At 64.1% G+C, this 115,343-nt stretch carries 106 protein-coding genes, 1 tRNA gene and 1 pseudogene (2 of these 108 cut by a window edge); 85 read left to right on the top strand and 23 right to left on the bottom strand.

From position 1 onward, the window contains the following. The 6 genes from ruvB to K323_RS0110045 all read left to right on the top strand — a co-directional run. Positions 1 to 205: the 3' portion of a Holliday junction branch migration DNA helicase RuvB gene (gene ruvB / locus K323_RS0110070; RefSeq protein ID WP_022885163.1), read on the top strand. Its footprint begins 884 nt before the window's first position; only the last 205 of its 1,089 coding nucleotides appear in the window; the start codon falls outside the window, past its left edge; it ends in the stop codon at positions 203 to 205. 76 nt (positions 206 to 281) lie between these two features. Continuing rightward, positions 282 to 680: a preprotein translocase subunit YajC gene (yajC, locus tag K323_RS0110065; RefSeq protein ID WP_022885162.1), complete on the top strand. Its 399-nt coding sequence runs from the start codon at positions 282 to 284 to the stop codon at positions 678 to 680. Positions 681 to 742: 62 nt separating this feature from the next. Next, positions 743 to 2,461 carry a protein translocase subunit SecD gene (gene secD / locus K323_RS0110060; RefSeq protein WP_022885161.1) on the top strand — a complete coding sequence of 573 codons (1,719 nt, stop codon included), beginning with the start codon at positions 743 to 745 and terminating at the stop codon, positions 2,459 to 2,461. Then, positions 2,461 to 3,486, top strand: a complete 1,026-nt coding sequence (gene secF, locus K323_RS0110055; RefSeq protein ID WP_022885160.1) for a protein translocase subunit SecF — start codon at positions 2,461 to 2,463, stop codon at positions 3,484 to 3,486. The genes secD and secF overlap by 1 nt, the downstream gene beginning before the upstream one ends. Next, the gene (locus tag K323_RS0110050; protein ID WP_022885159.1) at positions 3,483 to 3,791 is read left to right on the top strand and encodes a rhodanese-like domain-containing protein; all 309 of its coding nucleotides are present in this window, start codon (positions 3,483 to 3,485) and stop codon (positions 3,789 to 3,791) included. The genes secF and K323_RS0110050 overlap by 4 nt, the downstream gene beginning before the upstream one ends. Before the next feature lie 75 nt (positions 3,792 to 3,866). Continuing rightward, positions 3,867 to 6,125 (top strand): RelA/SpoT family protein, encoded by a 2,259-nt coding sequence (locus K323_RS0110045; RefSeq protein ID WP_022885158.1) that lies wholly within the window; start codon positions 3,867 to 3,869, stop codon positions 6,123 to 6,125. An 11-nt stretch (positions 6,126 to 6,136) separates the two neighbouring features. Here the strand turns inward: K323_RS0110045 and K323_RS25305 are convergent, their stop codons facing one another. The 3 genes from K323_RS25305 to K323_RS0110030 form a co-directional block, all read right to left on the bottom strand. Further along, positions 6,137 to 6,733 carry a type IV toxin-antitoxin system AbiEi family antitoxin gene (locus K323_RS25305; RefSeq protein ID WP_022885157.1) on the bottom strand — a complete coding sequence of 199 codons (597 nt, stop codon included), beginning with the start codon at positions 6,731 to 6,733 and terminating at the stop codon, positions 6,137 to 6,139. Positions 6,734 to 6,865: 132 nt separating this feature from the next. Further along, a complete protein-coding gene (locus tag K323_RS0110035) occupies positions 6,866 to 8,098 on the bottom strand; it encodes a DUF349 domain-containing protein (protein ID WP_026851498.1) in 1,233 nt (410 codons plus the stop codon). A 147-nt stretch (positions 8,099 to 8,245) separates the two neighbouring features. After that, entirely contained in the window at positions 8,246 to 9,052 is an 807-nt protein-coding gene (locus tag K323_RS0110030) for a peptidylprolyl isomerase (protein ID WP_022885155.1), read from the bottom strand. A gap of 247 nt (positions 9,053 to 9,299) precedes the next feature. On the opposite strand from K323_RS0110030, the gene K323_RS0110025 reads away from it, so the two are divergent. The 48 genes from K323_RS0110025 to K323_RS0109790 all read left to right on the top strand — a co-directional run bounded on the left by K323_RS0110025 (position 9,300) and on the right by K323_RS0109790 (position 62,018). After that, positions 9,300 to 10,640 (top strand): replication-associated recombination protein A, encoded by a 1,341-nt coding sequence (locus tag K323_RS0110025; RefSeq protein WP_022885154.1) that lies wholly within the window; start codon positions 9,300 to 9,302, stop codon positions 10,638 to 10,640. A gap of 184 nt (positions 10,641 to 10,824) precedes the next feature. Next, on the top strand, positions 10,825 to 11,454 hold the full coding sequence (gene rpsD, locus K323_RS0110020) for a 30S ribosomal protein S4 (RefSeq protein WP_022885153.1): 630 nt from the start codon (positions 10,825 to 10,827) through the stop codon (positions 11,452 to 11,454). A 115-nt stretch (positions 11,455 to 11,569) separates the two neighbouring features. After that, complete coding sequence (locus K323_RS0110015) at positions 11,570 to 11,974, top strand: DUF948 domain-containing protein (RefSeq protein ID WP_022885152.1); 405 nt, start codon at positions 11,570 to 11,572, stop codon at positions 11,972 to 11,974. A gap of 72 nt (positions 11,975 to 12,046) precedes the next feature. Next, a complete protein-coding gene (locus K323_RS0110010; RefSeq protein WP_022885151.1) occupies positions 12,047 to 12,268 on the top strand; it encodes a hypothetical protein in 222 nt (73 codons plus the stop codon). A gap of 113 nt (positions 12,269 to 12,381) precedes the next feature. After that, positions 12,382 to 15,054, top strand: a complete 2,673-nt coding sequence (gene alaS, locus K323_RS0110005; RefSeq protein WP_022885150.1) for an alanine--tRNA ligase — start codon at positions 12,382 to 12,384, stop codon at positions 15,052 to 15,054. A gap of 4 nt (positions 15,055 to 15,058) precedes the next feature. After that, complete coding sequence (ruvX, locus tag K323_RS0110000) at positions 15,059 to 15,547, top strand: Holliday junction resolvase RuvX (RefSeq protein WP_022885149.1); 489 nt, start codon at positions 15,059 to 15,061, stop codon at positions 15,545 to 15,547. Next, positions 15,547 to 17,055 (top strand): endolytic transglycosylase MltG, encoded by a 1,509-nt coding sequence (mltG, locus tag K323_RS30230; protein ID WP_022885148.1) that lies wholly within the window; start codon positions 15,547 to 15,549, stop codon positions 17,053 to 17,055. The genes ruvX and mltG overlap by 1 nt, the downstream gene beginning before the upstream one ends. Next, on the top strand, positions 17,048 to 17,965 hold the full coding sequence (locus K323_RS0109990) for a shikimate dehydrogenase (protein ID WP_022885147.1): 918 nt from the start codon (positions 17,048 to 17,050) through the stop codon (positions 17,963 to 17,965). Before mltG ends, K323_RS0109990 begins: the two co-directional genes overlap by 8 nt. A gap of 4 nt (positions 17,966 to 17,969) precedes the next feature. Further along, positions 17,970 to 19,178 (top strand): chorismate synthase, encoded by a 1,209-nt coding sequence (gene aroC / locus K323_RS0109985; protein ID WP_022885146.1) that lies wholly within the window; start codon positions 17,970 to 17,972, stop codon positions 19,176 to 19,178. Between the two features lies 1 nt (position 19,179). Beyond that, positions 19,180 to 19,746, top strand: coding sequence for a shikimate kinase (locus K323_RS0109980; protein ID WP_022885145.1), 567 nt, complete (start codon positions 19,180 to 19,182; stop codon positions 19,744 to 19,746). A 25-nt stretch (positions 19,747 to 19,771) separates the two neighbouring features. Continuing rightward, on the top strand, positions 19,772 to 20,848 hold the full coding sequence (gene aroB, locus K323_RS0109975; protein WP_051147318.1) for a 3-dehydroquinate synthase: 1,077 nt from the start codon (positions 19,772 to 19,774) through the stop codon (positions 20,846 to 20,848). Between the two features lie 22 nt (positions 20,849 to 20,870). Next, a complete protein-coding gene (locus K323_RS0109970; protein WP_022885143.1) occupies positions 20,871 to 21,329 on the top strand; it encodes a type II 3-dehydroquinate dehydratase in 459 nt (152 codons plus the stop codon). A gap of 16 nt (positions 21,330 to 21,345) precedes the next feature. Further along, positions 21,346 to 22,140 (top strand): class I SAM-dependent methyltransferase, encoded by a 795-nt coding sequence (locus K323_RS0109965; protein ID WP_022885142.1) that lies wholly within the window; start codon positions 21,346 to 21,348, stop codon positions 22,138 to 22,140. Positions 22,141 to 22,293: 153 nt separating this feature from the next. Then, positions 22,294 to 22,857: an elongation factor P gene (gene efp / locus K323_RS0109960; RefSeq protein ID WP_022885141.1), complete on the top strand. Its 564-nt coding sequence runs from the start codon at positions 22,294 to 22,296 to the stop codon at positions 22,855 to 22,857. After that, positions 22,854 to 23,273, top strand: a complete 420-nt coding sequence (gene nusB, locus K323_RS0109955) for a transcription antitermination factor NusB (protein ID WP_022885140.1) — start codon at positions 22,854 to 22,856, stop codon at positions 23,271 to 23,273. Before efp ends, nusB begins: the two co-directional genes overlap by 4 nt. Before the next feature lie 61 nt (positions 23,274 to 23,334). After that, a complete protein-coding gene (locus K323_RS25295; protein WP_022885139.1) occupies positions 23,335 to 24,297 on the top strand; it encodes a DUF4190 domain-containing protein in 963 nt (320 codons plus the stop codon). 96 nt (positions 24,298 to 24,393) lie between these two features. Then, complete coding sequence (gene pyrR / locus K323_RS0109945; RefSeq protein ID WP_026851497.1) at positions 24,394 to 24,954, top strand: bifunctional pyr operon transcriptional regulator/uracil phosphoribosyltransferase PyrR; 561 nt, start codon at positions 24,394 to 24,396, stop codon at positions 24,952 to 24,954. Beyond that, positions 24,951 to 25,904, top strand: coding sequence for an aspartate carbamoyltransferase catalytic subunit (locus K323_RS0109940; protein WP_022885137.1), 954 nt, complete (start codon positions 24,951 to 24,953; stop codon positions 25,902 to 25,904). The genes pyrR and K323_RS0109940 overlap by 4 nt, the downstream gene beginning before the upstream one ends. 59 nt (positions 25,905 to 25,963) lie before the next feature. Beyond that, complete coding sequence (locus K323_RS0109935; RefSeq protein WP_033372833.1) at positions 25,964 to 27,298, top strand: dihydroorotase; 1,335 nt, start codon at positions 25,964 to 25,966, stop codon at positions 27,296 to 27,298. Beyond that, the gene (locus tag K323_RS0109930) at positions 27,291 to 27,854 is read left to right on the top strand and encodes a PH-like domain-containing protein (RefSeq protein ID WP_022885135.1); all 564 of its coding nucleotides are present in this window, start codon (positions 27,291 to 27,293) and stop codon (positions 27,852 to 27,854) included. The genes K323_RS0109935 and K323_RS0109930 overlap by 8 nt, the downstream gene beginning before the upstream one ends. Beyond that, positions 27,829 to 29,022 (top strand): glutamine-hydrolyzing carbamoyl-phosphate synthase small subunit, encoded by a 1,194-nt coding sequence (carA, locus tag K323_RS0109925; RefSeq protein WP_051147313.1) that lies wholly within the window; start codon positions 27,829 to 27,831, stop codon positions 29,020 to 29,022. The genes K323_RS0109930 and carA overlap by 26 nt, the downstream gene beginning before the upstream one ends. Then, on the top strand, positions 29,022 to 32,324 hold the full coding sequence (gene carB / locus K323_RS0109920) for a carbamoyl-phosphate synthase large subunit (protein WP_022885133.1): 3,303 nt from the start codon (positions 29,022 to 29,024) through the stop codon (positions 32,322 to 32,324). The genes carA and carB overlap by 1 nt, the downstream gene beginning before the upstream one ends. Beyond that, complete coding sequence (pyrF, locus tag K323_RS0109915) at positions 32,321 to 33,268, top strand: orotidine-5'-phosphate decarboxylase (RefSeq protein ID WP_022885132.1); 948 nt, start codon at positions 32,321 to 32,323, stop codon at positions 33,266 to 33,268. Before carB ends, pyrF begins: the two co-directional genes overlap by 4 nt. After that, entirely contained in the window at positions 33,258 to 34,178 is a 921-nt protein-coding gene (gene gmk / locus K323_RS0109910; RefSeq protein WP_022885131.1) for a guanylate kinase, read from the top strand. The genes pyrF and gmk overlap by 11 nt, the downstream gene beginning before the upstream one ends. Positions 34,179 to 34,254: 76 nt before the next feature. Next, the gene (gene rpoZ / locus K323_RS0109905) at positions 34,255 to 34,527 is read left to right on the top strand and encodes a DNA-directed RNA polymerase subunit omega (RefSeq protein ID WP_022885130.1); all 273 of its coding nucleotides are present in this window, start codon (positions 34,255 to 34,257) and stop codon (positions 34,525 to 34,527) included. Positions 34,528 to 34,547: 20 nt separating this feature from the next. Further along, positions 34,548 to 35,777 carry a bifunctional phosphopantothenoylcysteine decarboxylase/phosphopantothenate--cysteine ligase CoaBC gene (coaBC, locus tag K323_RS0109900; protein ID WP_022885129.1) on the top strand — a complete coding sequence of 410 codons (1,230 nt, stop codon included), beginning with the start codon at positions 34,548 to 34,550 and terminating at the stop codon, positions 35,775 to 35,777. A gap of 112 nt (positions 35,778 to 35,889) precedes the next feature. Next, positions 35,890 to 37,083: a methionine adenosyltransferase gene (gene metK / locus K323_RS0109895; RefSeq protein ID WP_022885128.1), complete on the top strand. Its 1,194-nt coding sequence runs from the start codon at positions 35,890 to 35,892 to the stop codon at positions 37,081 to 37,083. A 46-nt stretch (positions 37,084 to 37,129) separates the two neighbouring features. Beyond that, on the top strand, positions 37,130 to 39,184 hold the full coding sequence (locus K323_RS0109890; RefSeq protein WP_022885127.1) for a primosomal protein N' family DNA-binding protein: 2,055 nt from the start codon (positions 37,130 to 37,132) through the stop codon (positions 39,182 to 39,184). Further along, positions 39,185 to 40,102: a methionyl-tRNA formyltransferase gene (fmt, locus tag K323_RS0109885; protein WP_022885126.1), complete on the top strand. Its 918-nt coding sequence runs from the start codon at positions 39,185 to 39,187 to the stop codon at positions 40,100 to 40,102. After that, positions 40,099 to 41,613 (top strand): RsmB/NOP family class I SAM-dependent RNA methyltransferase, encoded by a 1,515-nt coding sequence (locus K323_RS0109880; protein ID WP_084697157.1) that lies wholly within the window; start codon positions 40,099 to 40,101, stop codon positions 41,611 to 41,613. Before fmt ends, K323_RS0109880 begins: the two co-directional genes overlap by 4 nt. Positions 41,614 to 41,652: 39 nt before the next feature. Next, complete coding sequence (rpe, locus tag K323_RS0109875; RefSeq protein ID WP_022885124.1) at positions 41,653 to 42,321, top strand: ribulose-phosphate 3-epimerase; 669 nt, start codon at positions 41,653 to 41,655, stop codon at positions 42,319 to 42,321. Between the two features lie 12 nt (positions 42,322 to 42,333). Next, positions 42,334 to 42,597 (top strand): phosphoribosyl-ATP diphosphatase, encoded by a 264-nt coding sequence (locus K323_RS0109870; RefSeq protein WP_022885123.1) that lies wholly within the window; start codon positions 42,334 to 42,336, stop codon positions 42,595 to 42,597. Positions 42,598 to 42,689: 92 nt separating this feature from the next. After that, entirely contained in the window at positions 42,690 to 43,529 is an 840-nt protein-coding gene (gene hisG / locus K323_RS0109865; RefSeq protein ID WP_022885122.1) for an ATP phosphoribosyltransferase, read from the top strand. Positions 43,530 to 43,531: 2 nt separating this feature from the next. Further along, the gene (gene hisF / locus K323_RS0109860) at positions 43,532 to 44,296 is read left to right on the top strand and encodes an imidazole glycerol phosphate synthase subunit HisF (RefSeq protein WP_022885121.1); all 765 of its coding nucleotides are present in this window, start codon (positions 43,532 to 43,534) and stop codon (positions 44,294 to 44,296) included. Continuing rightward, on the top strand, positions 44,293 to 44,655 hold the full coding sequence (gene hisI, locus K323_RS0109855; protein WP_022885120.1) for a phosphoribosyl-AMP cyclohydrolase: 363 nt from the start codon (positions 44,293 to 44,295) through the stop codon (positions 44,653 to 44,655). Before hisF ends, hisI begins: the two co-directional genes overlap by 4 nt. 53 nt (positions 44,656 to 44,708) lie before the next feature. Then, positions 44,709 to 46,193 carry an anthranilate synthase component I gene (locus K323_RS0109850; protein ID WP_425402275.1) on the top strand — a complete coding sequence of 495 codons (1,485 nt, stop codon included), beginning with the start codon at positions 44,709 to 44,711 and terminating at the stop codon, positions 46,191 to 46,193. Then, entirely contained in the window at positions 46,194 to 46,907 is a 714-nt protein-coding gene (locus K323_RS25290) for a Trp biosynthesis-associated membrane protein (RefSeq protein WP_022885118.1), read from the top strand. It abuts the gene before it with no gap. A gap of 33 nt (positions 46,908 to 46,940) precedes the next feature. After that, positions 46,941 to 47,165: a DUF6704 family protein gene (locus tag K323_RS0109840; RefSeq protein WP_022885117.1), complete on the top strand. Its 225-nt coding sequence runs from the start codon at positions 46,941 to 46,943 to the stop codon at positions 47,163 to 47,165. 4 nt (positions 47,166 to 47,169) lie between these two features. After that, the gene (trpC, locus tag K323_RS0109835) at positions 47,170 to 47,940 is read left to right on the top strand and encodes an indole-3-glycerol phosphate synthase TrpC (RefSeq protein WP_022885116.1); all 771 of its coding nucleotides are present in this window, start codon (positions 47,170 to 47,172) and stop codon (positions 47,938 to 47,940) included. Next, positions 47,940 to 49,151, top strand: a complete 1,212-nt coding sequence (gene trpB, locus K323_RS0109830; RefSeq protein WP_022885115.1) for a tryptophan synthase subunit beta — start codon at positions 47,940 to 47,942, stop codon at positions 49,149 to 49,151. Before trpC ends, trpB begins: the two co-directional genes overlap by 1 nt. Then, positions 49,148 to 50,005, top strand: a complete 858-nt coding sequence (trpA, locus tag K323_RS0109825) for a tryptophan synthase subunit alpha (RefSeq protein ID WP_022885114.1) — start codon at positions 49,148 to 49,150, stop codon at positions 50,003 to 50,005. The genes trpB and trpA overlap by 4 nt, the downstream gene beginning before the upstream one ends. 69 nt (positions 50,006 to 50,074) lie before the next feature. Continuing rightward, on the top strand, positions 50,075 to 51,094 hold the full coding sequence (gene lgt / locus K323_RS25285; RefSeq protein WP_022885113.1) for a prolipoprotein diacylglyceryl transferase: 1,020 nt from the start codon (positions 50,075 to 50,077) through the stop codon (positions 51,092 to 51,094). Between the two features lie 130 nt (positions 51,095 to 51,224). Then, the gene (gene gltB / locus K323_RS0109815) at positions 51,225 to 55,802 is read left to right on the top strand and encodes a glutamate synthase large subunit (protein ID WP_022885112.1); all 4,578 of its coding nucleotides are present in this window, start codon (positions 51,225 to 51,227) and stop codon (positions 55,800 to 55,802) included. Continuing rightward, on the top strand, positions 55,795 to 57,252 hold the full coding sequence (locus K323_RS0109810) for a glutamate synthase subunit beta (protein WP_022885111.1): 1,458 nt from the start codon (positions 55,795 to 55,797) through the stop codon (positions 57,250 to 57,252). Before gltB ends, K323_RS0109810 begins: the two co-directional genes overlap by 8 nt. A gap of 91 nt (positions 57,253 to 57,343) precedes the next feature. Continuing rightward, the gene (gene pyk / locus K323_RS0109805; protein WP_022885110.1) at positions 57,344 to 58,789 is read left to right on the top strand and encodes a pyruvate kinase; all 1,446 of its coding nucleotides are present in this window, start codon (positions 57,344 to 57,346) and stop codon (positions 58,787 to 58,789) included. Positions 58,790 to 58,932: 143 nt separating this feature from the next. Next, the gene (locus K323_RS0109800) at positions 58,933 to 60,114 is read left to right on the top strand and encodes a LolA family protein (RefSeq protein WP_022885109.1); all 1,182 of its coding nucleotides are present in this window, start codon (positions 58,933 to 58,935) and stop codon (positions 60,112 to 60,114) included. 25 nt (positions 60,115 to 60,139) lie between these two features. Further along, positions 60,140 to 61,123 (top strand): ABC transporter ATP-binding protein, encoded by a 984-nt coding sequence (locus K323_RS0109795; RefSeq protein WP_022885108.1) that lies wholly within the window; start codon positions 60,140 to 60,142, stop codon positions 61,121 to 61,123. Positions 61,124 to 61,187: 64 nt separating this feature from the next. Beyond that, a complete protein-coding gene (locus K323_RS0109790) occupies positions 61,188 to 62,018 on the top strand; it encodes an ABC transporter permease (protein WP_022885107.1) in 831 nt (276 codons plus the stop codon). An 11-nt stretch (positions 62,019 to 62,029) separates the two neighbouring features. Here the strand turns inward: K323_RS0109790 and K323_RS0109785 are convergent. Beyond that, positions 62,030 to 62,115 (bottom strand) — tRNA-Leu (locus tag K323_RS0109785). Between the two features lie 38 nt (positions 62,116 to 62,153). Between K323_RS0109785 and K323_RS0109780 the strand changes: the two genes are divergently transcribed. Next, complete coding sequence (locus K323_RS0109780; protein ID WP_022885106.1) at positions 62,154 to 62,759, top strand: ANTAR domain-containing response regulator; 606 nt, start codon at positions 62,154 to 62,156, stop codon at positions 62,757 to 62,759. 176 nt (positions 62,760 to 62,935) lie between these two features. Here K323_RS0109780 and K323_RS0109775 read toward each other — a convergent pair whose 3' ends face one another. Next, a complete protein-coding gene (locus tag K323_RS0109775; protein WP_022885105.1) occupies positions 62,936 to 63,361 on the bottom strand; it encodes a hotdog fold thioesterase in 426 nt (141 codons plus the stop codon). 72 nt (positions 63,362 to 63,433) lie between these two features. Here K323_RS0109775 and polA point away from each other — a divergent pair, with 72 nt between their 5' ends. The 5 genes from polA to rpsA all read left to right on the top strand — a co-directional run bounded on the left by polA (position 63,434) and on the right by rpsA (position 71,071). Next, the gene (gene polA, locus K323_RS0109770) at positions 63,434 to 66,115 is read left to right on the top strand and encodes a DNA polymerase I (protein WP_026851489.1); all 2,682 of its coding nucleotides are present in this window, start codon (positions 63,434 to 63,436) and stop codon (positions 66,113 to 66,115) included. Positions 66,116 to 66,161: 46 nt separating this feature from the next. Then, positions 66,162 to 67,838, top strand: a complete 1,677-nt coding sequence (locus K323_RS0109765) for a DUF885 domain-containing protein (protein ID WP_022885103.1) — start codon at positions 66,162 to 66,164, stop codon at positions 67,836 to 67,838. Further along, on the top strand, positions 67,754 to 68,476 hold the full coding sequence (locus K323_RS0109760) for a DUF4166 domain-containing protein (protein WP_084697151.1): 723 nt from the start codon (positions 67,754 to 67,756) through the stop codon (positions 68,474 to 68,476). The genes K323_RS0109765 and K323_RS0109760 overlap by 85 nt, the downstream gene beginning before the upstream one ends. Then, positions 68,473 to 69,450 carry an epimerase gene (locus K323_RS0109755; RefSeq protein WP_022885101.1) on the top strand — a complete coding sequence of 326 codons (978 nt, stop codon included), beginning with the start codon at positions 68,473 to 68,475 and terminating at the stop codon, positions 69,448 to 69,450. The genes K323_RS0109760 and K323_RS0109755 overlap by 4 nt, the downstream gene beginning before the upstream one ends. A gap of 160 nt (positions 69,451 to 69,610) precedes the next feature. Continuing rightward, on the top strand, positions 69,611 to 71,071 hold the full coding sequence (gene rpsA, locus K323_RS0109750; RefSeq protein ID WP_022885100.1) for a 30S ribosomal protein S1: 1,461 nt from the start codon (positions 69,611 to 69,613) through the stop codon (positions 71,069 to 71,071). A 95-nt stretch (positions 71,072 to 71,166) separates the two neighbouring features. On the opposite strand, the gene K323_RS0109745 is transcribed toward rpsA, so the two are convergent. Further along, positions 71,167 to 71,808, bottom strand: coding sequence for a DUF4126 domain-containing protein (locus K323_RS0109745; RefSeq protein ID WP_022885099.1), 642 nt, complete (start codon positions 71,806 to 71,808; stop codon positions 71,167 to 71,169). Positions 71,809 to 71,921: 113 nt separating this feature from the next. Here K323_RS0109745 and coaE point away from each other — a divergent pair, with 113 nt between their 5' ends. The 12 genes from coaE (at position 71,922) to K323_RS0109685 (ending at position 86,267) form a co-directional block, all read left to right on the top strand. Next, positions 71,922 to 72,551: a dephospho-CoA kinase gene (gene coaE, locus K323_RS25280; protein ID WP_022885098.1), complete on the top strand. Its 630-nt coding sequence runs from the start codon at positions 71,922 to 71,924 to the stop codon at positions 72,549 to 72,551. A gap of 9 nt (positions 72,552 to 72,560) precedes the next feature. Beyond that, on the top strand, positions 72,561 to 74,627 hold the full coding sequence (gene uvrB, locus K323_RS0109735; RefSeq protein WP_022885097.1) for an excinuclease ABC subunit UvrB: 2,067 nt from the start codon (positions 72,561 to 72,563) through the stop codon (positions 74,625 to 74,627). Positions 74,628 to 74,724: 97 nt separating this feature from the next. Further along, on the top strand, positions 74,725 to 77,592 hold the full coding sequence (gene uvrA, locus K323_RS0109730; RefSeq protein ID WP_022885096.1) for an excinuclease ABC subunit UvrA: 2,868 nt from the start codon (positions 74,725 to 74,727) through the stop codon (positions 77,590 to 77,592). Positions 77,593 to 77,650: 58 nt separating this feature from the next. Next, a complete protein-coding gene (uvrC, locus tag K323_RS0109725; RefSeq protein WP_022885095.1) occupies positions 77,651 to 79,564 on the top strand; it encodes an excinuclease ABC subunit UvrC in 1,914 nt (637 codons plus the stop codon). Between the two features lie 61 nt (positions 79,565 to 79,625). Continuing rightward, entirely contained in the window at positions 79,626 to 80,501 is an 876-nt protein-coding gene (gene rapZ, locus K323_RS0109720) for an RNase adapter RapZ (RefSeq protein WP_022885094.1), read from the top strand. Between the two features lie 41 nt (positions 80,502 to 80,542). Then, on the top strand, positions 80,543 to 81,523 hold the full coding sequence (gene whiA, locus K323_RS0109715) for a DNA-binding protein WhiA (RefSeq protein ID WP_026851486.1): 981 nt from the start codon (positions 80,543 to 80,545) through the stop codon (positions 81,521 to 81,523). 128 nt (positions 81,524 to 81,651) lie between these two features. Next, positions 81,652 to 82,278: a superoxide dismutase gene (locus tag K323_RS0109710; protein ID WP_022885092.1), complete on the top strand. Its 627-nt coding sequence runs from the start codon at positions 81,652 to 81,654 to the stop codon at positions 82,276 to 82,278. A gap of 121 nt (positions 82,279 to 82,399) precedes the next feature. Continuing rightward, on the top strand, positions 82,400 to 83,407 hold the full coding sequence (gene gap, locus K323_RS0109705; RefSeq protein ID WP_022885091.1) for a type I glyceraldehyde-3-phosphate dehydrogenase: 1,008 nt from the start codon (positions 82,400 to 82,402) through the stop codon (positions 83,405 to 83,407). Between the two features lie 12 nt (positions 83,408 to 83,419). Then, entirely contained in the window at positions 83,420 to 84,634 is a 1,215-nt protein-coding gene (locus K323_RS0109700) for a phosphoglycerate kinase (protein ID WP_022885090.1), read from the top strand. Continuing rightward, positions 84,625 to 85,419: a triose-phosphate isomerase gene (gene tpiA, locus K323_RS0109695; protein WP_022885089.1), complete on the top strand. Its 795-nt coding sequence runs from the start codon at positions 84,625 to 84,627 to the stop codon at positions 85,417 to 85,419. Before K323_RS0109700 ends, tpiA begins: the two co-directional genes overlap by 10 nt. Before the next feature lie 158 nt (positions 85,420 to 85,577). Beyond that, positions 85,578 to 85,829 (top strand): preprotein translocase subunit SecG, encoded by a 252-nt coding sequence (secG, locus tag K323_RS0109690; protein WP_022885088.1) that lies wholly within the window; start codon positions 85,578 to 85,580, stop codon positions 85,827 to 85,829. 69 nt (positions 85,830 to 85,898) lie between these two features. Further along, complete coding sequence (locus K323_RS0109685; RefSeq protein WP_026851485.1) at positions 85,899 to 86,267, top strand: RNA polymerase-binding protein RbpA; 369 nt, start codon at positions 85,899 to 85,901, stop codon at positions 86,265 to 86,267. A 57-nt stretch (positions 86,268 to 86,324) separates the two neighbouring features. On the opposite strand, the gene pgl is transcribed toward K323_RS0109685, so the two are convergent. The 7 genes from pgl to K323_RS0109650 all read right to left on the bottom strand — a co-directional run bounded on the left by pgl (position 86,325) and on the right by K323_RS0109650 (position 95,658). Then, positions 86,325 to 87,095 carry a 6-phosphogluconolactonase gene (gene pgl / locus K323_RS0109680; RefSeq protein ID WP_022885086.1) on the bottom strand — a complete coding sequence of 257 codons (771 nt, stop codon included), beginning with the start codon at positions 87,093 to 87,095 and terminating at the stop codon, positions 86,325 to 86,327. After that, the gene (locus tag K323_RS0109675; RefSeq protein ID WP_022885085.1) at positions 87,092 to 88,063 is read right to left on the bottom strand and encodes a glucose-6-phosphate dehydrogenase assembly protein OpcA; all 972 of its coding nucleotides are present in this window, start codon (positions 88,061 to 88,063) and stop codon (positions 87,092 to 87,094) included. Before K323_RS0109675 ends, pgl begins: the two co-directional genes overlap by 4 nt. Then, entirely contained in the window at positions 88,060 to 89,601 is a 1,542-nt protein-coding gene (gene zwf, locus K323_RS0109670; RefSeq protein WP_022885084.1) for a glucose-6-phosphate dehydrogenase, read from the bottom strand. Before zwf ends, K323_RS0109675 begins: the two co-directional genes overlap by 4 nt. A gap of 47 nt (positions 89,602 to 89,648) precedes the next feature. Then, positions 89,649 to 91,256 (bottom strand): glucose-6-phosphate isomerase, encoded by a 1,608-nt coding sequence (locus K323_RS0109665; RefSeq protein ID WP_022885083.1) that lies wholly within the window; start codon positions 91,254 to 91,256, stop codon positions 89,649 to 89,651. A 2-nt stretch (positions 91,257 to 91,258) separates the two neighbouring features. Beyond that, a complete protein-coding gene (tal, locus tag K323_RS0109660; RefSeq protein WP_022885082.1) occupies positions 91,259 to 92,380 on the bottom strand; it encodes a transaldolase in 1,122 nt (373 codons plus the stop codon). A gap of 30 nt (positions 92,381 to 92,410) precedes the next feature. Then, entirely contained in the window at positions 92,411 to 94,504 is a 2,094-nt protein-coding gene (tkt, locus tag K323_RS0109655; RefSeq protein WP_022885081.1) for a transketolase, read from the bottom strand. A 209-nt stretch (positions 94,505 to 94,713) separates the two neighbouring features. Next, positions 94,714 to 95,658 (bottom strand): COX15/CtaA family protein, encoded by a 945-nt coding sequence (locus tag K323_RS0109650; protein ID WP_022885080.1) that lies wholly within the window; start codon positions 95,656 to 95,658, stop codon positions 94,714 to 94,716. A 296-nt stretch (positions 95,659 to 95,954) separates the two neighbouring features. On the opposite strand from K323_RS0109650, the gene sufB reads away from it, so the two are divergent. The 5 genes from sufB to K323_RS0109625 are packed head-to-tail and all read left to right on the top strand — an operon-like array spanning position 95,955 to position 100,068. Further along, positions 95,955 to 97,373, top strand: a complete 1,419-nt coding sequence (gene sufB / locus K323_RS0109645) for a Fe-S cluster assembly protein SufB (protein WP_022885079.1) — start codon at positions 95,955 to 95,957, stop codon at positions 97,371 to 97,373. Next, complete coding sequence (sufD, locus tag K323_RS0109640; protein WP_022885078.1) at positions 97,373 to 98,584, top strand: Fe-S cluster assembly protein SufD; 1,212 nt, start codon at positions 97,373 to 97,375, stop codon at positions 98,582 to 98,584. The genes sufB and sufD overlap by 1 nt, the downstream gene beginning before the upstream one ends. A 2-nt stretch (positions 98,585 to 98,586) precedes the next feature. Beyond that, a complete protein-coding gene (locus K323_RS0109635; protein WP_022885077.1) occupies positions 98,587 to 98,913 on the top strand; it encodes a non-heme iron oxygenase ferredoxin subunit in 327 nt (108 codons plus the stop codon). Between the two features lie 56 nt (positions 98,914 to 98,969). After that, entirely contained in the window at positions 98,970 to 99,734 is a 765-nt protein-coding gene (gene sufC / locus K323_RS0109630; protein ID WP_022885076.1) for a Fe-S cluster assembly ATPase SufC, read from the top strand. A gap of 4 nt (positions 99,735 to 99,738) precedes the next feature. Then, complete coding sequence (locus tag K323_RS0109625; protein WP_022885075.1) at positions 99,739 to 100,068, top strand: metal-sulfur cluster assembly factor; 330 nt, start codon at positions 99,739 to 99,741, stop codon at positions 100,066 to 100,068. Here the strand turns inward: K323_RS0109625 and K323_RS30435 are convergent, their stop codons facing one another. Further along, positions 100,069 to 100,638 (bottom strand): NAD(P)-binding domain-containing protein, encoded by a 570-nt coding sequence (locus K323_RS30435; RefSeq protein ID WP_245570961.1) that lies wholly within the window; start codon positions 100,636 to 100,638, stop codon positions 100,069 to 100,071. Between the two features lie 133 nt (positions 100,639 to 100,771). Continuing rightward, positions 100,772 to 101,185 (bottom strand): annotated as a pseudogene (locus tag K323_RS30865) (NAD(P)-binding domain-containing protein); the annotation flags it as partial. Between the two features lie 79 nt (positions 101,186 to 101,264). On the opposite strand from K323_RS30865, the gene K323_RS0109615 reads away from it, so the two are divergent. Together K323_RS0109615 and K323_RS0109610 are read left to right on the top strand one after the other, a co-directional pair. Beyond that, positions 101,265 to 101,894 carry a TetR/AcrR family transcriptional regulator gene (locus K323_RS0109615; RefSeq protein WP_022885074.1) on the top strand — a complete coding sequence of 210 codons (630 nt, stop codon included), beginning with the start codon at positions 101,265 to 101,267 and terminating at the stop codon, positions 101,892 to 101,894. Between the two features lie 118 nt (positions 101,895 to 102,012). Continuing rightward, positions 102,013 to 103,611: an ABC-F family ATP-binding cassette domain-containing protein gene (locus K323_RS0109610; RefSeq protein ID WP_022885073.1), complete on the top strand. Its 1,599-nt coding sequence runs from the start codon at positions 102,013 to 102,015 to the stop codon at positions 103,609 to 103,611. Positions 103,612 to 103,728: 117 nt separating this feature from the next. Here K323_RS0109610 and K323_RS0109605 read toward each other — a convergent pair whose 3' ends face one another. Genes K323_RS0109605 through K323_RS25270 form a run of 3 tightly spaced genes read right to left on the bottom strand, consistent with a single transcriptional unit; the run spans position 103,729 to position 105,061 of the window. Continuing rightward, positions 103,729 to 104,568: an SURF1 family cytochrome oxidase biogenesis protein gene (locus K323_RS0109605; protein ID WP_026851483.1), complete on the bottom strand. Its 840-nt coding sequence runs from the start codon at positions 104,566 to 104,568 to the stop codon at positions 103,729 to 103,731. Continuing rightward, a complete protein-coding gene (locus K323_RS0109600; RefSeq protein WP_026851482.1) occupies positions 104,565 to 104,783 on the bottom strand; it encodes a hypothetical protein in 219 nt (72 codons plus the stop codon). The genes K323_RS0109605 and K323_RS0109600 overlap by 4 nt, the downstream gene beginning before the upstream one ends. Then, the gene (locus tag K323_RS25270) at positions 104,780 to 105,061 is read right to left on the bottom strand and encodes a DUF3099 domain-containing protein (RefSeq protein WP_022885071.1); all 282 of its coding nucleotides are present in this window, start codon (positions 105,059 to 105,061) and stop codon (positions 104,780 to 104,782) included. The genes K323_RS0109600 and K323_RS25270 overlap by 4 nt, the downstream gene beginning before the upstream one ends. A gap of 132 nt (positions 105,062 to 105,193) precedes the next feature. Here K323_RS25270 and fabG point away from each other — a divergent pair, with 132 nt between their 5' ends. Then, positions 105,194 to 105,904 (top strand): 3-oxoacyl-ACP reductase FabG, encoded by a 711-nt coding sequence (fabG, locus tag K323_RS0109590; RefSeq protein WP_022885070.1) that lies wholly within the window; start codon positions 105,194 to 105,196, stop codon positions 105,902 to 105,904. Positions 105,905 to 105,960: 56 nt separating this feature from the next. On the opposite strand, the gene serB is transcribed toward fabG, so the two are convergent. Next, on the bottom strand, positions 105,961 to 106,602 hold the full coding sequence (serB, locus tag K323_RS0109585; protein WP_022885069.1) for a phosphoserine phosphatase SerB: 642 nt from the start codon (positions 106,600 to 106,602) through the stop codon (positions 105,961 to 105,963). Beyond that, positions 106,599 to 107,840 carry a glucose-1-phosphate adenylyltransferase gene (gene glgC / locus K323_RS0109580; protein ID WP_022885068.1) on the bottom strand — a complete coding sequence of 414 codons (1,242 nt, stop codon included), beginning with the start codon at positions 107,838 to 107,840 and terminating at the stop codon, positions 106,599 to 106,601. The genes serB and glgC overlap by 4 nt, the downstream gene beginning before the upstream one ends. Before the next feature lie 80 nt (positions 107,841 to 107,920). On the opposite strand from glgC, the gene glgA reads away from it, so the two are divergent. The 3 genes from glgA to K323_RS0109565 all read left to right on the top strand — a co-directional run bounded on the left by glgA (position 107,921) and on the right by K323_RS0109565 (position 110,371). Then, positions 107,921 to 109,102: a glycogen synthase gene (gene glgA / locus K323_RS0109575; protein WP_022885067.1), complete on the top strand. Its 1,182-nt coding sequence runs from the start codon at positions 107,921 to 107,923 to the stop codon at positions 109,100 to 109,102. A 55-nt stretch (positions 109,103 to 109,157) separates the two neighbouring features. Continuing rightward, positions 109,158 to 109,940, top strand: coding sequence for an ABC transporter ATP-binding protein (locus K323_RS0109570; RefSeq protein WP_022885066.1), 783 nt, complete (start codon positions 109,158 to 109,160; stop codon positions 109,938 to 109,940). A gap of 179 nt (positions 109,941 to 110,119) precedes the next feature. Continuing rightward, positions 110,120 to 110,371 (top strand): type B 50S ribosomal protein L31, encoded by a 252-nt coding sequence (locus K323_RS0109565; protein WP_022885065.1) that lies wholly within the window; start codon positions 110,120 to 110,122, stop codon positions 110,369 to 110,371. Positions 110,372 to 110,510: 139 nt separating this feature from the next. Here the strand turns inward: K323_RS0109565 and K323_RS0109560 are convergent, their stop codons facing one another. Further along, positions 110,511 to 111,197, bottom strand: a complete 687-nt coding sequence (locus tag K323_RS0109560) for a 3'-5' exonuclease (protein ID WP_022885064.1) — start codon at positions 111,195 to 111,197, stop codon at positions 110,511 to 110,513. Between the two features lie 128 nt (positions 111,198 to 111,325). Continuing rightward, positions 111,326 to 113,023 (bottom strand): maltose alpha-D-glucosyltransferase, encoded by a 1,698-nt coding sequence (gene treS, locus K323_RS0109555; RefSeq protein ID WP_022885063.1) that lies wholly within the window; start codon positions 113,021 to 113,023, stop codon positions 111,326 to 111,328. Between the two features lie 119 nt (positions 113,024 to 113,142). On the opposite strand from treS, the gene K323_RS0109550 reads away from it, so the two are divergent. Both K323_RS0109550 and K323_RS0109545 read left to right on the top strand, forming a co-directional pair. Continuing rightward, the gene (locus K323_RS0109550; protein ID WP_033372775.1) at positions 113,143 to 114,087 is read left to right on the top strand and encodes an alpha/beta fold hydrolase; all 945 of its coding nucleotides are present in this window, start codon (positions 113,143 to 113,145) and stop codon (positions 114,085 to 114,087) included. After that, positions 114,084 to 115,184, top strand: a complete 1,101-nt coding sequence (locus tag K323_RS0109545; RefSeq protein WP_022885061.1) for a glycosyltransferase family 4 protein — start codon at positions 114,084 to 114,086, stop codon at positions 115,182 to 115,184. Before K323_RS0109550 ends, K323_RS0109545 begins: the two co-directional genes overlap by 4 nt. 46 nt (positions 115,185 to 115,230) lie before the next feature. On the opposite strand, the gene K323_RS0109540 is transcribed toward K323_RS0109545, so the two are convergent. Continuing rightward, on the bottom strand, positions 115,231 to 115,343 hold the final stretch of the coding sequence (locus tag K323_RS0109540; RefSeq protein ID WP_026851481.1) for a histidine phosphatase family protein. The gene runs 487 nt beyond the window's last position; only the last 113 of its 600 coding nucleotides appear in the window; its start codon lies beyond the right edge, outside the window; its stop codon occupies positions 115,231 to 115,233.

Raw genomic sequence — 115,343 nt, 5'->3', positions numbered from 1 at the left:
CTTCGGGGGCGGTCCGGTAGGGCTGAATACCCTGGCAGTTTCCGTGGGCGAAGAGGCCGAGACCATCGAATCGGTCGTTGAACCCTTCCTGGTACGGATAGGCTTCCTCACGCGCACTCCGCGAGGACGCGTAGCCACTCCTGAGGCGTGGCGGCACTTCGGGCTCGCCAATCCACAGGCCGGGCTCACCCTGGATGACCTATAATTCAAGCTGGTTCGCAACGATCAGCACTGTCAACTGCTGCGAATGACGCGCCGCAATCGGAAGGTTCCACAGCTTTATGCCATTTGATCCGCTGACTCTTATTATGCTCGCCGTGCTGGCGCTGCTCGTTTTTTTCATGTTCCGCAACGGACGCAAGCGCAAGAGGGACCAGGAAGAACTGCAGTCCACGATTGTCGCCGGCGCCGATGTAATGACCAACTTCGGTCTGTACGGCACGATTGTGTCGATCGATGAGGAGAACAACAAGGCCGTTCTCGAGATCGCCCCTGGCACCTTCATCACGCTCCACCGTCAGACCATCGCACGTGTTGTGGACCCCGTCGTCGACGAGCCGGTTGCCGTCGGCGATGCCGATGGCGACAACCTCGATGCCGGTGAGCCCGAATTCGGCGAGCGCACCGCAAACGAGCTGGGTGAGTCGCCAGACGACGAGCCCCGCAAAGGTGACGCGTAACCAATCCACATCCGTGCTCGCGCCGCTAGGCGCGGGCGCGAGCAGAGAAAGCTGAGTTCCTGGTGGCAAAGTCGACCCCGGCCAAAAAAGCCTGGCGTTCCCTGACCTGGTTGGGTGTGTTGATCGTCGGCCTGATCGGCCTGAACCTCACCGGTGTACTGACCGGGGGCGGCTCGTGGGCACCGAAGCTCGCGCTCGACCTCGAGGGTGGAACCCAGATCATTCTCGCGGCCGAGACGTCGGGTGGGCAATCGATCTCGGGCGAACAGCTCGACCAGGCCGTCTCGATCATCCGTCAGCGTGTCGACGCCTCCGGCGTCTCTGAAGCCGAGATCAACACCCAGGGCGGGCAGAACATCGTCGTCTCCATTCCAGGAGAGGTCGACGAGGAGACCCGCAACCGTATCGAAGCAAGCGCGAAGCTGGAGTTCCGTCCGGTGCTCGTTGCCGCCCAGCCGTCAGCACAGAGTGTGGGAGAAGACGGAACGGCAACCCCTGCTCCGACACCGGACCCCGGCCTGGCGACCACGCCGTCTGTCAGCCCGACTGATGCGAGTGACATGAACCAGATCACTCCGGCGCTCCAGGCAGAGTACGACGCATTCGACTGCGCAAACGTCGACAGCACGGTGGTCGCGCCCGCTGACGAACCGCTCGTCACCTGCGAGGTGGATGGTTCGATCAAGTACATCCTCGGACCGGTGGAGGTCAGCGGCGAGAACATTGCAGATGCCACCAATGGCCAGGTTCAGACTCAGACCGGCGCAACCACCGGTGAATGGGCCGTCAACATCGTCTTCGACGGTACGGGCACCAAGGCCTTCGCCGAGGTCACCACACGACTTGCCGGATTGCAGGGTGCGCAGAACCAGTTCGCCATCGTCCTCGACGGCAGCGTCATCTCCGCTCCGCGCACGCTGGCCGTGATCACGGACGGAAAGCCGCAGATCACCGGAAGCTTCACGCAGGACACCTCGAAAGTTCTCGCCGACCAGCTGAAGTTCGGCGCGCTGCCGCTCAGCTTCACCGTGCAGAGCTCAGACACGATCTCGGCCACGTTGGGTTCTTCCCAGTTGCAGAGCGGAATCATCGCCGGAATCATCGGTCTCATCCTGGTCGGCATCTATACCCTGTTCCAGTACCGTCTGCTCGGTATGGTGACGCTGGCCTCGCTGGTCGTCGCCGCTGTGCTCACCTACCTCGTGATCGCCATCATGTCGTGGCGGGAGGGCTACCGGCTCTCCCTGGCCGGTGTGGCCGGACTGATCGTGGCTATCGGGTTCACGGCAGACTCCTTCATCATTTACTTCGAACGTGTGCGGGATGAGTTACGCGACGGGCGCGGACTCGAATCCGCGGTGGAGGCGGGCTGGAAACGGGCGCTTCGAACGGTATACGCGGCCAAGGGCACCAACCTGCTTGCAGCGGTTGTGCTGTATATTCTCGCGGTCGGAAACGTGAAGGGCTTCGCGTTCACACTCGGGGTCACGACGGTCATCGACGTGCTCGTCGTGATCATCTTCACCCACCCGATGCTGCAGTTGCTTGCGCAGACCAGATTCTTCAGCAGCGGGCATCCGTTGTCAGGACTTGACCCCAACGCGCTCGGTGCCGTCTATCGCGGTCGCGCTGAGTTCCGCAAGCCCGTCAGCCTGCCGGCAGGCAAGGCGGCGTCCAGCGCCAGGGAAGCGGCAAAACGGAAGACGATCGCGGAACGCAAGGCCGAGCTCGCGAGCAGCGCTGCCGGGCCGAGTACCAAGAACGACGGGAAGGATTCCTGATGGCCGCCGGTTTCACCAACTTCGGTAACCACCTCTACACCGGAGAGCGGTCGTTCGACTTCATCGGCAAGCGCCGCATCTGGTATGTGATCGCTTCGGTGATGATCATCGTCTCGATCCTCATTCCAATCGTCAAGGGCGGCTTCAACTTCGGTATCGAGTTCCGTGGCGGGTCGCAGTTCCAGATCTCCAGCATCGCTGAACAGCCGACCCAGCAGCCGGCAATCGATGCGGTCGCAGACATCGTGCCGGAGGCAGTGGCCAGGGTAACGACTGTCGGCGACAGTGGCGTCCGCGTTCAGACCGACCAGCTGACCGACGACCAAACCAGGGCGCTGACGAAGGAATTGGCCACTACCTACGATGTTCCGGAGACCGAGGTCGCCACCTCGTTCATCGGTGCAACATGGGGCGCTGATGTCACCAGACAGGCTATCCAGGGCCTGGTCGCGTTCCTGTTGATCGCGGCCGTGCTGATGGCGCTGTACTTCCGCACTTGGAAGATGTCAGTTGCGGCACTCGTCTCGCTCCTGCACGACCTCATCATCACGGCAGGGGTGTATGCCCTGATCGGGTTCGAAATCACTCCGGCGGCGATGATCGGCTTCCTGACAATCCTCGGGTATTCGTTGTACGACACGGTGGTGGTGTTCGACAAGATCAGGGAGAACACGGCGGAGGATGCGAGCAGCACGCGTCGAACCTTCGGGGAGTCCGTGAACCTGGCGGTGAACCAGACCCTGGTGCGCTCGATCAACACCGGTATCGTCGCAGCTCTCCCGGTGGCGTCGATCCTCTTCATCGGCGCATTCGCGTTCGGTGCAGACACGCTGAGAGACATCTCCGTGGCGCTCCTGATCGGAATCCTGGTCGGCACCTACTCGACCATCTACATCGGTGCGCCGCTCTACGCCCACTTCCGTGAGGGCGAGCCGGCCATTCGTAAGCACGACCTCCGCGCGCAGGCGGCCAAAACAAAAGCCGCCGACTCTGCCGACGCTGAGGCCGCGGAAGTCACGGCGTGACCAGCGCCCTGGAAGCTCCGGATGCAGTGCGTCTCGTCGGCGACGGCAGCGTTTGGCTGCTTGACGTGCGCGAAGGCTGGGAGTGGAACGCGGGCCACGCCGGCAGCGCGCACCATATTCCCATGGGCGAACTCCAGGCGCGGCAGGACGAGCTTCCTTCCAAGGGAACCATCGCTGTGATCTGTCATACCGGCCAACGCTCGCGCCTGGTGACCGATGCACTGCTTGGTGCGGGGTACACGACAGTCAACGTCGACGGCGGAATGGATGCCTGGAAACTCGCTGGTGGGGATGTTGCTGCCTGAACGGGCGATAATTGGCTAGTGGTGGGAGCGAGCGCGAACACCATCGGCGACGTACCGCGGAAATGAGGTGAGGCCATGACGGAGACGACAACGCCCTCCGCTGCGTCACTGCGCCGCCTCGTTCCCCGCATCTTCTCCCGCGCGCAGCCGGCCGGGGCGGTCGACACGCTGATCAAGACCGTGCGCGTGCACCATCCCAAGGTGGACCTGTCGGTGATCGAGCGTGCGTACACCGCAGCCGAACGCGCCCACGATGGCCAGAAACGCCGAAGTGGCGAGCCGTACATCACCCACCCCGTCGCCGTCGCCCAGATCCTTGCCGATCTCGGTATCGGGCCGAAGACGGTGGCGGCAGCGCTGTTGCACGACACCGTCGAAGACACCGAGTACACGCTCGACGAGGTGCGTACCGATTTCGGTGATGAGATCGCGATGCTCGTCGACGGCGTCACCAAGCTCGACAAGGTCAAGTACGGAGACAGTACCCAGGCCGAGACCGTCCGCAAGATGATCGTTGCCATGTCCAAGGACATCCGGGTACTGATCATCAAGCTCGCGGACCGTCTGCACAACGCGCGAACCTGGGGATTCGTACCGGCCGAATCTGCCGCTCGAAAGGCAACAGAGACCCTCGAGATCTATGCACCGCTTGCGCATCGCCTGGGAATCCAAACCATCAAGTGGGAACTCGAAGACCTCTCATTCGCCGTGCTGTATCCCAAGCTGTACGCCGAGATCGAGAGCCTGGTCAAACAACGAACACCGCAACGCGAGGAGTTCGTTCAGCAGGTGATCGACTCCATCAACGACGATCTCAAGGCGGCGAAGATCCGTGGCAAGGTCGCGGGGCGACCGAAGCAGTTCTACTCGATCTACCAAAAAATGGTGGTGCGGGGCCGGGAGTTCGATGAGATCTACGACCTCGTCGGGATCCGTGTCCTGGTGAACTCCGTGCGCGACTGTTATGCCGTGCTCGGTGCCATCCACGCCAGATGGACACCGTTGCCCGGCCGCTTCAAGGACTACATCGCGACACCGAAGTTCAACCTTTACCAGTCGCTTCACACCACGGTTCTCGGACCAAGCGGCCGGCCGGTTGAGATCCAGATCCGTACGCAGGAGATGCACCAGCGTGCGGAGTTCGGCGTCGCCGCCCACTGGAAATATAAAGAACAGGTCAACGGCAGGAGCGCCGGCCCAGGCCCCGGTCCACAGAGCGACACCGATATGGCCTGGCTGGCTCATATCTCCGACTGGCAGGCAGAGACGGCAGACCCGGGCGAGTTCCTCGACTCGCTTCGTTACGAGATCGGAGCCAAGGAGGTCTACGTCTTTACGCCGAAGGGACGGGTCATCGGCCTGCCGAACGGTGCAACCCCTGTCGACTTCGCCTACGCCGTGCACACCGAGGTCGGACACCGCACGATGGGCTCGAAGGTCAACGGTCGCCTGGTGCCGTTGGAAAGCACGCTGAACACCGGTGATGTCGTCGAGGTGTTCACCTCCAAGAACCCAGATTCAGGGCCGAGCCAGGACTGGCTGAACTTCGTCAAGAGCCCGAGGGCGCGCAACAAGATTCGCCAATGGTTTACCAAGGAACGCCGTGACGAGGCGATCGAGCAGGGCAGGGATGCGATAGCCAGGGCAATGCGCAAGCAGAACCTGCCACTGCAGAAGCTGATGAACCAGGACTCCTTCGCCGAGGTGGCGGCGTTGATGAAGTATGAGGACGTCTCGGCACTCTACGCTGCCGTCGGCGAGGGCCACGTTTCAACGCAGTCGGTGCTGGAGAAGGTCGTCACGTCTGTGCAGAGCGTCGACGAGAGCGAGGGCGCCGATCTGCCGGTTGCGCCACGCGGACGCACACAGACGCTGCGGGGCAGCGACTCAGGGGTGCTGGTACGTGGAGCACCCGACATCCTGGTCAAGCTCGCCCGTTGCTGTACGCCCGTGCCCGGCGACAAGGTCGTGGGGTTCGTCACCCGCGGCTCCGGTGTCTCCGTGCACCAGGCATCCTGCCACAATGTGCAGGACCTCCTGAAAGAGCCGGAACGGATGATTGAGGTCGAGTGGGCTCCGACCTCGAAGAGCCTCTTCCTGGTGCAGATCCAGATCGAGGCGCTCGACCGCTCTGGGCTGCTCTCCGATGTCACTCGTGTGCTAAGCGAGCATCACGTCAATATCCTCTCGGCTACTGTGACCACCTCGAGCAACCGTCTCGCCGTCAGCAGGTTCGTGTTCGAGATGGGCGACACCACTCACCTCGACCGGGTGTTGAACGCTGTGCGCAGGATCGATGCCGTGTACGACGTCTATCGGGTCAACGACGGTTAACGACACGACGGCTAACGACACGACGCACCAGGCTCGCCATTCGGGGACGGCATCCGGCCAGCCGCGATCATAGCTGCAGACAGGCGCGCCCGGGCCATCGCCCGGCTGCGCTGAGTTCCCTGCTGGGTCCTCCCGTCGATGTCGTCGGTTACGCCGGGCCAACGGCGCGCCAGCAGCGTCGCCATCGCGAGAATCGCCCTGTCGTCGGGCACGGACTCGTTCCTGGCGAGGTCGACGATAGTGCGCACCGGCGTCGTCACCCGCGTTCCACCGAGGTTCTGCAGGTCGGTCGGGGCACAACGCAGTTCCCTGAGCAGGTACCGCGCTGAGGTATGGACGGCCACGCGTGCGTGCGGGCTCACAAAGAACTGGTGGCGTGTCGGTTCCTGGCACGCGCCGTAGATCCAGGCGGCGGTCAGGCATTCTGCGATGGCGCGGGAGGGGACGAGAAGTCCGGCTGCCCTGGCACGCATCTCCTGTCCTTCGATCTCGTCGATGGGGCACCAGCCGTCGCCCAGCGAGAAGACTTCCCCGTCGAGCCTCGCGCTTCCCAGCTCGGCGAGCGGGAGGTCTGCCGTTGTCAACACGGATGGGAGCCGGTACGTCATGACCCCAGCATGCCTGCGTCGACGGGTCGCATCAGGCGGCATCCGTCGATCTGTGGACAGACGACGTCTCGACGGACCTGTGGATAGGCGGTGCGCTGAGATGCCGGCGCACCGGAATGCAGCCGAGTTCTGCTACTGGCCGATTGCCTTGAGCCACGCCTTCCGTGCTTCGAGGGCCTCGGTCGCCTCCGCGATAACCGAGGCGTTCTTTCCCGCCTGTGCTTCCTTCAGCTCGGCTTCCAGCTTGACAATTGCGTCCTGGAGCTGGCCGGCGAGGCCGTCTGCCCTGGCCTTGGTCTCCGGGTTATTGCGCTTCCAGTGATCATCGTCGAGCTTCCGGACGGCATTCTCAACTTTGCGCAGACGATCTTCGATCACCTTGACCTGGTCGCGAGGAACCTTTCCGATCTCATCCCAGCGGCGCTGGATGGAGGTCAGTGTCGTGCGGGCCTTCGTGCGGTCGGTTTCCGGCAGCAATGCTTCGGCTTCGGTGACGAGCTCGAGCTTTTGCTCCAGGTTGCCGGTGAACTCTTCGTTCTCGATGGCGTCGATCTCGGACTTCGCGGCGAACAAGACATCTCCGGCGGCCTTGAACTTCGCCCACATCGCGTCGTCCTGCTTCTTGCCGGAGCGGCCTGCGAGCTTCCACTCATCGAGGAGAGCGCGGTAGGCAGGAATGCCATCTGGTCCATTGGGGGCCAGTGCCTCCGCTTGTTCGATGAGCTGCTGCTTACGATTTCGAACGTCTTTGTGGGCACTGTCGAGTTCGGCGAAGAACGCCTTGCGATTCGACTCGATGGTGGTGCGCGCCGCTCGGAACCGCTTCCAGAGTTCGTTCGCCTCCCCCTTGGGGATGCGCGGCGCCTCGTGCTGGTGGGCCTGCCACCTGGCGAAGAGGGCGTCGAGAGCGGCGGAGGCCTGCTTCCACTGGGTCTTCGCCGGGTCTTCGGCCGCGAGTTTCTCGGCTTCCTCCACGATGGTGCGTCGGTCGGCCACCGCCGCCTCTGTGGCCGCCTTCGCTTCCGCCGACTGCTGTTCAGTCAGCTCGGTCACGGTTCCGCCGAGAGCCCCGAGTCGTTCGGCCAATGCAGGGAGGTTGCCCACCGCATTGGCCGTCGCAATCGTGCCGGCGAGGTGAGCGACAGCTTTCGCAATATCCGCGGCGGGAGCACCTCCGCGCGCGCGTTGTTCGAGCAGGGTGACCTGGCCGTTCAACTCGACGTACTTGCGCTCGAAGTACGCCAGCGCCTCCTCGGGGGTTGCGTCCGGGTACTGCCCGACGGCACGTTCGCCGTCGCCTTCGCGCACATACACCGTGCCGGTTTCATCGACGCGACCCCATGGTTGCTGATCTGTCGTAGTCAAGAGCTTCACCTTTGATTCTGTCGTGTCCCGGGCGGGCCAATACCGGCACAAGCCTATTGCAAGGCCCGTGGCGTCTTGCCCGATGCTATGGAACTGTTACCGCACGCAGCGGGATATCTGTGATCGTCACAGCCCGTGCGCGGAGGATTACTGAACTGTCACCGAGGTGATCGTCGTCGGGACGGCCGGCTTTCCGTCTGTGCCACCGCCCTGGATGCCGGCGTCGACGACCGTGGACTTCAGCTGGTCGAGTCCGCTCGTAATGTGGCCGAGAACGGTGTATCCGCCGGCGTCGTCAGAGCTGATGGTGGTGTCGTCGTAGACGATGAAGAACTGGCTGCCCATGCTGTAGCCGTTGCCACCCTGGCGGGCCATCGCAATCGTGCCGGCGGGGTAGAGGTCATCGGTCGGCGCATTTTCAACGGGGCCGTAACTGTATCCAGGGCCCCCTGACCCGTCGCCCTTTGGATCGCCGCACTGCAGCACCGAGAATCCGCCGTTGGTGAGTCGGTGGCAGGAGACTCCGTCGTAGAAGCCAGTCTGGATGAGGTCAACCGTCGAGGCGACTCCCTGTGGCGCGAGCGCTCCGTCGAGTTCGAATTCCAGCGGAACGTCGTTCAGTGTGAGGGTGCCGTTCCAGGTTCGGTTCTCGGCCAGGTCGACCGGTGGCACGTCACCAGAGTTCGCTCCGGGAGGGGCGGAGGGCGTCGCCGTCGGCATCGGTGTGGCGGATGCCGAGGCGGTCGGTGCCGGCGTGCCAGGGCCACCGTTGAAGAAGAACAGCTGCGCACCGACGGCGACGACCAGAACCACAGCGAGGCCCACAGCGGCGAGGACGTTGTCTCTGATTCGCCGCTTCTGCTGGTGCTCATGCACGGCACGCCTCGCCTGGTAACCGCGTACCCTGGCACGTGCCTCGCGCGCTTGGCGGTCCTGCTTGTTGTTCGGTGCCACGTCGATCCTCCAGATCGCCCCACGGATATTCCCATTGCGGTGTACACAGTGCGGTGTTCGCGCAGCGGTATCCACACTGCGGTGTTCGCGCAGCGGTATTCATAAGCGGCGCGCAGGCGTGGGATGTCGAGCCGCCCTGGCCGGGGCCAGTCTGAACTCTACGCAACCCACTCATGCCGGACAAAACTGCCACGCGGGTTAACACTGCGGAAAGTGGAGTGTCAGCGGTTCAAACTACGCTGGGGGGATGGTTGATGCTCAACTCGGTCTGCGCAGTGGCGCGACGCCACTCGCCGTGCGGATGCGACCGAAGTCGCTGGATGAGATCGCAGGCCAGCGTCATCTGCTGACGCCAGGTTCGCCGATCGTCAGCCTCGCCAGCGACAAGTCGGGGGAGCAGGGCTCTGTCTCGGTGATCCTGTGGGGTCCGCCCGGCACTGGCAAGACCACGCTGGCACAGGCCATCGCGCACAGCTCCGGACGCCGATTCGTCGAGCTGTCCGCCGTGAATGCCGGTGTGCGGGATGTCCGCCAGGTCATGGAGGAGGCCAGGACCAGCCGCGACCTGTATGGCCTGTCGACCGTCCTGTTCCTCGACGAGATTCACCGGTTCAGCAAGGCTCAGCAGGACGCACTGCTTCCCGGCGTGGAGAACGGGGTGATCATCCTCGTCGCCGCCACCACCGAGAACCCGTCGTTCTCGGTGATCTCGCCACTGCTGTCGCGTTCCCTGCTCCTCACTCTGGAGACGTTGAGCGACGACGACCTGGGGGTGGTCGTCGATCGTGCGGTGACCGACCCGCGAGGACTAGCCGAGCGCTTTGTGCTCGACCCCGATGCGAGGGCCGCGATCATCCGGCTCGCTTCCGGCGATGCACGCCGCGCCCTGACCGCGCTGGAGGCGGCATCCGTCTCCGCGGCATCCGGAGAATCCACTTCAGCTGAGAAGCCGGTCATCACCACCCAGATCGTGTCGCTTGCCGTCGACCGTGCTCTACTACGGTATGACCGCAACGGCGACGAGCACTACGACGTCATCAGCGCGTTCATCAAGTCGGTGCGCGGGTCGGATGTCGACGCGTCCCTCCACTACCTCGCGCGAATGATTGAAGCGGGAGAAGACCCGCGTTTCATCGCACGACGAATCATCGTGCTGGCCTCTGAAGACATCGGCATGGCAGATCCGCAGGCTCTCGTCATCGCGGTCGCCGCTGCAGACGCTGTGCAGTTGATCGGGATGCCGGAGGGGCGCATTCCGCTCGCGCAGGCGGTTGTTCACCTGGCAACGGCGCCGAAGTCCAATGCCTCATACAAGGCGCTGGATGCCGCGATCGCCGACGTGCGCGCCGGCAAGATCGGCCGCATCCCCAAGCATCTCCGCGATGCCCACTATTCCGGTGCGAAGCGCCTCGGGCACGGCAAGGCTTACCAATACCCGCACAACGATGCGCTCGGCGTTCTCGCCCAGCAGTATGCGCCAGACGAGTTGACGTCCGCGAGATACTACGAGCCGACCGAGCACGGCAACGAACGCGAGGTTTCAGCGAGGCTGGTGAAATTGCGACGCATCATCCACGGGCAGGCGTGAGGCCATACCCTGTGATAGTCTGATCGCTGCCTACAACCGGGTTTGGCGTGCGGCTGCGTCCACATCCGGGTTGAAGAGGATTCGCCCTGTAGCCGGGCGGCCCACGGCAACACCCCTCTGACTTTCCCCGGCGCACAATTGTGCCCGCGGACCTCCATTGTTTCAGTTCCACCGAAAGGACACCGTGTCTACCAAGTCACGTACCCGCAGCAAGACTCGTCTCTCCCGTGCACTCGGCATCGCCCTGACGCCCAAGGCAGCCAAGTACCTGGAGAAGCGTCCGTATGCTCCGGGCGAGCACGGCCGAAGCAAGCGCAAGGCTGACTCCGACTACGCTGTACGCCTGCGCGAGAAGCAGCGACTGCGCGCTCAGTACGGAATTCGCGAAGCTCAGTTGAAGATCGCCTTCCAGGAGGCGCGTCGCAGCCAGGGCCTGACCGGTGAAAACCTGGTTGAGATCCTTGAGACCCGCCTTGACGCGCTGGTCGTTCGTGCCGGTTTCGCCCGCACGACCGCCCAGGCCCGCCAGATGGTCGTTCACCGCCACATCCTGGTTGACGGCCAACTGGTCGATCGCCCCTCGTTCCGCTTGAAGCCGGGCCAGCTCATCCACGTCAAGGCCAAGAGCGAGGGCATGGAGCCGTTCCAGGTTGCCGCCGCCGGCGGTCACGTCGACGTGCTTCCGAAGGTTCCTGCTTACCTCGAGGTTGAACTCGACAAGCTGCAGGCGCGGCTCGTGCGTCGCCCGAAGCGTGCAGAGGTCCCCGTGACCTGTGAAGTCCAGCTCGTCGTCGAGTACTACGCAGCGCGCTAGTCGTTCAACTACGCTTGAGGGCGGGCCATCCATCGGATGGTCCGCCCTTTGCTTTCACCGCAGCAGTCGCATGCACACGCAACGCATGCAAAAAATGGAATGGACGGTGTTGTTTATGTCAGGTGGAGATATCGCCGGACTCATCGCCGCGGGTGTTTTTGCCGTGCTGGTCGGCCTTCTCGCGATTCCCCTGTTGAAACTGGGCCGCGTCTTCGACCAGACCACGGAAGCGATCAAGGACACCAGCCAGAACATCACCCCGCTGCTGGAAGAGACGACGACGACGGTGCGGGAGACCAACAAACAGTTGGCCAGGATCGATACCATCACCGGCCATGTCGCCGATGTCACCGGCAATGTGTCTGCGCTCGTCGCGTTGTTCGCGGCGACTGTCGGTGGCCCGCTGATCAAACTCGCCGGGTTCTCGGCGGCGGTCAGGGCAGCGTTCCGCACCGCAAAGCCATCAGGTACGAGAACTGCGGGTGGCCGGGCATCCGGTTCCAAACGCGCACGAGGCTAGCCACTACGCTTGGACGGATGCCGTCAACGCTCCGTTACAGCGGCCGGCAGGATCTGGAACAGGAGAATTCCCATGAAGAACTTTCTTTGGCTGGTAGTCGGAGTCGCGGTCGGGTTCGTTGTTGCGCACGAAGCGAATAAGACCAGGGAGGGCCAGCGATTCTTTGCTGACCTCGACACAAAGGCCCGCGAGTTCGGCGAAGCCATCTCAGACGGCTACCGGCAGCGCGAGGCCGAACTCCGCGCAGCGCTCGGTGACGCGGAAGACACCATCGAAGAACTCTCGAGCAAATAGCACAGCCCAATAGCCCGGGGTCCAAATAGCCCGGGTCGGCCACGGCCAGCACACAACTTCCATCCAGACACCACTCCCATCCACCGAACGACTCCACCCGAACGACGGAACACATGCAGACTGCTGACATTCGCGGGCGCTGGCTCGACTTCTTCGCCGAACGCGGCCACACCGTTGTGCCTTCGGCATCGCTGGTGAGCGACGATCCCACCCTGCTCTTCACCGTCGCCGGCATGGTGCCGTTCGTGCCATACCTCACTGGGCTCGTTCCTGCGCCGTACCCGCGGGCCACCAGCGTGCAGAAGTGCATTCGCACCAACGACATCGAAGAGGTGGGCAAGACGCCTCGCCACGGAACGTTCTTCCAGATGGCGGGTAACTTCTCCTTCGGCGACTACTTCAAGGAGCAGGCGATCGGCTACGCCTGGGAGCTCCTCACGACACCGGAATCCGTAGGCGGCTACGGCTTCGACGAGAAGGACCTCTGGGTCACGATCTACCTCGACGACGACGACGCCTTCCGGTACTGGCGGGCCATCGGCGTTCCGGAGAATCGCATCCAGCGGCTCGGCAAGGAGTCGAATTACTGGTCTACCGGTCAGCCGGGGCCGGCCGGGCCCTGCTCGGAGATCTTCTTCGACAGGGGACCGTCATACGGGGCAGACGGAGGACCGGCGACGGATGACGACCGTTACGTCGAAATCTGGAACCTGGTGTTCATGCAGTACCTGCGCGGCGAGGGAACCGGCAAGGACAACTTCGAGATCCTCGGCGATCTGCCGTCGAAGAACATCGACACCGGCATGGGTCTGGAGCGGGTCGCGTTCCTCAAGCAGGAAGCGGCGAACATGTACGAGATCGACCAGGTGCGTCCTGTGCTCGATCGAGCTTCCGAACTCTCCGGACGGCGCTATGGAGCCGACCATGAAGACGACGTGCGGATGCGTATCGTCGCCGACCATGTGCGCTCATCGCTGATGCTGATGAGCGACGGCGTTATGCCGTCGAATGAAGGTCGCGGTTACATCCTGCGCCGGCTTCTGCGCAGAAGTGTGAGGGCGATGCGTCTGCTCGGCGTCGAGGCCGCAACCTTCCCCGAATTGTTCCCTGCCTCGCGAGATGCCATGAGTGCGGCCTACCCTGGCGTCTCGGCCGACTACAACCGCATCAGCCAGGCCGCGTATGCAGAAGAGGAAACGTTCCTTCGCACACTGGCGAGTGGTTCAAGCGTGCTGGATCTCGCCGTGACAAAGACACTCGCCGTTGCCAAGACCACGGGCGCGAAGCAGGCTGAGCTGCCGGGCGACACGGCGTTCCTGTTGCACGACACCTATGGTTTCCCGATCGAGATCACCCTGGAGATGGCTGAGGAAGCCGGCCTCAGCGTGGATCGTGCTGCGTTCGACAGCTTGATGGCGAAGCAGCGTGCCCTCGCCAAAGCAGACGCAAAGGCCAAGAAGACCCATCTCGCCGACCTCTCGGTCTACAGCGCGTTCCGCGCGGCGGGAGAAACAATCTTCACCGGTTACGAGAGCTTGCAGACGGAATCGTCCATTCTCGGGCTCATCGTCGACGGGAGCTCCGTCAGCAATGCTGTGGCGGGCGAGATCGCCGAGGTCATCCTGGCCGAAACGGCGCTCTACGCCGAGTCTGGAGGGCAGGAAGCCGACGCCGGCCTGATCGTCGGTCCTGGTTATGAGCTGGAAGTACTCGACGTACAGAAGCCCGTGAAAGGGCTGATCAGCCACAAAGTCCAGGTCCGCAGCGGAGAGGTCGCCGTCGGCGACAGTGCTACCAGTGTCGTAGACGCCGACTGGCGACGCGGGGCCCGCCAGGCGCACTCCGGGACCCACATTCTGCACGCCGCGCTGCGCCAGGTCCTTGGCCCAAATGCGCACCAGTCCGGTTCGTACAACAAGGCCGGGTTCTTCCGGCTCGACTTCTCCTGGAACCAGGCGCTGTCAGCGGCGACGCGCAGCGAGATCGAGGAGATCTCCAACAACGCCATCAGGGACAACCTCGAGGTCGTCACCCGTGAGATGGCGCTTGATGATGCGAAGGCTCTCGGGGCGATGGCACTGTTCGGCGAGAAGTACGGCGATCGCGTGCGTGTCGTTGACATCGGCGGTCCATGGTCGCGGGAACTCTGTGCAGGCACGCACGTCACCGCCAGCGCCGAGATCGGCATGATCAATCTCGTGAGCGAGGCGTCTGTCGGTTCCACCAACCGCCGGGTCGAGTCACTCGTGGGCCTCGACGCCTTCCGCGACCTGGCCGCAGAACGAGCAATCGTCTCCCAGCTGACCTCCAACCTGAAGACGCCGAGGGAACAGCTGCCGGAGCGGATCAACGACCTGGTGCAGAACCTCAAGGCGGCTGAGAAGAAGATCGCCGCCTTCGAGGCGCGTGCACTCACCGATCGGGTCCCTGCGCTCGTCGGTGCGGCAAGCAGGGTCGGCCCGTTCACGCTGGTGTCCGATGAACTCGGATCCCTCGGCTCGGCAGACGACCTGCGGATGCTGGTCACCGCCACGAGGGAACGCCTCGGTAGCGACCCATCCGTTGTCGCACTCGCCGCGATCGCCGGCGACAAGCCCGTTGTCATCGTGGCCACGAACCAGGCGGCACGAGACGCGGGCCTGCGCGCCGGCGCGCTGGCGAAAGAGGCCTCGGTCGTTCTCGGCGGTGGGGGCGGGGGCAAAGACGACCTGGCACAGGGCGGTGGGCCGAACTCGGGCGCGATCTCTGCCGCACTCGCCGCCATTCGCACCGCGTTGGTTCGATAGCGACATGCGCCACGGCGTTCGGATCGGAATCGATGTCGGCAAGGCCAGGATCGGTGTGTCCAGGAGCGATCCGCACGGGATGCTCGCCACACCGGTCGAAACCATTAAACGGGACAATTCGTCGCGGCAGGACACCGCGCCCGAAGACAGGACTCGGATCATCAGCATCGTGACGGAGCTGGGCGCCGTTGAGATCGTTGTCGGGCTTCCCCTCGCGCTCTCCGGTGCGACAACCGCGTCAACCTCTGATGCGATCGGGTTCGCCGAAGCGCTGGCCGGCGCGAGCGACGTGCCGGTGCGGCTTGTTGACGAACGCTTGTCCACGGTCTCAGCGCAGGCTGCACTCCGGGCGTCGGGGAGGTCCGCGAGGACTCAGCGTCCAGTGGTCGATCAGGTCGCCGCAACTATAATTTTGCAGCACGCGCTCGATACCGAACGTGCCACGGGCAATCCAGCCGGCACGCTCGTCGACCCGACCGGAGGTGCGTCGTAGTGTCGCATTCCAGGCCACGCCATGGCGGTGGAGAGACTCCGGATCAGAGACCGGCCGAGGACCATGAACCGGCTCCGCACTCTGCCCCGGCTGCCCCGCTTTCTGATCCACAAGCAGAGACCTCTCCTGAGATCGCACCGCGCAGCGACGCGGCATCCGTCGACTGGGACACCTTTCTCGGCGGTTCAGCGGCGAAGGGCGGAAACGGCGTGCCCCACGCCATCCAGCCACCAGCCGACCATGCTCCCGAGCATCACCGGCACCGTGGTCACGATGAACGCGGCAATGAACACCGCGGCAATGACGACCGCCGCGAACCGGGCCACGGCGAATACCACGGTGAACTCCCGTCCCGTCGCGACGTGCGGGAAGCGGAGCACCAGCGGAGCACAAGGGAAAGCCGGCGGGCGCAGCTGGCAGACGATGCACCTCACCAGAAGAACGGGCGCAAGGGAGCGTGGGGCTGCCTCGTCGTTCTTGTTGTCGTTGTGGCGCTGATGGCCGCCGGCGCATTTGCCCTGCAGGGTCCGCTCAGCCAGCTGTTCGCGTCATCCCAGGGGCCGGAAGACTTCTCGGGTTCTGGGGAAGACGACGTCGTCGTCATGATCCACGATGGTGAGATCGGCGAAGACATCGCCAACACCCTGGTCGAGCAGAAGGTGGTCGCCAGCTTCGATGCCTTCTATGACCTACTGCTCAAACAGGAGCCCCAGCCGGTGTTCCAGCCTGGCGCCTACCAACTGAAGACGAAGATGAGTGCCAGGGCCGCCTTGAACGCCCTCACCGATCCGGCGGCGAAGCTCGAGCAGACCGTCGTCGTTCCGGAAGGCACCGCCGCGGTTGATGTGCTCCAGTCGCTGTCGGAGGGCACCGAACTCCCGCTTGAGGAACTGCAGGCGGCCGCTGCCGATGTCGCGTCGTTCGGCCTGCCGCCCGAAGCAACAACGCTGGAGGGCTTCCTGTTCCCCGCCACGTACACCTTTGCCCCTGGCACGACGGCACACGACGCCATCAAGACGCTCGTCGATCGGCAGTTCCAGGCGCTCGATGAGGCCGGCGTCACACCGGACAAGCGCTGGAGCACCATCGTGCTCGCGGCGTTGATCCAGAGGGAAGCGGGACTCCGCGATGATTACTACAAGGTGTCGAGGGTGTTCCTGAACCGCTTGGAACCTGCGCTCTGGGAAACCGGTCTGCTGCAATCTGACGCGACCGTCGCCTACGGCACGGGCAACACCCACCTGGTTACCACGACGGATGCCGAACGGGCCGACGCCGCAAACTCGTACAACACCTATGTGCATCCCGGCATGGTGATCGGTCCGATCTCCAACCCGGGCGACCTCGCGATCGATGCCGCCCTGCACCCGGCAGATGGGCCCTGGCTGTACTTCGTCACCTGGAACCTCGACACAGGAGAGACGATCTTCTCGTCAACACAGGAGGAGCACGAGGCCGGCGTGGCGAAGTGGCTGGCCTGGATGGATGAGCATCCCGAATATGGTTGATTCTCTTCTTCGCTCACGTCGACTCGCTGTTCTGGGTTCGCCGATCGGCCATTCACGGTCGCCGGTGCTTCACGACGCCGCGTATCGCACGCTGGGGCTCCACTGGCGCTACGAGGCCGCAGAAGTCGGTACTGGGGAGCTCGCAGGTTTTGTCTCCGGTCTCGGCGCCGAGTGGCGTGGACTGTCGCTGACCATGCCGCTCAAGCATGAGATCCTCCCGCTGCTCGACGAGACCGATCGCGTGGCAACACTGACCGGAGCCGTCAACACCGTCCTGCTCTCCGACAGCGGAGGGGTTCGGTCGCTCACGGGATTCAACACGGATGTCGCCGGCATCGTTCGAGCGCTGGCGGAGGCCGGACTGCACAGCGCAACCGCCGTGACGATCCTCGGCGCCGGGGCAACGGCATCCTCTGCCGTGGTTGCCGCCGCCGAACTCGGCGCAGAGCGCGTTGACCTGGTTGTGCGCACTTCGGCGAAGGCAGCTGGGCTCGTACGGCTCGGCCGAACGCTCGGCCTGGTCGTGGCGGTGAGCACCTTCGGTGCGGCCCAGAATGCCGGTACGGACGAGAATGCCGGTATGAACGACGGCGAGGCGGTTGCCGAGAGCGACCTGGTGATCAGCACCCTGCCAGGCGGAAGCGATCCCGGCGTGGTGTTTCCTGAGTCGCTCCGCCGCCGGGCCGTTCTCTTCGATGTGGCCTACGCGCCGTGGCCGAGTGTGCTCGCCGAATCCTGGCAGGCGGTAGACGGCACTGTGCTCTCCGGGCTCGCGATGCTGCTGCACCAGGCGCTCGTGCAGGTGCGGATCTTTGTCACCGGTGACCCGTTCGAGGCCCTCCCAGACGAAGAGAACGTGCTCAGGGCTATGAGGGCCGCGCTGGCGCCCGCCCACCCTGTGGAAGGATAGGCATATGCTTCGTTGGCTCACTGCCGGAGAGTCCCACGGCCCTGAACTCATCGCGATCGTCGAGGGTCTGCCCGCTGGAATCCCGGTCTCCCTTGATGCGATCCGCCTCGATCTGGCGCGCCGGAAACTCGGCTACGGCCGTGGCGCGCGCATGAAGTTCGAGCAGGACGAACTGAATCTCTCCGGCGGCGTGAGGCATGGTCTCACCCTCGGTGGACCCGTCGCAGTGCGCATCGGCAACACCGAGTGGCCCAAGTGGGCGGAGGTGATGAGCCCGGAGCCTGTCGATGCGGCGACTCTCAGCCGCGGCCGCGGAGCACCGCTGACCCGCCCGCGCCCGGGTCATGCCGACCTGGTCGGCATGCAGAAGTACGGCTTCGACGAAGCGCGCCCTGTTCTGGAGCGGGCGAGTGCCAGGGAAACGGCAGCGCGGGTGGCGTTGGGCGCGATCGCGCGAGCATTCCTGTCTGAGCTCGGAATCTCCCTGGTCAGTCACACGCTCTCCATCGGCACGGTCAGGGTTCCAGAAGAATCGGCGCTCCCGGTCGCCGGCGATGTCGACGCCCTCGACGCCGACCCGCTGCGCTGTTTCGACCCGCAGACATCCGCCCGCATGGTGGAGGAGGTCGACGCAGCACACCGCGACGGAGACACCCTCGGCGGCGTGGTGGAAGTTCTTGCATACAACCTGCCTCCCGGCCTCGGCTCGTTCGTGCACTGGGACCGCAGGCTGGACTCACAGCTGGCCGCGGCACTGATGGGTATCCAGGCGATCAAGGGCGTTGAGGTCGGCGACGGCTTCCTGACCACCACCAGGCGGGGGTCAGAGGCTCACGACGAGCTCTTCCAGTCTGATGACGGCATAACCAGGTCGAGTGACAAGGCCGGCGGCACAGAGGGGGGAATGAGCACGGGCACCGTGCTGCGGGTTCGCGCAGGAATGAAGCCGATTGCCACCGTTCCGCATTCTCTCCGCACGGTCGACATCAGCACCGGAGAGGCATCGGCGGCGCACCACCAGCGCTCAGACGTGTGTGCTGTTCCCGCGGCCGGCGTTGTGGCCGAGGCCATGGTCGCCCTGGTGCTGGCGAACGCGGTTCTCGAGAAGTTCGGCGGAGATGCCGTGGTCGAGACGCGGCGCAATCTCGAGTCCTATCTCGCCAATATTCCAGCGAACCTGAAAACGGATGCCTCCCGCGGCACGTCGCTCTGACATGTCCGGTTCACTGAACGCCGTTTTCCCACTCGTCTTCATCGGGCCGATGGGTGCGGGCAAATCTCGCGTCGGCCGCAGGGTGGCACGCGACCTTGCCGTGCCATTCGTCGACACCGACCGCAGGATCGAGGCAGAGTACGGCCCGATCGCCCAGATCTTCGCGCGCGAGGGTGAGGACTACTTCCGCGTGCTGGAGCGGGAACTGGTCACCGCCGCGCTCACCGAGGAAGCGGTGGTGTCACTGGGCGGAGGTGCCGTGCTGAACCGCGACACCCAGACTGATCTCGCCGACTGCACGGTTGTCTACCTCACCGTCAGCCCCGAAGCGGTAGCTGCGCGCATCGGCGGCAGCGACAGGCCTCTGCTGAACAACGGCGCGCTGAACAACGGCGCGCTGAACGGCGAGGTGGAGGACCCACTCGCCTCCTGGTTGCGCATCTACGACGAGCGCAGGCCGATCTACGAGGCGCTGTGCAGTACCAGCGTCTCGACGTCTGGCAGGTCTGTCGGTTCCATCGCGGCCGACATCGTCCACTGGCTGAAGGAGAAATCTGGGAATGACTGAATCGAATACCGAAGCCAGCACAATCATGGTCGGGGCCCCGGCGTCGGCCGCAGAGGGAGGCGAAGGGTACCCGGTTGTGGTGGGCAGAGGACTGGTCGACTCTGTTGCGGACCAGCTCGGGCCGAAGGTGCGCAAGGTGCTCATCGTGCACACCTCGACGGTCGGCGCACGGGCCGTCGCCCTGCGCGAAAGCCTGCTCGATCACTACGAGGTGCTGATCGCTGAGGTACCGGACGCCGAGGCGGCCAAACGGGTCGAAGTCGCAGCGTTCTGCTGGCAGGTGATGGGGCAGTCCGATTTCTCTCGAACGGATGCCGTGATCGGGTTCGGCGGGGGAGCGGTCACCGACCTGGCCGGCTTTGTTGCCGCGACGTGGCTGCGTGGAGTGCGGCTGGTGCAGATTCCAACCAGCGTGCTCGGCATGGTCGATGCGGCGGTCGGCGGCAAGAACGGCATCAACACCGCAGAGGGCAAGAACCTGGTCGGCACCTTCTACCCCCCTGCGGCAGTGCTCTGCGACCTGGATACCCTCGATGACCTCCCGCGCAACGAGATCCTCGCCGGTTTCGCCGAGATCGTGAAGGCCGGTTTCATCCAGGTACCCGAAATCCTCGACATTGTCGAGGCGGATGTCGACGCGGTCACCGACCCGACAACGCCACAGTTCCGCCGTGTGCTCGAACTCGCGATCGAGATGAAGGCCCGCGTTGTCGGCGAGGACTTCAAGGAAGCCGGCTTGCGGGAGATTCTTAACTACGGCCATACCCTCGGGCACGCCGTCGAGCACGCAGAGCGCTACGGCTGGCGACACGGGGCAGCGGTGTCTGTCGGCATGATGTTCGCGGCGGAACTGGCGCGACTGAACGGCCGGTTGTCAGACGAGGCGGTCGACCGCCACCGTCGCATCCTCGAATCGCTCACGCTTCCGGTCAGCTACCCGGTCGGCCGCTGGAACACACTGCTTGCCACGATGCAGAGGGACAAGAAGACTCGCAGCGGCATGCTGCGCTTCATCGTGCTCGATGACATCGGCAAGCCGACCGTCCTTGAAGGCCCAGACGCATCGCTCCTGTTCGCCGCCTACCAGGAGATCGGCTCCTGAACTGCTGCCCTAGGCTGTGAGGATGCGCACAGTCCTCGTTCTGAACGGTCCGAACCTCGGTCGCCTCGGTAGCCGAGAGCCCGACGTGTACGGCTCAGCAGACCTCGATGCCCTGCGTGCGCTGCTCACCGAATCGGCCCCGAACGACGTCTCCGTCGACCTTCGGCAGACCGACGACGAGGCAGAACTCATCCACTGGCTGCACGCTGCCGTTGATGAGCGGATTCCGGTGATCCTGAATCCGGCTGCCTTCACGCACTACAGCTACGCGCTGCGGGATGCCGCGGCGCTGGTGACCAAGGCCGGCCTGACGCTCGTCGAAGTGCACCTCTCAAACCCGCATGCGAGAGAGACGTTCCGGCACACCAGTGTCGTGAGCGCCGTCGCAACCGGTGTCATCGCCGGCTTTGGCTTCGACTCGTACCGCCTGGCCCTCGACTTTGTGGTCAACGCCCGGTCAGGAGGCTCAAACGCCCCCTGAGGCGTACTCTGGACGCATGCGCGCAGAGGCGGAGCCGCCGTCATCGTGGGACGGCTTCGAATATGAAAAGGTGTCGGCATTACAGCGCCGCGTCGGTCTCCCATTCGTCGACGCACTCGACCTTGACACACCGCATCGCATTCTCGATGTCGGATGCGGTGATGGATTCCTGACCGAGAAGATCGCGGTGCGATCGCAGGCTGATGTCGTCGGCGTTGACTTCTCAGCTGCAATGCTCGCTCGGGCGCGCGAACGGAGTTCCGAACGATTGAGCTTTGTGGAGCTCGACGTGAACACGATGGTGTTCGACGAACCGTTCGACCTGATCGTGTCGCTGAATACGTTGCACTGGGTTCTCGACCTGCCTGGCGCGTTCGCGCGACTGTTCGCGGCAGAGGCCGACGGCGGGCAACTCGTCTGCCAGTTGGTGGGCGCATCAGAGGTGCCGGCCATCGAGGATATGGCCGTCGTGATCACGAAGGAGAGCGCGTGGCGGTCCTCCTTCGAACCGGACTTTCGCCCCTACGTTCATCCTGCCGAGTCTGAGCTGCGCCAGAGCGCGGAGGGTGCTGGTTACCGGTGCATCGAAATCACAGCGTGGACCGAGAGATTCACCTTCCCGTCCGAACGGGACTTTCAACGATGGTGCGCGGCCGGCATGAGCGTGTGGACCAACCTGTTGCCAGAGGCCCGACGCGCTTCGTTCATCGACGCGGTGGTGGCGCGCTACTCGGGTTTGCACGGAGTACCACGCGAGTTCCAGTTCGCGCAGGTGCGCGTGAGCGCTGAGCGGCCGCGCCAGAGCGCATGAGCGCTAACGCCTGGCACCGTTCCACGCGGCGGGGTTGACGGTGACAGACATACCTCTTTGGCCCTGAGGGGGCGCGGCAACTACACTCGTCACAGGCCTGCCGGGCACTGCCCGCGGCCACGAACATCTCCCAATCGAACGGATCACCCCTTCATGGCCTCTACCGCCGATATCAAAAATGGCGTTGTACTGAAGATCGACGGTCAACTCTGGACTGTCATCGAGTTCCAGCATGTCAAGCCAGGCAAGGGCGGCGCATTCGTCCGCACCAAGCTGAAGAACGTCGTCAGCGGCAAGACCGTTGACCGCACCTACAACGCCGGCGCGAAGATCGAGACAGAGAACGTCGACCGACGCGACTTCTCCTACCTCTACGCCGACGGTGACTCGTACGTGTTCATGGACGTGTCCGACTACGACCAGCTGAGCGTTTCCGCGACCGTCGTCGGCGATGCCGCCAACTTCATGCTCGAGAACCAGTCCGTCACCGTTGCGCTGCACGACGGCAACCCGCTCTATGTCGAGCTGCCGGCATCCGTCGTCTTGGAGATCACCTACACGGAGCCTGGCCTGCAGGGCGACCGTTCCACCGGTGGCACCAAGCCGGCCACCGTCGAGACCGGGTACCAGATCCAGGTGCCGTTGTTCCTCGAGCAGGGCACCAAGGTCAAGGTCGACACCCGCACCGGTGACTACCTCGGCCGCGTCAACGAGTGAGCGCCCGTACCAAGGCGCGGAAGCGCGCCTTAGACATCCTCTACGCTGCCGATGTGCGGCAGATCACCGTCGAAGCCGCCCTGGCCACGGAGGCGGAACGTGCTGCCAGCGAACCGGCGCGAGCTGCCTCGTGGCTCTACGCGCGTGAGATCGTCGACGGTGTCGTTGACCACAAAGATGAGATCGATGAGCTCATCGAGACATACTCACAAGGCTGGACACTCGCCCGGATGCCGGTGATCGACCGCGCGATCCTGCGCATCGCGATCTGGGAGCTCCTGCACAACGACGAGGTGCCGCACGCTGTGGCCATCGACGAGGCGGTCGAATCAGCCAAGACGCTGTCGACGGATGACTCTGCCGGGTTCATCAACGGACTCCTCGGCCGGATCGCCCAGACCGCTCCATCTGCCTGATTGTTTTCATCGGCTTGATGCGTTTCATTGGCTTGGCCCACCGCTTTATCCAGGGGGATCTATGACGAACACACCGCAGCCGAACACACCGCAGCCGTATCAGGGGCAGCAGCCATATCAGGGGCAGCCCTTTGCGCCGGGGCCTCGCACGAACGTCCTGGCGATCATCTCGCTGGTGTCGGCGTTCTTCGTTTCGCTGGCTGCCATCATCACCGGTCACATTGCCCTCGGTCAGATCAAGCGCACCGGTGAAGCCGGCCGCGGGTTGGCGATCGCGGGCCTGGTACTCGGATATGCCGGTGTGCTCGTCACGGTGCTCGCCGTCTCGTTCGTCCTGCTTTTCTCGGTGGGTGTCGGCGCCTTCATCGCGGCGGTCTCGTCGTCTGTGCCGGGGCCAGTGGCATCGTCCGTCTCACCGGAAGCGTCATCTGAACCCTCGCCCGACCTTCCTTCAGGCACGGAGGGGGCGGCCCATTTTGACGACGGGTATCTCCTTGTCGGAACGGGCAGCCAGGTCGTCGACGTCTATTTCGACCCGATGTGCCCGTACTGCGCCCAGTTCGAGGAAGCGAACGGTGGGTACCTCGCCGAGCTGGTCGCCGATGGATCGATCACTCTGCGCCTGCACGCACTGACCTTCCTCGACACCGCGTCGCAGGGCACGGAGTACTCGACTCGTGCAGCGTCAGCACTCACCTGTGAGGCCACACTCAACCCGGATTCAACGCTCGACTATCTGGCGGCCCTGTATGAGAACCAGCCAGAGGAAGGCACAGAAGGCCTGAGCGACGATGACCTGGCCGCGTTGTCGAACGGCAGTGCGAGCATCGCCGGGTGCATCGAAGACGGCGAATACCAGTTGTGGGCGCAGCAGAACACTGACGACGCACTCTACGGGCCGATCCCCGGGTCTGAACTTCCGTCCATCGAGGGCACACCAACCGTGCTCGTGGACGGGCTGCAATACCAGGGGAGCATCACAGACCCGGCGGCATTCGCCGCATTCCTGACCGGCGGCAGCTGACTGCTAAGCTATCCCTCGGTTGACATACATGCAGTAGGCATCCTTACAGTAGACATCCTTTAAGGGCCGTCCAGAGAGACGGGGAAGGAGGTCGGTTTGATGGCACGCACCGTGCTCGCTCAGGCTGACATTGACCGGGCGCTGACTCGGATCTCGCACGAGATCCTGGAGTCCAATCGCGGTCCGGATGATCTGGTCATCCTCGGTATCCCCACCCGCGGCGTCGTGCTCGCGCAGCGCATTGCCGCGTCGATCCGCCGCATCGAACCGAATGGGGCGGCCGTCGCCGTCGGTTCCCTCGACGTCACCATGTATCGCGACGACCTGTCGCGCACCACGACGCGCACGCCGTCCCCTACACACGTACCGGGTTCCATCGACGGCCGCACTGTCGTTCTTGTCGATGATGTGCTCTACTCCGGCCGCACCATCAGGGCCGCGCTCGATGCGCTCGGTGATCACGGGCGCCCAAAGATCGTCAGGCTCGCCGTCCTGGTGGATCGCGGGCACCGCGAGTTGCCGATTCGCGCCGACTTTGTCGGGAAGAACCTGCCGAGCGCAGCCACTGAGCGCATCAACGTGCACCTGGCCGAGACCGATGGTGACGAGTTCGTGAGCATCGAGACCATGAGTACAGACGGGGGAGTGGGCGCGTGAGACATCTCCTGACGACCAAGGGTCTCGACAGCGATACCGCAATCACCCTGCTCGACGTCGCAGAAGACATGGCTGATGTCGCCGATCGCGAGATCAGGAAGCTGCCGACGCTGCGCGGCAAGACCGTCGTCAACCTGTTCTTCGAAGACTCGACACGCACCAGGATCTCGTTCGAAGCTGCCGCCAAACGGCTCTCTGCCGACGTCATCAATTTCAGTGCAAAGGGCTCGAGTGTCTCCAAGGGGGAGAGCCTGAAGGACACCGCGCAGACTCTCGCCGCGATCGGGGCCGACGGCGTCGTCATCCGTCACCCGGCTTCTGGCGCTCCCCAGGTTCTCGCGGACAGCGGCTGGATAGACGCCGGCATCATCAACGCAGGCGACGGCACCCATGAACATCCGACCCAGGCGCTGCTTGACGCCTTCACCATCCGCCGCCGCCTGCACGGAAAGGCCTCGCGCGGCAAAGACCTCGACGGAGTCACCGTGACGATCGTCGGAGACATCCTGCACTCGAGGGTCGCGCGATCCAACGTATGGCTGCTCGCCGGCCTTGGTGCCGATGTCACGCTGGTGGCGCCGCCGACCCTGGTGCCGGCTGACACCTCTGGATGGCCTGCGCGTGTGGAATTCGACCTTGACGCCGCCGTCGACACCCAGCCGGATGTCGTGATGATGCTGCGTATCCAGGCCGAACGGATGCACGGGTCGTTTTTCCCCAACAGCCGGGAGTACTCGAGGCGGTGGGGCCTTGACGATGCGCGTTTTGCCAGACTTGGCACGGATAGCATTGTGATGCACCCCGGACCGATGAACCGCGGGCTCGAAATCTCTTCGATGGCGGCCGACTCACAGCAATCGACGGTGCGCGAACAGGTGGCCAACGGGGTTTCGGTGCGGATGGCCGCGCTGTATCTGTTGCTGTCCGGCGACCGGGAGGGTACGAAATGACGACTGCACAACGCCCGCCAACCCCAAGTCTGCCGACGCGTGACCTGCCCACCCACACTGTGCCGACGAACTACCTGATCGGCGGGGCCGCGCTGCCGGACGGTACGCGTGCAGACATTCTGCTCGCCGATGGGCGTATTGACGAGATCGGCACCGGCATCTCGGCAGCCGGCGCAACCAGGATCGATGCCGACGGACTGGTCGCGCTTCCTGGCCTTGTCGACCTGCACACGCACCTCCGCGAGCCGGGTTACGAGCAGAGCGAGACGGTCCTCACCGGGAGCCAGGCCGCAGCCCGCGGCGGGTTCACGAGTGTCTTCGCGATGGCGAACACGTCGCCGGTGCAGGACACCGCAGGAGTTGTCGAGCAGGTTCTCGCGCTCGGTGAGGCGGCCGGCTACGTCACTGTGCAACCGATCGGTGCCGTCACCGTCGGTCTGAAGGGTCAGAGCCTCGCCGAGCTCGGCGCCATGGCCGCAAGCCGCGCGCGTGTGCGGGTGTTCTCCGACGACGGATTCTGTGTGTCTGATCCGCTCCTGATGCGCAGAGCCCTCGAATATGTGAAGGCATTCGGCGGAGTCGTCGCCCAGCACGCGCAGGAGCCGCGCCTCACTGAAGGCGCACAGATGAACGAGGGCGCACTGTCTGGGGAACTCGGACTTGCCGGGTGGCCGGCTGTGGCTGAAGAATCGATCATCGCCAGGGACGTGCTGCTCGCAGAGCACGTCGGCTCGCGGCTGCATATCTGCCACGTCTCGACCGCCGGCTCTGTCGATGTGATCCGCTGGGCCAAAGCCCGGGGCATCGACGTGACGGCCGAGGTCACGCCCCACCACTTGCTACTGACCGAGGACTTGATCGCCGGCTACGACGCCAGGTACAAGGTCAACCCGCCGCTTCGTCGCCGGGAAGACACCGAGGCGCTGCGGGCCGGCCTGGCCGACGGCACGATCGACATCGTCGCCACAGACCATGCACCGCACCCGGTCGAAGCCAAGGACTGTGAATGGGATGCCGCGGCGAACGGAATGGTCGGGCTCGAGTCGGCGCTTTCGGTCGTGCACGCTTCCGTGGTCGCCAACGGGCTTCTCGACTGGGCGGATGTCGCGAGGGTTCTGTCGCAGACACCGGCGAGGATCGGCAGGATTGAAGGCCAGGGCCATTCGCTGGCTGCCGGCGCTCCAGCCGAACTCACGCTGTACGACCCTGCGGTGAATCGCGTCTTCGGAACCGACGACCTGTCAGGCAAGGGAGTGAATTCTCCGTACCTCGGCGTGACGCTTCCTGGCCGGGTTGTTTCGACCTTCCACCGGGGCTATCCGACGGTTCTGAACGGCCAGCTGCAGGATGCCAGCCTGATTGCCGACGCCGGGCGGGAGTCTCCGCGTGGATAGGATCCTTCCCGGCATCATCGTCGCTCTCGTTCTGATCGGCCTGCTCGCGCTCATGTGGCGCGGCTGGCGACGCCGAAGCGCACGAGACGCCGACGTGCCTGCTGGGCATCCGCTGCCCACCGAGTTGTCGCCCGAACTGGCGCGCGCAGACGTCTACTACGTCGCGACCACTCCGCGAGACGTTCCCCTCGAGCGCCTGGCCGTGCGCGGGCTCGCTTTTCGGGCCCACGGTGAGCTGCTCGTCACAGGTGAAGGGCTCGTCCTGAACCTGGATGGCGAAGAGGCCTTCTTCGTTCCTGCCGGTGCCATCGACGCCCTCACCGACGCGACCTGGACGATCGACCGCGCGGTCGAACCCGGAGGGCTTGTGCTGCTCGGCTGGATGCTCCCAGGTGACGATCATCGTCAGGTCGACAGTTACTTCCGCATCACCGATCCGGCCGGGCGCGAGCGGATCGTGACCGCCATCACCTCCATCGCGCCTCAGTCCATTACACCCAGCTCCAACGCACCCACGCCGACAGGCCAGGATGCCAGTACCGAAAGCGAGGTCTAGCGTGAGCTACCCCACCACCACCGCACCGGCCGTACTCGTCCTCGAAGACGGCTCGCGATACGTGGGCAACACCTACGGAGCGCTCGGCCAGACCCTCGGTGAGATCGTCTTCGCCACCGGTATGACCGGTTACCAGGAGACCCTGACCGACCCGTCGTACGCCGGACAGATCGTGCTGATGACGGCGCCACACATCGGCAATACCGGTGTGAACGACGAGGACCAGGAATCCAGACGAATCTGGGTGTCGGGCTTTGTCGTGCGTGATCCTTCCCGCATAGTGTCGAACTATCGCGCCCAGCGCAGTCTCGATGACGATCTCGAAGCTGGCGACGTGGTGGGGATCAGCGGCATCGACACGCGCGCGGTGACCCGACACATCCGCTCGCAGGGTGCCATGCGTGCCGGTATTTTCTCCGGTGACCGGTTCGGCCTGTCGGACTCTGAACAGCTCGACCTGGTGCAGGGTGGCGTGCAGATGCGCGGGCGCAATCTCTCTGACGACGTGTCGACCGTCGAGCCGTTCTCCCTGCCGGCGGTAGGCGAGCGCATCGGCTCCGTTGCCGTGCTCGACCTCGGAGTCAAGACCTCGACCCTGAACTATCTTGCCGAGCGTGGGTTCGAAGTGCTGGTGTTGCCACAGTCGGTGACCGCTGAGCATGTGCTGAGTCTGAAACCGTCCGCCCTGTTCTTCTCGAACGGCCCTGGCGACCCGGCGGCATCCGAAGCGCACGTCAGATTGCTGCGTGAGGTGCTCCGGGCCGGTGTGCCGTATTTCGGCATCTGTTTCGGCAATCAGCTGCTCGGCCGCGCCCTCGGGTTCAGCACATACAAGCTGCCGTTCGGCCACCGGGGGATCAACCAGCCGGTGCTCGACAAGACCACGGGTCGGGTGGAGATCACCTCGCAGAACCATGGTTTCGCCGTCGACATGCCGATCGAGGGAATCAGCGAGTCCCGTGAGGGATTCGGCAGGGTCGAGGTGAGCCACTACAGCCTGAACGACAACGTGGTCGAGGGCATCCGTTGCCTCGATCTCGACGCATTCAGTGTGCAGTACCACCCGGAGTCGGCCGCCGGACCGCACGACGCGAACCATCTTTTCGACCGGTTCAGGGATGTGGTGGTTGCCAGAACGGCGGCCGCCGGAGCAGGAGACGCCAAGTAATGCCCAAACGCGACGACATCAACAGCGTCCTGGTCATCGGAAGCGGCCCGATCGTGATCGGTCAGGCCTGCGAATTCGATTACTCGGGTACGCAGGCCTGCCGAGTGCTGCGCGAAGAGGGCGTGCGCGTCATCCTCGTCAACTCCAACCCGGCCACGATCATGACCGACCCGGACTTTGCCGATGCCACCTACATCGAACCGATCACCCCGGAGATCATCGAGTCCATCATCGCCAAAGAGCGGCCGGATGCGATCCTTCCGACGCTCGGCGGCCAGACGGCACTGAACGCGGCGATCCAACTGCACGAAATGGGCATCCTCGAGAAGTACGACGTCGAACTCATCGGCGCCAAGTTCGAGGCCATCCACAAGGGTGAAGACCGCCAGATCTTCAAAGAACTGGTGATCGAGGCCGGGGCCGAGGTCGCCCGGTCCCACATCGCCAAGACCGTTGAAGAGGCCGTCGGGTTCGCCGAAGACCTCGGCTATCCGCTGGTCGTGCGCCCGTCGTTCACCATGGGCGGGCTCGGCTCAGGCTTCGCCTACACCGAGTCCGAGCTCCGGCGCATCGTCGGTGATGGTCTGCACCAGAGCCCGACGACCGAGGTGCTGCTCGAGGAATCCATCCTCGGCTGGAAGGAATACGAGCTCGAGCTGATGCGCGACACGGCCGACAACACTGTTGTGGTCTGCTCGATCGAGAACGTCGACCCGGTCGGCGTGCACACGGGCGACTCGATCACCGTCGCCCCGGCGCTCACACTCACCGACCGCGAATACCAGAAGCTACGCGACATCGGCATCGACATCATCAGGGCCGTCGGCGTCGACACCGGCGGCTGCAACATCCAGTTCGCCATCGACCCAGCCGACGGCCGCATCATCGTCATCGAGATGAACCCGCGGGTGTCCCGCTCCTCTGCGCTGGCCAGCAAGGCGACCGGCTTCCCGATCGCGAAGATCGCCGCCAAGCTCGCCCTCGGCTACCGCCTCGACGAGATCCCGAACGACATCACCAAGGTGACCCCGGCCAGCTTCGAGCCGACGCTGGACTACGTGGTCGTCAAGGTGCCGCGGTTCGCTTTCGAGAAGTTCCCTGCAGCGGATGCCAGGCTCACCACGACCATGAAATCGGTCGGCGAGGCGATGGCGATCGGCCGCAACTACGCCTCAGCCCTGCAGAAGGCGCTCCGTTCGCTGGAGAAGCGAGGTTCGTCCTTCCACTGGGGTGCCGAATCGCGCACCGTCGACGAGCTGTTGATCGAGTCCGAGATCCCGACCGACGGCCGGATCGTCACGGTGCAGCAGGCTCTCCGCAAGGGTGCCACGATCGACCAGGTCTTCCAGGCCACGAAGATCGATCCATGGTTCATCGACCAGATCGTTCTCATCAACGAGATCGCCGACAGCGTCAGCGCCTCAGAGACGCTGGATACCGACATTCTCCGGCTGGCCAAGGACCACGGCTTCTCCGACGCGCAGATCGGCGAACTGCGCGGCTTCGGCGAAGCGGATGCCAGGAAGGTGCGTCATATTCTCGGCATCCGCCCGGTGTTCAAGACGGTCGACACCTGTGCGGGCGAGTTCCCCGCCCTGACGCCGTACCACTACTCCAGTTACGACCAGGAGACCGAGGTGTTGCCGAGTGACCGCCGGAAAGTCGTCATCCTCGGCTCAGGACCGAACCGGATCGGCCAGGGAGTCGAGTTCGACTACTCCTGCGTGCACGCGTCGTTCGCGTTGTCTGCGGCAGGGTACGAGACGGTCATGATCAACTGCAACCCGGAGACCGTCTCGACGGACTACGACACCTCTGACCGGCTCTACTTCGAGCCACTCACACTCGAAGACGTGCTCGAAGTGATCCACGCCGAGAGCCAGAGCGGCGAGTTGGTCGGCGTCGTGGTGCAACTCGGCGGCCAGACTGCGCTCGGCCTCGCCAGGGGCCTTGAAGCCGCAGGCATCCCGATTCTCGGAACCACTCCAGACGCGATCGACCTGGCAGAAGAGCGCGGCGCGTTCTCCCGCATCCTCGACGCTGCAGGCCTGCTCGCCCCGCGCAACGGCACCGCCGTGGACTACACCGGTGCGGTTGCCGTTGCTGAAGAGATCGGGTACCCGGTGCTGGTGCGGCCCAGCTACGTGCTCGGTGGCCGCGGCATGGAGATCGTCTACGACAGCCCGTCGCTGGCCGACTACTTCACGAGGATGCAGGGCCAGGGCATCATCGGGCCCTCCCACCCGCTCCTGGTCGACCGGTTCCTCGACGACGCGATCGAGATCGACGTCGACGCGATCTACGACGGCCACGAACTCTATATCGGCGGTGTCATGGAGCACATCGAGGAAGCCGGCATCCACTCTGGTGACTCGAGCTGCACCCTTCCGCCGGTGACCCTCGGCCGGGCGGAGATCGACCGGGTGCGCGCCGCGACTCTCGCCATCGCAGAAGGCATCGGCGTGCGGGGGCTCCTCAACGTGCAATTTGCGATCGGCGCGGGTGTGCTCTACGTGCTCGAGGCAAACCCCCGCGCATCCCGTACGGTGCCGTTCGTCGCGAAGGCGCTCGGCATCACGCTCGCGAAAGCGGCAGCGCTGATCATGGTCGGCAGGGCCATCGCCGAACTCAAGGCAGACGGTCAGCTGCCGCTTGTTGACGGGTCCCGGGTTCCGATGGACTCACCGGTCGCCGTCAAGGAAGCTGTGCTCCCGTTCAAGCGCTTCCGCACTCCGGAGGGCGATGTCGTCGACTCCGTCCTCGGCCCGGAGATGCGCTCGACCGGCGAGGTGATGGGGATCGACCGCGACTTCCCCCGCGCTTTCGCGAAGAGCCAGCTCGCAGCCTACGGCGGGATGCCCCTGGATGGCACGGTGTTCGTCTCGGTCTCCGACCGCGACAAACGCGCCATCATCCTGCCGGTTCTTCGTCTGCAACAGCTCGGGTACACCATCGTGGCGACGGCGGGAACGGCCGAGGTGCTCAAGCGCAACGGCATCGAGGCGGGAATCGTGCGCAAGTACAGCGAGAAAGACGATGCTGCCGACGAATCGATCGTCGAGCTGATCCGTGACGAAAAGGTGCACGTGGTCATCAACACCCCTGGTGGGCGCACCGCGCGAGCGGACGGGTATGAAATCCGTGCAGCAGCGGTTGCCGCCGACCTGCCGCTGTTCACAACGATCGCCGAGCTCAGCGCTGCCGTCGGTTCGCTTGAGGCGGTGCAGACCGGATTCGACGTGACCTCGCTGCAGGAATACGCGATAAGGCGAGCGGCGGGGATCGCCGCGGCGGCGCTGTGAGCAGCGGAACCGAGGTCGACCGCACTGTGACCTACGGCGCCGCTTCCTCGTTCGGCGAGCGGGTCGAGACCGCCTTCTCCGAGCGAGGTCGATTCTGTGTGGGGATCGACCCGCATTCGTGGCTGCTCGGCGAATGGGGGCTGCCCGACACGGCCTCGGGGGCGGAGTCGTTCGGTCGCACGGTGGTCGAGGCCGCCTCCGGCGTGGCGGGAATCGTCAAGCCGCAGGTGGCGTTCTTCGAGCGATTCGGCGCCGAAGGTTACCTGGCGCTTGAACGGGTTCTCGCGGATGCAAGGGAAGCGGGACTCCTGGTCATCGCCGACGGCAAGCGCGGGGACCTCGGCACCAGCGTTGCGGCGTACGGCGACGCGTGGCTTTCCCCTGGGTCGCCCCTTGAGGCCGATGCACTCACCGTGCACGCGTACCTGGGCGTCGCTTCCCTTCTCTCCGTCATCGCGCAGGCCGAAGACAACGGCAAGGGGCTTTTCATCCTGGCCGCGACGTCTAATCCGGAAGGCGCCCAGCTGCAAGGCTCCGTTGTCGCCACCGGACCGCGAGCCGGGATGTCGGTGGCGGCCGGCATCCTCGCTGATGTGGCAGAACACAATGCGCAGGTGGCACTGGCCAAACAGACAACTCAGCTGCGGTTCGGGTCGATCGGTGTCGTCCTCGGGGCGACCCTCGATCTGGCGCAGTTCGGAATCAACGTCTCCGGCGATGTCGATGGGGCACCCGCGGCGGCCCTCACGCCGGTGCTTGCCCCCGGCTTCGGCCACCAGGGCGCTGAGGTCCGAGAGCTGGGGGCGATCTTCGGCCGGTACGCGCCAGGCGTTATCGTAAGTGAATCACGCAGCGTACTGTCGGCTGGTCCCAACCGTCTTCGGCAGGCGATTGCACGCAGAATCGATGAGGTAACGGAAGCAGGAGCCGATCATGGCGAATAAGCGCCCCGATCCACCAGAAGTCGACCGCGCTGCCGCGTCTCGTGCTGCCGTCGCGGCCAGGCGTGCGCGCGCCGCAGTGAAGGCACAGGTTGCCTCAGGCGAACGAAGCGCGCTCGAAGTACTGACCGCCGCCGTGAACGACCGTGACGGCGTCGAGGGCGGCCTTCGAACGACCGAACTGCTCACCAGTATCCCGGCCATCGGGCCGACCAAGATGCACCGGATCATGAACGATCTGGGGATCTCGCCGATCAAGCGACTGGGCGGACTCGGCGTGCATCAGCGGGAACGACTGCGCGACTACCTCGCAACGCGCGCAACCACTCGCAGGGGGACAGGCCTGTCAAGCCTCGTGGTGCTGGCCGGCCCGACTGCGGTGGGCAAAGGCACCGTCGCCGGGTACATTCGCGAAAACTACCCGAACGTGTTGCTCTCGGTTTCAGCGACAACGCGAAAGCCGCGCAAGGGTGAAGTCGAGGGTGTCAGCTACTACTTCGTCGATGACGCCGAGTTCGACCGGATGATCGCAGCTGACGAGCTGCTGGAGTGGGCTGTCGTGCATAACGCGAGTCGCTACGGTACACCGCGGCGACCGGTGGATGAGGCGATCACTGCAGGCAAGAGCGTTCTCCTGGAGATCGACCTCCAGGGTGCCAGAGCCGTGCGCCGCGCCATGCCGGAGGCCAGGCTGGTCTTCCTGCTGCCACCGAGCTGGGAAGAGATGGTGCGTCGCCTGATCGGGCGTGACACCGAGGATTCCACGGAACAGGCACGTCGTCTGGAGACCGCGAAGCTTGAATTGGCGGCCCAGGCGGAGTTCGATTATCGCGTTGTGAACGCCGACGCAGGCGAAGCGGCGCGAGAGGTCGTAGACTTGATGGAGTTTCACGGGGCATTGGCGCGCCCATAACGTGCTTTTTCCCCGGTTGTGTGCCCATTTCGGTACACGGTTATGCTGCGATTCGCAGCACTGAAGGAGTTTCACCATGGCCACCAAGCCCACCGGCATCATCGACCCGCCCATCGACGACCTGCTCTCCAAAGTTGATTCCAAGTACGCGCTCGTGATCTTCGCCTCGAAGCGTGCGCGTCAGATCAATGACTACTATGCAGACCTGCACGAGGGCAGCCTGTTCGACAACGTCGGACCCCTGGTCGACTCGACCATCGACGACAAGCCGCTCTCGGTCGCACTGCGCGAGATCAACGAGGACAAGCTCATCGCGCGTCCCCTCGTTCCGACCACTCCCGCCGAATAAGCTTCCCTGCCGGAGACCGGGTGTCGCAGCATCGCACGATCGTCGTCGGAATCGCCGGCGGTATTGCGGCGTACAAGGCGGTGAGTGTCGTGCGAGCATTTGTGCTGCAGGGTCACTCCGTGCACGTTGTGGCGACGGATGCCGCGCTCCGGTTCATCGGCAAGCCCACCCTGGAGGCGATCTCCCGAAACCCGGTGCACTCTGACCTCTACGAGGGCGTCGCAGAGGTGCGTCACGTTGCCATCGGCCAATCGGCCGACCTCATCGTGATCGCGCCGGCGACGGCGAACACCATCGCAAAGCTCGCCACGGGGCTGGCAGACGACCTGTTGGGGAATGCCGTTCTCGCCAGTACGGCGCCGCTCGTCATTGCTCCGGCGATGCACACCGAGATGTGGAACAACCCGGCAACGGTCGCCAACATTGCGACACTTCGCTCGCGCGGCGTGACCATCGTCGGCCCGGGCTCCGGCCGGCTCACTGGGTCGGACACCGGCCCAGGACGAATGAGTGAGCCGGACGAGATCGTTGAGGCCGCCACAGCTGTCCTCGCAACGGAAGGTCGCGATTCAGGCTCCGGTACGGTGGGCGACCTCGCGGGCAAGCGCGTTGTGATCAGTGCCGGCGGCACCAGGGAGCCGCTGGATCCCGTGCGATTCCTCGGAAACCGCTCCAGCGGGAAGCAGGGCGTCGCCCTGGCGACTGCCGCTGGTGCACGCGGGGCATCCGTCACGCTGATCGGCGCGAACCTGGAGGTCGCGGTTCCGGATGGTCTTCGGCGGACAATCAACGTCGGGACAACACTCGAACTGCAGGAAGCCATGGACGAGGCGGCGCGCGAAGCCGACCTGGTGATCATGGCCGCGGCCGTCGCAGACTACCGACCCACAGAGGTGCGCCAGGGCAAAATTCGCAAGGAGGAGACCGGTGACACCCTCACGCTTGAACTCGTGAAGAACCCGGACATCCTGGCCGGTCTTGTCGCGACTCGAAGCGGCAACCAGCTGATCGTCGGATTTGCAGCGGAGACCGAACCCGATGACGATCGACTGCTGGAGATCGGGCGCGCGAAGCTCGTGCGAAAGGGATGCGATTTCCTCGTCATCAACCGTGTCGGCTGGCAGGAGGGGTTCGCCGTAGACGACAACCGGGTCCTGGTGCTCGATCGAGGCGGCGATATAGTGGCAGAGGCCGCCGGGAGCAAGATGTCGGTGGCCGACCGCATACTTGATGTGGTTGCCGGGACCTAGGTCCGCCAGTGCGAAACAGGCCGTCTTCGAGTCTGAACACGCAGTGCGAGCGCACCACTCGCATCCGGCATCCGTTCCATTGAACATTTGTTCCTGAGCAGAGACGGGCACCATGACTGAACTTCGCCTCTTCACTTCTGAGTCCGTGACCGAAGGACACCCAGACAAGATCTGCGACCAGATCTCTGATTCGATTCTCGACGCGCTCCTGGCCGAAGACCCGAACAGTCGTGTGGCTGTTGAGACGCTTGTCACAACCGGGCTCGTGCATGTTGCCGGAGAGGTGTCGACGAAGGCGTACGTGGAGATTCCCTCGATCGTGCGAAAGTGCATCACTGACATCGGTTATAACTCCTCTGACGTGTGGTTCGACGGGCGTTCCTGCGGTGTCGAGATCTCCATCGGCGGCCAGTCACCCGACATTGCGCAGGGTGTGGACGATGCCTACGAGACTCGCGAGGAAGACAGCGTCGATGACTTCGACCGCCAGGGTGCAGGCGATCAGGGAATCATGTTCGGGTACGCCACCACGGAGACCCCGTCGCTGATGCCGATACCGATCTGGATCGCACATCGCCTGGCTGAGCGCCTCGCCGCCGTGCGCAAGTCTGGAGAGCTGACGTACCTGCGCCCGGATGGCAAGACACAGGTCACCATCGGGTACGAGGGTTCTGTGCCCCGTACCGTCGACACCGTGGTGCTGTCGACGCAGCATGCGCCGTCCGTGTCGACACACCGCCTGCGCGCCGAAGTCGAAGAACTCGTGATCCGGCCGGTGCTTGCCGGCGTTGAACTTGACTCGACGGCGTTGAAGGTCATGATCAATCCCACCGGTCGCTTCGAGATCGGTGGGCCGCAGGGAGACGCCGGGCTGACCGGGCGCAAAATCATCATTGACACCTACGGGGGTGCCAGCCGCCACGGCGGGGGAGCGTTCAGCGGTAAAGACCCGTCGAAGGTGGACCGCTCAGCTGCCTACGCCATGCGCTGGCTGGCCAAGAACGCCGTCGCCGCCGGATTTGCGGAGCGCCTCGAAGTGCAGATCGCCTATGCCATCGGCAAGTCGGCACCGGTCGGGCTCTACGTGGAGACGTTCGGAACCGGTGCGCTGCCAGACGAGCAGATCTCCCGCGCAATCAACGAGGTGTTCGACCTGCGACCGGCCGCCATCATCCGTTCGCTCGACCTGCTGCGGCCGATCTACGCCCAGACGGCCGCCTACGGCCACTTCGGTCGCGAGCTTCCCGACTTCACCTGGGAGCGTCTCGACCGGGTGGACGAGCTGAAAAGCGCAGCCGGACTCTGACCGATGAGGCACAGCACGTGGTGGCACAGCACGAGGTGACAGCACTATGACGGGCACCGGGCGCATCGCGCGGGTGCTGATCGACTCTCCGTTGCCACAGCTTGACCACCTTTTCGACTATCGAATCCCCGATGAGCTTTCCGGAACAGCCCGGCCGGGAGTGCGGGTCACCGTGCCATTTCGGCAGGCCGGACGTACGGCAGCCGGCTACCTGGTCGAGGTCGTTGCGGCCGATGAAAACAGCGCCGATGAAAGCACTGCCGGCGAGCAAGGTGCTTCGGCCGGGTCGACGGATGCGCCCTTCCGCGGCACGCTGAGCCCGCTTGAGTCTGTCGTCTCCGCGGTGCCGGTGCTGAGCCCCGGCGTCTGGCAGCTGGCGCGCCGGGTGGCGGACCGCGCGGCGGGAACAGCGAGTGACGTTCTGCGACTGGCGATTCCACCCAGACAGGTGCGGGTCGAGAAGGCGTGGCTGGCCGCGGCAGAGGCACAAACCCCCGAGGCACAAACCACCGAGGTGCGAACCCCCGAGGCACAAACCTCTGTGCCTCAATTCACCGACTACGAACCGGGGACACTGGCGCGGGCGCTCGACGGCCACAGATTGGCGGTTGCCGCTGTGCCAAAACTGGTGCCACTGGCCGACGGGAAGACCATCGGGGCCTGGGCTCGCACCATGGCGGAGCTTGCCGCCGCGACCGTTGCAACGGGTCGCACGGCCATTGTGGTGGTGCCCGACTACCGCGACCAGGACCAGGTACAGGCAGCACTCGACGCCCTGGTGCCGGCCGAAACAGTGAGCCGCGTCGATGCGCGCCAGTCGAATCCCGATCGATACCGGGCATTTCTCGCTTGCCTGGCGGGGCAGCCGCGCATCGTTCTCGGCAATCGGTCTGCTGTGTATGCCCCGGCCGAGAACCTCGGGCTGATCGCGCTGTGGGATGACGGTGACCCGCTGCATGCCGAGCCGCTGAGTCCGTACGTGCACGCACGGGACGCCGCGCTAGTACGACAGGAGCAGACCGGATGCGGCCTCGTGCTACTCGGCCAGTCCCGGAGCGTTGAGGCCCAGCGGCTCGTCGAGCTCGGGTGGCTGAGCGACGTGCGGCCAGAACGCGCCGTGCACCCGAAGGTGATCCCGACCGAGATGCAGAATCCAGCGGATGAGTACGCCAGGATCGCGCGCATTCCGACGGCGGCGTGGCAGGCGGCAAAAGCGGCACTCGAGAACGGTCCCGTGTTGGTGCAGGTGGCCAGCCCCGGTTACGCGCCGGTTCTGGCCTGCCAGAGCTGCAAACACTCGGCGAGGTGCACGCGGTGCCAGGGCCCGCTCGGTCTCGCATCCAGGGGGGCCATGCCGTCGTGCCGCTGGTGCGGAGCGCTGGCTGCCGACTGGACGTGCGCGCACTGCGAAGGCCGCACCTACCGTCTGGTGACAGTTGGTGCAGGCCGAACAGCAGAAGAGCTCGGCCGCGGTTTTCCGGGCGTGCGCGTGCTGATCGCCGATGGTGACCACCCGGTGCAGCAGATCGGCAGCGAGCCCGCCCTGGTGATCGCCACCCGCGGAGCGGAACCAATCCCAGCGGGTGGGTACCGTGCGATCCTCCTGCTTGACGGCGAACGGATGCTGGCCAGGGAGTCATTGAGAGTGGGGGAGGACTGTCTTCGCTGGTGGGCGAACGCTGCTGCACTTGCAGCGCCAGGTGCCCCCGTTGTGCTGGTCGGAGTCGGTGGCGGCCTGGCGCGGGCGCTGAACTCCTGGCGACCGGATGCCTACGCGGCACGTGAACTCGCCGACCGGCAGACGCTCCGATTTCCGCCTGCCGTACGCATCGCATCCGTCACCGGCGCAGAAAGCGACGTGCAAGCGGCGCTGGGCGATCTGGCTCAGGGGCCGAGTGTCGACGTGCTCGGACCGGTGACCAGTGAGCCGGGAATGGTGCGGGCCATCGTGCGCTTTGCCTATTCGGAGGGCGATGCCGTCGCCGCTTCGCTCAAGGCGGCCGTCGTGCGGAACGCGAGTCGACGTCGCAGGCCGAAAGGCGGTGCCGGCCGTGCGGCACCTACACTCAGAATACGATTCGACGACCCGGAGCTGCTCTGAATGAAACTCGTTTTCGCCGGTACTCCGGCCGCTGCCGTGCCGAGCCTTCTTGCCCTGGCCGCGTCCGATCACGAGATCGTGTCCGTGGTGTCTCGCGCCGACGCGCCGCTCGGGCGGAAGCGGGTGCTGACCCCGTCGCGGGTGGCGCTGGCAGCAGCCGAACTCGGGCTCGGCATCGTGAAGACCAACCGCCTGGATGACGCAGCAACGGCAACGATTGCCACCCTGGGTGCAGACCTCGGAGTCATTGTGGCTTACGGCGGTCTCGTGCGTGAACCCCTGCTCTCTGCTCCGCGACTGGGCTGGATCAACCTGCACTTCTCGCTGCTGCCGCGCTGGCGGGGCGCCGCGCCGGTGCAGCGCGCAGTCATCGCCGGTGACGAGGTAACCGGTGCGGCCGTGTTCCAGCTGGTGCCGGAGCTCGATGCGGGAGACGTGTTCGCAACCAACACGATGCCGATCGACGAGCGAGCGACCGCCGGCTCGTTGCTCGACGCATTGAGCCACACCGGGGCCGACCTGCTCCTCGGAGTGGTGAACTCCCTCGCCGTCGGCACCGCGGTTTCGCACTCGCAGCGGGGTGAAGTGACGCTGGCGCCGAAGCTGACCCTCGATGACGCGAGGGTCGACTGGTCCGAGCCCGCGTCATCCGTGCACAACCGCGTGAGGGGCGTGACTCCAGAGCCAGGCGCGTTCACACTGGTCGGCCAAGACCGCTTCAAGCTCCTCGAAACGGTACTGGCGACCGGTCTTGAGGCGCTGCCACCCGGCGTGATTCGCCGCGTCGACCAGCGGGTTCTTGCCGGCACCGGATCCGACCCGATCGAGATTCTCCGAGTGCAGCCGGCCGGGAAGAGGCCGATGCTTGCCGCAGACTGGTGGCGCGGGGTCGGCGCGCGGGAAGTGAGCGCAGAGTGAGCGAGAAGAGCGAGTCACGGGGCAAAGGCACTGGGCAGACTGTGGGCAACGGCTCCGCGCGCGGTCCTGAACGCGGCCGTGAACACGGCCGAGCGCAATCACGCACCGGGGAGTTTGTACAGCCGGCCAGGCGAATCGCCTACGAGGTCATTGCCGCAGTCGGTGACTCCGACGCCTACGCCAATCTGCTGCTGCCGACAAAGATCAAACGGGCGCGCCTCAGCCAGGCAGACGCGGCCCTGGCCACCGAGCTCACCTACGGAACCCTGCGGATGCAGGGTTTCTACGATCGGGTGATCTCGCTGGCCGCGGCGAGGCCGGTGACGTCGATCGACCCGGCGATACTCGACGTGCTGCGCCTCGGAACCCACCAGTTGCTCGCAACGCGGGTGGCAACCCACGCGGCCGTGAACGAGTCGGTTGTTCTGGCCAGGCAGGTCGGCTCGCGGTCGGCGACCGGGTTCTGCAACGGTGTGCTTCGAGCAATCTCCCGCACCAGTGCTGATGAATGGCGTGAGCAAGTGCTGGCCGGTGCGAAGAACGAAGACGAGGCATTCGCGGCCGAACACTCTCACCCGGTCTGGGTGGTGCGGGCGTTCCGGCAGGCGCTCAGGGCAGAGGGGCGGGAGAACGAGCTGGCCGATCTCCTTGCTGCAGACAACGCTGCACCACGGGTGAACATGGTTGTGCTTCCCGGACTTTCCGGGGTCGAGGCAGACGACGGCGACGCGGCCGCCACTGGCCCGACCCACGGTCTCGGTGAGGCAGACCGCTATTCTCCGGTCGGTTTCACGCTGGCCGGGGGAGACCCGCTTGAGCTTGTCACGGAGTACGCAGGGCGCGTCAGGGTTCAAGACGAAGGCTCGCAACTCGCGGCACTCAGTCTGAGCAGGGCGAGGCCAATCGCTGCTGGCGAACGCTGGCTCGACCTCTGCGCCGGCCCGGGAGGCAAGGCCGTGTTGCTCGGTGCTGAGGCACGGCGGGGTGGAGCAAAACTGTTCGCGAACGAGCTCATTCCTGCGCGCGCCGGCCTGGTGCGGAACGCTCTCGCTGCACTGCCGGAGGAGGTGCCGGTCTGGGAGCTGGACGGCACGGGTGTCGGCGCCAGTCACCCAGACACCTTCGACCGCATCCTCCTTGATGCACCGTGCACCGGGCTCGGCGCATTGCGCCGGCGACCAGAGGCACGCTGGCGCAAGCAGCCGACGGATGTCGCGGCGCTGTCCGTTCTGCAGTCGGAGTTGATCGATTCGGCGCTCCACGCGCTGAAGGTCGGCGGGATCCTCGCCTATGTGACCTGCTCGCCGCACCTCGGGGAGACACAGGGGATCGTGGCGACCGCGTTGAAGTCATGGGGCGAGAGCGTTCGCACGCTCGACACGGCGGCTATCGTGCAAGGGATCGCGCGGAACGAGCTCGATCTGGCGGGTGATTCCGGCAGCGTGCAGCTCTGGCCGCACCGCCACGGCACCGACGCTATGTTCATCACCCTCCTCGAGCGCACGGCCTGACCTGCGGATGCCGCTGACGCGCCCGGTAAAGTGAAGGCCATGCCGATCAGGATCAATCCGAGTATTCTCGCCGCCGATTTTGTCAATTTCGAGCGTGAGCTGAACAGCATTCCCACCGCTGATCTGGTGCACGTCGACGTCATGGACAACCATTTTGTGCCGAACCTCACGTTCGGGCTTCAGATGGTCAAGCGATTGCAAGAGGTGTCACCCCTTCCGCTCGACGTGCACCTCATGATCGACGATCCCGACCGGTTCGCCCCAGGCTATGCCGAGGTCGGCGCGTCCTTTGTCACCTTCCATGCCGAGGCAACCCAGGAACCCGTTGCGCTGGCTCGTACTCTTCGTTCTCTCGGCGCCCACGCGGGCATCGCCCTGAAGCCGGGAACCGATGTCACTGGGTACCTCGATCACATCGACGAATTCGATCAGATCCTGATCATGACCGTCGAACCCGGCTTCGGCGGTCAGAGGTTCCAGGAGTCCGTGATGCCGAAACTCCGCACGGTCGCTGACGTCGTCCGTGAACGGGGACTTGATGTGTGGTTGCAGGTCGATGGCGGTATCAATGAGAAGACGATCGTGATAGCGGCCGAGGCAGGCGCAGACACCTTCGTTGCCGGCTCCAGCATCTTCGCGACCGGTGATCCGGCGGAACAGGTCACCCGGCTCCGTGAAACGGCGACTGCCCACTCGCACGCGCACTAGTAGCCTGTAGAGGTGAAAACTTTCGACGACCTCTTCGCCGGGCTCCAGGAGAAGGCGCGCACCAGGCCGGAAGGCTCAGGCACCGTGCGTGAACTGGACGCCGGGGTGCACGCGATCGGCAAGAAGATCGTGGAAGAGGCCGCAGAGGTCTGGATGGCCGCGGAGTACCAGAGCGACGAGGAGACCGCGGAAGAGATCTCACAGCTGCTCTACCACCTGCAAGTCCTGCTTCTCGCGAAGGGGCTCACCCCCGCCGATGTGTACCGACATCTGTGATCTGGCGCCGTACTGATGAACACCGTACTGATGAACACAGTGCTGACGCACCCCAGATGACCACGTAGACCACTCAGCGCAGAAAGTAACTCATGCTCAGAATCGCCGTCCCCAACAAGGGCACTCTGTCCGAAATCGCCGCCCAGATGCTGTTCGAAGCCGGTTACACCGGCCGCAGCGACCCGCGCGACCTCGTCGTTTCCGATCCACGCAACGACGTCGAATTCTTCTATCTGCGCCCGCGCGACATCGCCACCTATGTCGGCTCAGGCGCACTCGACGTCGGAATCACCGGCCGTGACTTCCTCCTCGACTCTCACTCTCCAGCCCTCGAGATCGCCAGCCTCGACTTCGGCGACTCCACCTTCCGGTTCGCCGGGCCGGCTGGCCGCTTCCGTGAACTCTCCGACATGACCGGACTCCGCGTCGCGACCAGTTTTCCGGGCCTGGTCGAGACATTTCTCGCAGAACACGACGTCAGCGTCGAGTTGGTCACCCTCGACGGAGCCGTCGAATCTGCTGTGCAGTTGGGCGTTGCGGATGCCGTGGCCGACGTCGTCTCCACCGGCTCAACGCTGAGAAAGGCCGGCCTGGAGATCTTCGGCCCGGTCATCCTCGTGTCAACAGCGGTGCTCATCAGCTCGGCCAACGACAATCCCGGCATTTCCACCCTGCTGCGCCGACTTCAGGGAGTGGTGGTCGCCAGGCAGTACGTGATGATGGACTACGACATTCCGCTCGCCAAGCTCGATGAGGCGGCCGCTCTGGCCTCTGGAATGGAGTCTCCGACCGTATCGTCCCTGCACGACCCGGACTGGGTCGCGGTCAGGGTGATGATCCCGCGCGTCGACATGAATCTGGTGATGGACTCGCTGTACGACCTCGGAGCCCGCGCCATCCTGATCAGTACGATCCACAACGCCCGGTTGTAGTCATGAGCCTCTCTGTACGTGTGATCCCCTGCCTCGACGTGGCCGCCGGTCGCGTCGTGAAGGGTGTCAACTTCCTGAACCTCCGCGACGCCGGGGATCCGGTCGAGCTCGCCAAGCGCTACTACGAGCAGGGCGCAGACGAACTCACCTTCCTCGATGTCACGGCAACTGTCGACAACCGTTCGACAACCTACGACGTGGTGCGGGCGACGGCGGAACAGGTGTTCATCCCGCTCACCGTCGGAGGCGGCATCCGCAGCGTTGATGACGTCGCGAGACTCCAGGCCAGCGGCGCAGACAAGGTCGGGGTGAACAGTGCGGCGATAAGTCGGCCAGGGCTGATCAACGAGATCGCCGATCGGTACGGCGCGCAGGTTCTGGTGCTCTCACTCGACGTGAAGAGAAGTGAGCGAACCGCATCCGGTTTTGTCGTCACCACCCACGGCGGTCGCACAGAGACCGACCTCGACGCACTCGAGTGGGCGGCGGCCTCGATCGAACGTGGCGTTGGCGAGCTTCTGGTGAACTCGATCGACGCCGACGGCACCAAACAGGGTTTCGACATCGAACTTATCGAGGCGATGCGCGCCATCAGCAGAGTGCCCGTCATCGCCTCTGGTGGAGCGGGGAAGGCCGCGGACTTCCCGCCTGCCATCTCTGCCGGCGCCGATGCAGTTCTGGCTGCGTCGGTCTTCCATAACGCGGAACTGACGGTTGGCGACGTCAAGCGAGAGCTGACGGATGCCGGAATGGTGGTACGAACATGACGACAGAACAGGATCTCGACCGGGCCGTCTTCTCCACGGGTGACCTCCTGCCCGCTGTCATTCAGCAGTGGGACACCGGCGAGGTGCTCATGCTCGGCTGGATGGACCGCGAAGCGATGCGACGAACGCTGACCGAGGGCCGCGTGACCTTCTGGTCGCGCAGCAGGCAGGAATACTGGCGAAAAGGCGACACCTCGGGAAACGTGCAGTTTGTGCGTTCCGCCGCGCTTGACTGCGACGGCGACACCCTCCTGGTGAAGGTGGACCAGATCGGTGCGGCCTGCCACACCGGAACCCACACGTGTTTCGACGGCCGAGCAGTTGATGTGGTCGTTTTGCCAGGGGAGAGTTCATCGTGAGTCCCGCAGCCGAACCGAGCACCGGCTCCACTACCGAAGGTCAGTTCCGTGCACTGATCGACGAGTACCGGGTGATTCCGGTCATCCGCGAACTCTTCGCAGACGGCGAGACGCCGGTCGGCATCTTCCGCAAACTCGCGAACGGTGTGCCCGGCAGTTTCCTGCTCGAATCGGCAGAGCAGGGCGGCATCTGGTCGCGATTCTCCTTTGTCGGCGTCTCCTCCTTCGGCGTGCTCAGCCAGGAGGGCGATGCGGCTCGCTGGCTCGACTATGGAATCAGCGCAGAGCGTGCAATCGGCGATGCGGCATCCGGTGGCCCGCTCGACGTGCTCGCCCACCTGTTCCAGCGCTGGCAGACACCGAGGCTGCCCGGCCACCCGCCGCTCACCGGCGGTCTCGTCGGCTTCATTGGCTGGGAGGCGATTCGCCAGCTCGAGCGGCTCCCGAACCAGCCGCCGGCCGACTACGACGTGCCAGGGCAAGCATTCAGCTTTGTTGCCGACCTCGTCGTCCTCGACCATAAGTACGGCACCGTCCAGCTCATCGCCAACGTGCTGAACGACGATACCGATTCGACGGATGCCCTCTGGTCCGGCGCACAGGAACGCCTCGATTCACTGCAGCGAAGGCTCGCACAACCCGGCGAAGCCTGGCTCGCTGAGGTTGACCTGTCGACGCCTGCCTCGCCCGTCAACCGCACGGAACGCGCAGACTTCCTGGCCGCTGTCGAGACGTCAAAGCAGTACATCGTCGACGGCGACATCTTCCAGGTTGTGGTCTCGCAGCGCTTCGACCAGGAGTGCACCGCGCATCCGATCGATGTGTACCGGGTGCTGCGCAGCCTGAACCCCAGCCCATACATGTATCTCCTCAGCCTCGAGTCCCCGGCCGGCGACCCGTACTGGATTGTCGGCTCGTCACCAGAAGCCCTCGTGAAGGTGCAGAACGGACGCGCGTTCACGCATCCGATAGCCGGCTCTAAGCCGCGCGGGGCGACCCCGGAAGCCGACGCAGACTACGAGGCAGAACTCGCTGGAGACCCGAAGGAACGCGCAGAACACCTGATGTTGGTCGACCTGGCGCGCAACGACCTGCTCAAGGTGTGCACGGCCGGTTCCGTTGAGGTGACCGAGTTCATGCGCATCGAGCGGTTCAGCCACATCATGCATCTCGTCTCCTCTGTCGAAGGCGATATCCGTCCAGGACAGGACGCGATCGACGTGTTTCGGGCGACTTTCCCAGCCGGCACGCTCTCCGGCGCGCCGAAACCACGGGCCCTCGAGATCATCGACGAGCTCGAACCCGTTCAGCGCGGCGTGTATGGGGGAGTGGTCGGCTACTTCGGCTTCGCCGGCGACGCCGACCTCGCAATCGCGATCCGCACCGCCACCATCGCAGACGGAGTCGCCCGCGTGCAGGCAGGTGGCGGCCTTGTCGCCGACTCCGACCCGGCATCGGAGTACCAGGAGTCGCAGAACAAGGCGGCCGCCCCGCTGCGGGCCGTCGCGGTGGCCAACGCCATGCGGCGAGTGTCGTAGATGTCCGACACAGCGAAGCCCCTGCGAACGAATGCCGCGGGCAGTCGTCGGCTCAAACTCGGGCTCATCGTCGCCGTGCTACTCGCCAGCGCACTGGCGCTGCTCGCCTGGACGCAGGTCTGGATCAACGCCCAGGTTGCCATCGCCGGGCACGGTGGGGCGATGCAGCCGCTCGCGGTCGACGGCGCCCACGCTGCCCCTGCCTTGACTGCACTCGCACTGGCAGGGCTGGCTCTTGCGGGCGCCCTCAGCATCGCTGGTGTGATCATCCGCATCATCCTCGGCATTCTGGAGGTCCTGCTCGGGGTCTCGGTGTTCATCTCGGCCATCTCGGCGATAGTCGACCCCTCCGCGGCCAGCGCCGCCGCATACACCGCGCTCACGGGAATCGCAGGCAAGGAGTCCTCCCTGATCGGCACCGTCGACCCGGCACCGACTTTCTGGCCCTGGATCGCGATCCTCGCGGCCGGCATCATGGTGATCGCGGGCCTCGGAATCGTCTTCTCCGCCCGCCGGTGGCAGGGCCCCACCAAGCGATACCAGGCGACCCGTTTTGAGCCGGTGAGCGACCAGGAAGACGACCGAAGCCACGACGCTGTCGACGACTGGGATGAGCTGAGCCGCGGCGACGACCCGACGACCGATCCGACGACCGATCCGACGACCGACCCGACGACTGGACCGACGACCGGACCAACGACTGGCCCCCGCTAGACTTGGAGGGCACTGTCACGCAGAAGGAGAACAATGAGCATCGAGTCAGTCGACCCTGGTCACGGGCACTCGCTGGCGGCATGGACCGCTGTCACGATCATGCTGGTGGCGTTTGTCATCGGCACCGTCGCTTTCTTCTTGGATATGCAATGGCTGGTCTGGGCGTCCGCTGCGCTGCTGGTCGCCGGACTGATCGTTGGCTGGATCATGGCTCGTGTCGGCTACGGCGCCAACAGCTCGTCATCGACGAGCCACTGACCCGGTGTTGAACGAACTCCTGGCCGGTGCCCTCGCCGACGCCGAGGAGCGTAGACAGGCCAGGCCTGCCACGGTCGTCGAGACTGCCGCAACTGAGCGCCCGGCTGCGCTTGACGCGCTGGCCGCGCTCGCTCCTGCAGATCAGGTCAAGATCATCGCCGAGGTCAAGCGCGCCAGCCCCTCTCGCGGTGCCCTGGCGGAGATTGCCGACCCCGCGGCCCTCGCCGTCTCCTACGAGGCCGGTGGGGCGAGTGCCATCAGCGTGCTGACAGAGGGTCGCCGTTTCGGAGGGTCGCTCGACGACCTCGAACAGGTGCGCGCTGCGGTGACCGTGCCCGTTCTGCGCAAGGACTTCATCGGCGATCCGTACCAGGTGTTCGAAGCCAGGGCCTCTGGCGCCGACCTGGTGCTGCTGATCGTCGCAGCACTCGACCAGCCAACCCTGTTGTCGCTGCACGGACTCATCCGTGAACTGGGGATGACCGCGCTGGTCGAGACGCACAGCGCGGAGGAGATCTCCCGCGCCCTCGACATCGGCGCGGAGCTGGTCGGCGTGAATGCCCGTAACCTCTCAACGTTCGAACTCGACCAGGACCTCTTCGGCCAGCTGGCGGATCGGATCCCATCCGGTGTCATCAGGGTCGCGGAGTCTGCGGTGAAGACGGCAGCAGACGTCGCCCATTACCGCCAGTCCGGCGCAGACGTGGTTCTCGTCGGCGAAGCCCTGGTCACGAGTGACCCTGTTCGCACCCTCGAAGAATTCCTGGCGGTCTGATGTCTTTACGAACTGAATCCGGTCCATACTTCGGCGAGTTCGGCGGCCGTTTTGTCCCCGAATCGCTCATCGCGGCGCTGGACGAACTGACCGAGGAGTACGCCCTCGCTCGCACTGACCCGGCGTTCGCCGCAGAGCTGGGCGAACTGCACCGCAGCTATACCGGCCGACCGTCGATCATCACGGAAGTCCCGCGCTTCGCCGCGCACGCCGGGGGAGCCCGCGTCATACTGAAGCGTGAAGATCTGAACCACACCGGGTCGCACAAGATCAACAATGTGCTCGGCCAGGTGCTGCTCACCAGACGAATCGGCAAGACCAGGGTCATCGCGGAAACCGGCGCAGGCCAGCACGGCGTCGCCACGGCAACCGCCGCGGCACTGTTCGGGCTCGACTGTGTGATCTACATGGGCGAAGTCGACACCGAGCGTCAGGCACTCAACGTTGCCCGCATGCGCCTGCTCGGCGCCGAAGTCGTGCCCGTCACGACCGGGTCCCGTACCCTGAAAGACGCCATCAACGACGCCATGCGCGACTGGGTCACCAACGTCGGCAACACCAACTACATATTCGGAACTGTCGCCGGCCCGCATCCGTTCCCCGCCATGGTGCGGGACTTCCAGAAGATCATCGGAGAGGAAGCCCGCGGCCAGGTCCTTGAGCTCACCGGTCGTCTCCCCGACGCCGTCACGGCCTGCGTCGGCGGCGGATCGAACGCCATCGGCATCTTCCACGCGTTCCTCGACGACCCAGAGGTCGGCCTGTACGGTTTCGAGGCAGCGGGTGAGGGAATCGACACGCCGAGGCACGCCGCAACCATCACCAAGGGGCGCCCCGGCGTGCTGCACGGCGCCCGCAGTTTCCTGCTGCAGGACGAAGACGGGCAGACCATCGAGTCCCATTCCATTTCCGCGGGGCTGGATTACCCCGGGGTTGGTCCGGAGCACTCCTGGCTCGCGAGCATCGGTCGGGCCGAGTACCGCCCGGTGACCGATGCGGAAGCGATGGACGCGTTCCGGCTGCTCAGCCGCACGGAGGGGATCATCCCGGCGATCGAGTCTGCCCACGCCCTCGCCGGCACGCTGAAGCTTGGCCGGGAGCTCGGCAAGGACAGCACCATCCTGGTCAACCTCAGTGGCCGCGGCGACAAGGACATGGAAACCGCTGGTCGCTACTTCGACCTGCTCGACGAAGGTGCGACACAATCATGAACCCGGATGCGCAGAATCCGCCGGCGCAGAATTCATCGGCACAGAGTCCGGCAGCAGCGAGTCCTGTTGAACGCAGGATTGCGCTGCGCAAGGAGGCCGGTTCCGGCGCACTGATCGGCTATCTTCCCGTCGGCTTCCCCAGCCTGGCGGAGAGCATCGACGCGGCCGTCGCGCTCGCCCAGAACGGCGTTGACGTGATCGAACTCGGACTGCCTTACTCCGACCCGGTGATGGACGGCACGGTGATCCAGGCGGCCACACAGAAGGCTCTCGCCGGTGGTTTCCGACTGCGACACGGTTTCGAGGCGATCACCGCCATCACTGCCCAGGTCGATGCACCGGTGCTGGTCATGACCTACTGGAATCCCGTCGTGCAGTACGGCGTCGACCGGTTCGCCGACGATCTGGCCGCTGCAGGTGGCGCCGGCCTCATCACTCCAGACCTCATCCCGGACGAAGCGCACGACTGGCTCGCCGCCAGCGAGAGAACCGGACTCGACCGGGTCTTCCTTGCCGCGCCGTCGTCGTCCGACGCCAGGCTCACCCAGGCCGTCGATGCCAGCCGGGGATTCGTCTACGCTGTCTCGACCATGGGAATCACCGGTGCACGGACAGACGTCGACTCTGCGGCACGCATCCTCGTCGAACGACTGCGTTCGGCAGGTTCTACCAGTGCCTGCGTGGGCCTTGGGATCTCAACGGCAGACCAGGTCCGCGAGATCCTGGCGTACGCAGACGGCGCCATCGTTGGGTCCGCCCTGGTCAGGGCGCTGGCCGACGGTGGCGTGGATGCGCTCGGCCGGCTGGCCGGGGAGCTCTCGGCGGGCACCCGCGACGCGGCCGCTTCGAACTAGGGTAAATTGGCCGGGGCGATCCGCCACGGCCGCGGGTGACCACGCGTCACGACGAAAGGTATTACACAGGTGTCAGTGCTGCAGGTAATCCAGAGCATCCCGAGCCCCGGTCCGGAGTGGCGCTTCTTCGAGCTCGGTCCGTTCACCATCCACTACTACGCCCTGTGCATCCTCGCCGGCATCATCGCCGCAACGATCTTCACCTCACGCCGGCTGACCAATCGCGGTGCAGAGCCGGGAATCGTCCTCGACATTATCCTCTGGGCGGTCCCGATCGGTATTATCGGCGCCCGCTTTTACCATGTCTTCACCCACCCCGGCGACTACTTCTACGACGGCGCAGACCTGTTGCGCACTCTCTACATCTGGGAAGGCGGGAACGCCATCTTCGGCGCACTCCTCGGTGGTGCCGTCGGCGCGTACATCGGCTCCAGGATGACGGGCATCAGGTTCTGGTCATTCGCGGACGCCCTGGCTCCCGGGATGCTCCTCGCCCAGGCGATGGGCCGACTCGGCAACTACTTCAACAATGAGCTCTTCGGTCTCCCGACCACTCTTCCGTGGGGACTCGAGATCAGTCAGGACAACCCGGCTTTCCCCGTCGGCCTGCCAGAGGGAACCCTCTTCCACCCCACTTTCCTGTACGAGATCATCTGGAACCTCGCCGGGATTGCCGTCATCCTGTTCCTGGAGCGCAAGATCAATCTGCGCTGGGGCAAGGCATTCGGCGTCTACCTGATCTGGTACGGCGTCGGGCGCAGTTTCTTCGAGTCGATTCGCGTCGACCCGAGCGAGATCCTCCTGGGCATCCGCACCAACGTGTGGGCGGCATTCGCCGCCGTCATTGTCGGGCTCATCATCATCCTGGTGCAGCGCAGGCGGCACACGGGTGCCGAACTCAGCCCCTACCTGCCCGGCCGAGCGTGGCAACGCCCGGATCCGGACGCTGACGACGACACGGATGTCGAATCAGCTGATGTAGGATCTGACCACACCGATTCCGATTCCACGCAACACGGCAGCGACGCCACCCAGCAGGATGAGTCGGTGGAGTCCGCAGCCACAAGCACACGCGGCCCCAACGCCTAGACCGGGTAACCCCCGATTTGTGTCCCGGCCTCGTCCCCTTCTTCGACTGGCCGGTTTCCATCCCCTGAGCGGGCCAGCGTCGTCCCTCGGTACTGCCTGTGCAGTGCCATTCACAACGTGAGGACGATCAATGGCAGTGACAGCTCCCCACTCCCGGTTCGGCATGATCCCGGAGCGGCAAGGACTCTACGACCCCGCCGACGAACGGGATGCCTGTGGGCTGGCCATGGTGGCCACGCTCCGGGGCACACCGGGGCACGACATCATCACCGCCGCCCTCGACGCACTGCGCAACCTGGAGCACAGGGGCGCCGTCGGCTCCGATGCCGGAACCGGTGACGGCGCGGGCATCATCACGCAGATCCCCGATCTCTTCCTCCGCGCCGTCACTGGCTTCACCCTGCCGGCCCCTGGCAGGTATGCCGTCGGCAACGTCTTCCTCCCGACTGATCCGACAGCGCGCAGCGCCATCAAGCGACAACTGGCGGCCCTCGCGGCGACAGAAGGTCTCGATGTTCTCGGCTGGCGCGAGGTCCCCGTGCGACCTGACGAAGTGGGAAACCTTGCTCGCGCCGCCATGCCGGCCATCCAGCAGCTGTTCCTCCAGAGCAAGCGCACGAACGCGTCCGGTGCATCCCTCGGTGGAATCGAGCTCGACCGCCAGGCCTTCCGGCTGCGCAAGCGCGCAGAGCGGGAACTGGAGCTCTATTGCGCATCGCTGTCGTGCCGCACCCTGGTCTACAAGGGCATGGTCACCACGCTGCAACTCGAGCCGTTCTACCCAGACCTCTCCGACGAGCGGTTCGCCTCCACGCTCGCCCTGGTGCACTCCCGGTACTCCACGAACACCTTTCCGTCGTGGCCACTTGCCCAGCCGTTCCGGATGATCGCCCACAACGGCGAGATCAACACTGTGCAGGGAAACCGCAACTGGATGCGGGCTCGCCAGTCCCAGCTCGAGTCCGAACTGCTCGGTGACATCGCCCCCTTGCTTCCGATCGTCACCCCGGGTGCAAGCGACTCTGCGTCGTTCGACGAGGTGGTCGAACTGCTCAGTCTCTCCGGGCGATCCCTGCCGCACGCGGTGATGATGATGGTGCCGGAGGCCTGGGAGAACCAGCCGGGTCTTGACGCCACCAGGCGCGATTTCTACGAGTACCACTCGATGCTGATGGAGCCGTGGGACGGCCCGGCGGCGATCGTCTTCACCGACGGTTCGCTGGTCGGCGCGACGCTCGACCGCAACGGCCTCCGGCCCGGCCGCTACCTGATCACCGATGACGGGCTGGTCGTCCTTGCCAGCGAGATCGGTGTCCTCGATATCGACCCAAGCCGCGTTGTACGCAAGGGACGCCTGCGCCCCGGCAAGATGTTCCTCGTCGACACGGTCGCCGGGCGTCTCATCGAAGATGACGAGATCAAGGCAGAACTTGCCGCGAGCGAGCCATGGGGCGACTGGCTGGAGGCCGGGCGCATCAACCTCGCCGACCTGCCTGAACGAGAGCACATCGTGCACCCGCCGGCATCCGTTGTACGTCGCCAGCGCACCTTCGGCTACACGGAGGAGGAAGTGCGCATCCTACTCGCTCCGATGGCACGCACCGGCGCTGAGCCGCTCGGAGCCATGGGATCAGACACACCCATCGCCGTGCTCAGCAAGCGCCCCCGTCTACTGTTCGACTACTTCACCCAACAGTTCGCGCAGGTCACCAACCCGCCGTTGGACTCGATCAGGGAAGAGGTCGTCACCTCCCTGCAACTCGGCATCGGGCCGGAGCGCAACCTGCTCTCCGCCGGTGAAGAGCACGCCAGGCAGGTGGTACTCGACTTCCCCGTGATCGACAATGACGAACTCGCCAAGATCCAGCACATCGACACGGCGCCCGGCAGTCGCACCACCCACACTGTGCGCGGTCTCTATCGATTCGACGAGGGTCCAAGCGCCCTGGCGAACCGCCTGGACGCGATCTGCGCCGAGGTCGACGAGGCGATCGCGGCCGGCGCTCATTTCATCGTGCTCTCCGACCGGGACTCGAACAAAGACCTCGCTCCCATCCCGTCGCTTCTGCTCATCGCAGCTGTGCACCACCACCTGATCCGTACAGAGAACCGGATGCGGGTCGGACTCATCGTCGAAGCTGGCGACGTTCGCGAGGTGCACCAGGTTGCCCTGCTGATCGGTTACGGCGCTTCTGCGGTCAACCCGTACCTCGCCATGGAATCGTGCGAAGACCTGGTACGCAGCGGATTCATCACCGGCGTCACTCCTGAGCAGGCGGTCCGCAACGTGATTAAGGCGCTCGGCAAGGGCGTGCTGAAGATCATGTCGAAAATGGGTATCTCAACCGTCTCTTCCTACGCCGGGGCACAGGCCTTCGAAGCGCTCGGCCTCGGCCAGGAGTTCATCGACCAGTACTTCACCGGAACCACGAGCAAGCTCGGCGGTGTCGGCCTCGAGACCATCGCGGCTGAGAACCTGGACAGGCACACCTCCGCGTACCCGGAGGATGCCGTGGTCACGGCCCACGAACGCCTCGCGACCGGTGGGGAGTACCAGTGGCGCAGGGACGGTTCACCTCATCTGTTCAACCCAGAGACGGTGTTCCGACTGCAGCATTCCACCCGCACCAGGCGTTATGACGTGTTCCGCGAGTACACGAAGCTGGTTGACGACCAGGCAGAGACCCTGATGACGCTGCGCGGCATGTTCAAACTCAAGACCGGTGCCCGCATGCCGATCCCGCTCGACGACGTCGAATCAGTGGAGTCGATCGTCAAGCGATTCTCGACCGGGGCCATGAGTTACGGGTCGATCTCGCAGGAGGCACACGAGACACTCGCGATCGCCATGAACCGCCTGGGCGCGAAGTCGAACACGGGGGAGGGCGGCGAAGATCTCGAGCGGTTGCTCGATCCAGAGCGCCGGAGCGCGATCAAGCAGGTCGCATCCGGGCGGTTCGGGGTCACCAGCATGTACCTCACCCATGCCGAAGACATCCAGATCAAGCTCGCGCAGGGTGCAAAGCCGGGGGAGGGTGGTCAGCTGCCACCCACGAAGGTGTACCCCTGGGTGGCCCGCACCCGACACGCGACGGCCGGGGTCGGGCTGATCTCGCCGCCACCGCACCATGACATCTACTCGATCGAAGACCTCAAGCAGTTGATCTTCGATCTCAAGCGCGCCAACCCGAAGGCCAGAATCCACACCAAGCTGGTCAGCCAGTCCGGTATCGGGGCGGTTGCTGCGGGGGTTGCGAAGGCACTCTCGGACGTGATTCTGGTGTCCGGCCATGACGGCGGCACAGGTGCAAGCCCTCTCAACTCCCTCAAGCACGCCGGAACACCGTGGGAGCTTGGCCTGGCCGAGACGCAGCAGACGCTCATGCTGAACGGCATGCGCGAGCGCGTGGTGGTGCAGGTCGACGGGCAGCTGAAAACCGGCCGCGATGTCATCGTCGGCGCCCTGCTCGGAGCAGAGGAGTTCGGGTTTGCGACCGCACCGCTGATCGTTGAGGGTTGCATCATGATGCGTGTTTGCCACCTGGACACCTGCCCGGTGGGGGTTGCGACGCAGAATCCCGAGCTGCGAAAGCGCTTCAGCGGCAAAGCAGAATACGTGGTGAACTTCTTCGAGTTCATCGCACAGGAAGTCAGGGAGTACCTCGCCGAACTCGGCTATCGCTCGCTGGAGGAAGCAGTCGGGCACCATGAACTCCTCGACATGGACGGCGCCCTTGAGCATTGGAAGGCGTCTGGCCTTGACCTGACTCCGATCCTGGTCGGCCCGGACTTCTCCGGTGCAGAGCCCCGCCGGTTCAGCAGGCCCCAGGAGCATGATCTCGACGCGCACTTCGACAACGAGTTGATCCGCCAGAGCAGAAGCGCGCTCGAGAACGGCGGGCCGGTACAGATCAGCCTGCCGATCCGCAACACCGAACGTGCGGTCGGAACCATGCTCGGGCACGAGGTGACTCTGCGGCACGGTGAGCACGGACTTCCCACAGGAACAATCGACGTCACCCTCAGCGGCTCTGCCGGACAGTCCTTCGGGGCGTTCCTGCCGAGCGGAATCACGTTGCGTCTCGTCGGCGACTCGAATGACTACGTCGGCAAGGGTCTCTCCGGCGGCCAGATCATCGTGCGGCCAGACCCAGGGAGCGTGTTCGCGGCCGAACGCAACGTGATCGCGGGCAACGTCATCGGTTATGGAGCGACCCAGGGGAGCATGTTCATCCGCGGAATCGTCGGTGAGCGTTTCCTGGTGCGAAACTCCGGTGCGACCGCCGTCGTCGAAGGCGTCGGCGATCACGCTCTCGAGTACATGACCGGCGGTCTCGCCGTGATCTTGGGAAGCACCGGTCGCAACTTCGGCGCAGGGATGTCGGGAGGGACGGCGTACGTGTACCGGCTCCGCACGGAGGCGGTGAACCGCCAGTCCCTCGACGCGGGAGAGCTTGAGCTCCTGCCGCTCGGGAGCGCGGACACGGAGATCGTGCGCGATCTGCTTGAACAACACCTCGCCGAGACAGGCTCCGCCCTGGCCGCCAGGCTACTCGCCGACCCTGCCAAGACGATGTCCGAGTTTGTCAAAGTCCTGCCACGTGACTACGCCGCTGTTCTGGAGACCAGGCGCACAGCTCTCGATGAAGGCCTCGACCCAGACGGCGACGTCGTCTGGAACCGCATCCTGGAGGTGACGAATGGCTGACCCCAAGGGTTTCCTGAAGAACACCGAGCGCGAACTTCCCGCCCGGCGCCCGGTATCTGTTCGCCTCATGGACTGGAAAGAGGTCTATGAAGCCGGCGATTCTGCCGTGCTCAAGCGTCAGGCCGGTCGCTGCATGGACTGCGGCGTGCCGTTCTGTCACCAGGGCTGCCCGCTGGGCAACCTGATTCCAGAGTGGAATGACCTCATCTGGCGCGACGAGGGCCACCAGGCCATCGAGCGGCTGCACGCCACCAACAACTTCCCCGAGTTCACCGGGAGGCTGTGCCCTGCACCCTGCGAGTCATCGTGCGTGCTCGGCATCAACCAGCCAGCCGTCACGATCAAGCAGGTCGAGGTCTCGATCATCGACCAGGCGTTCGCCAACGGCTGGGTACAGCCGCAGCCTCCTGGGCGACTGACCGGTAAGACCGTTGCCGTCGTCGGTTCGGGTCCGGCCGGACTCGCTGCAGCCCAGCAGCTTACCCGCGCCGGGCACACGGTGGCCGTCTTCGAGCGGGACGACCGTATCGGCGGACTGCTGCGATACGGCATTCCTGACTTCAAGATGGAGAAGAAGCACCTGGAAGCCCGCCTCGCCCAGATGACGGCGGAGGGCACCAGGTTCCGTGCCGGCGTGTCGATCGGAGTAGACATGAGCTGGGATGAGTTGCGCTCCCGGTATGACGCAGTGGTGATCGCCACCGGTGCGATGGTGCCGCGCGACCTGCCCATCCCCGGCCGCGACCTGCCAGGTGTGCACTTCGCCATGGAGTACCTGGTGCAGCAGAACAAGGTCGGCGCCGGCGACAGGGTCGACGGACAGATCACGGCAGAGGGCAAGCACGTGGTCGTCCTCGGCGGCGGCGACACCGGCGCAGACTGCATCGGCACCGCGCACCGCCAGCTGGCGGCATCCGTCACCAACCTGGCCATCGGAACACAGCCGGGCACCACCCGCCCAGACCACCAGCCGTGGCCATTGTCACCGACCCTCTTCGAGGTATCGAGCGCCCACGAAGAAGGCGGCACCCGCCAATACCTCGCTTCGACGGTGGAGTTTCTCTCGAATGAGGCAGGGGAAGTGCGAGCGATCAGGGTCGCCGAGACCGAATACCTTGACGGTCGCCGCGTGCCGAAGGCCGGCAGCGAACGTGAGATTCCCGCCGACCTGGTGCTTCTTTCGCTCGGGTTCACCGGACCTGAATCACAGGATCTCTCGCACCAGCTTCAGCTTCCGTTCGACGAGCGGGGTAATGTCGAACGTGATGGGGATTACCAAACCAGTCACGAGGGCGTGTTTGTTGCCGGAGATGCCGGCCGCGGCCAGTCCCTCATCGTCTGGGCGATCGCAGAAGGGCGGGCAGCGGCATCCGCAGTTGACCGTTTCCTCGAAGGAGATACACTGCTGCCGGCCCCGGTGAAGCCCACCGACCGGCCCTTCGTCATCTGACTTTCCCCCCATACCCAAAGGCACGAGTACGGTGCCAAGCCAGAAAAGCCCCAATGCGCCATTCCGGCGCGGAAACCGGAGATCCATCAGTATGAGACGCGCGAAAATCGTCGCCACCCTCGGGCCGTCGGCCTCGAGCTATGAGCAGATCCGGGCACTCATCGATGCCGGTGTCGATGTCTGTCGGATGAACCTCAGCCACGGCAGCTACGACGTGCACGAGGGTGTCTACGCAAACGTCAGAAAGGCCGCGAACGATTCCGGCCGCGCCGTCGCAGTGATGGTCGACCTGCAGGGGCCGAAGATCCGGCTCGGAAAGTTCGAGGGCGGCCCGTACGATCTGGCCGTCGGCGACATCTTCAAGATCACGACGGAAGACGTCGTCGGAACCAAGGAACTCTCCGGAACCACGTACAAGGGGCTTCCGCAGGATGTGAACCCTGGTGACTTCCTGCTCATCGACGATGGCAAGGTCAAGGTCGAAGTCACCTCGAGCGACGACACCGTCGTCACCACCAAGGTGATCGTGGCCGGTGCCGTCTCGAACAACAAGGGAATCAACCTGCCCGGTGTTGCGGTCAACGTGCCCGCGCTGTCCGAGAAGGATGAGGACGACCTGCGCTGGGGCCTGAAACTCGGCGCTGACCTGATCGCGCTGTCGTTCGTGCGGAACGCCGTCGACGTGAAGCGGGTTCACGAGATCATGGCGGAAGAAGGGCGCCGCGTACCGGTGATCGCGAAGATCGAGAAGCCGCAGGCCGTCGATCACCTCGAAGAGATCGTTGACGCGTTCGACGCGATCATGGTCGCCCGCGGTGACCTGGGTGTCGAACTCCCGCTCGAGGCGGTGCCGATCGTGCAGAAGCAGGCTGTTGAGCTCGCGCGCAGGATGGCGAAGCCGGTGATCGTCGCGACGCAGATGCTCGAGTCGATGATCCACAGCCCGGTTCCGACGCGTGCCGAGACTTCCGACGTCGCCAATGCCGTGCTCGACGGTGCGGATGCCGTCATGCTGAGTGGCGAGACCAGCGTTGGCGAGTATCCGGTCGTCACGGTGCAGACCATGGCTCGCATCGTCGACTCGACCGAGATCCACGGTCTCGACCGCATCCTGCCACTGACGACGAAACCGCGTACACAGGGCGGGGCGATCACTCTCGCCGCGACCGAGATCGCGGACTTCGTCGAAGCGAAGTTCCTCTGCATCTTCACGGAGTCCGGTGACTCGGCGCGCCGGATGGCCCGACTGCGTGCGAATATCCCGATGCTCGCGTTCACGCCTGACCCGGCGATCCGTCGGCGCCTGGCGCTCTCGTGGGGTGTGCAGACATATCTGGTCGATCCGGTGACCCACACTGACTCCATGTTCGGACAGGTTGACGACATCCTGCTTGGCCAGGGGCTGGCCGAGGTCGGCGATAAGGTCGTGGTGATCTCCGGTTCTCCTCCCGGGATCGTCGGCTCCACCAACGACATCCGGGTGCACAGGGTCGGAGACGCGCACAATGAGGTCGCCCCCGCGTACGCCAGGAAGTAGGAGGCTCAGCGCCCCGCTGCTCGCCGCTGCGCCCCGCTGCTCGCCGGGAGCGGCGGGGCACGTTCGCACGGCTGGCGCACTCTCACACGGAGTTCGCAGCTACCACCTGTGCGTGCGACATGTTGCAGGTGTAGCGTCATTTCATGGCATCGCTGACCCCGACATCTCGAAACTGGCTTCGCTGGTTGCCTGCCGCTGTCGTCCCGGCGGTCATTGCCGTCGGCGTCATCGTGCTGCCCAGCCAGGCAGGCGCTGCAGTCGACCTTCCGGACAAGTCACCGGAAGAGATCCTTCAGCTGGTCGGCGAGAGTTCGGTGGATGCCCTTTCCGGCACGCTCTCGCAGTCGTCGAACCTCGGCCTTCCCGAGCTTCCGTCGGGTGGTTCGTCCGCAACAGCAGGGGTGGCGTCGATGCTGGGGCTGCTGACCGGATCCCACTCCACCCGGGTCTTTCTTGACGGACCGTCGAAGCTGCGCCTCCAGGTACTCGACGACCTGGCCGAGCGCGACCTGATCCGCAACGGGAACGACGTCTGGCTCTACGACTCATCGGAGAACGCGGCTACCCGGGTGACGATTCCCGACCGGGACGTCGACGATGGCGTGCCTCCCTCGCCCAGCCCTGAAGCGCCCAGCCCGGAATCGCACAGCCCTGAAGCGTATGGGACTGGCAGCGTACAGACACCGGCACAGCTCGCAGAGAAGTTCCTGGGCGAGATCGACTCCAGCACCGTGGTGACGGTCGGCACCGACGACAGGGTCGCCGGTCGCGAGGTGTACACCCTGGTGCTCACGCCCCGCTCGGACGACACCCTGGTCGGGTCAGTCTCGATGGCAGTGGATGCCGCAACCGGCCTCCCGCTGCGCGTCGCGGTACAGGCACGTGGCGAAACCGAGCCGGCCTTCGAGCTCGGCTTCACCGAGCTCAGCCTCGACACTCCTGGTGCGGAGTTGTTTGCCTTCACACCACCGCCGGGCGCAACGGTCGAAGAGCAGGAACTCCCTGCACATGACGACCTAGCACACGAAAACCCAGCACACGAAAACTCAGCACACGATCCAGCCGGAACGTCGGGCGAGCAAAGCATGCACCAGCCGGTTGTCTCAGGCACTGGCTGGGCATCCGTTATCGAACTGGCGGCCGGCACCGTATCGGGCGAACTGGCTGCTTCGCCACTGCTGACCCAGCTTGGTCAGGCCGTGAATGGCGGAATGTTGCTTTCCAGCTCGCTGGTCAACGTCTTGGTGACCGATGACGGCCGGGTCTTCGCCGGCGCGGTCGCGGCCGATCAGCTCCAGGCCGCCGCCACCGCGAGTGTCGGCTGAGCCGCCTGGCCCCTGGCCGGGCGACGTGACTCGGTCAGCTGGAGACCTGGCTATAGAAACGCGCGGGCTGACGAAGCGGTTCGGACACCAGGCCGCAGTCGACCAGATCGATCTTGCGGTTCCGCGCGGATCCGTCTTCGGGTTTCTCGGCCCGAACGGCTCTGGCAAGACCACCACCATCCGGATGCTGCTCGGACTCGCGTCTGCGTCCAGCGGTCAGATTCGGGTTCTCGGCAGCGAGATGCCCAGCGAGTTCCACGATGTCCTGCCGCGAGTGGGTGCCTTGGTCGAAGGGCCCGCGTTCTACCCGTTCCTGTCTGGAGCAGCGAACCTGCACAGGCTCGACACGGCGGATCGCCAGGCCCCTTCTGCGACCCGCGACGCTCGCGTCGCCGAATCCCTCGAACGGGTCGGACTGGCGCACGCGGCAGGCAAGAGGGTGGGGGCATACTCCCTCGGTATGAAACAGCGGCTGGGCATCGCGAATGCCATTCTCAGACCCCGTGAGCTGCTGATGCTCGACGAACCCACCAATGGTCTCGACCCGCAGGGAACCAGGGAAGTGCGCAGCCTCATCCGTTCACTGTCCGGCGACGGCACAACGGTATTCGTCTCCAGTCATCTGCTGGCCGAGATCGAGCAGATCTGTACCCATGCGGCCGTGATGAGCACCGGTCGCCTGGTGGCGCAGGGAACCATCGATCAGTTGCGCAGCAGGGGCGAGACACGAGTGCGCGTGCGAACACCGGATCTCCCCAGCGCACGGGTCGTTCTGGGCAGCCTGGGGCTCAGCGTCGATGAGGTCGCGCGAGAACGCGGGGAGCAGATCCGCTCTGGTGAGGACGAATTCGTCACTGCGGCGGTCGGCGTGCTGGACGTGAGGGCGGAGGACATCGTCGCGGCCCTGGTGGCCGGTGGCGTGCGCGTTCGTGGATTCGTCGTCGACGAGGGAAGCCTCGAAGACCAATTTGTGGCACTCACCGGGGAAGGATTCGACGTTGCCGGATAGTGCGGGAGAGCTAGACAAGGCTACGGCGCGACAGTCCGGCAACTGGGCGACGGGCACCGGACGCGTGGCGCGGCATTCCGTCGGTCTCGCCCTGTTCGTCTCAGAACTGAGCGTGCTTTATCGTCGCCGGCGAACGTGGGCGATGCTGGCGGCGTTGGCCGCTGTTCCGATCCTGATCGCCGTTGCCGTGCGGGTGACGAATTCGACGCGCCAGAGCGGGCGGGGTCCGCAGTTCCTCGACCAAATCACCCAGAACGGTCTCTTTGTGGCGGTCACGGCGCTTGTGGTGTCGATTCCGCTGTTCCTGCCCCTGACGGTCGGCGTGGTGGCGGGGGACACGATCGCGGGCGAAGCCAGTCACGGCACATTGCGGTACCTGCTTGTCGCCCCCGCCGGGCGGGTGCGATTGCTTATCGTCAAGTACGTCGGGGCCGCCGCGTTCTGTGTCTGCGCCACCCTGGTCGTTGTGGTTACCGGTGTCGGTATCGGTCTCGCCCTGTTTCCTGTCGGTCCGGTGACGTTGTTGTCGGGTGACACTATCGGCTTCAGCGAGTCGATTGTCCGCTTGTTGCTGATTACCGCGTTCGTGACCGTGTCCCTGCTTGGGCTGTCCGCCATCGGCCTGTTCATCTCGACGCTGACAGACGTACCCGTCGGCGCGATGGCCGCCACCATCGTCCTGTCCGTGGTGTCGCAGGTACTCGGTGCGCTGCCCCAACTGGACTGGCTGCATCCGTGGCTGTTCAGTCATTACTGGCTCAGCTTCGCCGACCTGCTCAGGCAGCCGATTGCCTGGGAGTCCTTCGGCGCGAACGCGCTCCTGCAACTCGGTTACATCGCCGTCTTCGGGGCACTGGCCTATGGGCGCTTCCTCACCCGGGATGTGCTCTCTTAATACCATTTTCGTGGTGCCGGTGGTGGGACTTGAACCCACACGTCCTTTCGAACAAAGCATTTTGAGTGCTCCGCGTCTGCCATTCCGCCACACCGGCTCACAACACCTGCATCAGAATACCGTAGGCTTTTAGGCGTGACCGACCAAGACACCACCCCCATCCCTCCGCGCCGCGTTGTTGTCGCCGAGGATGAATCCCTGATCCGACTCGACATCGTCGAAATACTCCGTGACAACGGGTTCGAGGTGGTTGGCGAGGCCGGAGACGGCGAAACCGCCGTCGCCCTGGCCAGGGAGCTGCGCCCCGACCTCGTCATCATGGACGTGAAGATGCCGAAGCTCGACGGCATCAGCGCCGCAGAGAAGCTGTCGAAGGATCACATCGCACCCGTCGTCCTGCTGACGGCATTCAGCCAGAAGGAGCTCGTAGAGCGGGCGACAGAGGCCGGAGCCCTGGCCTACGTCGTCAAGCCGTTCACGCCGAACGACCTGCTTCCCGCGATTGAGATCGCCCTCTCGCGCTACAGCCAGATCATCACCCTCGAGGCCGAGGTCGCCGACCTGGTCGAGCGTTTCGAGACCCGCAAGCTCGTCGACAGGGCCAAAGGCCTGCTGAACGAGAAGATGGGCCTCACCGAGCCGGAGGCGTTCCGCTGGATTCAGAAGGCGTCGATGGACCGCCGCCTCACGATGCACGATGTCGCCCAGGCGATCATCGAGCAACTCTCAGCCAAGAAGTAGCGCGACGCCAGAGCCCGCGTCGCACCGCCCGTACCCGGCCACAATCGCCGTTTCTGTCCAGTGTCGCCGCTCCTACGGCGATTCCCGGCGGGAACGGCGATTCTCGCGTTAGGGGGGGCCGTCCGACGGATGCTGCCGGGCAGGCCAGGACCGCAGCAGGCCAGGACCGCAGCAGACTAGGCCTGCTTCGGCAGGTCCTTGATCAGGTTCGTGATGCGAATTGTCGAACAGCGGCGACCCTGATCGTCTGTGACGACGATCTCGTGTGTCGCCAGCGTGCGTCCGAGGTGGATGGGCGTGCAGATGCCGGTCACGACACCGGATGTCGCAGAGCGCGTATGCGTCGCGTTGATCTCGATTCCGACGGCCAGCTTGCCGATCCCCGCGTGCAGGTTGGCGGCCATCGAACCGAGTGACTCGCCGAGGACGACATAGGCTCCGCCGTGCAGCAGCATCGCCGGCTGGGTGTTGCCGTCGACCGGCATCGTGGCGACGGCCCGCTCCACCGAGAATTCGGTGAACTCGATGCCCATCTTGTCTGCGAGAGCCCCGGCACCGCGTTTCTGCACCCAGGCCAGGGCATCTTCGGTCTGCTCGATCATGGTCACCTTTGCGCTCTGGCCGGTGCCCGGCCGCGCTCCGTGAGTGTCGGGAGACGCTTGTAGGCTGGGGCTGTGTCGGACTCCAAAAAGCCTACCCTGATGATCATCGATGGCCACTCACTGGCGTTTCGGGCGTTCTACGCCCTGCCCATTGACAGCTTCCAAACCCGTGACGGACAACACACGAACGCCATACACGGCTTCTTGTCGATGTTGTTGCTGCTGCTGAAGAACGAGAAGCCGACGCACCTCGCCGTCGCCTTCGACATCTCTCGCGCGTCGTTCCGTACCAGGGAGTATCCGGCATACAAAGGAACTCGAAACGAGACGCCGTCAGAGTTCATCGGTCAGATCCCGCTGCTGCAGGAGGCCCTGGCCGCGATGAACATCCCGACGATCACCAAAGAAGATTACGAGGCAGACGACATCCTCGCGACGCTCTCCGTTCGCGGAGTCGCGGCCGGCTACGACGTACTGGTGGTGTCAGGTGACCGCGACGCCATCCAGTTGGTCAACGATGACGTCACCCTGCTCTACCCGTCCAGCCAGGGAGTCTCCTCCCTCACCAGGTACGACCCGGCGCGGGTGCGCGAGCGATACGGCATCGATCCGCACCAGTACCCAGACATCGCAGCACTGGTCGGCGAAACCAGTGACAACCTGATCGGCATCTCCAAGGTCGGAGAGAAGACGGCCGTGAAGTGGATCGGTCTCTATGGCAGTCTCGACGGCATCCTCGAACACGCAGAGGAGATCAAGGGCGTTGTCGGCAACAATCTCCGCGAACAGAAAGAGAACGCCATCCGCAACCGGCGCCTCAACCGATTGGTGACGGATGTCGAACTGGCGGTCGAGCTCGACTCTCTCGAACGCGGGAGCATCAACCAGCAATCCGTGCGCGACGTGTTCGCCAGGCTCGAGTTCAAGAGCCTCCTCGACCGGGTGATCAAGCTCGAGGGCGCCGATGGTGCTGCCGCAGACGCTGTCATTGAGACCGCGGCAGAGCTTCGGGCAGACAGCCCGAAGGCACCGACTGCGCAGAACCTGCTCGACGAGGAACTCGCGGGATGGATCACCCGGCAAACGGTGGCGTCTCCAGAAGGACTCGGCCTGACCGTTGAAGTTCTTGACGGCAAGGCGATCGGTTTCGGAATGTCTGGCCCGACCGAATCGGTGTCGCTGCCCTGGCAGGCCGGACGCGCCGACTACGCGCCATTTGAAGCGTGGCTTGCCAGCGACGCGCCCAAGATCATGCACGACGCCAAGGGCCAGCTCAAAGCCTTGAAACGCAGCGGACTCGCTTTCTCGGGCCTGGCCGTTGACACGCTGGTCGCCGCCTGGCTGCTCCGCCCGGGTGGGCCTGACAAGATTCTCGCCGACCTGGTCGACCGCTACCTCGACGAAACTCTCCCCGTGCACGATGAGAATCAGTTGCTGCCAGACGAGTCGTCTGGTTCCGGCGTGCCTGTGCAGGCCTGGTACACGCTCCGGGCAGCTGCGGCGATCATTGCGATGCTCGATGACGGCTCGCGCCGGGTGCTCACCGACATCGAAATGCCGACCTTGCTCGTACTGGTCGATATGGAACTCGCCGGCGTCGCCGTGTCCCATGCCGAGCTGTCTGCCCTCTCCGCTCAATTGGGCGAAAGCGCGGCGTCCCTTGCAGCCAGTGCATACGCCGAAATCGGCCGCGAGGTGAACCTCGGCTCTCCGAAACAACTGCAGGAAGTTCTGTTCGACCAGCTCGGAATGCCGAAGACGCGCGCGAACAAGACCGGGTATTCAACGGATGCCGGTGCTCTCGCCGACCTGCAGGCCAGCAACCCGCATCCGTTCCTCGGTCTTCTCTTGCAGCACCGCGATGCCACCAAACTGCGGCAGATCGTCGAGACCCTCGACAAGTCCATCGATACAACCGGCCGGATCCACACCAACTACATGCAGATCGGCACAACCACCGGCCGCATCTCGTCGAATGATCCGAATCTCCAAAACATCCCGATTCGCACGGAGGAGGGCCGGCGCATCCGCGCGGCCTTCCATGCCGGTGAGGGTGCCGAGACGCTCCTCACAGCCGACTACTCCCAGATCGAAATGCGCATCATGGCGCACCTCTCTGAGGATGCCGGCCTGATCGAGGCGTTCAACGCGGGAGAAGACCTGCACCGGTTTGTCGGTGCACGCATTTTCGGGGTGACGCCTGAAGAGGTGACCAACGAGATGCGCAGCAAGGTCAAGGCGATGTCGTACGGTCTGGCTTACGGCCTGAGCGCTTTCGGACTCTCCAAGCAGTTGCGCATTCCGAGTGCAGAGGCCAAGCAACTGATGACGGACTACTTCGCCCGTTTCGGCGCGGTGCGCGACTATCTGCGTCATGTCGTCGAGCAGGCCAAGGTCGACGGATACACCGAGACGATCTGCGGCAGGCGGCGGCCGTTCCCCGACCTGAACAGCCCCAACCGGGTGCTGAGGGACAACGCGGAGCGAGCTGCCCTCAACGCGCCCATCCAGGGCTCGGCAGCCGACATCATGAAGTTCGCGATGATCGGTATCGCTGCCGACGTCAGCGAACAGAACCTCGAATCGCAGATGCTGCTCCAGGTGCACGACGAACTGATCTTTGACGTTGCGCCAGGGGAGTGGGATGCGTTGACGGGGATCGTCACGCATCGAATGTCTTCGGCCGCCGACCTCCTTGTTCCGCTGGACGTGCAGCTCGGCCGTGGCGCGAACTGGGACGCTGCGGCGCACTGAGCCGGTGCTCTGGCAGCACGGGTTTCCTGTGCCATAGGCTCAGACGATGACAGAGCACCTGCAGCGCACACCGACCGCGATCGACCAGATTGCTGAAAACTGGGTCGACACCCTGGTCGAACTCGACCCGACGGTGGGCACGTACATCGGCCGTACGGCCGGCGATGGCCGGTTCGGCGACTATTCTCCGCCCGGCCACGAGCGGTTCATCGCCGAAGCGGCAAAGGTCATCGCACAACTCGATGCCGCCACCGCAGCCGACGAAGTGGATGCGGTCACCAAGACCGACCTCCGTAGCGATCTCGCCCTCGAGGTGGAAAGCTCAGAGGCCGGCCTGTACCTGCGGGACCTGAACGTGATCGCCTCGCCTGCCCAGGGCATCCGTGAGATCTTCGACCTGATGCCCACCGCGACTGTTGACGACTGGGAGAAGATCTCGTCACGACTAGGCAGCGTGCCTGAAGCAATCGATGGCTACATCGAAACTCTCAGGCTCGGCATCGAAAGAGGCGTCACGCCAGCCAGGCGCCAGGTTCGGGAGGTGCTGGAGCAGGCCAGGCGGCACTCGGCGAACGATGGGTTCTTCAACGCTTTCGTCGCAGACGCGACCCTCCGTGAGGGGAGTCTGCCCGCGTCGCTTGCCACCGACCTGTCTACCGCAGCCCGCAGCTCGGCAGCTGCGTACGCCACCCTGGCCGAGTTCTTCGAGAATGAACTCGACGAGGCGGCCACCGACCAGGACGCCGTCGGGCGTGAGCTGTACGCACTGCAATCGCGCCGGTTCCTCGGCGCAACCATCGACCTCGACGAGACCTACGAATGGGGCGTCGAAGAGCTTCGGCGCATGGTCGCGGAGCAGGAGAGCATCGCCGACCAGATCAAGCCGGGCGCGTCCGTCGAAGAAGCCATTGCCTTCCTCGACACCGACCCCAGCCGCAAGCTGCACGGCACCGACGCGCTCCAGAAATGGATGCAGGAGACCAGCGATCGCGCCGTCGCCGAGCTTTCGGAGACCCAGTTCGACATTCCAGACGAGATCCGCGCCCTCGAGTGCCTGATCGCGCCGACGCAAGAAGGCGGGATCTACTACACCGGCCCGACCGATGACTTCTCCCGCCCCGGCCGCATGTGGTGGTCTGTGCCGGTGGGCATCACCGAGTTCGACACCTGGCGCGAACTGACAACCGTGTACCACGAGGGCGTGCCAGGCCATCACCTGCAGATCGGGCAGGCCGTCTACAACCGCGCCAAGCTCAATACCTGGCGACGCCAGCTGGCCGGCACCTCAGGCCACGCGGAGGGCTGGGCCCTGTACGCCGAGCGCCTGATGGAACAACTCGGCTACCTCGACGACCCGGCAGACCGCCTCGGCATGCTCGACGGCCAGCGGATGCGTGCGGCCCGCGTCGTGCTCGACATCGGTGTGCACCTGCAGAAGCAGCAGCCCGACGGATCGGGGCCGTGGACGGCAGACTACGCCTTCGACTTCCTGCGTCAGAACGTCAACATGAACGACAGCTTCGTGAAGTTCGAGGTCAACCGTTACCTCGGCTGGCCTGGGCAGGCGCCGTCGTACAAGGTCGGCCAGCGCATCTGGGAGCAACTGCGCGACACCTACCGGGAGCGCGAGGGTGAGGCATTCTCGATCAAGGAGTTCCACCGCAAGGCACTCGATCTCGGCGGAGTCGGACTCGACACGCTGAAGTCCGCGTTGCTGGGTTAGGCATCACCGTCACGCACTCGCCGTACCAGGTTGCCTTCGGCGACATTCTCGCGCGCCTCCATCCGCGGCTCTCGGCCTATTTCTCCGCCATACCGACCGGTCATCACGGTTACGGCACGGGCACGTTCACGGTGGCGGGTTGTCCCCGGCGCTGGTTGCGGCCGCTCCTGGCGTTTGTCGTGCCATCGGACGTGATGTTTCCGGTCTGGGAGCGGAATGTGCCGTTCACCGTGGTCAACGTGCCGCGCGTCGACCAGGAGGCGCTGGTGGCAGTGGGCGCGGTTCGCCGGTTCCAATTCAGCACCGGCGAGCGAGCCATGGCTGATGCGATCACGGCGACCCCGGCGGGGCTTGTCGACTTTCTGGGCGCCGGTCGGCACCTTGAGGTCGCACTGACGGCATCCGTCGCCGATGGCGCACTGAAGCTGGAGTCGACCGGCGTGACAGTGCGCCTTGGCCGAATGGGCATCCGTCTTCCGCGCCCGGTAGCGCCACGCGTGCACCTCACCGAGCGGTTTGACGACGTCTCCGACCGCCAGTGGGTGGAACTGAGAATCACGGTGCCGTTGATCGGCATCGTCTATGAGTATGTCGGCTCGTTCCGTTACGAGATCCGGCCGGGGGAGGACAAATCGTGAACACACGCATCGTGAGCCAGCGTGTTGTGATCGCCGGGGCGTCCGGATTCATCGGGCAGTACCTGGCACGGGCGTTCCGGGCCGAGGGCAGAAAGGTCAGCCTCATCGGCCGAAGCGGCCCGGATGCCGCGTGGGGCGACACCACCGCAATCACGAGACTCCTTGATGGTGCCGACCTGCTCGTGAACCTGGCCGGCAAAAGCGTCAACTGTCGGTACAACCCGGCTAATCGCGCCGAGATCCTCCGCTCACGCATCGAGACGACCAGGGAGCTGTCGACGGCCATTCGCGCCTGCGCGGTGCCTCCTGCCCTCTGGGTGAACTCATCGACGGCCACGATCTACCGGCACGCCGAAGACCGGCCGATGACGGAGGATGGCGGTGAGATCGGCACCGGTTTCTCTGTAGACATCGCCCAGAGCTGGGAGAGGGAGTTTTTCGCCGACGAGCTGCCAGGCACCAGGCGGGTGGCACTGCGCATGGCGATCGTCCTCGGCAATGGCAGCGCACTCATCCCGTTGCTCAGGCTCGCACGCTTCGGTCTCGGCGGCCCGCAACTCGACGGCCGCTGGTTCTCGACCCAGGCGCGGCGTGCGGCAGGCACCTTCCACAAGTTCCGCTCCAGGGGCGGGCGCCAGAAGTTCAGCTGGATCCATGTCGCCGACGTTCACGGCATCATCCGTTTCCTGGAGGAAAGGTCCGACCTGCACGGCGTTGTCAACGCGGCGGCACCGAACCCGGTGGACAACCGCACGCTGATGAGCATCCTGCGCCGGGTGCTCGGTGTTCGGATCGGGCTGCCGGCGCCTCGATGGATGCTCGAGATCGGCTCCGCCTTGATTCGAACGGAGACCGAACTCGTTCTGAAGAGCCGCTGGGTGGTGCCGGAGCGACTGCTCGCGGCTGGCTACTCCTTCGAATTCGAGGAGCTAGTACCGGCCCTCAGACAGGTCATTCAGGAGCGATCTCACTGATGCGTCACAGGTTGCCGGATCACCGCAGAAACAGCTAAGCTTGAACGTCACGTTTGTGACGTCCTGTCCGCTGCCATCGCGGAGCTCAAAATCTTCATTTTCCGCGCTGGCCTGAACTCTGTGTTGATTTAGCGCACGCCCATACTGGAGCAACTACTACATGACAATCGCAACGACCGACAAGGCACCCAAGCAGGTCGCCATCAACGACATCGGATCTGCTGAAGACTTTCTCGCCGCGGTCGAAAAGACTCTGAAATTCTTCAACGACGGAGACCTCATCGAGGGTACCGTCGTGAAGATCGACCGCGACGAGGTTCTCCTCGACGTCGGCTACAAGACCGAGGGTGTCATTCCCTCCCGCGAACTTTCCATCAAGCACGACGTCGACCCGTCAGAGGTCGTCAAGGTCGGCGACGCGGTTGAGGCCCTTGTCCTCCAGAAGGAAGACAAAGAAGGTCGCCTCATCCTCTCCAAGAAGCGTGCTCAGTACGAGCGTGCGTGGGGTGACGTCGAGAAGATCAAGGAAGAAGACGGTGTTGTCACCGGTTCCGTGATCGAGGTCGTCAAGGGGGGACTCATCGTCGACATCGGACTCCGCGGCTTCCTGCCTGCTTCGCTTATCGAACTGCGCCGCGTGCGCGACCTGACCCCGTACCTGGGCCAGGAGATCGAAGCGAAGATCCTCGAACTCGACAAGAACCGCAACAACGTCGTGCTTTCCCGCCGCGCACTGCTCGAGCAGACGCAGTCCGAGAGCCGTGCGACCTTCCTCAACAACCTCCAGAAGGGACAGGTCCGCAAGGGCATCGTCTCGTCGATCGTCAACTTCGGTGCGTTCGTCGACCTGGGCGGCGTTGACGGACTGGTTCACGTCTCCGAGCTCAGCTGGAAGCACATCGAGCACGCCAGCGAGGTCGTCGAGGTTGGTCAGGAAGTCACCGTCGAGATCCTCGAGGTCGACCTGGACCGCGAGCGTGTCTCCCTGTCGCTCAAGGCGACGCAGGAAGACCCATGGCAGGTCTTCGCCCGCACCCACGCCATCGGGCAGGTTGCACCGGGCAAGGTCACCAAGCTCGTTCCGTTCGGCGCGTTCGTTCGCGTTGCAGAGGGCATCGAGGGCCTGGTGCACATCTCAGAGCTCTCCGGCAAGCACGTCGAGCTCGCAGAGCAGGTCGTCTCGGTCGGTGATGAGGTCTTCGTCAAGGTCATCGACATCGACCTCGAGCGTCGCCGCATCTCGCTGAGCCTCAAGCAGGCCAACGAGGGCGTCGACCCAGAGGGCACCGAGTTCGACCCGGCCCTGTACGGCATGCTCACCGAGTACGACGACCAGGGCAACTACAAGTACCCTGAGGGCTTCGACCCGGAGACCAACGAGTGGCGCGAGGGCTTCGAGACCCAGCGCGAGAAGTGGGAGCAGGACTACGCTGCAGCCCAGGCTCGCTGGGAAGCGCACAAGAAGCAGGTTGCCAGTGCGAACGACGAGATCGTCCCAGTGAGCGAGACCGCAAGTGGCAGCGCCGCAGCCGGATTTGCGAACGACGCCACCGGCGCCGGAACGCTCGCCGACGACGAGGCACTCGCCGCGCTCCGCGAGAAGCTGAGCAGCAGCAACTAGTAACACAGCAGCACACAACACTGAAGGCCGGATCCCACGTGGGTCCGGCCTTCAGCGTGTGTACGCTAGTCCGCTCCGACCGGATGCTGCCCGCGTTATGCAGACCGAGGCGGCTGCGGCATCGAGCCGGGGCTAGGGGGGCTGGAAGCGTCTGTCGCCGGGCGCGCACGACGCCGGAACCTCCGAACCAGTCGGACGACGAAGAAAATCCCGACGGCGATGGCGAGCATGGCCAGAATCGGCACGACGATAGCCAGTACCGAGACGACGATGCTGCCCGCATCTTCAATCGCACTGGCGACAGGAGCGCCGACACCGAGGGTCGCCACGTTGATGACCGGCCGCGCGGTCATCTTGGCCAGGTGTACAGCGAGGGCGATGACGGCGCCGACGACAATCGGCACCCACTGGTTCGAGCTGAAGAATGCCGCAGGGTCTGTGACGGCAACGGTGCTGGCGGTGGACCCAGAGCCGAATGCCAGCCCACCGGCGGCCGGCCGCACGACGGTGTGCACGATGTCGTTGACGGAGTCGAGTCCAGGAATCTTGTCTGCGAAGAACTCGATCACCAGCAGAACGCCGAGCACGAGGAGTACCCACCCGTTCTCGAGCCAGGCCCACCCGGCCGGGAGCGAAACGATATCGGTGAACCGTGCGGTGAGACCGAGAAGCAGCAGAGGGATATACGCATTCAGTCCGGCCGAAACGGCAAGCCCGGCACCGGTCAGGAATTCCACTGGTCAGCCTCCGCTCCTGCAGCCGCTCGGCTCTGCGCTGCTGCCGACGAGTCTGGCATGAATATGGCCACCCGGCGTGGAGGCGGTGATTCGGTGTGGATAGAGTTGACGGCGTGTATTTGATCGGATTGACCGGGGGGATCGCCTCGGGGAAGAGCACCGTGGCCAAGCGACTCGCCGCGCGCGGCGCGGTGCACATCGACGCCGACAGGCTCGCCCGCGAGGTCGTCGAACCGGGCATGCCGGCGCTCGAGACCGTGCGCCGTGAATTCGGTGAAGCGGTGATCAGGGAGGACGGCTCCCTGGATCGTGCCGCCCTCGGAGCGAAGGTCTTCGGCGATTCGGATGCCCTGGCCAGGCTCAATGCAATCGTGCACCCCGCGGTCAAGGAACGCACGGCGGCCCTGTTGCAGGATGCCGCTTCATCAGACCCGCATGCAATCGTCGTCTACGATGTTCCGCTGCTCGTCGAAGCGACGGGGACACTGGACTACGACCTCATCGTCGTCGTCCACGCCAGTGAAGCGACCAGGATCCGCCGGATGACCAGCCTGCGCGGGATGAGTGAAGAGGATGCCGTGCGCCGCATCCGTGCCCAGGCAGCAGACGAGGAACGGCTGGCCGTCGCCGATGTCGTCATCGATACCGACGGGACGATGGAGGCGACCGAACGACAGGTCGATGAACTGTTCCAGCGGGTGGTCACCGAGGCCGGGCGACCGAGTGTCAGTGGGTCTCTTTAGACTGGAGACATGCAAGCAACGCGTTCCGTCCACCCGTTTGAGGTTGTGAGTGAGTACACCCCGAGTGGCGATCAGCCGGCGGCGATCGCCGACCTTGCCGGCCGAATCAACGCGGGCGAAACCGATGTGGTGCTGCTGGGTGCAACCGGAACAGGCAAGTCGGCGACGACGGCGTGGCTCATCGAGGCCGTGCAACGTCCTACTCTCGTGCTCGCGCACAACAAGACTCTCGCGGCTCAGCTGGCGAACGAGTTCCGTGAGCTCATGCCGAACAACGCGGTGGAGTATTTCGTCTCCTACTACGACTACTACCAGCCGGAAGCGTACGTGCCACAGACCGACACCTTCATCGAGAAGGACTCGTCGATCAACGCCGAGGTGGAACGACTGCGTCACTCGACCACCAACTCCCTTCTCAGTCGCCGAGATGTCATCGTGGTGTCCACCGTGTCTTGCATCTACGGCCTCGGCACGCCGGAGGGCTACCTCGAAGCGATGATGGCGTTGCAGGTCGGCCAGAAGATCGATCGGGACTGGCTCATCCGAAAATTCGTCTCGATGCAGTACCAGCGCAACGACGTTGACTTCTCCCGCGGCAATTTTCGGGTGCGTGGTGACACCATCGAGATCATTCCCGTGTATGAAGAACTCGCAATTCGCATTGAGATGTTCGGCGACGAGATCGAGGGGCTGTACAGCCTGCATCCGCTCACCGGCGACATCGTGCGCAAACTCGAAGCCGTCTCGGTGTTTCCCGGGTCGCACTACGTGGCGAGCACCGATGTGATGCATCGCGCGATCGGCACCATCCAGGAGGAACTCGCGGAGCGACTCGGTCAGTTGGAACGCGAGGGTAAGCTCCTCGAAGCCCAGCGCCTGCGCATGCGCACCACCTTTGACCTCGAGATGATGGAACAGATCGGCTTCTGCTCCGGCATCGAGAACTACTCGCGCCACATCGACGGCAGAAATGCCGGTGAGGCGCCGCACTGCCTCCTCGACTATTTCCCAGACGATTTTCTGATGGTCATCGACGAATCGCACGCGACCGTGCCGCAGATCGGCGCCATGTACGAAGGCGATTCCTCACGGAAGCGCACCCTGGTTGAGCACGGCTTCCGCCTGCCGAGCGCGCTCGACAATCGCCCGCTGAAGTTCGGTGAGTTCAAGGACAGGGTCGGGCAGACCGTTTACCTCTCTGCGACTCCGGGCAAGTACGAGATGGGCATCGCCGACGGCGTTGTCGAGCAGATCATCCGCCCGACCGGCCTCATCGACCCCGAGATCGTGGTCAAGCCGACCGAAGGCCAGATCGACGACCTCCTCGAGGAGATCAGGAAGCGCACCGAGCGCAATGAACGCGTGCTGGTGACGACCCTCACAAAGAAGATGGCGGAGGAACTCACCGACTTCTTCACGGAAGCCGGGGTTCGGGTGCGTTACCTGCACTCCGACGTCGACACGCTGCGAAGAGTAGAACTGCTCACCGAGCTTCGGGCCGGCATCTATGACGTACTGGTCGGCATCAACCTTCTCCGTGAAGGACTCGACCTTCCCGAAGTATCACTGGTCGCCATTCTCGACGCAGACAAGGAAGGGTTCCTGCGCTCGGCGACATCGCTGATCCAGACCATCGGCCGAGCCGCCAGAAACGTGTCGGGGCAAGTGCACATGTACGCCGACCGACTGACCCCGTCGATGGCACTGGCGATCGAAGAGACGACCAGGCGGCGAGAGAAGCAGGTCGAGTACAACACACTGAACGGGATCGACCCCACGCCACTCCGCAAGCGGATCGCAGACATCACCGAGGTACTGGCGCGCGAAGGAGCCGACACGGCCGAACTCCTCGCCGGCCGGGATGCTCGCAAGAAGAGCCCGACGCCCAACTTGCGCAGGGAGGGCCTGGCCGCCAACGGGGCGAACGATCTGGAATCGATCATTGCCGACCTCAACTCGCAGATGCTGGAGGCGGCGGGGGAGCTCAAGTTCGAGCTTGCCGCGCGCCTTCGCGACGAAGTCTCCGAATTGAAGCGCGAACTGCGCAACATGGAGCGCGCCGGGCACCTGAACTAGTCTCGTTCCCGGCCGGCGCCGACATTTTCGAACACATGTTCGCTGAGAGCGTGTGTCGACGGTCCGTAGTGTCGCAACTATTCATTAGACTCGACTAGTGTCAGTTTCGAAGGTAGAGTCCGGGTCCAAGCTCAGCGTCCGCGGCGCTCGCGTACATAATCTGCACAACGTCGACCTCGAAATTCCTCGAGATTCCCTCGTGGTCTTTACGGGTCTCTCGGGGTCAGGCAAATCGTCGCTCGCGTTCGACACGATCTTCGCCGAGGGTCAGCGCCGCTACGTTGAATCGCTGTCTGCCTACGCCAGGCAGTTTCTCGGCCAGGTCGATCGCCCCGATGTCGACTTCATCGAGGGTCTGAGCCCAGCGGTCTCCATCGACCAGAAGTCAACCAACCGTAACCCCCGGTCAACCGTTGGCACCATCACCGAGATCTACGACTACATGCGCCTGCTCTGGGCTCGTATCGGAGTCCCACACTGCGCAGTGTGTGGTGAGATCATCCAGTCCCAGACGGTGCAGCAGATCGCCGACCAGCTGATGGAACTCGAGGCCGGCACCAGGTACCAGATCGTCAGTCCCGTGATCTCGCAGAAGAAGGGCGAATTTGTCGATCTCTTCAAGGAGCTTGCGGCCAGCGGGTACTCCCGGGCCATCGTCGACGGCGCCCAGATCCAACTGAATGAACCGCCAACGCTGAAGAAGCAAGTCAAGCACGACATCTCGGTTGTCGTCGACAGGCTGGTCGCCGCTCCTGAAATCCTCAGCCGTCTGACCGACTCTCTGGAGACATCCCTCAAGCTCACCGATGGTCTGGTCAACATCAACTTTGTCGATCAGGAGGGCGAAGAGGCCTGGCAGAGCTACTCCGAGAAGCTGTCGTGCCCGAACAATCACCCGGTGCAGCTCACTGAGATCGAGCCGCGGACCTTTTCGTTCAATGCACCGTTCGGTGCGTGCCCTGAGTGCTCCGGGCTCGGTACCCGTATGTCGGTCGATCAGGATCTTCTCCTTGGCGACCCTGACCTCAGCATCGCGGAAGGGGTTGTTCTGCCGTGGACGACCCAGGGCAAGGGACTGTTTCAGTATTACGAGAAGCTCCTCGAGGGCCTCGCGCGCGACCTGGACTTCTCCCTGGCCACTCCATGGGGAGAGCTCAGTGACGACGTGCAGAACGCGGTCCTCCGGGGTGACAACTTCGAGGTCAGGGTGAAGTGGAAGAATCGCTACGGGCGCGAGATGAGCTATACCTCCGGGTTCGAGGGCGTTGTCCCGTACATCGAGCGCCAGTACCTGCAGGCAGAGAGTGACACGCAGCGGCAACGCTGGGGCGAATACCTCCGCGAAGTTCCGTGCCCGGTGTGCGACGGAAAGCGGCTGAAGCCGGAGGTCCTTGCCGTCCTTATCCACGACGTGAGCATCGCGGATGTCTGTGAGCTCAGCCTCACAGACGCCAGGGGATTCATGGACAAGCTCGAGCTCACGGAGCGCGAACAGGCGATTGCCGCGCAGGTGTTGCGTGAGATCAAAGTTCGCCTCGACTTCCTGCTCAAGGTGGGACTGAACTACCTCAACCTGTCACGGGCCGCCGCGTCACTCTCCGGCGGTGAGGCCCAGCGCATCCGTCTGGCTACGCAGATTGGATCCGGCCTCACCGGTGTTCTCTATGTGCTCGACGAACCGAGCATCGGCCTTCACCAGCGCGACAACCGCCGTCTGATCGAAACCCTGGTCGCCCTCAAGGACCTCGGAAACACGCTCATCGTCGTCGAACACGACGAAGACACCATTCGCACGGCCGACTGGATAGTCGACATCGGCCCTGGCGCCGGTGTCAACGGCGGACGCGTTGTGCACTCGGGCTCATACGCAGACCTCGTGCAGAACAAGAAGTCGCTCACCGGCGACTATCTCTCAGGACGAAAGTCGATCGCCACCCCCAGCACGCGCCGTCCGATCGACCCTGAGCGGGAGATCACCGTGACCGGCGCGCAGGCGAACAATCTCAAGAAGGTTTCTGTCAGTTTTCCCCTCGGCACCTTCACAGCGGTCACGGGTGTCAGCGGCTCCGGAAAGTCGTCTCTGGTCAACGACATTCTGTACCGCGTGCTCGCCAACCGGCTGAACGGTGCGCGAAAGCTCCCTGGCAAGCACACCAGGGTCACCGGGCTCGATCACCTCGACAAGGTCATCCACGTCGACCAGGCACCGATCGGTCGTACACCGCGCTCCAACCCCGCGACTTACACCGGGGTCTTCGACCGCATTCGCACCCTGTTCTCCGAGACGATGGAGGCGAAAGCGCGCGGATATCTGCCTGGCCGCTTCAGTTTCAACGTCAAGGGCGGCCGCTGTGAGGCCTGCTCAGGTGACGGCACCATCAAGATCGAGATGAACTTTCTCCCAGACGTTTATGTCGCCTGCGAGGTGTGCGGGGGAGCCCGTTACAACCGCGACACGCTGTTGATCCACTACAAGGGCAAGAACATCGCCGAAGTGCTCGACATGCCGATCAGTGAGGCGGCCGAGTTCTTTGAGCCGATCTCGGCGATCCACCGCTATCTCAAGACTCTGGTCGAGGTCGGGCTGGGGTATGTGCGACTGGGCCAGAGCGCCACCACTCTCTCCGGTGGCGAGGCGCAGCGGGTGAAGCTCGCGACCGAACTCCAGAGGCGTTCAAACGGCCGGAGCGTCTATGTTCTCGACGAACCCACCACAGGCCTGCACTTCGAGGATGTCCGGAAGCTCTTGCTGGTGCTGAACAGCCTCGTCGACAAGGGCAACACCGTCATCGTGATCGAGCACAACCTCGATGTGATCAAGTCGGCGGACTGGGTCATCGACCTGGGACCGGAAGGTGGTTCAGGTGGCGGCAAGGTGCTCGCGACCGGCACACCGGAGCACCTGGCAACGGTCAGGAAGAGCCACACGGGAACCTTCCTCAAAGAGGTTCTCGCTGCCGGCTGACCCCTGCCGGCTGACCTCTGCTGGCTGACCTCTGCCGAGACGCTAATCTGGAAGACCGATGTCTGACGCCTTGAGCTACCGCCCGAAAGCGGGCGAGATCCCGACCAGTCCGGGGGTGTACCGCTTTAGCGACGAGACCGGGAGGGTACTCTACGTCGGCAAGGCGAAGAATCTCCGTGCGCGGCTGAGCAACTATTTTGCGCCGCTGGCGAGCCTGCACGAGCGAACCAGGCGAATGGTCACCACGGCCACCGGTGTCGAGTGGACAACGGTCGGCACAGAGGTTGAGGCCCTTCAACTCGAATGGACCTGGATCAACGAGTTCGATCCGCCTTTCAATGTGCAGTTCAAGGACGACAAGTCCTATCCGTACCTCGCGGTCACCCTCGCTGACGAGGCGCCGCGGGCCCTCGTGACGCGCACAACCGGCATCCGTGGCGCTCGATATTTCGGGCCATATCCGAAGGTCTGGGCCGTTCACGAGACCATCGACCTGATGTTGAAGGCGTTTCCGATCAGGACCTGCTCCAACGCGAACTACAAGCGCGCCATGCAGAGCGGGAAACCGTGTTTCGCGAGCCAGATCGGTCGCTGCTTCGGCCCGTGCTCGCAGAAGGTCACCATCGAAGACCATCGCGCAGTCGTCACGCAGTTCGTGAGTTTCATGGCCAGCCAGGACCGCACGCTCATCAACACTCTCACCGCCCAGATGAAGACTGCCGCCACGTCCCAGGACTACGAGCTCGCTGCCAGGCGTCGTGACCAGATCGTGGCTTTGAACGCCGTCCTTGAGAAGAGCGCCGTGGTCTTGCGAGACACCGTCGACATCGACCTCTACGGTATCGAGCAAGACGAACTGGCCGCCGCCGTGCAACTGTTCATCGTTCGCGGCGGACGCATCAGGGGGGTGCGCAGCTGGATGGTCGACAAAGAGCTCGACCTGTCGACAGGGGAACTCATCGACTCGGTGATGCGCACCGCATATGACGGGGACGCCAGACCGCCCCGAGAGATCATCGTGCCAGAGCTCCCGGACGATGCCGAAGCAATGGAGATCTGGCTCGGCGGCCTCGCTGATCGCAAGGTGCGCCTGGTTGCCGCCAGGCGTGGGGAGAAGGCCGCGCTTCTTGAGACGGCGACGCAGAACGCGCGCCACGCCCTGATGCTCTACAAGACGCGGCGCAGCTCAGACTTCGTCGCCAGGTCGAAAGCGCTGGAGGACATCCAGGAAGCTCTCGAGATGCCACAGGCACCACTGCGGATGGAATGCTACGACGTCTCCCATCTGGCGGGAACCAACATTGTGGCGTCGATGGTCGTCTTTGAAGACGGGCTGCCGCGAAAGGACGAATACCGCAGGTTCAGCATCCCAGAATCCACTGATGACACCGATTCCATCTACCGCACCCTCATGCGCAGGCTCGCCTACCTGTCGCCGGATACCGACGATGCCATGGATGCCACGGATGCCGGATCATCGGCAGCAGAGGATCCGGCATCCGTTCTCGCCAGCGAGGGGGAGGCCAAACGGAAGAAGTTCCGGTACAGCCCCAACCTGCTCATCGTCGACGGCGGGCAGCCGCAGGTCGCAGCAGCGGCCAGGGCCATCGCTGACTCAGGGGTGACCGGGATCGCACTCTGTGGAATCGCCAAACGACTCGAAGAGATCTGGCTTCCAGACTCCGACTATCCGGTAATCCTGCCCAGGAACAGCGATGCGCTGTTCCTGTTCCAGCGCATTCGCGATGAGGCTCACCGTTTTGCCATCACCCACCAGCGCGCCAGGCGCAAGCGCGACATCACGACGGTGCTCGCTGAGATTCCCGGTCTCGGCCCGTCGAGGGTGAAGGTGCTCTTGCGTCATTTCGGGTCCGTTGCTCGTCTCAAGGAGGCGACGCCGGCGTCGATCGCCGAAGTTCGCGGGATCGGCGAGGGCCTCGCGGTCACCATCCACGAGCATTTGCGCGCCTGAACAGCAAAGCCTCGGTAGGCTGGAACAACCGGCGAACCACGAATGAAGGCACGAACCGAAAATGACGACCGACAACGAGAAGCAAGAGATGCTGATCGTCACTGGGATGTCCGGAGCCGGCCGCTCCACCGTCGCCAACGCGCTGGAAGATCTGGGCTGGTATGTCGTTGACAATCTCCCTCCCCAGATGCTGCGGCCGCTCGTCGAACTGGTGGAGCGGGCAGGAAACACGCTTCCGAAGATCGCTGCGGTTGTCGACATCCGTGGCCGAACGTTCTTCAGTGACTTCCAGGAGATCGTGCAGTCATTGCGCAGCGGCACGCAGGTGCGTGTCCTGTTCCTCGAGGCGACCGACGACGTTCTCGTTCGGCGATTCGAGTCGGTGAGGCGCCCGCATCCGCTACAGGGTGACGGGACGCTGCTCGACGGAATCTCCGCCGAACGCGGACGATTGCGCGCAGTGCGCGAGTCGAGCGATGTGGTCATCGACACGTCTGACTTCAACATCCACCAGCTCGCCACCACGATCACAGACACCTTCGCCGACGAGGACGAGCCCGGCGTGCACGTGACCGTCATGAGCTTCGGCTTCAAGTACGGCCTGCCGACGGATGTCGACATGGTTGCGGACATCCGTTTCCTGCCTAACCCCTTCTGGATTCCAGAGCTGCGCCCCTTCACCGGCGAAGACCGCGCAGTCAGTGAGTTCGTCCTTGCCCAGGAAGGAGCGCGCGAGTTCATCGACGCCTACGCCGCTTCCCTGGTGCCCGTACTCGCCGGCTACCAGCGCGAGAACAAGCGCCATGCGACCATCGCAATAGGCTGCACGGGAGGCAAACACCGTTCCGTGGCCATGGCGCGTGAGATCGCCTCTCGCATCAGAGACCTGCCCGGCGTTGCGGTCAGCATCAAGCACCGCGACCTCGGGCGTGAATAGACATGCTCCGAACTGGGCAGGACGAAAGAATGGATACCCGATTGGCACTGACCATCGACGTCAAAGACGAACTCACTCGCGTTGAAGTCGCGAAGACGACCGTCCGCGCAGCGGAGCTGGCAACGATCCTCCGGTTCTCCGGTGGCCTGCATGTCATCTCGAACCGGATCGCCATCGAATCCGAACTCGACACCGCGGAACTCGCCAGGCGCGTGCGCAAAGACCTCGCTGAGCTGTACGGCGTCCGCAGTGACCAGACGCTCACCCCGGCATCCGCGGCTCGCCGCTCCAGTCGCTACCTGGTTCGAGTGGTCGAAGGGGGAGAGACGCTCGCCAGGCAGACGGGCCTCCTCGATGCGAGGCGCCGACCCATCCGGGGGCTTCCGAACCGGCTGACCACCGGCTCAAAGGAGGAGATCGCGGCCGTCTGGCGTGGAGCCTTCCTGGCCAGCGGAACGCTCACCGATCCCGGTCGCTCAGCGGCACTGGAGATCACCTGTCCTGGCAATGAGGCCGCTATGGCCCTGGTCGGTGCGGCAGGTCGGCTCGGGGTGGCTGCGAAGGCACGGGAGGTGCGCGGCGTCCATCGCGTTGTCATTCGTGACGGCGACGCCATCAGTTCGATGCTGGTACAGATGGGAGCGACGGATGCCGTGCGCGGTTGGGAGGAACTCCGGCAGCGCCGCGAGGTCCGTGCCACCGCCAACCGCCTGGTGAACTTCGACGACGCCAACCTGCGCCGTTCAGCGCAGGCGGCGGTTGCCGCCTGCGCCAGGGTGGAGCGCGCCATGGAGATTCTCGGCCCTGACATCCCGAAGCACCTGCGGTATGCGGGCGAGCTGAGGCTGAACTGGCGCGATTCCAGCCTTGACGAGCTCGGGCACCACGCCGAGCCGCCGATGACGAAGGATGCCATTGCGGGACGAATCAGGAGACTGCTCGCGATGGCAGACAAGAAGGCCTCAGATCTTGGCATTCCCGGCACCGACGCGAACCTTCCGCCAGACCTCGATGATGTGTGAACTGGGCCAGCGGGAAGCATCCGGGAGACGCGCCGGTTGACCTGAGTAGACTGAAAAGGTCGCTCACAACGCCGGTTGCCTGCTCGGAAAAGAGTGGCGGCGCCGACAGAATACAGAGGAGATTAGCAATGGCTGAATACACCCTGCCAGACCTGGCCTACGATTACTCGGCGCTCGAGCCGAGCATCAGCGGTGCCATCATGGAGCTTCACCACGGTAAGCATCATCAGGCGTATGTGACGGGGGCGAACACCGCGCTCGTCCAGCTCGCTGAGGCACGCGACAGTGGCAACCTCGCGAACGTCAACAAGCTGGAGAAAGACCTCGCCTTCAACCTCGGCGGTCACGTCAACCACTCAGTGTTCTGGACCAACATGTCCCCGGACGGCGGCGACAAGCCGACAGGTGAGTTGGCTGCGGCGATCGACGAACACTTCGGTTCGTTCGACAAGTTCCAGGCGCACTTCACCGCTGCCGCTCTCGGCGTGCAGGGTTCTGGCTGGGCCGTCCTGGCCTGGGACTCCATCGGGCAGCGGCTTCTGATCCAGCAGTTCTTCGACCAGCAGTCGAACTTTGCGGCGGGGATCGTTCCCGTCCTGATGCTGGACGTCTGGGAGCACGCGTACTACCTCGACTACAAGAATGTGCGTGCAGACTACGTCAAGGCGTTCTGGAACATCGTCAACTGGGGCAACGTGGAGAAGCGCTTCACCACCGCACGTGAGAAGACAGACGGCCTGCTGCTACTGTCGTAGCGTGACGTGTCCCCGGACGCGTCCGGGGACACCGCCGTCCGGTCTGTTTCATTCCACAGCAGCCACCACCGTGTACACCCAACAACCGCGCCGTCGGCGCCCTCAGTAACAGGAGCTATTTGTGTCCGTAAAGATCGGAATCAACGGATTCGGCCGAATCGGCCGTAACTACTTCCGGGCCGCACTGGCCAAAGGCAGCGATCTCGAGATCGTCGCGGTCAACGACCTGACAGACAACAAGGCGCTGGCCCACCTGCTCAAGTACGACTCGATCACCGGACGTCTGGACGCCACCGTCGAGCTTGAAGGCGACAACATCATCGTCAACGGCAAGCCGATCCGTGTGCTCGAAGAGCGCGACCCGGCCAAACTTCCGTGGGCCGACCTCGGCGTTGACATCGTCATCGAGTCGACCGGCCGGTTCACCAAGGCTGAAGACGCCCGCAAGCACATCGAGGCCGGTGCGAAGAAGGTCATCGTGTCTGCTCCCGCTTCTGGCGACAACGTCTCCACCCTCGTTCTCGGCGTCAACGAGGACAGCTACGACCCGGCCGTCCACGACATCATCTCCAACGCGTCGTGCACGACCAACTGCCTCGCCCCGCTCGCCAAGGTGTTCATGGACAACTTCGGCATCGAGCGTGGCCTGATGACCACCGTCCACGCGTACACCGCGGACCAGAACCTGCAGGACGGGCCGCACAGCGACCTGCGCCGTGCCCGCGCAGCAGCCGAGAACGTCATCCCGACCTCCACCGGTGCCGCCAAGGCACTCGGCCTGGTTATTCCGGAGCTCGTCGGAAAGCTCGACGGCTACGCGCTTCGTGTCCCGGTGATCACCGGTTCGATCACCGATCTCACGGTCACCGCATCGCGCCAGGTCACGGTCGAAGAAGTCAACGCCGCGTACAAGGCAGCTGCTGACGGGCCGCTCAAGGGCATCCTCAGCTACACGGAAGACCCGATCGTCTCCAGTGACATCGTCGGAGACCCACACTCCGCCATCTTCGACGCAGGCATCACCAAGGTGATCGGCGACCAGGTCAAGGTCGCAGCGTGGTACGACAACGAGTGGGGCTACTCCAACCGTCTCGTCGACATCACCGAGTTCGTCGCAGAGCGCCTCTAACCGGGCCCGGCAGTGACGCTCCGCACCACAGAGTCACTTGGCTCGCTCACGGGCAAACGAGTCATCGTCCGCTGTGACCTGAACGTTCCCCTCAAGGGCGACACGATCACGGACGACGGCCGGGTGCGGGCGTCTCTGCCCACGCTGAAGGCGCTGATCTCCCAGGGAGCCCGCGTGGTCGTGGTCTCACACCTCGGGAGGCCAGACGGAACACCGAAGCCCGAGTTCAGTCTCGCTCCGGTTGCCGCCAGGCTTGGCGAACTTCTCGAGCAGGACGTCGCCTTCGCGACGGACACTGTGGGCGACGCCGCGACGGATGCCGTCGGACGGCTGTCAGACGGCGACGTCGTCGTCCTGGAGAATCTGCGCTTCAACGCGGGGGAGACCAGCAAAGACGACGAGGAGCGTGGCGCATTCGCTTCACAGCTTGCCGCTCTCGGCGACGTCATGGTGTCTGACGGATTTGGCGTCGTGCACCGGAAACAGGCGAGCGTCTACGACCTCGCCGCGCTCCTGCCAAGCGCGGCCGGCTTGCTGATCACCACCGAGCTGGATGTGCTCGATCGCCTCACCGAGAAGCCGGAGGCGCCGTACACCGTCGTTCTCGGCGGCTCGAAGGTCTCCGACAAACTCGGTGTCATCGCGCACCTGTTGCCGCGGGTTGATTCGCTGCTGATCGGTGGAGGAATGGTGTTCACCTTCCTCGCCGCCCAGGGACACAAGGTCGGGGCGAGCCTGCTCGAGTCCGATCAGCTGGACACCGTTCGCGGCTATCTTGCCGACGCCGAAGAGCGCGGCGTGAAGATCGTGCTCCCGACGGACATCGTCGTCGCCTCAAAATTCGCAGGAGACGCCGAGTACGTCACGACACCGGCAGACGCCATCGAAGACACTGCGTTCGGCGCGAAAGGCCTCGGTCTCGATATCGGACCCGACAGCGCTGCGGTGTTCGCAGACGTCATCCGCTCGTCGAAGACCGTGTTCTGGAACGGCCCGATGGGCGTCTTCGAGCTCGAACCGTTTGCAGAGGGAACTCGCACCGTCGCCGAGGCGCTCACCCACGTCGACGGTCTCAGCGTCGTCGGCGGTGGCGACTCAGCCGCTGCAGTGCGCATCCTCGGCTTCACAGACGACCAATTCGGTCACATTTCTACCGGCGGCGGCGCCAGCCTCGAGTTTCTCGAGGGTAAACGTCTGCCAGGACTGGAGGTCCTCGGATGGCAGTAACACCTGCTCGCACCCCGCTCATCGCCGGCAACTGGAAGATGAACCTCGATCATCTTCAGGCGATCGCGTTTGTGCAGAAGCTCGCCTGGAGCCTGAAGGACGCTGACCATGACTTCGCCACTGTCGAGGTCGCAGTCTTCCCGCCGTTCACCGACCTGCGCAGCGTGCAGACCCTGGTGGCCGCCGACAAGCTGCCGCTCGCGTACGGCGCACAAGACGTCTCGGAACACGACTCCGGCGCGTATACCGGGGAGATCTCCGGTGCATTCCTTTCTCAACTCGAATGCCAGTACGTGATCATCGGCCACTCCGAGCGGCGCACCCTGCACGGCGAGAGCGACGAGGTCGTAGCAGCCAAGGTCGCAGCGGCATTGAAGCATAACCTGGTACCGGTCATCTGCGTGGGGGAGAGCGCGGAAGACCTCGAACTGCACGGCCAGGCTGCGGTTCCCGTGGCACAACTGCGAACCGCACTCGCCGGGCTCGGGAGCGCCGCGGACATCGTCGTGGCCTACGAACCGGTCTGGGCGATCGGGTCAGGTCAGGCCGCAACTCCCGACCAGGCCGAACAGGTCGCTCTACAATTGCGTGCGGTGATTGCCGACAGCCTCGGCCAGGATGTCGCGGCCAAGACCCGCATCCTCTACGGCGGCTCAGTGAAATCGGGCAACATCGCCGGTTTCATGCGGGAGCCCAACGTTGACGGTGCCCTCGTCGGCGGCGCCAGCCTCGACATCACCGAGTTCTCCAGCATCATCCGCTACCAGAAGCACGTTGGCCTCTAGCTCGCATCGGCCGCCGAACCGGGTGCGAACCTCCGTTCGCCGCCCGGTCAGGCTATGATTGTCAATGGTCTTGGTGGGCCCGTGGCGCCCATCGCCTTCTGAAAGCCGCCACGTTTGTGAAGACGCACTCGAGTGAGCGCGTCCGTGAAAGGTTGTCCGTGGAGATTCTCCAGGTTGTATTGCAGGTCCTGCTCGGCACTACGAGCCTCCTGCTCACGTTGCTCATTCTGCTGCACAAGGGCCGCGGCGGTGGCCTCTCCGACATGTTCGGAGGCGGCACGACCTCGAATCTCGGCGCGTCCGGTGTCGCCGAACGCAACCTCAACCGCATCACGGTCATACTCGGTCTGCTCTGGGTCGCGTGCATCGTGGTACTCGGACTGATCACCAAATTCGACACCGGCGCGTAGCCGGGCACGACAAGCCGTACGTACGGCTGACGTCTTCAAGCTCACGTCTTTTCAAGCGGAGGAAACACAATGGCATCTGGTGGAAGCGCAATCCGGGGTTCGCGAGTCGGAGCGGGCCCGATGGGCGAACAGGACCGTGGATTCCACGCGGACCGCATCAAGGTGTCCTACTGGGACGCGCTCGGCAACGAAACCGTCAGGTACTTTGCAGCGAACCTCCCAGACGAAGAGATCCCAGAAACGATCGATTCCCCGCAGTCGGGCCTGCCGGCCGGTCGTGACCAGGAGAACCCGCCCTCGGTGGCGAAACTCGAGCCGTACAAGACGCACCTCGCTTACGTGAAGGAACGCCGCACAGAGGAAGAGGCCGAGTCCCTTCTCGAAGAAGCACTTCAGCAGCTGCGGGCACGCCGCGGAAAGCTTTCTGCCACGAACTGAGGAACTGAGCCGGCCTGAACTGAGCTGGTCCCGGAAGGACCTTGCGCCCTGCGGGCTTCAGTAGTTGGGCGCGATGAGGTTCTCCGGAACCTCGGCAGCCGCATCCCTGTCGACGAAGAAGACCGTTCGGCGCCGGCCCTTGATGCCGGCGACAGGAACTTCATCCCTGCTTGCGCCCGCAAGGGCGAGTCCGAGCGCTGAGGCCTTGTCGGAGCCGGCAAGGACCAACCAGACCCGCTCAGAGCTGTTCAACACCGGCCTGGTCAGGCTGAGACGTTCCGGTGGGGGCTTCGGCGAGTTCCTGACCCCAATGACCGACGCATCCGTTTCCCTGATTCCTGCCTGGTGTGGGAACAGCGATGCGATATGCCCGTCTGGACCAACGCCGAGGAACGTGATGTCGAAACGGGGGAGGGTCTGGCCGGATGCCGCGTGGTCTGCCAGCTCCCTGGAGTACTGCTCCGCGGCCGAGTCGAGTTCGATCCCGTCGTCTGACGCGGCAAACGCGTGAATGTTCTCGGTCGGAACATCGATGTGGTCGAGGAGTGCCTGCCTGGCCTGCAACTCGTTACGTTCCGCGTCCTGGCGGGGAAGCCAGCGTTCGTCACCCCACCAGAAGCTGACCTTCGACCATTCGACGGTGTCCCTGGCCGATGATTCGTTGATGGCCGCGAGCACGGCGATGCCCACAGATCCGCCGGTAAGGACGACGGTCGCCTCACCGGACTCATGCAGGATGTCGACAGTTTTTGTGATGAAGCGAGCGGCGACCGATCCGGCGAGCGCCTGCTTGTCCGGGTGCACCAGGACACGTCGTTCATTCGTCACGCTTGTACTCCTGCCTGTTCTGCGACCGCTTCGTCCAGCCCTGGTACGCCGCGGGTGATGACTTCACCGTACAGCTCATCGGGGTCGAGGCGACGCAATTCGTCTGACAGGCAATCCCGGAGGCTTCTCCGCTTGAGGGTGAGATCCTGCGTCGGCTGTCCTGGCTGGGCGAGCGTGGCAATGTCGGGGACATCGCGCTCGAGTGAGATCACGCCGGACGCACGGGTCAGGTGAACACCGCGGATGCCGTTGGCGAGAGGGCCGCGCGTGAGCTCGTAGTCGACGGTGACCTGCAACTGCAACTGCAGCCAGGCGGCAAGAAGAGTCGTGGACGGCGAGTCCGCCGCACCGGCGACCTGCACGGCGGTGACGCTCTCGTACGGCGGCTGATCGAGCACGGCGGCCAGCTGTGCACGCCACAGGGTCAGCCTGGTCCAGGCGAAGTCCGTGTCGCCAGGATGGTAGCTGGAACACAGGCGATGGAGTGCAGCCTGTGGATCCGGCTGTGCCGAGGCATCCGTGATGCGTCGATAGGCGATCCTGCCCAGAGGCGACTCTGCAGGCACCTCTGGTGCGACACCTGGCCACCAGGCCACCACGGGTGCGTCGGGAAGCAGGAGACCCGTGACCAGGCTCTCCGGGTCGCTCGCGGCGTCTCCGTAAGCACGAAGGACGATGACCTCGCTGGCTCCGGCATCTCCGCCGACCCTGATTTCTGCATCCACCCTCGGTTCGCGTTTCTCAGCGCCTGAACCGGGTGCTGATTCCGTCGAGACAACGATGACGCGCATCGGATGCTCGCGCGAGGCGTCGTTCGCGGCTTCGATGGCCTCCTCTTCGTGGCCGAGGGTGGCAGCGATCACGAGGGTCAGAACTCGACCCAGCGCAACGGCCCCGCCTTCTTCCCGCAGTCTGACAAGGGCCTTAGACACCTTCGAGGTCGTGGTGTCGGGCAGGTCGACGATCATGGACGCCTCCAGGTTCGGCCATCACGGGCGAGCAGTTCCTCTGCGGAGTCTGGCCCCCAGGTTCCGGGGCGGTAGTGCTCCGGTTGACCCTGGGTCGCCCAGAATTCCTCGATCGGATCAAGGATCTTCCACGACAGTTCGACTTCCTCGTGGCGAGGAAAGAGCGGGGGATCTCCCAGCAGCACGTCAAGGATCAGGCGTTCATAGGCCTCAGGGCTGGCCTCAGTGAAGGCATGGCCGTAACCGAAGTCCATGGTGACATCGCGCACCTGCATCCCGACTCCTGGGACCTTCGAGCCGAACCTGATCGTCACCCCTTCGTCTGGCTGCACCCGGATCACCAGGGCGTTCTGCCCGAGTTCGGCGGTCTGACTTTCTGCAAACAGGTATTGCGGAGCGCGCTTAAATACCACCGCGATCTCCGTCACGCGCCTGCCGAGCCGTTTTCCCGCCCGCAGGTAGAAAGGCACACCTGCCCACCGCCTGGTGTCGACCGTGAGCCGGATGGCCGCGTAGGTCTCCGTGACGGATTCCGGGTTCATCCCGTCTTCGTCGAGGAAACCCAGGACCTTCTCGCCGCCCTGCCAGCCACCGGAGTACTGGCCACGGGCGGTGCCGGTCGACAGGTCGTCCGGAAGCCGAACTGAAGCAAGAACCTTCTCTTTCTCAGTGCGGAGGTCCGCGGCATCGAACGAGATCGGTTCTTCCATTGCGGTCAGGGCGAGCAACTGCAGGAGGTGATTCTGGATGACGTCGCGCGCGGCGCCGATACCGTCGTAATAACCGGCGCGGCCACCGACTCCGATGTCCTCCGCCATGGTGATCTGCACGTGGTCGACCGAGTTGGCGTTCCAGATCGGCTCGTAAAGCTGATTGGCGAAGCGGAGGGCGAGGATGTTCTGGACCGTCTCTTTGCCGAGATAATGGTCGATCCGGAAGACCGAGTCTGCGGGGAACACCGATTCGACGACGCTGTTCAGTTCGCGTGCCGTCTTCAGGTCACTTCCGAAGGGCTTCTCGATGACAACGCGGCGCCACTGGCCTTCCGTCTGCTCTGCCAGCCCTGAGCGCCGAAGCTGCTCTGTCACCTCGGGGAACGCCTTCGGCGGAATCGACAGGTAGAACGCATGGTTGCCCATGGTGCCGCGTTCGCGGTCGAGGGCGTCGAGCGTCTCCTTCAAGGTCTCGAACGAAGCATCGTCGTCGAAGGTTCCAGATACAAAACGGATGCCCTCTGCGAGCTGGGCCCAGACGTCCTCATGGAACTCCGTGCGCGCATACTCCTTGACGGCTTCGTGAACGACCTCCATGAAGTCCTGGTCGTCCCAATCGCGCCTGGCGAATCCGACCAGTGCGAAGCCGGGCGGAAGCAGGCCGCGATTGGCCAGGTCGTAGACCGCCGGCATGAGTTTCTTGCGTGACAGGTCACCCGTCACGCCGAAGATGACGAGGCTCGACGGTCCGGCGATGCGATTGAGGCGGTAGTCGGACGGTGAACGCAATGGATTGGATTCCGAGGTGATTTCCACCGGGGACATGCGGCTCCTTCTGGTTGGAACGCTGCTGTGAGGGCGACCTGGTCAGATCAGCGCAATGCGCCCACGAGCGTTGTGACGCCCTTCGCTGGATCGGTGAGGGTCAGCGTGAGCACCGGTCGCCCGTGCTCCGCAAGTACGCTGGCGTCACCGCTGGCCTGCGCCTGGATGAGTTCTCCGAACGTGAATGGACGATCGGGGATATCAAGGTCCTCCGCCGGAGTGGCGAGGATCTGCAGGAAGACGCCGGTCGCAGGGCCACCCTTGTGGAACTGTCCGGTGGAGTGCAGGAACCGCGGTCCCCAGCCGAACGTGACCGGGCGCTTGGAGAGCGTGGCCAGGAGCCCACGCACCTGCAGGAGCTCAGGCAGCGCAAGGCGATCGACATAAGCCTGTACAGACACGTATCCGTCTGGCCCGAGTTCTTCCAGCAGCGCGTCGATGGCCGATGCCAGGTCGCTGGCTGCGCCGATCACGTGGGGCGTTCCGCGCACCTCGATACCGTCGGACACGAATGCGGCCGGTTCAGGCTCCGGTCGCTCATCGAGCAAGCCACGCGTGGCCACCTTGGCCGACTCGACGTCTGGCTGGTCGAACGGATTGATTCCGAGCAACCGCCCGGCGACGGCGACGGCATACTCCCAGACCAGAAGCTGTGCACCGAGAGTGCCACTGACACGGATCTCGTCGCGATCGGCGTGAGTGTCGAAGATATGCTCGCCAGCGTCGTCGACAACACGAACGAGCTGAAGGTCTGGCAGGTTTTCGGAGAGTTCGGGTGCGTCGGTCTCAAGCACGACGGGAAGGATCCCTGTGCCGAGCTTTCCGGTGGACTCTGCAATGAGCTGCTCGGCCCAGTCCGCGAATCCCACAATGTGGGTGCCATCCGCAACTATCGCCAGCTTGTCCCTGCGCGGCACGGTAGCAGCGATCGCGGCCCCGAGCACGAGGCCCGGGTTCTCTGGGGAGTCGACGGCGAGAGCAACGGAGATCGACTCGGCTTCATCGAGTAGCTCGCCGATGTCGGCGCCGGCAAGGCCGGACGGCACCAGACCGAATGCCGTGAGCGCAGAATAGCGTCCGCCGACCGTCGGGTCGGCAGTGAACACCTGGTAGCCGGCCTCCGTCGCCGACGCTTCCAGCGGAGAGCCGGGATCGGTGACGACGATGATGCGCTCTGCAGGATCGATCCCCGCCTCGCGGAAGGCGCGCTCGAACACGCGACGCTGGCTGTCGGTCTCCACCGTCGACCCGGATTTAGACGACACCACAAGCGCCGTCGACTCCAGACGATCGTGCAGTGCCGCGAGTACCTGGCCTGGGGCTGTTGCGTCGAGCACGGTGAGTTCAACACCGGCCGTCTGCGTGATGACCTCGGGGGCCAGCGATGAGCCTCCCATTCCAGCAAGTGCGATGTGTGTGACACCGGCGGCAGCGAGTTTCTCCCGCAGCGCGATGACAGGGGCGACCAGCGGACGCGAGATGGCAACTGCTTCTGTCCAGCCGAGGCGTTTCGAGGCCTCGGATTCTGCGTCAGGGCCCCACAGTGCGGCATCCAGCGCGGTGATACCGGAGGCGACCAGATCGTCGACCAGTGTCGGCACACTGGTGCGTACGGCATCGGCCGCCGCACCGCTGACGGAGATTCGGAAGCTCATCGTTATGCCTTGACCGCGGCGGACTCGAGTGCGTTGGTCACCGTGTCGAGCAGTTCGCCCCAGGAGACGATGAACTTCGCCACTCCCTCTGACTCGAGCAGGTCGGTGACCTCGGTGTACGAGACACCCTGCGCGGCCAATGCGTCGAGAACGGCGTTCGCCTCGTCGTAGGTGCCGGTGACGGAGTCCGTCGGGATGACCCCGTGGTCCAGCGTGGCTTCCATGGTCTTCTCCGGCATGGTGTTCACCACTTCGGGGGCGACCAGGTTGGTCACATAGAGCGTGTCGGGCAGGCTCGCATCTTTGACACCGGTCGATGCCCACAACGGACGCTGCTTGTTTGCACCGGCTGCGAGGAGTCCCTTGGCCCGCTCGGAGTCGAATGCCTGCTCGTAGACCTGGTAGGCCAGCTGGGCATTGGCGATCCCCGCCTTGCTCTTAAGCGCAAGTGCCTCGTCGGTTCCGATGGCGACAAGACGCTTGTCGATCTCAGTATCAACCCGGGAGACGAAGAACGAAGCGACGGAGTGAATGGTCGACAGGTCGATGCCGGCTTCCCTGGCCTTCTCCAGCCCGCTGAGGTACGCGTTGATGACCTGACGGTGACGCTCCAGACTGAAGATCAGTGTCACGTTCACGCTGATACCGACGGCGGTGGCCTCGGTGATCGCGACCAGACCTTCCACCGTGGCGGGGATCTTCACCATGGCGTTGGGCCGGTCGACCTTCGCCCACAACTGCTTCGCCTGGGCCACGGTGCCTGCCGCATCGTGCGCCAGACCTGGCTCGACCTCGATCGACACGCGCCCGTCGACACCGTTGGTGCGGTCGTATACGGGTCGGAAGAGGTCGCTGGCCGCTGCCACGTCATCCGTCGTGATCTCGAACACCGCATCGTGGGTGCTGGTGCCGGCTGCGGCGAGTTTCGCAACCTGCTCTGCGTAGGCTTCGCCCTTGCTGAGCGCGCCGGCGAAGATCGTCGGGTTGGTGGTGACACCGACCACGTTCTTCTCATCGATGAGCTTCTGCAGGCCACCCGATGCGATGCGCTGGCGCGACAGGTCGTCAAGCCAGATACTGACGCCCGCAGCTGAGAGCTGGGCGAGGGGAGTTGTTTCAGTCATTGTGTCTGTCTCCTAGTGCTTATGCTGCGCTCAGAGCGCGGCGAGCGATTCCTTGGCGGCAGCCACAACGGCTTCCGTCGTGATTCCGAACTCGCGGAACAGGGTCTTGTAGTCCGCCGATGCACCGAAGTGCTCGATCGAGACACTGCGACCGCTGTCGCCGACATAGCTCTTCCATGTCAACGCGATTCCTGCCTCAACCGATACCCGAGCCTTGACGCCGGACGGGAGAACCGATTCGCGGTACTCGGCGCTCTGCTCCTCGAACCACTCCAGGCAGGGAACAGAGACGACGCGGGCGTTGATGCCATCCGCCTTCAGTTCGTCTCGTGCCGCCAGGGCGAGCTGCACCTCTGAGCCCGTTCCGATCAGGATCACGTCGGGACTTCCGCCTGCGGCCTCTGCGAGCACGTATGCGCCCCTCGAGGTGTTCTCAGCCGAGGCGAGCGTGTCTCCGGATGCCGCGCCGTCGCCTCGGGCGAATACGGGGATGTTCTGCCTGGTGAGCGCGATTCCGGCCGGACCGCCCCGGCGTTCGAGGATGGTCTTCCAGGCCCAGGCGACCTCATTGGCGTCGCCGGGCCGCACCACATCGAGCCCGGGGATCGCGCGAAGCGAGGCGAGCTGCTCGATCGGCTGGTGGGTCGGTCCGTCTTCACCGAGCGCGACGGAGTCGTGTGTCCAGACGAAGATTGATGGCGCCTTCATCAGGGCGGCAAGTCGAACGGCCGGGCGCATGTAGTCACTGAAGATCAGGAAGGTACCACCGAACGGCCGGGTGTTGCCGTGCAGCACGATTCCGTTGAGAATCGCGGCCATCGCGTGCTCACGGATGCCGAAGTGCAGGACGCGGCCGTACTTGTTGCCTGACCACTCGTGGGTGGAGTGCTCTTCGGGAACGAACGACGCGGCACCGGTCAGCGTGGTGTTGTTCGACTCCGCGAGGTCGGCAGAGCCGCCCCACAGCTCGGGGATGACAGGACCGAGCGCGTTCAGCACTTTGCCTGACGCTGCGCGGGTCGACATCTCCGTGCCGCCTTCGAACACCGGGAGTGCGGCATCGACGCCGTCTGGCAGGTCGCCGGAGAGGATGCGGTCGAGGAGGACCTTGCGCTCTGGATTGGCATTCGCCCAGGCGTCGAACTGTACATTCCACTCTGCGTGCGCGGCCGCGCCGCGCTCCAGTGCCTTGCGGGTGTGGTCGATGACCTCTTCCGCGACCTCGAATGTCTGGTTCGGGTCGAAACCGAGGATCTCCTTGACCGCGGCAAGCTCGTCGGCACCGAGCGCGGAGCCGTGGATCTTGCCGGTGTTCTGCTTCTTCGGGCTTGGCCAGCCGATGATCGTCTTCAGGATGATCATCGATGGCTTGTCGGTGACCGCCTTGGCCGCTTCGATGGCTGCGTGGAGTTCCTGCACATCTTCGGAATAGACGCCGGTCTTCTTCCAGTCGACGACCAGGACATGCCAGTGGTACGCCTCATAGCGTGCTTTGACGTCCTCGGTGAAAGCGATGTCGGTGTCGTCTTCGATCGAGATCTGGTTGCTGTCGTAGATCGCGACGAGGTTGCCGAGCTGCTGGTGACCGGCAAGCGACGACGCTTCGCTCGAGATGCCTTCTTCCAGATCGCCGTCGCTGACGATGACGTAAACGAAGTGGTCGAACGGGCTGGTGCCTGCGGCCGCATCCGGGTCGAACAGTCCGCGCTCAAATCGGCTCGCATAGGCGAAGCCGACCGCGGAGGAGATGCCCTGCCCGAGCGGTCCGGTGGTGATCTCGACGCCGTCGGTGTGGCCGTATTCCGGGTGCCCTGGAGTCTTCGAACCCCAGGTGCGGAGCTGTTTGAGGTCTTCGAGTTCCAGGCCATAGCCGCCGAAGTACAACTGCACGTACTGGGTCAGCGAGCTGTGGCCGGCTGACAGGACGAATCGGTCGCGTCCGATCCAGGTGTTGTCTGACGGGTCACGACGCATCACCTTCTGGAAGAGCAGGTAGGCGGCGGGAGCCAGGCTCATGGCAGTTCCCGGATGACCGTTTCCGACCTTCTCAACCGCATCTGCGGCAAGAATGCGCGCCGTGTCTACCGCTTGATTGTCGATGGATTCCCACTGCAGTGCTGCCACTTGTTATGACCCTTTCGAATACCAGAGGGCAGGTGTCACAACCCGCTCCCACTAGAGGTGTAGCGCGCCCATTGACATCATCGGCTTCACGATCGGCCGGCGGTACCCACCCGGGTGGGCAGCAGCGTCAGTCACGCGATTGGCGAGCGTTCCCAGTATAGGCAACCGGGACCGGCTGGTGTCGTCTCGTGACATGGATCGCGCGGAGCTCAGCCGGCGGCGTGCTCGCGTTCCGCGACAATGATGGTTGCGACATCCCTGGTGTTGGCCGGCACCTTCAGATGCGCAATGAGCGCGGTCATCGCTGATACCAGGATGCAGGCCAGGACCATGTGGATACCGACCAGGAACGGTGGTAGCCCGGTATTCGACTGAACGAGCCCGACCAGAATCTGTACGAGTTCGACCACGAGCAGAACACCCGCCCAGGTACGCGCGGGGAGTTTCAGCACGAGGGCGCCGACAACCAGCGTCAGAGTGAGTGCAAGCGTTGCGTAGGCGGGCCAGCTGTGCACGTGCTGCAGGAACTCAGGGTCGAGGCCGTTGCGCGGGGCATCCGCGTCACCCGCGTGCGGCCCGGAACCAGTCGTCAGGATGCCGGCACAGATCGTCAGCAGCACTAAGAAGGCGGTGACGTATGCCAGGGCGCCGAACCACCGTGGGGCCGCCGCCGTTCGTGGGCGCGCCGAGGTGTGAGTGCGATAGACGAAGACCGTGCACAGCACGACGAGCCCAATCGAGTCAACGAAGTGCAATCCGACGACGTACGGGTTCAACTGGGTCCACACGGTGATCCCGCCGATCAGGCCCTGGAGGGGGATTCCAAGACCGGCGAGCAGCGTCAGCCAGAACAGGTCAGGTCGGCTACGTCGTAGGCGGAGAACCAGGATGAAGGCCGCGATCGCCAGGAGTCCGAGGGCGACACCCAGCAACCGGTTACCGAACTCGATGATGCCGTGGATGCCCATCTCCGGAGTGTTGACGAGCGAGTCTGCTGTGCACTGGGGCCACGTCGGACAGCCGAGCCCAGACTGGGTGAGGCGCACCAGGCCACCGGTCCCGACCAGAAGGATCTGCGCTGCCAGGTACACCCAGGCGACCACCCGCACCCTGCTGTCAACGTGGCCGGGCAACCACCCGTAGATTCTCTTCACCGGTCATGCTCTCTCTTGATCGTGCCGTGCTGGATCGTGCCAAGATTCACCCTGCTCATGGGGCAAACACTCAGCCGCCGCTCTACTATTCGCGCTCACTGGCTGTAGAATGAAGTGTTTCATGGATTAGTCGCGCAGCCCCACTCTCGACCAGGGGCGGCGGAAGGACTAAACCTCAGGTTCGCAACGTAGCCGTCCTCGCAACCCGTTTCCGGTACAGGGTCTCCCTTGTGGAGGCATGTCCGGGAATGACCGGACTGATATCCGGGTTGTTGAGGGTGGGAGAAGAGGTATTGATGTCGGACGTATTGCTTGACCGCCCCGAACTGAACAGCCTGGGGGTGTACGAGTTCGGCTGGTCCGACTCCGACGCTGCCGGGGCATCCGCCAAACGTGGAATCTCGCCAGAAGTCGTGGCCGACATCTCCCGTTTGAAGAATGAACCTGAGTGGATGCTCAAGCGCCGTCTCAAGGCACATCAGTTGTTCGAGCGCAAGCCGATGCCCACCTGGGGCGCAGACCTCTCTGACATCGACTTCGACAACATCAAGTACTTCGTTCGTTCGACCGAAAAGCAGGCCCAGACCTGGGAAGACCTGCCGGACGACATTAAGAACACCTACGAGAAGCTCGGCATCCCGGAGGCAGAGCGTTCCCGCCTGGTCGCCGGAGTCACGGCCCAGTACGAATCCGAAGTGGTCTACCACCAGATTCGCGAAGACCTGACCGCCCAGGGCGTCATCTTCACCGACACCGACACCGCCCTCCGCGAGCATCCTGAGTTCTTCGAGGAGTACTTCGGAACCGTCATCCCGAGCGGCGACAACAAGTTCGCTGCGCTGAACACGGCCGCCTGGTCCGGCGGGTCGTTCGTCTATATTCCGCCCGGCGTGCACGTCGAGATCCCCCTGCAGGCCTACTTCCGGATCAACACCGAAAACATGGGTCAGTTCGAGCGCACCCTGATCATCGCCGACGAAGGCAGCTACGTGCACTACATCGAGGGCTGCACTGCCCCGATCTACACGTCAGATTCCCTGCACTCCGCCGTCGTGGAGATTGTGGTCAAGAAGAACGCCCGCGTTCGGTACACCACGATCCAGAATTGGTCGAACAACGTCTACAACCTCGTCACCAAGCGTGCGACGGCTGCAGAGGGCGCCACCATGGAGTGGGTGGACGGGAACATCGGGTCCAAGGTGACCATGAAATACCCGTCGATCTACCTGATGGGGGAGCACTCGAAGGGTGAGACGCTGTCTGTGGCGTTCGCCGGCCCCGGCCAGCATCAGGACGCGGGCGCCAAGATGGTGCACATGGCGCCGTACACCCAGTCGTCAATCGTCTCGAAGTCGATCGCTCGGGGCGGCGGCCGGTCGGGCTATCGAGGCGAGGTACGCATTGACGCGACAGCGCACCATTCGTCGAACTCGGTCATCTGTGACGCGCTATTGGTCGACACTCAGTCGCGCTCCGATACCTACCCCTCCATCGACATCCGAGTCGACGATGTGAAGCTCGGCCACGAAGCCACGGTCTCCAAGGTCAGTGAAGAGCAGCTCTTCTATCTGATGAGCCGCGGCCTGCCAGAGACCGAGGCGATGGCGATGATTGTGCGTGGCTTCATCGAACCGATCGCCAGGGAACTCCCAATGGAGTACGCCCTCGAACTCAACAAGCTCATCGAAATGGGCATGGAAGGATCCGTCGGTTGATGTCCGTCGCCCCTGCAGTTATGAACACCGCTTCGACAGCTCTACCCACAGCCGAACAGCACGGAATCAAGGAACACTCAGATGGGCGCTTCGGCTTCGTGCCGGTGCAGACCAGGTCCGAACGGTTCAAGAGTTTTGAGGTCGCCGATTTCGGACCTGTCACCGGTCGCGAAGCGGTCTGGAAACTTTCGCCGGTATCCCGGTTCACCGACCTCACCTCCGGGGAACTAGACGGCACCCCGTACGACGTGTCGTGGGAGCCCGCCTCCGGCATCGATGTCGCCTGGGTGCCCAGGGATGACGCCAGGGTCGGTTCGGCCGGTGCCCCGGAGGAGCGAGCCGCCGCCAACGCCTGGACCGCATTCGAAAAGGCACTTGCCATTACCGTCAGCGGTGAGGAGCCGAAGGAGTTCACCCTCACCAGGGCACTACTCGGTGCTGCCGCGCGCGGGGCCCACGTTCTCATCGAAGCGAAGCCCTTCAGCCAGGCGGTCGTGATACTGGAGAACGTCGGCGATGCCCGACTGAGTGAGAACGTCGAGATCATCCTTGGTGAGTCCGCGAACCTCACCGTCGTCTCGCTGCAGGAGTGGGATGACACGGCCGTGCACTTGGCGAACCATTTCGCGTCCGTCGGACGGGACGCACGCCTCAAGCACGTGGTGGTCTCGCTCGGTGGCAGCATCGTGCGCGTCAACCCGTCGATCCATCTGGTCGGCGCTGGTTCCGATATCGAAGCGCTTGGGCTGTACTTCGCCGACGCCGGGCAACACCTTGAACAGCAGGTCTACATCAACCACGACGCTCCGCACAGCCGCAGCCGGGTGACCTACAAGGGCGCGCTGCAGGGCGACGGCGCGCGCACGGTCTGGATCGGCGATGTGCTGATCGGACCCAAGGCGGCTGGTACAGACAGCTACGAGCAGAACCGCAACCTCGTTCTCACCGAGGGCACTCGCGCGGATTCGATCCCCAACCTGGAGATCGAGACCGGAGACATCCTGGGGGCCGGGCACGCGAGCGCAACGGGTCGCTTTGACGACGAGCAGTTGTTCTACCTGCAGTCACGCGGTATCCCCGAAGAGGAAGCGCGGCGACTCGTCGTGCGGGGGTTCCTGACAGAGATCGTGCAGAAGATCGGGTTGCCAATTCTCGAGGAACGTCTCCAGGGGGCCATCGAAGCCGAGCTTCGCGGATCGGACGGCGAGTAGCCATGGCCTCCACCAGAGTCTGTGCCTTCGACGAGCTCGAACCGAACCAGGCGGTCCGCGTCGAGATCGGCGACATCCCGATCGCTTTGGTGCGGGACGCCGCAGGCGACGTGTTCGCCATCGGTGACACCTGCACGCACGGCGATATTTCGCTCTCCGAGGGGTTCGTCGAGAATGACACGCTCGAATGCTGGGCGCACGGCTCGATGTTTTCCCTTCGAACCGGCAAACCGCTCACCCTGCCGGCCTATGAGCCCGTGCCGGTGTATCAGGTCGATCTCATTGACGGCGACGTGTACATCGACCCCTCCATCATCCTCGCCGTCTAGGCCAGAATTCGCGGGCGCCCGGCGCGGCGCCGCACAAACGAAAGAGATACCAGTTCATGTCCGTCCTTGAAATCAAAGACCTACACGTCACTGTCGAGACCGACCAGGGCGTCAAGCAGATCCTCCGTGGCGTCGACCTCGTCATCAACGAAGACGAGATCCACGCGATCATGGGGCCGAACGGCTCAGGTAAGTCCACTCTTGCCTATACGATCGCCGGCCACCCGAAGTACCACGTTGAGAGCGGGTCGATCCTCCTCGACGGTGCAGAGGTGCTGACCATGACGGTGGACGAGCGCGCACGCGCTGGCCTGTTCCTGGCCATGCAGTACCCGGTCGAGATCCCCGGCGTCACCGTCACCAACTTCCTGCGCACCGCCAAGACCGCCATCGACGGTGAAGCACCGGCCATTCGCGGTTGGGTGAAAGACGTTCGGGAGTCGATGTCCAACTTGCGGATGGACAAGGCCTTCGCTGAGCGGAACGTCAACGAGGGATTCTCCGGTGGTGAGAAGAAGCGCAATGAGATCCTCCAGCTCGAACTGCTGAAGCCACGGTTCGCTGTTCTCGACGAGACCGACTCTGGGCTCGACGTCGACGCGCTGAAGATCGTGTCGGAAGGCGTCAACCGCGCGAAGGCCGAGACCGGCCTCGGAATCGTACTGATCACCCACTACACACGCATCCTCCGCTATATCAAGCCGGATTTCGTGCACGTATTCGTGAACGGACGCATCGCAGAACAGGGCGGCCACGAGCTGGCCGACCGTCTCGAAGATGAAGGTTACGATCGCTATCTTGAAGGTACGAACGTAGGCTAGGGATATGGCTTCCACACTCGCTCCGGCGCGCTTCGACGAGATCGAAGAGGCGCTCAAAGATGTCATGGACCCCGAGCTCGGCATCAATGTCGTCGACTTGGGCCTGATCTACGATCTCGGCTGGGATGACGAGAATGACGCGTTGATCATCCACATGACATTGACGTCGGCGGGTTGCCCGCTGACAGACGTCATCGAGGAACAGACGGCGCAGGCGCTGGACGGCGTTGTCGACCAGTTCCGGATCAACTGGGTCTGGATGCCGCCGTGGGGTCCGGAGAAGATCACCGACGACGGCCGCGACATGATGCGGGCGCTCGGCTTCGCGATCTGACTAGGTGTGCGCAATCGCGGTTTGCGCAATGAGGTTCGCGACGTACGCGGCATCGCGTCCGACACCGCCGATCAGGCCTGACGTCAGTGCGTACTGGAATGGGATGCCGGCGAAGTAGAGTCCTGGCGACGACGCCGACACCCCGCGGTCGTGCAGCGGCCACCCGAGGGAATCGGTTTCCAGTCCTGTGATCCACTGATAGTCCGGCCGGTATCCGGTTGCCCAAATGATGGTCTGGGCGCCGATCTGACTGCCATCCGCCAGCGTCGGAAGACCGGATTCGACCCGGTCGATGCGGGGGAGCAGTGCTGCCCCCGCGTTGCTGAGCTGCTTCATTGAGATTCTGATCAGGGGTGCCCCACGGCGGTGGAAGCCGGCAGCCGCCTTTCTCCCGGGGAGAGTACTCGTGGTGAGCACCGAATCGACGAACCACCAGTAGAGGGCACCCGCCCGCTCCAGGACCACGTTCGGAACGTGGACCGTCGGCCGTCCCGCCAGGGTGACACGGTGGAAGCCGTCGTTGGCGAGCTCCAGTGCGATCTCGGCGCCCGACGTGCCCGCACCGACCACCAGAACGTCTCCGGGGGGGCACCAGGGTGGGATTTGTGTAGTCAGAGGAGTGCAACAATTGACGGATGCTGCTGTCGATTGCACCCGCGAACGGTGGCAGGTGAGGGAGCGCGTTGGTTCCGGTGGCGACCACCACCTGCCGTGCGCTGATCCGGCCTCGATCCGTTTCCAGCGTCCAGCGCCCGCGGGCCGGCGTCAGGCCGAGGGCGCACTCGTTCAACCGCACGGTGATGGCCAGAGCGGCGGCGTATTCCTCCAGGTACGACGCAATCTCGTCCTTCGACGGGAAGGTGCCTCGTGCAGCAGGAAACGGAACTCCGGGCAGCCCGTCGTGTTCAGCCGGAGTAAAGGCGATGAGTGAGTCCCAGCGGCCCCGCCAGGACTCTCCGATTCGTCTGGCAGCATCGACGACCAGGTGGTCTATCCCGCGCGTGGACAATTCCCGTGCCACGGCCAAGCCCGCCTGCCCGGCACCGACGACGACAGCATCGGTCTTCACAGTCGTCCCAGTTGGGCCTGTCTCAATCGGGCCCGAATCTGCTCGCATGATCGCTCCGCCCGCCCGGCGATTCGGCCGGCTGCGGATTAGAATACGCTTCTACTGACTAGAACGCTATGCTAAATGTGTGAGCAAGCCGCAGAACTCCGCGTCGATCAGACGGCAGTTCCAATCTGCGCGCACCAGGTCGGATGTCGTTGAGGCGGCGGAACGTCTCCTGCTCGCGCACGGTTACGTCGCCACATCGATCGGCATGATTGCGGCGGAGGCGAACGTTGCCGTGCAAACCATCTACAACACGGTCGGAAACAAGGCTGCGGTTCTTTCGGCTGTACTCGACCTGACCGCCGCCGGGCGCGGGGCGCCTGCACTGGTCCCCGAGATCATGCGCGAGCGGGTTGCGTCAGCCGAATCCGCCCGAGACGTCATCACCATCCTTGCGGACTGGTTCGTGGAAGTGAACGAACGTACAGCAGCGATCAATCTGGTCATCGCCGAGGCGGCCGTGGTCGACGCCGGTGTCGCGGCGCTCGAAAAGCGGCGAGCGGCGCAGCGCCTGCACAACTACGGGGAAGCGGCCGCAGCACTGCGGCACAGGCGTGGGTTGCGTTCCGGAATGAGCGATCACGAAGCCGCAGCGGCCATCTGGACCATTGGGCATCCGCAGGTCTATCGCTCGCTCGTCGGCGACATCGGCTGGCCGATCGACGCGTACCGCGAATGGCTCGGTTTCTTCCTCGGTTCTGCCCTGGCCTGATCTGCACAGTCCTGATCTGCACTGGCCTGATCGGGCGAAAAGACTCGCGCGAGCAATATACTGGAAAGCTGGTCCAGTCGGACCGTCACCTCCCACGTTCCCCGAATGGACTATTGCTGTGCTCAGTGTGCAAGATCTCGAGATCCGAGTCGGAGCGCGCGTGCTCATGGAGGGAGTCAGTTTCCGTGTCTCCGCCGGCGACAAGATCGGCCTGGTGGGAAGGAACGGCGCCGGCAAGACGACGCTGACCAAAACCCTCGCCGGAGAGACTCCACCGACAGACGGCACGATCGAACGCTCCGGCGCCATCGGCTACTTGCCGCAGGATCCGCGTTCCGGTGACCCGGAGATGCTCGCGCGCACCCGCATCCTGGACGCCAGGGGACTCGGCACCATCGCGCTCGGCATGGTCCGTTCCAGCGTCGACATGGCCAGCGACGATGATGAGACGAGCGCGAAGGCGATGCGCACCTACGGCACGCTGACCGATGAGTTCAACGCGCTCGGCGGCTATGCGGCCGAGGCGGAAGCTGCATCGATCGCGAGCAACCTCAATCTTCCGGATCGAATCCTCGACCAGCCACTCAAGACGCTCTCTGGCGGACAGCGCCGGCGCATCGAACTCGCCCGCATCCTGTTCTCCGACGCTGAGACGATGATCCTGGACGAGCCCACCAACCACCTCGACGCCGATTCCGTCACCTGGCTCAGGGAGTTCGTCAAGAACTACCGCGGCGGCTGCATCATCATCAGCCACGACATCCAGCTCGTCGGTGAAACCGTCAACCGGGTCTTCTACCTTGACGCCAACCGCACGGTCATCGATATCTACAACATGAACTGGAAGAACTACCAGCGGCAGCGTGTCGCAGACGAAGACCGTCGGAGGAAAGAACGCACCAACGTCGAGAAGAAGGCCTCAACGCTGCAGCTCCAGGCAGCGAAGTTCGGGGCGAAGGCCAGCAAGGCGGCCGCAGCGCACCAGATGGTGGCGCGTGCCGAGAAGATGCTGTCTGGCCTCGAGGAGGTTCGTGCCGTCGACCGGGTCGCAAAGCTTCGCTTCCCTGAGCCGGCACCGTGCGGGCGAACGCCACTCATGGCCAGCGACCTGTCGCGCAGTTATGGTTCGCTGGAGATATTCACAGCCGTCGATCTCGCCATCGACCGGGGATCCAAGGTTGTCGTGCTCGGCCTGAACGGCGCGGGCAAGACAACCCTCCTTCGCATTCTGGCGGGCGTTGACAAGCCGGACACCGGCCAGATCGAGCCGGGCCATGGCTTGCGAATCGGCTACTACGCGCAGGAACACGAGACCATCGACGTCAAGCGAAGTGTGCTGCAAAACATGGTGTCGTCTTCGCCGAACATCACCGAGATGGAGGCCAGACGGGTGCTCGGCTCCTTCCTGTTCACCGGAGACGACTCGCACAAGCTTGCCGGCGTGCTCTCTGGCGGAGAGAAGACCCGCCTTGCGCTGGCCATGATCGTCGTGTCCGGTGCGAACGTGCTACTCCTCGACGAACCGACGAACAACCTTGACCCGGCCAGTCGCGAGGAGATTCTCGATGCCCTTGCGCACTATGCGGGCGCGGTTGTCCTGGTCAGCCACGACGAGGGCGCAGTGCAGGCGCTCAACCCGGAGCGGGTACTCATCCTGCCTGATGGTGTCGAGGACCACTGGAACAAGGACTACCTGGATCTGATCGCCCTGGCTTGATGTTACTGGCCTGATGGCATCGGCCTGATCAGACGCGCATCCACTGTGACCTTTCCGGTCGAGAGTGCCCCGCGGAACGGGCGCACTCGACCGGAAAGGTAACTCTCGCGGGAGCTCTCAGCGCCGATCGAGCAGGGCGTCCTCGGCGTCTGCATCGCTCAGTGCCTTTGTAGCCTTGCGCCTGGCGCGTTCGTCGGAACGCTCGCGTTCCTCTGGATCGTCGACGTTGACCGTGCGGTATTCCTGGCGCAGCGCCCAGCCGAGCCCGATGAAGGCGAGGATGCCGAAGACGAACCACTGAAACGCATACGACAGGTGCGGGCCCTCGTCCCGAACCGGCTTCTCCACGGCAACGGGACGTTCAGTCGGAGCCGGCTCTTCTGAGGCCATCAGCCCGTAGGCGCCCGTGTAGGTCGGCCTGTCCAGTCGCTCTGCGATGTCATCGAGATCGATGGTTGCAATCTGGTTGCCGCTCGCTGTGCGGCCGGCGAGTGCCGGTTCACCGGCCTTGAGCCTGGACACGACCGTCACCACTCCGGACGGCGCCTCCGGCACCACGTCCGGCGCATCCTGTTTCGCCCCGGTCGGCAACCAGCCGCGATCGACGATGAATACCGAACCGTCTTCGAGCTGCATGGGCGTCAGCACCTCGAAGCCCGGGTTGATGTTCAGCGGCCGGTTGCGCACCAGCAACTCGTCCTCTGTGAGGTACGTTCCGGTGAGTTCCACCTGCATCCACTTCTGCGATTCGTCGAAGGACTCGAGGCCGGGAAGCGCGTTGGCCAGTGGCACAGGGGACGCGTCGAAGTTGGCGTCGATCTTGGCGAGTTCCGATAACGCTTCTGCCCGTCTGGCCAGCTGCCAGGTGCCGAGCCCTGCACAGACGACGGCGAAGAGGATGGTCAACGCAAGGTACCCTGCCCACCGTCTGGTGAAGGCGAACTTCCAGCCGTTCACGCGGTCTCCGTCAGCGGCGCGACGGCTAGCGGGAAGTCCCGGGCCGCCAGAAAGTCTCGCAGATAGTCGACATGTTCATCGCAGGCGAGCCAGGTCTTGGTTCGTCCGTCGGTGTGGATTCTCGGGTTGCTCCAATCCAGACGCCATGTGGCGGCCGCGACACACCCCGCCCGGGAACAGGTGTCTCTGCCGACCTCGCCGCCCAGTCCGATCATCGCTCGTCCTCGTCCTCATGACGTGTATACACCTGGATCGCGCCCGGCCTCTGCACGCTCTTACCGCGAGGATCCGCGTGCACGTTCGCGATCACCACCGCAAAATACGGCAGCAGGATGGCGCCGGCGGCGCAGACCAGGAGCCACCAGCCCTGCACGAACAGCATGAGCACGATGCAGACGATTCGGATGCCCATGGCGATCGAATACTTCACCATGCGGTTGCGTCGCTCGATCTCGGGGGAGAGAGGGAGTGAGGTGATCGGCTGCTGTTTCATGTCAACTGTCGCTCTGGGAACCCGAAGTGATTCCGCACCTTCAAGCCTACGACTCACCGGCCCCGATGTGGCACACGCCCTAAGCTGTTCTGGCGACTGTGCACAAGGCCGCACGAGAGGATTGGACCCAGAATGTCAACAGCCAGAACCGTACTCGTCACCGGTGGCAACCGAGGAATCGGCTTCGCCATAGCGGAGGAGTTCGTCGCGGCCGGTCACCGGGTCGCCGTCACGGCACGCTCGGGCGAAGGACCGGTCGGGAGCCTCACCGTGCGGGCAGACGTGACCGATGCGACATCCGTCGACACAGCCTTCACCGAGGTCGAAGCCGCCCTGGGGCCGGTTGAGGTTGTCGTCGCGAATGCCGGCATCACCAGGGACACCCTGCTCATGCGCATGTCAGAGGACGATTTCACCTCGGTCATCGACACGAACCTGTCTGGTGCCTTCCGAGTGGTCAAGCGCGCATCGAAGGGGATGCTCAAGGCGCGCTTCGGACGAGTCGTCCTCATCTCGAGCGTGGTCGGTCTCTACGGGTCGGCCGGCCAGGTCAACTACTCAGCGTCGAAAAGCGGTCTCGTCGGACTTGCGCGTTCGGTGACCAGGGAGCTGGGGTCGCGGGGGATCACGGCAAACGTGGTGGCACCCGGGTTCATCGAGACCGAGATGACAGCGGTACTTCCGGAGCCGCAGCAGGCGGAATACAAGCGCACTATTCCGGCCGGCCGCTTCGCGACCCCATCAGAGGTCGCGCGCGTCGTCACGTGGATCGCGGGCGACGATGCCGGCTATATCTCCGGCGCGGTGATCCCAGTCGACGGCGGACTCGGGATGGGCCACTGACGATCATCCGCTGACCACCGACCGCTGGCAACCAACCACTGGGATGGTCTCGTGGTTCAGCCGCGGAGGCCGAGTAGCGGGAGGATCTGACTGAGATCAGAGACTCCGACGACCAGGTCCGCCTGTTCCCTGACCCTCGGTTTGGCATTGAAGGCGACCGACAGACCGGCGATGGCCATCATCTCGAGATCGTTGGCACCGTCGCCCACTGCGATGGTTCGTTCAAGCGGCAGATTCTCCGCGTCGGCCCACTCGCGAAGCGTTGCAGCCTTGGCGGAGGCATCGATAATCGGTCCAACGAGGCCGCCGGTGAGCCGCCCATCGCGCGACTCAAGGCGATTCGCCCTCCAATGGTCCATCGAGAGCGTTGCCGCGAGCGGATCGAGTAATTCGTGAAAGCCGCCGGAGACCACACCGACACGACTGCCGTTCGCGTGCACGCCATCGATCAGGTCGCGCACGCCGGGGGTGGGACGGATGAGGCGACCCACTTGGTCGAAGACGCTGACGGGAAGCCCGGCAAGTGTCGACACTCTCGCTTTGAGGCTCGACGCGAAGTCGAGTTCGCCCCGCATCGCCCGTTCGGTCAGTTCTGCGACCAGTGCGCGTGAGCCGGCGGCATCAGCCAGCAGTTCGATGACCTCGTCTTCAATCAGGGTGGAATCGGCGTCGAGAACAACAAGAAATGGGGTACTCACGGCTGGACGAACACGCCCTTGCCAACGATGGTGATGCCGGAGTCGGTCACGCTGAAGCCCCTGGCCAGGTCGCGATCGCGGTCGACGCCGATCTCGGCGCCCGATTCGACGACAACGTCCTTGTCGAGGATGGCGCGGCGCACGATTGCGTCTGGACGCACATTCACCCGGTCGAAGACGATCGAGTCCACCACCTCAGAACCGGAGTCGATCGATACCCACGGACCGAGCACGCTGCGTTCGATATGTGCGCCGGAGATCACGCAGCCGAGCGACACGATCGAATCGATCATCGTGCCGAGTGCCCCCCGTGCGTCACGAACGAACTTCGCCGGGGGAGAGTTGTTCTGGCGCGAGAATATCGGCCATTCCTTGTTGTACAGGTTGAAGACTGGGAGGGCGGAGATGAGGTCCTGATGGGCCTCGAAGAACGAATCGATGGTCCCGACGTCCCGCCAGTAGTACCGGTCGCGATCGGTCGACCCCGGCACCTCATTGAGCTGGAGATCGTAGACCCCGGCCTCACCGCGGGCAACCAGGTCTGGAATGATGTCGCCACCCATGTCGTGGCTCGAATCCGTGCGCTCCCCGTCGCGCAGAACGGCCTCGACGAGTGCATCAGTGGTGAAGACGTAGTTTCCCATCGAGGCGAATACCTCGTGCGGCGCATCAGCGAGGCCCACGGCATCCTTCGGCTTTTCGAGGAATTCGGTGATCCGTTCCGGGTTGGCCGGGTCCACCTGGATCACGCCGAACTGGTCGGCGAGGCCGATCGGCTGGCGGATCGCGGCAACGGTGGCGCCGGCACCCGACGCGATGTGTGCGTCGATCATTTGGCTGAAATCCATCCGGTAAACATGGTCTGCGCCGACGACCACCACGATATCCGGCTTCTCATCGTGGATCAGGTTGAGGCTCTGCAGGATTGCATCGGCAGAGCCGCTGAACCAGCGCTTGCCCAGCCGCTGCTGGGCGGGCACAGACGCAATGTAGGCATTCAGCATTCCGGACACATGCCAGGTCTGCGACACATGTCTGTCGAGACTGTGCGACTTGTACTGGGTCAGCACAACAATCTGACTGAGGCCGGAGTTGATCAGATTGGACAGCGCGAAGTCCACCAGCCGATAATGTCCACCGAACGGCACAGCCGGTTTTGCCCTGTCCTCTGTCAGAGGCATCAGGCGCTTACCCTCGCCACCGGCCAGTACGATTCCGAAGATCTTCGAGGACTTCATGTCTTTACAGTAGGGCAGGCAACAAGCAGCGGACCAGTCGGCGAGGTGTGTTCGGGCTGTGGCTGCGCTAGCTTTGCTGCATGCGAGTCGATCTGCTGACCAAGGAATATCCGCCGGAGATCTACGGAGGCGCAGGCGTGCACGTCGCGGAGCTCGTCAAAGCGCTGCGTCGCGACATCGACGTGGTTGTTCGCTGCTTCGGCGCCGACCGCGAAGACCGAGACACCTTCGCCTACCGTGAACCGGCCGAGCTGCAGGGCGCCAACCAGACGCTGTCGACACTCGGCATTGATCTTCAGATGGCCGAGGACACGGGCGGAACCGACCTGGTGCACTCACACACCTGGTATGCGAACGGTGCCGGGCACCTCGCGAAACTGCTGCACGACGTTCCGCATGTCGTCACCGCCCACAGCCTCGAGCCGCTGCGGCCGTGGAAAGCCGAGCAACTCGGCGGAGGCTACCGGGTCTCCAGCTGGATCGAAAGAACGGCGTTCGAGGCTGCGGATGCCGTCATCGCCGTCAGTGGCGGAATGCGCGCAGACATCCTGCGCAGTTACCCCTCGCTCGATGAGTCCAGAGTGCACGTCGTCTACAACGGCATCGACCTCGACCGCTGGAAACCGACCCCTGACCCGGAGCTGGTTCGTTCCCTCGGCATCGACCCTGATCGCCCTTCCATCGTATTCGTCGGACGCATCACCAGGCAGAAGGGACTGCCATACCTACTTCGCGCAGCACGGTTGCTTCCGCCGGATGTGCAGCTTGTGCTGTGCGCCGGGGCACCTGACACCCCCGGCATCCTGGCCGAGGTCACCGCCGGCGTGGAAGCGCTGCAGAGCGAACGCACTGGAGTGGTCTGGATCGACAGGCTCCTGGCGCAACACGAACTCTCTGCCGTGCTCACCGCCGGAACCGTGTTCGTCTGCCCATCTGTCTACGAGCCGCTCGGCATCGTGAACCTCGAGGCGATGGCCTGTGGACTGCCGGTTGTCGGAACAGCGACCGGAGGCATACCGGAGGTGGTAGCCGACGGAGTGACCGGTCGTCTCGTCGCGATCGACCAGGCGACGGACGGCACGGGGGCACCGACCGCACCCGATGTCTTCGTCGCCGATCTCGCACGCATCCTCGCCGAGACTGTGGCTGATCCCGAGCGCGCGAAACGGATGGGTGCCGCTGGGCGTCTGCGGGCAGAACGCGAGTTCAGCTGGATCCAGATCGCCGATCGCACCAGGGAGATCTACCAGGCCGTGCTCTGACCCCAGAGGAGGCTGGGCGCATCGAGCGCCTCCGCTCGCCGGATAACATGGAGGCATGGTCAACGTTCTCCTTCTCACCGACGTGTCCGTTGTCCGTGGTGGCAACACCATTCTCGATTCCGTGAACTGGAGCGTCGATGACGACCAGCGCTGGGTTGTCCTCGGACCCAACGGTGCGGGCAAGACAACAATGCTGCAGATCGCGGCGGCCATCATCCATCCTTCGAGCGGCGTGGCAGAGGTGCTCGAGGAGCCACTCGGAGGAACCGATCTGTTCGAACTGCGGCCGCGCATCGGTTTTGCGTCAACCGCGATGGCCCGCAAGGTCCCCGCAAACGAGAAGGTCATCGACGTCGTGATGACCGCCGCCTATTCCGTGACCGGTCGGTGGAACGAGGAGTACGAGGAGATCGACGAGCGTCGCGCCCAGCGTGTGCTGACCGAGTGGAAGCTCGGGCACCTGGCCGCCCGCAAGTTCGGCACGCTGAGCGACGGAGAGCAGAAGCGCGTCCAAATCGCCCGCGCCGTGATGACCGACCCCGAGATCCTGCTTCTCGATGAACCGGCCTCGAGCCTCGACCTCGGGGCGCGCGAAGAGCTGCTCCAGCTGCTTGGCGGGTACGCCAGCGAATCCGGTTCTCCGGCAATCGTGATGGTTACCCATCACGTCGAGGAGATCCCGCGCGGCTTCACGCACGTGTTGCTGATGTCAGAAGGAAGAATCGTGTCTGCGGGCCCCCTGGCAGAGGCATTGACCTCCGAAGCGCTCAGCACCACCTTCGGCCTGGACATCGAACTCACCGAGAACGATGGTCGATACTCGGCCAGGGCGCGTTGACACGACGACGACCCGGTCGGGGAATCCGCCGTCTTCTGCTAAACTCGGTAGCTGGCCCTCATGGTCGCCGGTTTTTCTGCCGCTCTATTGCGGAACAGATCTCACCAATTCCCGTATGAACCCATGGCAGTGCGCATCGATTCGGATGCCCACTCACGCAGAACAACAAGGAAGTCTTCATGAAGTCTGACATTCACCCCGAATACGCTCCCGTGGTCTTCCGCGACCTCGCGTCGGGTGCGACGTTCCTGACCCGTTCGACGGTGTCCAGTTCCAAGACCATCGAGTGGGAAGACGGCACAACCTATCCCGTGATCGACGTGGAGATCTCGTCTGAATCGCACCCGTTCTACACGGGCAAGCAGCGCATCATGGACTCCGCCGGCCGCGTCGAGAAGTTCAACTCGCGTTACAAGGGCTTCGGCAAGTAGCCACACAGCAACCTGTTCAGAGGGCGACCAGCTTCGGCTGGTCGCCCTCTGTCGTCAGCCGTCAGGATGTCGCTCACCGTCACGGTCTCACACCGCCACTGACGTCGACATCCACGGACCGTGGAAGCAGGGTGCGCGGTCAGCGCTCCGGCCACCCGATCGCGGCAACGAAGCCCGGGTCACGTGAGCGACGCATGTATTCCTGGAAACTCACCGCCTGTTGCCTGCTCCACTCGATCTGAATCGCGTGCAGTTCTTCAACCGTCGACGGCAGGAGACCAGCGTGGCGAAGCGCGATGGCCTGTGCGACCCGGCCGGCCGCGATCGCGTCGGCCCCGGAGTCGTGGGCTCCCTCGAGGACAACGCCGTAGAAGGCGCTCGTCACTTCGAGCGTGCGCTTGCCCTTGCGGTAGCGGTCGACCGCCTTGTCGATCACCAGGGGATCGATCACGGGAGACGGGGACACCAGCGGAGGGATACCGTGCCTCATGGCCTCCCGGTTGAGCAGGGTGAGGTCGTACGGGGCGTTGTACGCCACCAGGGGGAGTCCGCCGGTGAGGTGGACCCGGAGTGCCTCCACGATCTCGGAAACGCCGTCTGCGGCGGCACGACCGTTCTGAAGGGCATGTTCCGTCGTGATGCCGTGGACATTGCTCGCGCCGAGGGGAATCGGGATTCCGGGATTCAGAAGCCAGTCGGCCCGTTCATGAACAATGTCACCGACCCCCAGTACCGCGACGGTAGCCGAGACGATGCGGCTGGTCTCGACATCGATGCCGGTGGTCTCCAGGTCGAAGACGGCGAGTTGTTCGCTCCAGTTGCTCATGTCGTCAGCGTATGACCGGCCACCGACACGGCCGCCGGTGCCGCGCCGTGAAGTGCGGCGTTGATGCCGAAAGGGATCCTGAGCCGCTGGACCAGCCACCGCGGCACGAGCAAACCGCAGTGCCAAAATCAGCCGCAGTGCAGCCAGTAAAAACTCTGGGCGCCCAGGGTCAGGGTCAGGCCGCCCTCATCGTCGAAACTCGGGAAGACTGCACCGCCGAACAGGTCGTAGAGCCTGGTGCCTGCCATCTCGACGTCCTCGATGCGGAACGCAACCGGGTTGTGCGCGAAACTGAACACGCAGAGCACCGTCTCCGGCTGGTCGCCGAACTGGGATCCTGAACCCTGGTATTCCCGCGTGAAGGCCAGCACCGATTCGTGGTTTGTCGTCAGTACGCGGATTGCGCCGAGCCCGAAGGTCGGGTGCGCCTTGCGTACATGGATCACATTGCGCACCCAGTGCAGCAGCGAGCCAGACTGGGCAAGTTGGGACTCGACGTTGGTCTGCGTGTAGTTGTAGACCAGCGACTGCACGACGGGGAGGTAAAGTTTGCCCGGATCGGCATCGGAGAAACCGGCGTTCCGATCCGGCGTCCACTGCATCGGAGTGCGAGAGCTGTCGCGATCGGGCAACCAGATGTTGTCTCCCATCCCGATCTCGTCCCCGTAGTACAGGAACGGGCTCCCCGGCAGGGCAAAGAGCAGGGCGTGGGCAAGTTCCAGCTCGGCTCGCGAGTTGTCGAGGAGTGGTGCCAGCCGCCTCCGAATACCAATGTTTGCGCGCATGCGCGGATCGTAGGCGTACCAGCCATACATGGCCTGGCGGTACTCTTCGCTGACCATCTCCAGCGTGAGCTCGTCATGGTTGCGCAGGAAGACACCCCAACCGGCTCCATCTGGAATATCGGTCGTCTCCGACAGGACGCGGACCAGTTCGCTGGCCTGCTGGGAACGAAGCGAGTAGAAGATGCGTGGCATCACCGGAAAATCGAACGCCATGTGGCACTCCGGCTCGTCCTCGGTCCCGAAGAACGCGGCAACCTCTCGCGGCCACTGGTTTGCCTCGGCGATGATCACGCGACCTGGGTAGTCGCGGTCCACCATGGCGCGCAATTTCTTGATGAACTCGTGGGTGGGCGGCTCACCCTCTCCGTTGCCCTCTTCAGACTCGTACAGGTAGGGGATCGCATCCAGGCGGAAGCCGTCAACGCCCATGTCGAGCCAGAATCGCACGATCTCGAACACCGCGTCGTGGACCTCGGGGTGGTCGAAGTTGAGATCGGGCTGGTGGGAGAAGAAACGGTGGAAGAAGAACTGCCTGCGCACCGGGTCGAACGCCCAGTTCGACTCCTCGTAGTCGGTGAAGATGATGCGCACGTTCGGATATTTCTCGTCTGAATCGCTCCAGACATAGAAGTCGCCGTACGGACCCTCCGGGTCTTCCCTGGACTGCTGGAACCACTCGTGCTGGTCAGAGGTGTGATTCAACGGGAGATCGATGATGACGCGCATGTTGCGCTCATGCGCCTTGGTGACCAGGTCTTTGAACTCGTCGAGGGTGCCGAAGTCCGGCAGTATCGAACGGTAGTCGGCGACGTCGTAGCCACCGTCTCGGAGTGGCGACGTGAAGAACGGCGGAATCCAGAGCGCGTCGACGCCCAGCCACTGCAGGTAGTCGAGTTTGGACACCAGACCGGACAGGTCGCCTGAACCGTCTGCGTTGCTGTCGACGAACGACCGGACCATCACCTCGTAGAAGACGGCTCTCCGGTACCAGCGGGGGTCGAGCGTGAGACCGGGCAGCTGGATGGGGGCGGTGAAGCTCACAGCGTTCCTTCCGACCCAGAGACGGGCGCACTCGTGGCGAAGACCATGAGAAAGAGTCTAGGTCGCGACGCACCGCAACTGTCCAGTCCGCGAGATCGTGCTCGCCTAAACTTGAGGTGATGACTGCTCCAACTCCCGCCCTCGCTGTGAGATCCGTGCCTTCGCCGTACGGTGAGCAGCTCGCACGTATCCCCGTCGGGGCGCACACGGTGACGGTACTCGGCACGCGTACTCGGTATTGGGAGTACGGCGAGAACGTCGACGGCCCGGTGGTTGTCATGGTGCACGGCTTCCGTGGAGATCACCACGGCCTTGAGCCCGTCGTTGCGCAGCTCGCAGGAATGCGGATTATCTCCCCAGACCTGCCCGGCTTTGGCGACTCCGAACCGCTGGACGGTGTTCGGCACGACATCGACGGGTACAGCCGGTGGCTCAGCGCCTTCGTGCAGGAGTTGAACCTGAGCGGCCGGGTGGTGATCCTCGGCCATTCCTTCGGATCGATCGTCGTCGCTGCGTCGGTTGCCGCCGGTCTTGACGCCGACGACGTCATCCTGGTGAACCCGATCGCAGCACCTGCGTTGTCAGGAGCCCGCGGCATCCTGACCAGGCTCGCCATCTTCTACTACTGGGCTGGTGCGAAACTTCCTGAGCGCCTCGGCTTCGCCCTACTTCGCAACCGGTTGATTGTGCGGGCCATGAGCGTGACGATGGCAAAGACACGCGACCGTTCGCTTCGGCGCTGGATCCACGACCAGCACGACCGGTACTTCTCGGCTTTCTCCGACCGCCGGGTGGTGCTTGAGGCGTTCAGGGCATCCGTCGGCAACGATGTGAGCGAGTTCGCGGCCGGCGTGTTGCCACGCACACTCCTGATCGCTGCAGAGAATGACGACATCACACCGATTGCCGCGCAGCATCGTCTCCAGACGCAGTTCCCGGATGCGACGCTGCGGGTGATACCGGATGTCGGGCATCTGATCCACTACGAGAAGCCGCAGGAAGCGGCAGCGGCAATTCGTGCGTTCCTCGATTCGGAAGAGCTCGATCCGGAAGAGACCGTATGAGGATCGTCTTCGACTGCAGGTACACCCGATTCGACCGCCACGACGGCATCAGCCGGTACACCGCAGGACTCGTCACGGAACTCGGGCGGCTGCACCCGGTGACCATGCTGATCAGCGACCACCGCCAGCTCGACCTCCTCCCCGCTCTTCCCTGGCAGCTGGTGAGTGCACCAACCAGCATTCGCGAGCCGCTCGTCGCCCGAACCGTGAATCGGTTGAAGCCGGACGTTGTGTTCACTCCGATGCAGACCATGGGGTCCTGGGGACGGAAGTATCGGCTCATCCTGACCGTGCATGACCTGATCTACTATCGCCACCGCACGCCACCGCGCGACCTGGCGGCGCCGATTCGGCTGCTCTGGCGGCTGTATCACCTGTCATGGTGGCCGCAACGGATGTTGCTGAACCGGGCAGACGGGGTGGTCACGGTGTCGGAGACGACGAAGGGTCTCATCGAGGAGCACCACCTCACAGACCGGCCGGTCAGCGTGATTCCCAATGCCGCAGACCCGGTGCGGGAGCCGGTCGCCGAGCGCCGTGCTCCTGAGTCGGCACGCCTGGTCTACATGGGCTCGTTCATGCCGTACAAGAACGTCGACACGCTTGTGCGAGCCGTCTCAGACCTTCCCGGTTACGAGCTGCATCTGATGAGCCGGGTCTCCAGGCAGGAGCAGGACAGGCTCACCGCGCTCGCGCCGCAGGCCAGTCTGGTGTTCCACAACGGGGCGAGCGACGCGGAATACTCTGCGGTGCTGTCGTCTGCGACCGCGCTCGTGAGCGCGTCACATGATGAGGGATTCGGCATCCCCCTGGTCGAAGCGATGAGCATCGGTATCCCTGTCGTGGTCAGTGACATCCCGATCTTCCGTGAGATCGGCGGGGATGCGGCGGTATATTTTCCGGCAGATGACGCAGACGCGCTGACGGCAGCCGTACTCGGGCTCAGGGCCGCCGGAGAGTGGGCAACCCGATCGGCGCTCTCGCTGAGGCAGTCCGCCCGGTTCACCTGGCGGGAGTCTGCGCGGAAGCTCCTCAGCCTATTGACCGAGGTTCCCTCGCCGACCGATGCGCCCAGAACCGGGCGACGCTCCCGCTGAGATCGCTGGATTAGCGTCGCTGGATTCCCATCGCTGAGCGTGCCGGTCAGGTGGGAATGTGGAAGATCTCTTCGACGGAGCGAACGGTGGCGTCGAAGTGACGGAGGACCAGTTCTTCGTCTTCCCAGTCGAACTCATGAACGGACCCGTTGGCAATCA

It is taken from the genome of Glaciibacter superstes DSM 21135 (genome assembly GCF_000421145.1).
Taxonomy (GTDB): domain Bacteria; phylum Actinomycetota; class Actinomycetes; order Actinomycetales; family Microbacteriaceae; genus Cryobacterium; species Cryobacterium superstes.
The sequence above is the reverse complement of the archived record's forward strand: the minus strand, read 5'-3'. Positions and strand labels throughout refer to the sequence as shown.

Coding starts and splice junctions, on each gene's coding strand:
- yajC (WP_022885162.1), top strand. CDS start 282: ATGCCATTTGATCCGCTGACTCTTATTATGCTCGCCGTGCTGGCGCTG.
- secF (WP_022885160.1), top strand. CDS start 2,461: ATGGCCGCCGGTTTCACCAACTTCGGTAACCACCTCTACACCGGAGAG.
- K323_RS0110045 (WP_022885158.1), top strand. CDS start 3,867: ATGACGGAGACGACAACGCCCTCCGCTGCGTCACTGCGCCGCCTCGTT.
- K323_RS25305 (WP_022885157.1), bottom strand. CDS start 6,733: ATGACGTACCGGCTCCCATCCGTGTTGACAACGGCAGACCTCCCGCTC.
- K323_RS0110025 (WP_022885154.1), top strand. CDS start 9,300: ATGGTTGATGCTCAACTCGGTCTGCGCAGTGGCGCGACGCCACTCGCC.
- K323_RS0110015 (WP_022885152.1), top strand. CDS start 11,570: ATGTCAGGTGGAGATATCGCCGGACTCATCGCCGCGGGTGTTTTTGCC.
- K323_RS0110010 (WP_022885151.1), top strand. CDS start 12,047: ATGAAGAACTTTCTTTGGCTGGTAGTCGGAGTCGCGGTCGGGTTCGTT.
- alaS (WP_022885150.1), top strand. CDS start 12,382: ATGCAGACTGCTGACATTCGCGGGCGCTGGCTCGACTTCTTCGCCGAA.
- ruvX (WP_022885149.1), top strand. CDS start 15,059: ATGCGCCACGGCGTTCGGATCGGAATCGATGTCGGCAAGGCCAGGATC.
- K323_RS0109990 (WP_022885147.1), top strand. CDS start 17,048: ATGGTTGATTCTCTTCTTCGCTCACGTCGACTCGCTGTTCTGGGTTCG.
- aroC (WP_022885146.1), top strand. CDS start 17,970: ATGCTTCGTTGGCTCACTGCCGGAGAGTCCCACGGCCCTGAACTCATC.
- K323_RS0109980 (WP_022885145.1), top strand. CDS start 19,180: ATGTCCGGTTCACTGAACGCCGTTTTCCCACTCGTCTTCATCGGGCCG.
- aroB (WP_051147318.1), top strand. CDS start 19,772: ATGGTCGGGGCCCCGGCGTCGGCCGCAGAGGGAGGCGAAGGGTACCCG.
- K323_RS0109970 (WP_022885143.1), top strand. CDS start 20,871: ATGCGCACAGTCCTCGTTCTGAACGGTCCGAACCTCGGTCGCCTCGGT.
- K323_RS0109965 (WP_022885142.1), top strand. CDS start 21,346: ATGCGCGCAGAGGCGGAGCCGCCGTCATCGTGGGACGGCTTCGAATAT.
- efp (WP_022885141.1), top strand. CDS start 22,294: ATGGCCTCTACCGCCGATATCAAAAATGGCGTTGTACTGAAGATCGAC.
- K323_RS25295 (WP_022885139.1), top strand. CDS start 23,335: ATGACGAACACACCGCAGCCGAACACACCGCAGCCGTATCAGGGGCAG.
- carA (WP_051147313.1), top strand. CDS start 27,829: ATGCCAGTACCGAAAGCGAGGTCTAGCGTGAGCTACCCCACCACCACC.
- carB (WP_022885133.1), top strand. CDS start 29,022: ATGCCCAAACGCGACGACATCAACAGCGTCCTGGTCATCGGAAGCGGC.
- gmk (WP_022885131.1), top strand. CDS start 33,258: ATGGCGAATAAGCGCCCCGATCCACCAGAAGTCGACCGCGCTGCCGCG.
- rpoZ (WP_022885130.1), top strand. CDS start 34,255: ATGGCCACCAAGCCCACCGGCATCATCGACCCGCCCATCGACGACCTG.
- metK (WP_022885128.1), top strand. CDS start 35,890: ATGACTGAACTTCGCCTCTTCACTTCTGAGTCCGTGACCGAAGGACAC.
- K323_RS0109890 (WP_022885127.1), top strand. CDS start 37,130: ATGACGGGCACCGGGCGCATCGCGCGGGTGCTGATCGACTCTCCGTTG.
- fmt (WP_022885126.1), top strand. CDS start 39,185: ATGAAACTCGTTTTCGCCGGTACTCCGGCCGCTGCCGTGCCGAGCCTT.
- rpe (WP_022885124.1), top strand. CDS start 41,653: ATGCCGATCAGGATCAATCCGAGTATTCTCGCCGCCGATTTTGTCAAT.
- hisG (WP_022885122.1), top strand. CDS start 42,690: ATGCTCAGAATCGCCGTCCCCAACAAGGGCACTCTGTCCGAAATCGCC.
- hisF (WP_022885121.1), top strand. CDS start 43,532: ATGAGCCTCTCTGTACGTGTGATCCCCTGCCTCGACGTGGCCGCCGGT.
- hisI (WP_022885120.1), top strand. CDS start 44,293: ATGACGACAGAACAGGATCTCGACCGGGCCGTCTTCTCCACGGGTGAC.
- K323_RS25290 (WP_022885118.1), top strand. CDS start 46,194: ATGTCCGACACAGCGAAGCCCCTGCGAACGAATGCCGCGGGCAGTCGT.
- K323_RS0109840 (WP_022885117.1), top strand. CDS start 46,941: ATGAGCATCGAGTCAGTCGACCCTGGTCACGGGCACTCGCTGGCGGCA.
- trpB (WP_022885115.1), top strand. CDS start 47,940: ATGTCTTTACGAACTGAATCCGGTCCATACTTCGGCGAGTTCGGCGGC.
- trpA (WP_022885114.1), top strand. CDS start 49,148: ATGAACCCGGATGCGCAGAATCCGCCGGCGCAGAATTCATCGGCACAG.
- gltB (WP_022885112.1), top strand. CDS start 51,225: ATGGCAGTGACAGCTCCCCACTCCCGGTTCGGCATGATCCCGGAGCGG.
- K323_RS0109810 (WP_022885111.1), top strand. CDS start 55,795: ATGGCTGACCCCAAGGGTTTCCTGAAGAACACCGAGCGCGAACTTCCC.
- pyk (WP_022885110.1), top strand. CDS start 57,344: ATGAGACGCGCGAAAATCGTCGCCACCCTCGGGCCGTCGGCCTCGAGC.
- K323_RS0109800 (WP_022885109.1), top strand. CDS start 58,933: ATGGCATCGCTGACCCCGACATCTCGAAACTGGCTTCGCTGGTTGCCT.
- K323_RS0109775 (WP_022885105.1), bottom strand. CDS start 63,361: ATGATCGAGCAGACCGAAGATGCCCTGGCCTGGGTGCAGAAACGCGGT.
- K323_RS0109765 (WP_022885103.1), top strand. CDS start 66,162: ATGACAGAGCACCTGCAGCGCACACCGACCGCGATCGACCAGATTGCT.
- rpsA (WP_022885100.1), top strand. CDS start 69,611: ATGACAATCGCAACGACCGACAAGGCACCCAAGCAGGTCGCCATCAAC.
- uvrB (WP_022885097.1), top strand. CDS start 72,561: ATGCAAGCAACGCGTTCCGTCCACCCGTTTGAGGTTGTGAGTGAGTAC.
- uvrC (WP_022885095.1), top strand. CDS start 77,651: ATGTCTGACGCCTTGAGCTACCGCCCGAAAGCGGGCGAGATCCCGACC.
- rapZ (WP_022885094.1), top strand. CDS start 79,626: ATGACGACCGACAACGAGAAGCAAGAGATGCTGATCGTCACTGGGATG.
- K323_RS0109710 (WP_022885092.1), top strand. CDS start 81,652: ATGGCTGAATACACCCTGCCAGACCTGGCCTACGATTACTCGGCGCTC.
- tpiA (WP_022885089.1), top strand. CDS start 84,625: ATGGCAGTAACACCTGCTCGCACCCCGCTCATCGCCGGCAACTGGAAG.
- K323_RS0109685 (WP_026851485.1), top strand. CDS start 85,899: ATGGCATCTGGTGGAAGCGCAATCCGGGGTTCGCGAGTCGGAGCGGGC.
- K323_RS0109675 (WP_022885085.1), bottom strand. CDS start 88,063: ATGATCGTCGACCTGCCCGACACCACGACCTCGAAGGTGTCTAAGGCC.
- zwf (WP_022885084.1), bottom strand. CDS start 89,601: ATGTCCCCGGTGGAAATCACCTCGGAATCCAATCCATTGCGTTCACCG.
- K323_RS0109665 (WP_022885083.1), bottom strand. CDS start 91,256: ATGAGCTTCCGAATCTCCGTCAGCGGTGCGGCGGCCGATGCCGTACGC.
- tal (WP_022885082.1), bottom strand. CDS start 92,380: ATGACTGAAACAACTCCCCTCGCCCAGCTCTCAGCTGCGGGCGTCAGT.
- sufB (WP_022885079.1), top strand. CDS start 95,955: ATGTCGGACGTATTGCTTGACCGCCCCGAACTGAACAGCCTGGGGGTG.
- sufD (WP_022885078.1), top strand. CDS start 97,373: ATGTCCGTCGCCCCTGCAGTTATGAACACCGCTTCGACAGCTCTACCC.
- K323_RS0109635 (WP_022885077.1), top strand. CDS start 98,587: ATGGCCTCCACCAGAGTCTGTGCCTTCGACGAGCTCGAACCGAACCAG.
- sufC (WP_022885076.1), top strand. CDS start 98,970: ATGTCCGTCCTTGAAATCAAAGACCTACACGTCACTGTCGAGACCGAC.
- K323_RS0109625 (WP_022885075.1), top strand. CDS start 99,739: ATGGCTTCCACACTCGCTCCGGCGCGCTTCGACGAGATCGAAGAGGCG.
- K323_RS0109600 (WP_026851482.1), bottom strand. CDS start 104,783: ATGATCGGACTGGGCGGCGAGGTCGGCAGAGACACCTGTTCCCGGGCG.
- K323_RS25270 (WP_022885071.1), bottom strand. CDS start 105,061: ATGAAACAGCAGCCGATCACCTCACTCCCTCTCTCCCCCGAGATCGAG.
- fabG (WP_022885070.1), top strand. CDS start 105,194: ATGTCAACAGCCAGAACCGTACTCGTCACCGGTGGCAACCGAGGAATC.
- glgC (WP_022885068.1), bottom strand. CDS start 107,840: ATGAAGTCCTCGAAGATCTTCGGAATCGTACTGGCCGGTGGCGAGGGT.
- glgA (WP_022885067.1), top strand. CDS start 107,921: ATGCGAGTCGATCTGCTGACCAAGGAATATCCGCCGGAGATCTACGGA.
- K323_RS0109570 (WP_022885066.1), top strand. CDS start 109,158: ATGGTCAACGTTCTCCTTCTCACCGACGTGTCCGTTGTCCGTGGTGGC.
- K323_RS0109565 (WP_022885065.1), top strand. CDS start 110,120: ATGAAGTCTGACATTCACCCCGAATACGCTCCCGTGGTCTTCCGCGAC.
- K323_RS0109560 (WP_022885064.1), bottom strand. CDS start 111,197: ATGAGCAACTGGAGCGAACAACTCGCCGTCTTCGACCTGGAGACCACC.
- K323_RS0109550 (WP_033372775.1), top strand. CDS start 113,143: ATGACTGCTCCAACTCCCGCCCTCGCTGTGAGATCCGTGCCTTCGCCG.
- K323_RS0109545 (WP_022885061.1), top strand. CDS start 114,084: ATGAGGATCGTCTTCGACTGCAGGTACACCCGATTCGACCGCCACGAC.